General features: G+C 71.9%; 117 protein-coding genes, 1 tRNA gene and 1 pseudogene (2 of these 119 running past the window's edge). 37 read left to right on the top strand and 82 right to left on the bottom strand.

The genetic code is table 11. The annotated features are described in order from the left end of the window. The 10 genes from pstC to ACVW2K_RS07305 form a co-directional block, all read right to left on the bottom strand. Nucleotides 1–559 carry the 5' portion of a phosphate ABC transporter permease subunit PstC gene (gene pstC / locus ACVW2K_RS07350; protein WP_081790288.1) on the bottom strand. The gene continues 437 nt to the left of window position 1, outside the view, so only the first 559 of its 996 coding nucleotides appear in the window; its start codon is at nucleotides 557–559; its stop codon lies off the left edge, out of view. After that, nucleotides 556–1332, bottom strand: a complete 777-nt coding sequence (pstB, locus tag ACVW2K_RS07345; protein WP_442937145.1) for a phosphate ABC transporter ATP-binding protein PstB — start codon at nucleotides 1330–1332, stop codon at nucleotides 556–558. Before pstB ends, pstC begins: the two co-directional genes overlap by 4 nt. Before the next feature lie 65 nt (nucleotides 1333–1397). After that, nucleotides 1398–2321 (bottom strand): sortase, encoded by a 924-nt coding sequence (locus tag ACVW2K_RS07340; protein ID WP_457202058.1) that lies wholly within the window; start codon nucleotides 2319–2321, stop codon nucleotides 1398–1400. After that, on the bottom strand, nucleotides 2306–4399 hold the full coding sequence (locus ACVW2K_RS07335) for a hypothetical protein (protein ID WP_457202057.1): 2094 nt from the start codon (nucleotides 4397–4399) through the stop codon (nucleotides 2306–2308). Before ACVW2K_RS07335 ends, ACVW2K_RS07340 begins: the two co-directional genes overlap by 16 nt. Before the next feature lie 202 nt (nucleotides 4400–4601). Next, complete coding sequence (locus ACVW2K_RS07330) at nucleotides 4602–5720, bottom strand: substrate-binding domain-containing protein (RefSeq protein WP_028636320.1); 1119 nt, start codon at nucleotides 5718–5720, stop codon at nucleotides 4602–4604. Between the two features lie 41 nt (nucleotides 5721–5761). Then, the gene (locus ACVW2K_RS07325; RefSeq protein WP_457202056.1) at nucleotides 5762–7225 is read right to left on the bottom strand and encodes a hypothetical protein; all 1464 of its coding nucleotides are present in this window, start codon (nucleotides 7223–7225) and stop codon (nucleotides 5762–5764) included. Between the two features lie 204 nt (nucleotides 7226–7429). Then, entirely contained in the window at nucleotides 7430–8209 is a 780-nt protein-coding gene (locus ACVW2K_RS07320) for a 3'(2'),5'-bisphosphate nucleotidase CysQ (protein WP_457202055.1), read from the bottom strand. Nucleotides 8210–8219: 10 nt separating this feature from the next. After that, a complete protein-coding gene (locus ACVW2K_RS07315; protein WP_457202054.1) occupies nucleotides 8220–8840 on the bottom strand; it encodes an HAD family hydrolase in 621 nt (206 codons plus the stop codon). A 1-nt stretch (nucleotide 8841) separates the two neighbouring features. Then, nucleotides 8842–9438 carry an aminoacyl-tRNA hydrolase gene (gene pth / locus ACVW2K_RS07310; RefSeq protein ID WP_457202053.1) on the bottom strand — a complete coding sequence of 199 codons (597 nt, stop codon included), beginning with the start codon at nucleotides 9436–9438 and terminating at the stop codon, nucleotides 8842–8844. 35 nt (nucleotides 9439–9473) lie between these two features. Next, entirely contained in the window at nucleotides 9474–10151 is a 678-nt protein-coding gene (locus ACVW2K_RS07305; RefSeq protein WP_028636324.1) for a 50S ribosomal protein L25/general stress protein Ctc, read from the bottom strand. Nucleotides 10152–10357: 206 nt separating this feature from the next. On the opposite strand from ACVW2K_RS07305, the gene pepN reads away from it, so the two are divergent. Further along, nucleotides 10358–12757, top strand: a complete 2400-nt coding sequence (gene pepN, locus ACVW2K_RS07300; protein WP_457202052.1) for an aminopeptidase N — start codon at nucleotides 10358–10360, stop codon at nucleotides 12755–12757. 16 nt (nucleotides 12758–12773) lie between these two features. Here pepN and ACVW2K_RS07295 read toward each other — a convergent pair whose 3' ends face one another. The 3 genes from ACVW2K_RS07295 to ACVW2K_RS07285 all read right to left on the bottom strand — a co-directional run bounded on the left by ACVW2K_RS07295 (nucleotide 12774) and on the right by ACVW2K_RS07285 (nucleotide 15600). Beyond that, nucleotides 12774–13754, bottom strand: a complete 981-nt coding sequence (locus ACVW2K_RS07295; RefSeq protein ID WP_028636326.1) for a ribose-phosphate diphosphokinase — start codon at nucleotides 13752–13754, stop codon at nucleotides 12774–12776. 34 nt (nucleotides 13755–13788) lie between these two features. Further along, the gene (glmU, locus tag ACVW2K_RS07290; protein ID WP_028636327.1) at nucleotides 13789–15243 is read right to left on the bottom strand and encodes a bifunctional UDP-N-acetylglucosamine diphosphorylase/glucosamine-1-phosphate N-acetyltransferase GlmU; all 1455 of its coding nucleotides are present in this window, start codon (nucleotides 15241–15243) and stop codon (nucleotides 13789–13791) included. A 278-nt stretch (nucleotides 15244–15521) separates the two neighbouring features. Further along, a tRNA-Gln gene (locus ACVW2K_RS07285) sits at nucleotides 15522–15600 on the bottom strand. 404 nt (nucleotides 15601–16004) lie between these two features. Between ACVW2K_RS07285 and ACVW2K_RS07280 the strand changes: the two genes are divergently transcribed. Genes ACVW2K_RS07280 through ACVW2K_RS07265 form a run of 4 tightly spaced genes read left to right on the top strand, consistent with a single transcriptional unit; the run spans nucleotide 16005 to nucleotide 21274 of the window. Continuing rightward, on the top strand, nucleotides 16005–17102 hold the full coding sequence (locus ACVW2K_RS07280; protein ID WP_457202051.1) for an ATP-dependent DNA ligase: 1098 nt from the start codon (nucleotides 16005–16007) through the stop codon (nucleotides 17100–17102). Further along, a complete protein-coding gene (locus ACVW2K_RS07275) occupies nucleotides 17102–17662 on the top strand; it encodes a hypothetical protein (RefSeq protein ID WP_051548788.1) in 561 nt (186 codons plus the stop codon). Before ACVW2K_RS07280 ends, ACVW2K_RS07275 begins: the two co-directional genes overlap by 1 nt. A 31-nt stretch (nucleotides 17663–17693) precedes the next feature. Beyond that, nucleotides 17694–18575: a hypothetical protein gene (locus ACVW2K_RS07270; RefSeq protein ID WP_457202050.1), complete on the top strand. Its 882-nt coding sequence runs from the start codon at nucleotides 17694–17696 to the stop codon at nucleotides 18573–18575. Further along, nucleotides 18572–21274: a stealth conserved region 3 domain-containing protein gene (locus ACVW2K_RS07265; protein WP_457202049.1), complete on the top strand. Its 2703-nt coding sequence runs from the start codon at nucleotides 18572–18574 to the stop codon at nucleotides 21272–21274. Before ACVW2K_RS07270 ends, ACVW2K_RS07265 begins: the two co-directional genes overlap by 4 nt. 13 nt (nucleotides 21275–21287) lie before the next feature. Here the strand turns inward: ACVW2K_RS07265 and ACVW2K_RS07260 are convergent, their stop codons facing one another. The 8 genes from ACVW2K_RS07260 to glmS are packed head-to-tail and all read right to left on the bottom strand — an operon-like array spanning nucleotide 21288 to nucleotide 29944. Further along, a complete protein-coding gene (locus ACVW2K_RS07260) occupies nucleotides 21288–22160 on the bottom strand; it encodes a sulfotransferase (protein ID WP_457202048.1) in 873 nt (290 codons plus the stop codon). After that, on the bottom strand, nucleotides 22157–23230 hold the full coding sequence (locus tag ACVW2K_RS07255; RefSeq protein ID WP_457202047.1) for a sulfotransferase family protein: 1074 nt from the start codon (nucleotides 23228–23230) through the stop codon (nucleotides 22157–22159). The genes ACVW2K_RS07260 and ACVW2K_RS07255 overlap by 4 nt, the downstream gene beginning before the upstream one ends. 42 nt (nucleotides 23231–23272) lie before the next feature. Then, on the bottom strand, nucleotides 23273–24187 hold the full coding sequence (tsaE, locus tag ACVW2K_RS07250) for a tRNA (adenosine(37)-N6)-threonylcarbamoyltransferase complex ATPase subunit type 1 TsaE (RefSeq protein WP_457202046.1): 915 nt from the start codon (nucleotides 24185–24187) through the stop codon (nucleotides 23273–23275). Next, complete coding sequence (locus tag ACVW2K_RS07245) at nucleotides 24184–25215, bottom strand: alpha/beta fold hydrolase (protein WP_457202045.1); 1032 nt, start codon at nucleotides 25213–25215, stop codon at nucleotides 24184–24186. The genes tsaE and ACVW2K_RS07245 overlap by 4 nt, the downstream gene beginning before the upstream one ends. Then, complete coding sequence (alr, locus tag ACVW2K_RS07240; RefSeq protein ID WP_457202044.1) at nucleotides 25212–26318, bottom strand: alanine racemase; 1107 nt, start codon at nucleotides 26316–26318, stop codon at nucleotides 25212–25214. Before alr ends, ACVW2K_RS07245 begins: the two co-directional genes overlap by 4 nt. 16 nt (nucleotides 26319–26334) lie before the next feature. Next, a complete protein-coding gene (locus tag ACVW2K_RS07235) occupies nucleotides 26335–27726 on the bottom strand; it encodes an NAD(P)H-hydrate dehydratase (protein ID WP_457202043.1) in 1392 nt (463 codons plus the stop codon). Between the two features lie 20 nt (nucleotides 27727–27746). After that, nucleotides 27747–28100 carry a holo-ACP synthase gene (locus ACVW2K_RS07230; protein WP_028636336.1) on the bottom strand — a complete coding sequence of 118 codons (354 nt, stop codon included), beginning with the start codon at nucleotides 28098–28100 and terminating at the stop codon, nucleotides 27747–27749. Then, a complete protein-coding gene (glmS, locus tag ACVW2K_RS07225) occupies nucleotides 28100–29944 on the bottom strand; it encodes a glutamine--fructose-6-phosphate transaminase (isomerizing) (RefSeq protein WP_457202042.1) in 1845 nt (614 codons plus the stop codon). The genes ACVW2K_RS07230 and glmS overlap by 1 nt, the downstream gene beginning before the upstream one ends. Nucleotides 29945–29985: 41 nt before the next feature. Here glmS and coaA point away from each other — a divergent pair, with 41 nt between their 5' ends. Continuing rightward, on the top strand, nucleotides 29986–30948 hold the full coding sequence (coaA, locus tag ACVW2K_RS07220) for a type I pantothenate kinase (protein ID WP_457202041.1): 963 nt from the start codon (nucleotides 29986–29988) through the stop codon (nucleotides 30946–30948). 32 nt (nucleotides 30949–30980) lie between these two features. On the opposite strand, the gene glmM is transcribed toward coaA, so the two are convergent. The 3 genes from glmM to rplM are packed head-to-tail and all read right to left on the bottom strand — an operon-like array spanning nucleotide 30981 to nucleotide 33318. Next, nucleotides 30981–32327 (bottom strand): phosphoglucosamine mutase, encoded by a 1347-nt coding sequence (gene glmM, locus ACVW2K_RS07215; protein ID WP_457202040.1) that lies wholly within the window; start codon nucleotides 32325–32327, stop codon nucleotides 30981–30983. An 11-nt stretch (nucleotides 32328–32338) separates the two neighbouring features. Further along, nucleotides 32339–32836, bottom strand: coding sequence for a 30S ribosomal protein S9 (gene rpsI / locus ACVW2K_RS07210; RefSeq protein ID WP_028636340.1), 498 nt, complete (start codon nucleotides 32834–32836; stop codon nucleotides 32339–32341). A gap of 38 nt (nucleotides 32837–32874) precedes the next feature. After that, on the bottom strand, nucleotides 32875–33318 hold the full coding sequence (gene rplM, locus ACVW2K_RS07205) for a 50S ribosomal protein L13 (RefSeq protein ID WP_028636341.1): 444 nt from the start codon (nucleotides 33316–33318) through the stop codon (nucleotides 32875–32877). A gap of 276 nt (nucleotides 33319–33594) precedes the next feature. On the opposite strand from rplM, the gene ACVW2K_RS07200 reads away from it, so the two are divergent. Further along, complete coding sequence (locus ACVW2K_RS07200; protein ID WP_028636342.1) at nucleotides 33595–34884, top strand: citrate synthase; 1290 nt, start codon at nucleotides 33595–33597, stop codon at nucleotides 34882–34884. Nucleotides 34885–34955: 71 nt separating this feature from the next. Beyond that, a complete protein-coding gene (locus ACVW2K_RS07195) occupies nucleotides 34956–35573 on the top strand; it encodes an HAD family hydrolase (protein ID WP_457202039.1) in 618 nt (205 codons plus the stop codon). Nucleotides 35574–35588: 15 nt separating this feature from the next. Here the strand turns inward: ACVW2K_RS07195 and ACVW2K_RS07190 are convergent, their stop codons facing one another. Together ACVW2K_RS07190 and ACVW2K_RS07185 are read right to left on the bottom strand one after the other, a co-directional pair. Beyond that, nucleotides 35589–38015, bottom strand: a complete 2427-nt coding sequence (locus tag ACVW2K_RS07190; RefSeq protein ID WP_457202038.1) for a choice-of-anchor A family protein — start codon at nucleotides 38013–38015, stop codon at nucleotides 35589–35591. A 189-nt stretch (nucleotides 38016–38204) separates the two neighbouring features. Then, a complete protein-coding gene (locus ACVW2K_RS07185) occupies nucleotides 38205–39431 on the bottom strand; it encodes an MFS transporter (RefSeq protein WP_051548792.1) in 1227 nt (408 codons plus the stop codon). Between the two features lie 60 nt (nucleotides 39432–39491). Here ACVW2K_RS07185 and ACVW2K_RS07180 point away from each other — a divergent pair, with 60 nt between their 5' ends. Continuing rightward, nucleotides 39492–40004, top strand: a complete 513-nt coding sequence (locus ACVW2K_RS07180; protein WP_457202037.1) for a MarR family winged helix-turn-helix transcriptional regulator — start codon at nucleotides 39492–39494, stop codon at nucleotides 40002–40004. 62 nt (nucleotides 40005–40066) lie between these two features. Further along, the gene (locus ACVW2K_RS07175) at nucleotides 40067–41317 is read left to right on the top strand and encodes a S1C family serine protease (protein WP_457202036.1); all 1251 of its coding nucleotides are present in this window, start codon (nucleotides 40067–40069) and stop codon (nucleotides 41315–41317) included. 90 nt (nucleotides 41318–41407) lie between these two features. Here ACVW2K_RS07175 and ACVW2K_RS07170 read toward each other — a convergent pair whose 3' ends face one another. Both ACVW2K_RS07170 and ACVW2K_RS07165 read right to left on the bottom strand, forming a co-directional pair. Beyond that, nucleotides 41408–42433, bottom strand: coding sequence for a GNAT family N-acetyltransferase (locus ACVW2K_RS07170; protein ID WP_457202035.1), 1026 nt, complete (start codon nucleotides 42431–42433; stop codon nucleotides 41408–41410). Further along, nucleotides 42430–44115, bottom strand: a complete 1686-nt coding sequence (locus ACVW2K_RS07165) for an ABC-F family ATP-binding cassette domain-containing protein (RefSeq protein WP_457202034.1) — start codon at nucleotides 44113–44115, stop codon at nucleotides 42430–42432. The genes ACVW2K_RS07170 and ACVW2K_RS07165 overlap by 4 nt, the downstream gene beginning before the upstream one ends. A gap of 80 nt (nucleotides 44116–44195) precedes the next feature. On the opposite strand from ACVW2K_RS07165, the gene ACVW2K_RS07160 reads away from it, so the two are divergent. Further along, nucleotides 44196–45356: an alpha/beta hydrolase family protein gene (locus ACVW2K_RS07160; RefSeq protein WP_457202033.1), complete on the top strand. Its 1161-nt coding sequence runs from the start codon at nucleotides 44196–44198 to the stop codon at nucleotides 45354–45356. Here ACVW2K_RS07160 and mgrA read toward each other — a convergent pair. Continuing rightward, complete coding sequence (mgrA, locus tag ACVW2K_RS07155; RefSeq protein ID WP_457202032.1) at nucleotides 45325–46368, bottom strand: L-glyceraldehyde 3-phosphate reductase; 1044 nt, start codon at nucleotides 46366–46368, stop codon at nucleotides 45325–45327. The two genes, ACVW2K_RS07160 and mgrA, sit on opposite strands and share 32 nt — an antisense overlap. A gap of 22 nt (nucleotides 46369–46390) precedes the next feature. Then, nucleotides 46391–46975 (bottom strand): TetR/AcrR family transcriptional regulator, encoded by a 585-nt coding sequence (locus tag ACVW2K_RS07150; RefSeq protein WP_457202031.1) that lies wholly within the window; start codon nucleotides 46973–46975, stop codon nucleotides 46391–46393. A gap of 51 nt (nucleotides 46976–47026) precedes the next feature. On the opposite strand from ACVW2K_RS07150, the gene ACVW2K_RS07145 reads away from it, so the two are divergent. The 9 genes from ACVW2K_RS07145 (at nucleotide 47027) to ACVW2K_RS07105 (ending at nucleotide 55919) form a co-directional block, all read left to right on the top strand. Next, the gene (locus ACVW2K_RS07145; RefSeq protein WP_028636353.1) at nucleotides 47027–47779 is read left to right on the top strand and encodes an SDR family oxidoreductase; all 753 of its coding nucleotides are present in this window, start codon (nucleotides 47027–47029) and stop codon (nucleotides 47777–47779) included. After that, nucleotides 47779–48567, top strand: coding sequence for an SDR family oxidoreductase (locus ACVW2K_RS07140; protein ID WP_457202030.1), 789 nt, complete (start codon nucleotides 47779–47781; stop codon nucleotides 48565–48567). The genes ACVW2K_RS07145 and ACVW2K_RS07140 overlap by 1 nt, the downstream gene beginning before the upstream one ends. Further along, nucleotides 48567–49619, top strand: a complete 1053-nt coding sequence (locus tag ACVW2K_RS07135; RefSeq protein ID WP_028636355.1) for a phosphotransferase family protein — start codon at nucleotides 48567–48569, stop codon at nucleotides 49617–49619. Before ACVW2K_RS07140 ends, ACVW2K_RS07135 begins: the two co-directional genes overlap by 1 nt. Then, nucleotides 49619–50860 carry an acyl-CoA dehydrogenase family protein gene (locus ACVW2K_RS07130; protein ID WP_457202029.1) on the top strand — a complete coding sequence of 414 codons (1242 nt, stop codon included), beginning with the start codon at nucleotides 49619–49621 and terminating at the stop codon, nucleotides 50858–50860. Before ACVW2K_RS07135 ends, ACVW2K_RS07130 begins: the two co-directional genes overlap by 1 nt. Beyond that, on the top strand, nucleotides 50853–52031 hold the full coding sequence (locus ACVW2K_RS07125) for an acyl-CoA dehydrogenase family protein (RefSeq protein WP_457202028.1): 1179 nt from the start codon (nucleotides 50853–50855) through the stop codon (nucleotides 52029–52031). Before ACVW2K_RS07130 ends, ACVW2K_RS07125 begins: the two co-directional genes overlap by 8 nt. Then, nucleotides 52028–53080, top strand: a complete 1053-nt coding sequence (locus ACVW2K_RS07120; RefSeq protein ID WP_457202027.1) for an acyl-CoA dehydrogenase family protein — start codon at nucleotides 52028–52030, stop codon at nucleotides 53078–53080. Before ACVW2K_RS07125 ends, ACVW2K_RS07120 begins: the two co-directional genes overlap by 4 nt. Before the next feature lies 1 nt (nucleotide 53081). Then, the gene (locus ACVW2K_RS07115; RefSeq protein ID WP_457202026.1) at nucleotides 53082–54233 is read left to right on the top strand and encodes an acyl-CoA dehydrogenase family protein; all 1152 of its coding nucleotides are present in this window, start codon (nucleotides 53082–53084) and stop codon (nucleotides 54231–54233) included. A 12-nt stretch (nucleotides 54234–54245) separates the two neighbouring features. Then, complete coding sequence (locus ACVW2K_RS07110; protein ID WP_457202025.1) at nucleotides 54246–55184, top strand: alpha/beta hydrolase fold domain-containing protein; 939 nt, start codon at nucleotides 54246–54248, stop codon at nucleotides 55182–55184. Between the two features lie 114 nt (nucleotides 55185–55298). Beyond that, the gene (locus ACVW2K_RS07105; RefSeq protein WP_457202024.1) at nucleotides 55299–55919 is read left to right on the top strand and encodes a calcium-binding protein; all 621 of its coding nucleotides are present in this window, start codon (nucleotides 55299–55301) and stop codon (nucleotides 55917–55919) included. Nucleotides 55920–56097: 178 nt separating this feature from the next. On the opposite strand, the gene ACVW2K_RS07100 is transcribed toward ACVW2K_RS07105, so the two are convergent. Continuing rightward, nucleotides 56098–56685, bottom strand: a complete 588-nt coding sequence (locus ACVW2K_RS07100; RefSeq protein WP_028636361.1) for a hypothetical protein — start codon at nucleotides 56683–56685, stop codon at nucleotides 56098–56100. A gap of 487 nt (nucleotides 56686–57172) precedes the next feature. Between ACVW2K_RS07100 and ACVW2K_RS07095 the strand changes: the two genes are divergently transcribed. The 3 genes from ACVW2K_RS07095 (at nucleotide 57173) to ACVW2K_RS07085 (ending at nucleotide 60249) form a co-directional block, all read left to right on the top strand. Beyond that, nucleotides 57173–58336: a DUF222 domain-containing protein gene (locus ACVW2K_RS07095; RefSeq protein WP_457202023.1), complete on the top strand. Its 1164-nt coding sequence runs from the start codon at nucleotides 57173–57175 to the stop codon at nucleotides 58334–58336. 375 nt (nucleotides 58337–58711) lie between these two features. Next, a complete protein-coding gene (locus ACVW2K_RS07090; protein WP_028636364.1) occupies nucleotides 58712–59113 on the top strand; it encodes a YciI family protein in 402 nt (133 codons plus the stop codon). Further along, entirely contained in the window at nucleotides 59113–60249 is a 1137-nt protein-coding gene (locus ACVW2K_RS07085; RefSeq protein WP_457202022.1) for an RNA polymerase sigma factor, read from the top strand. Before ACVW2K_RS07090 ends, ACVW2K_RS07085 begins: the two co-directional genes overlap by 1 nt. Here ACVW2K_RS07085 and ACVW2K_RS07080 read toward each other — a convergent pair. Next, entirely contained in the window at nucleotides 60246–60992 is a 747-nt protein-coding gene (locus ACVW2K_RS07080) for a class I SAM-dependent methyltransferase (RefSeq protein WP_457202021.1), read from the bottom strand. The genes ACVW2K_RS07085 and ACVW2K_RS07080 overlap by 4 nt on opposite strands. An 82-nt stretch (nucleotides 60993–61074) precedes the next feature. On the opposite strand from ACVW2K_RS07080, the gene ACVW2K_RS07075 reads away from it, so the two are divergent. Then, the gene (locus tag ACVW2K_RS07075; protein WP_457202020.1) at nucleotides 61075–62004 is read left to right on the top strand and encodes an AraC family transcriptional regulator; all 930 of its coding nucleotides are present in this window, start codon (nucleotides 61075–61077) and stop codon (nucleotides 62002–62004) included. A gap of 10 nt (nucleotides 62005–62014) precedes the next feature. Here the strand turns inward: ACVW2K_RS07075 and ACVW2K_RS07070 are convergent, their stop codons facing one another. From ACVW2K_RS07070 to ACVW2K_RS07005, 14 genes are all read right to left on the bottom strand, one after another. Beyond that, complete coding sequence (locus ACVW2K_RS07070; protein WP_028636368.1) at nucleotides 62015–62269, bottom strand: hypothetical protein; 255 nt, start codon at nucleotides 62267–62269, stop codon at nucleotides 62015–62017. Nucleotides 62270–62283: 14 nt separating this feature from the next. Further along, entirely contained in the window at nucleotides 62284–62886 is a 603-nt protein-coding gene (locus ACVW2K_RS07065; protein WP_457202019.1) for a class I SAM-dependent methyltransferase, read from the bottom strand. After that, complete coding sequence (gene truA, locus ACVW2K_RS07060) at nucleotides 62879–63679, bottom strand: tRNA pseudouridine(38-40) synthase TruA (protein WP_457202018.1); 801 nt, start codon at nucleotides 63677–63679, stop codon at nucleotides 62879–62881. Before truA ends, ACVW2K_RS07065 begins: the two co-directional genes overlap by 8 nt. 20 nt (nucleotides 63680–63699) lie before the next feature. Then, nucleotides 63700–64443 (bottom strand): hypothetical protein, encoded by a 744-nt coding sequence (locus ACVW2K_RS07055; RefSeq protein ID WP_028636371.1) that lies wholly within the window; start codon nucleotides 64441–64443, stop codon nucleotides 63700–63702. Nucleotides 64444–64454: 11 nt separating this feature from the next. Further along, nucleotides 64455–65729, bottom strand: coding sequence for a guanine deaminase (locus tag ACVW2K_RS07050; RefSeq protein WP_028636372.1), 1275 nt, complete (start codon nucleotides 65727–65729; stop codon nucleotides 64455–64457). Further along, nucleotides 65726–66532, bottom strand: coding sequence for a xanthine dehydrogenase accessory protein XdhC (gene xdhC / locus ACVW2K_RS07045; RefSeq protein ID WP_028636373.1), 807 nt, complete (start codon nucleotides 66530–66532; stop codon nucleotides 65726–65728). The genes ACVW2K_RS07050 and xdhC overlap by 4 nt, the downstream gene beginning before the upstream one ends. Beyond that, nucleotides 66529–68763, bottom strand: a complete 2235-nt coding sequence (locus ACVW2K_RS07040) for a xanthine dehydrogenase molybdopterin binding subunit (RefSeq protein ID WP_457202017.1) — start codon at nucleotides 68761–68763, stop codon at nucleotides 66529–66531. The genes xdhC and ACVW2K_RS07040 overlap by 4 nt, the downstream gene beginning before the upstream one ends. Continuing rightward, nucleotides 68760–70205, bottom strand: coding sequence for a xanthine dehydrogenase small subunit (locus ACVW2K_RS07035; protein ID WP_457202016.1), 1446 nt, complete (start codon nucleotides 70203–70205; stop codon nucleotides 68760–68762). Before ACVW2K_RS07035 ends, ACVW2K_RS07040 begins: the two co-directional genes overlap by 4 nt. Before the next feature lie 76 nt (nucleotides 70206–70281). Further along, complete coding sequence (locus tag ACVW2K_RS07030) at nucleotides 70282–71097, bottom strand: bifunctional allantoicase/(S)-ureidoglycine aminohydrolase (RefSeq protein ID WP_457202015.1); 816 nt, start codon at nucleotides 71095–71097, stop codon at nucleotides 70282–70284. Further along, on the bottom strand, nucleotides 71094–72398 hold the full coding sequence (gene allB, locus ACVW2K_RS07025) for an allantoinase AllB (protein WP_028636377.1): 1305 nt from the start codon (nucleotides 72396–72398) through the stop codon (nucleotides 71094–71096). The genes ACVW2K_RS07030 and allB overlap by 4 nt, the downstream gene beginning before the upstream one ends. Further along, nucleotides 72388–72696, bottom strand: a complete 309-nt coding sequence (gene uraH / locus ACVW2K_RS07020) for a hydroxyisourate hydrolase (RefSeq protein ID WP_028636378.1) — start codon at nucleotides 72694–72696, stop codon at nucleotides 72388–72390. Before uraH ends, allB begins: the two co-directional genes overlap by 11 nt. Further along, a complete protein-coding gene (uraD, locus tag ACVW2K_RS07015; protein ID WP_028636379.1) occupies nucleotides 72696–73175 on the bottom strand; it encodes a 2-oxo-4-hydroxy-4-carboxy-5-ureidoimidazoline decarboxylase in 480 nt (159 codons plus the stop codon). The genes uraH and uraD overlap by 1 nt, the downstream gene beginning before the upstream one ends. Continuing rightward, nucleotides 73172–74023 carry a factor-independent urate hydroxylase gene (gene pucL / locus ACVW2K_RS07010; protein WP_036569523.1) on the bottom strand — a complete coding sequence of 284 codons (852 nt, stop codon included), beginning with the start codon at nucleotides 74021–74023 and terminating at the stop codon, nucleotides 73172–73174. The genes uraD and pucL overlap by 4 nt, the downstream gene beginning before the upstream one ends. 3 nt (nucleotides 74024–74026) lie before the next feature. Further along, nucleotides 74027–75178: a DUF6986 family protein gene (locus ACVW2K_RS07005; RefSeq protein ID WP_457202014.1), complete on the bottom strand. Its 1152-nt coding sequence runs from the start codon at nucleotides 75176–75178 to the stop codon at nucleotides 74027–74029. 42 nt (nucleotides 75179–75220) lie between these two features. On the opposite strand from ACVW2K_RS07005, the gene ACVW2K_RS07000 reads away from it, so the two are divergent. Continuing rightward, nucleotides 75221–76885 carry an FAD-dependent oxidoreductase gene (locus tag ACVW2K_RS07000; protein ID WP_457202013.1) on the top strand — a complete coding sequence of 555 codons (1665 nt, stop codon included), beginning with the start codon at nucleotides 75221–75223 and terminating at the stop codon, nucleotides 76883–76885. Here ACVW2K_RS07000 and ACVW2K_RS06995 read toward each other — a convergent pair. Further along, on the bottom strand, nucleotides 76882–77766 hold the full coding sequence (locus ACVW2K_RS06995; RefSeq protein WP_457202012.1) for a PfkB family carbohydrate kinase: 885 nt from the start codon (nucleotides 77764–77766) through the stop codon (nucleotides 76882–76884). The genes ACVW2K_RS07000 and ACVW2K_RS06995 overlap by 4 nt on opposite strands. A gap of 18 nt (nucleotides 77767–77784) precedes the next feature. On the opposite strand from ACVW2K_RS06995, the gene ACVW2K_RS06990 reads away from it, so the two are divergent. Then, nucleotides 77785–78132 (top strand): GntR family transcriptional regulator, encoded by a 348-nt coding sequence (locus ACVW2K_RS06990; RefSeq protein WP_028636383.1) that lies wholly within the window; start codon nucleotides 77785–77787, stop codon nucleotides 78130–78132. Between the two features lie 79 nt (nucleotides 78133–78211). On the opposite strand, the gene rplQ is transcribed toward ACVW2K_RS06990, so the two are convergent. The 33 genes and pseudogenes from rplQ to rpsJ all read right to left on the bottom strand — a co-directional run bounded on the left by rplQ (nucleotide 78212) and on the right by rpsJ (nucleotide 97363). Further along, nucleotides 78212–78832: a 50S ribosomal protein L17 gene (gene rplQ / locus ACVW2K_RS06985; protein ID WP_028636384.1), complete on the bottom strand. Its 621-nt coding sequence runs from the start codon at nucleotides 78830–78832 to the stop codon at nucleotides 78212–78214. A gap of 72 nt (nucleotides 78833–78904) precedes the next feature. After that, nucleotides 78905–79921, bottom strand: a complete 1017-nt coding sequence (locus ACVW2K_RS06980; RefSeq protein WP_284536116.1) for a DNA-directed RNA polymerase subunit alpha — start codon at nucleotides 79919–79921, stop codon at nucleotides 78905–78907. A gap of 103 nt (nucleotides 79922–80024) precedes the next feature. Next, nucleotides 80025–80633, bottom strand: coding sequence for a 30S ribosomal protein S4 (gene rpsD / locus ACVW2K_RS06975; protein ID WP_028636386.1), 609 nt, complete (start codon nucleotides 80631–80633; stop codon nucleotides 80025–80027). A 30-nt stretch (nucleotides 80634–80663) separates the two neighbouring features. Next, on the bottom strand, nucleotides 80664–81071 hold the full coding sequence (gene rpsK / locus ACVW2K_RS06970; protein WP_028636387.1) for a 30S ribosomal protein S11: 408 nt from the start codon (nucleotides 81069–81071) through the stop codon (nucleotides 80664–80666). 98 nt (nucleotides 81072–81169) lie between these two features. Next, nucleotides 81170–81544, bottom strand: coding sequence for a 30S ribosomal protein S13 (rpsM, locus tag ACVW2K_RS06965; RefSeq protein ID WP_028636388.1), 375 nt, complete (start codon nucleotides 81542–81544; stop codon nucleotides 81170–81172). Nucleotides 81545–81781: 237 nt separating this feature from the next. Then, entirely contained in the window at nucleotides 81782–81895 is a 114-nt protein-coding gene (gene rpmJ / locus ACVW2K_RS06960) for a 50S ribosomal protein L36 (protein ID WP_011757308.1), read from the bottom strand. Between the two features lie 32 nt (nucleotides 81896–81927). After that, complete coding sequence (gene infA / locus ACVW2K_RS06955; protein ID WP_011757309.1) at nucleotides 81928–82149, bottom strand: translation initiation factor IF-1; 222 nt, start codon at nucleotides 82147–82149, stop codon at nucleotides 81928–81930. 237 nt (nucleotides 82150–82386) lie between these two features. Next, nucleotides 82387–83403, bottom strand: coding sequence for an LLM class flavin-dependent oxidoreductase (locus ACVW2K_RS06950; protein ID WP_457202011.1), 1017 nt, complete (start codon nucleotides 83401–83403; stop codon nucleotides 82387–82389). A gap of 55 nt (nucleotides 83404–83458) precedes the next feature. Beyond that, nucleotides 83459–84490 (bottom strand): TerC family protein, encoded by a 1032-nt coding sequence (locus ACVW2K_RS06945; RefSeq protein ID WP_051548799.1) that lies wholly within the window; start codon nucleotides 84488–84490, stop codon nucleotides 83459–83461. A 143-nt stretch (nucleotides 84491–84633) separates the two neighbouring features. Then, nucleotides 84634–85470: a type I methionyl aminopeptidase gene (map, locus tag ACVW2K_RS06940; RefSeq protein WP_028636390.1), complete on the bottom strand. Its 837-nt coding sequence runs from the start codon at nucleotides 85468–85470 to the stop codon at nucleotides 84634–84636. 85 nt (nucleotides 85471–85555) lie between these two features. Next, nucleotides 85556–86131, bottom strand: coding sequence for an adenylate kinase (locus ACVW2K_RS06935; RefSeq protein WP_028636391.1), 576 nt, complete (start codon nucleotides 86129–86131; stop codon nucleotides 85556–85558). A 1-nt stretch (nucleotide 86132) separates the two neighbouring features. Next, entirely contained in the window at nucleotides 86133–87437 is a 1305-nt protein-coding gene (secY, locus tag ACVW2K_RS06930) for a preprotein translocase subunit SecY (RefSeq protein WP_028636392.1), read from the bottom strand. A gap of 165 nt (nucleotides 87438–87602) precedes the next feature. Then, nucleotides 87603–88043, bottom strand: coding sequence for a 50S ribosomal protein L15 (gene rplO, locus ACVW2K_RS06925; protein ID WP_028636393.1), 441 nt, complete (start codon nucleotides 88041–88043; stop codon nucleotides 87603–87605). 1 nt (nucleotide 88044) lies between these two features. Continuing rightward, nucleotides 88045–88227, bottom strand: a complete 183-nt coding sequence (gene rpmD, locus ACVW2K_RS06920) for a 50S ribosomal protein L30 (RefSeq protein WP_028636394.1) — start codon at nucleotides 88225–88227, stop codon at nucleotides 88045–88047. Beyond that, on the bottom strand, nucleotides 88227–88844 hold the full coding sequence (gene rpsE / locus ACVW2K_RS06915; RefSeq protein ID WP_028636395.1) for a 30S ribosomal protein S5: 618 nt from the start codon (nucleotides 88842–88844) through the stop codon (nucleotides 88227–88229). The genes rpmD and rpsE overlap by 1 nt, the downstream gene beginning before the upstream one ends. A gap of 67 nt (nucleotides 88845–88911) precedes the next feature. Then, nucleotides 88912–89295 (bottom strand): 50S ribosomal protein L18, encoded by a 384-nt coding sequence (gene rplR, locus ACVW2K_RS06910; protein ID WP_028636396.1) that lies wholly within the window; start codon nucleotides 89293–89295, stop codon nucleotides 88912–88914. A 2-nt stretch (nucleotides 89296–89297) separates the two neighbouring features. After that, entirely contained in the window at nucleotides 89298–89837 is a 540-nt protein-coding gene (gene rplF, locus ACVW2K_RS06905; RefSeq protein ID WP_028636397.1) for a 50S ribosomal protein L6, read from the bottom strand. Nucleotides 89838–89866: 29 nt separating this feature from the next. Beyond that, nucleotides 89867–90274 carry a 30S ribosomal protein S8 gene (rpsH, locus tag ACVW2K_RS06900; protein ID WP_028636398.1) on the bottom strand — a complete coding sequence of 136 codons (408 nt, stop codon included), beginning with the start codon at nucleotides 90272–90274 and terminating at the stop codon, nucleotides 89867–89869. 84 nt (nucleotides 90275–90358) lie between these two features. Continuing rightward, complete coding sequence (locus ACVW2K_RS06895; RefSeq protein WP_028636399.1) at nucleotides 90359–90544, bottom strand: type Z 30S ribosomal protein S14; 186 nt, start codon at nucleotides 90542–90544, stop codon at nucleotides 90359–90361. Between the two features lie 62 nt (nucleotides 90545–90606). Continuing rightward, on the bottom strand, nucleotides 90607–91185 hold the full coding sequence (gene rplE / locus ACVW2K_RS06890; protein ID WP_028636400.1) for a 50S ribosomal protein L5: 579 nt from the start codon (nucleotides 91183–91185) through the stop codon (nucleotides 90607–90609). After that, complete coding sequence (gene rplX / locus ACVW2K_RS06885) at nucleotides 91185–91550, bottom strand: 50S ribosomal protein L24 (RefSeq protein WP_028636401.1); 366 nt, start codon at nucleotides 91548–91550, stop codon at nucleotides 91185–91187. Before rplX ends, rplE begins: the two co-directional genes overlap by 1 nt. Before the next feature lie 3 nt (nucleotides 91551–91553). Further along, nucleotides 91554–91922, bottom strand: coding sequence for a 50S ribosomal protein L14 (gene rplN, locus ACVW2K_RS06880; RefSeq protein WP_028636402.1), 369 nt, complete (start codon nucleotides 91920–91922; stop codon nucleotides 91554–91556). A gap of 91 nt (nucleotides 91923–92013) precedes the next feature. Beyond that, nucleotides 92014–92289, bottom strand: coding sequence for a 30S ribosomal protein S17 (rpsQ, locus tag ACVW2K_RS06875; RefSeq protein WP_028636403.1), 276 nt, complete (start codon nucleotides 92287–92289; stop codon nucleotides 92014–92016). Beyond that, nucleotides 92286–92528, bottom strand: coding sequence for a 50S ribosomal protein L29 (gene rpmC / locus ACVW2K_RS06870; protein WP_036569531.1), 243 nt, complete (start codon nucleotides 92526–92528; stop codon nucleotides 92286–92288). The genes rpsQ and rpmC overlap by 4 nt, the downstream gene beginning before the upstream one ends. Beyond that, nucleotides 92528–92947 (bottom strand): 50S ribosomal protein L16, encoded by a 420-nt coding sequence (gene rplP / locus ACVW2K_RS06865; protein ID WP_028636405.1) that lies wholly within the window; start codon nucleotides 92945–92947, stop codon nucleotides 92528–92530. The genes rpmC and rplP overlap by 1 nt, the downstream gene beginning before the upstream one ends. Before the next feature lie 4 nt (nucleotides 92948–92951). Then, a complete protein-coding gene (gene rpsC, locus ACVW2K_RS06860; RefSeq protein WP_028636406.1) occupies nucleotides 92952–93803 on the bottom strand; it encodes a 30S ribosomal protein S3 in 852 nt (283 codons plus the stop codon). After that, nucleotides 93803–94228 (bottom strand): 50S ribosomal protein L22, encoded by a 426-nt coding sequence (gene rplV / locus ACVW2K_RS06855; protein WP_081790296.1) that lies wholly within the window; start codon nucleotides 94226–94228, stop codon nucleotides 93803–93805. The genes rpsC and rplV overlap by 1 nt, the downstream gene beginning before the upstream one ends. Next, the gene (gene rpsS, locus ACVW2K_RS06850; protein WP_028636408.1) at nucleotides 94225–94506 is read right to left on the bottom strand and encodes a 30S ribosomal protein S19; all 282 of its coding nucleotides are present in this window, start codon (nucleotides 94504–94506) and stop codon (nucleotides 94225–94227) included. Before rpsS ends, rplV begins: the two co-directional genes overlap by 4 nt. 5 nt (nucleotides 94507–94511) lie before the next feature. Next, nucleotides 94512–95348, bottom strand: a complete 837-nt coding sequence (rplB, locus tag ACVW2K_RS06845) for a 50S ribosomal protein L2 (protein WP_457202010.1) — start codon at nucleotides 95346–95348, stop codon at nucleotides 94512–94514. Nucleotides 95349–95377: 29 nt separating this feature from the next. After that, nucleotides 95378–95683 carry a 50S ribosomal protein L23 gene (gene rplW / locus ACVW2K_RS06840; RefSeq protein WP_028636410.1) on the bottom strand — a complete coding sequence of 102 codons (306 nt, stop codon included), beginning with the start codon at nucleotides 95681–95683 and terminating at the stop codon, nucleotides 95378–95380. Between the two features lie 2 nt (nucleotides 95684–95685). Next, a pseudogene (gene rplD, locus ACVW2K_RS06835) lies at nucleotides 95686–96369 on the bottom strand (50S ribosomal protein L4); the annotation flags it as partial. A 2-nt stretch (nucleotides 96370–96371) separates the two neighbouring features. After that, nucleotides 96372–97043, bottom strand: coding sequence for a 50S ribosomal protein L3 (rplC, locus tag ACVW2K_RS06830; protein ID WP_457202009.1), 672 nt, complete (start codon nucleotides 97041–97043; stop codon nucleotides 96372–96374). Nucleotides 97044–97054: 11 nt separating this feature from the next. Continuing rightward, complete coding sequence (gene rpsJ / locus ACVW2K_RS06825) at nucleotides 97055–97363, bottom strand: 30S ribosomal protein S10 (protein WP_008360994.1); 309 nt, start codon at nucleotides 97361–97363, stop codon at nucleotides 97055–97057. Between the two features lie 417 nt (nucleotides 97364–97780). Between rpsJ and ACVW2K_RS06820 the strand changes: the two genes are divergently transcribed. The 6 genes from ACVW2K_RS06820 to ACVW2K_RS06795 all read left to right on the top strand — a co-directional run bounded on the left by ACVW2K_RS06820 (nucleotide 97781) and on the right by ACVW2K_RS06795 (nucleotide 103346). Next, complete coding sequence (locus ACVW2K_RS06820) at nucleotides 97781–98272, top strand: carboxymuconolactone decarboxylase family protein (RefSeq protein WP_457202008.1); 492 nt, start codon at nucleotides 97781–97783, stop codon at nucleotides 98270–98272. A 171-nt stretch (nucleotides 98273–98443) separates the two neighbouring features. Beyond that, the gene (locus ACVW2K_RS06815) at nucleotides 98444–99388 is read left to right on the top strand and encodes a hypothetical protein (protein ID WP_028636413.1); all 945 of its coding nucleotides are present in this window, start codon (nucleotides 98444–98446) and stop codon (nucleotides 99386–99388) included. After that, the gene (locus ACVW2K_RS06810; protein WP_457202007.1) at nucleotides 99385–99987 is read left to right on the top strand and encodes a DUF4129 domain-containing protein; all 603 of its coding nucleotides are present in this window, start codon (nucleotides 99385–99387) and stop codon (nucleotides 99985–99987) included. The genes ACVW2K_RS06815 and ACVW2K_RS06810 overlap by 4 nt, the downstream gene beginning before the upstream one ends. After that, nucleotides 99984–101081, top strand: coding sequence for a DUF4350 domain-containing protein (locus ACVW2K_RS06805; RefSeq protein WP_457202006.1), 1098 nt, complete (start codon nucleotides 99984–99986; stop codon nucleotides 101079–101081). The genes ACVW2K_RS06810 and ACVW2K_RS06805 overlap by 4 nt, the downstream gene beginning before the upstream one ends. Next, complete coding sequence (locus ACVW2K_RS06800) at nucleotides 101078–102043, top strand: AAA family ATPase (protein WP_457202005.1); 966 nt, start codon at nucleotides 101078–101080, stop codon at nucleotides 102041–102043. The genes ACVW2K_RS06805 and ACVW2K_RS06800 overlap by 4 nt, the downstream gene beginning before the upstream one ends. A gap of 10 nt (nucleotides 102044–102053) precedes the next feature. Then, complete coding sequence (locus tag ACVW2K_RS06795) at nucleotides 102054–103346, top strand: DUF58 domain-containing protein (RefSeq protein WP_457202004.1); 1293 nt, start codon at nucleotides 102054–102056, stop codon at nucleotides 103344–103346. Here ACVW2K_RS06795 and ACVW2K_RS06790 read toward each other — a convergent pair. Beyond that, on the bottom strand, nucleotides 103343–104338 hold the full coding sequence (locus ACVW2K_RS06790) for a stage II sporulation protein M (RefSeq protein ID WP_457202003.1): 996 nt from the start codon (nucleotides 104336–104338) through the stop codon (nucleotides 103343–103345). The two genes, ACVW2K_RS06795 and ACVW2K_RS06790, sit on opposite strands and share 4 nt — an antisense overlap. Nucleotides 104339–104399: 61 nt before the next feature. Between ACVW2K_RS06790 and ACVW2K_RS06785 the strand changes: the two genes are divergently transcribed. The 4 genes from ACVW2K_RS06785 to ACVW2K_RS06770 all read left to right on the top strand — a co-directional run bounded on the left by ACVW2K_RS06785 (nucleotide 104400) and on the right by ACVW2K_RS06770 (nucleotide 108913). Beyond that, nucleotides 104400–105209, top strand: a complete 810-nt coding sequence (locus ACVW2K_RS06785) for an RDD family protein (protein WP_028636417.1) — start codon at nucleotides 104400–104402, stop codon at nucleotides 105207–105209. Nucleotides 105210–105490: 281 nt separating this feature from the next. Then, nucleotides 105491–106873 carry an ABC transporter substrate-binding protein gene (locus ACVW2K_RS06780; protein WP_028636418.1) on the top strand — a complete coding sequence of 461 codons (1383 nt, stop codon included), beginning with the start codon at nucleotides 105491–105493 and terminating at the stop codon, nucleotides 106871–106873. Nucleotides 106874–107005: 132 nt separating this feature from the next. Next, nucleotides 107006–107968 carry a carbohydrate ABC transporter permease gene (locus ACVW2K_RS06775; RefSeq protein ID WP_457202002.1) on the top strand — a complete coding sequence of 321 codons (963 nt, stop codon included), beginning with the start codon at nucleotides 107006–107008 and terminating at the stop codon, nucleotides 107966–107968. A gap of 231 nt (nucleotides 107969–108199) precedes the next feature. Further along, complete coding sequence (locus ACVW2K_RS06770; protein WP_457202001.1) at nucleotides 108200–108913, top strand: carbohydrate ABC transporter permease; 714 nt, start codon at nucleotides 108200–108202, stop codon at nucleotides 108911–108913. 8 nt (nucleotides 108914–108921) lie between these two features. Here the strand turns inward: ACVW2K_RS06770 and ACVW2K_RS06765 are convergent, their stop codons facing one another. Further along, on the bottom strand, nucleotides 108922–110277 hold the full coding sequence (locus ACVW2K_RS06765) for a GH1 family beta-glucosidase (RefSeq protein ID WP_457202000.1): 1356 nt from the start codon (nucleotides 110275–110277) through the stop codon (nucleotides 108922–108924). Between the two features lie 47 nt (nucleotides 110278–110324). Between ACVW2K_RS06765 and ACVW2K_RS06760 the strand changes: the two genes are divergently transcribed. Further along, nucleotides 110325–111304, top strand: partial view of a LacI family DNA-binding transcriptional regulator gene (locus ACVW2K_RS06760; RefSeq protein WP_028636422.1) — the 5' portion only. 40 nt of this gene lie beyond the right edge of the window; only the first 980 of its 1020 coding nucleotides appear in the window; the start codon lies at nucleotides 110325–110327; the stop codon falls past the right edge of the window.

Genomic DNA, 111304 nt, shown 5'->3' with positions numbered 1-111304 from the left:
TGCCCGCGATGAACGCCGAGGACGTGTACGACGACGGCGAGTCCGGGGTGTTCACGCGCAGGAACGGCAGGACGGGACCGAAGTGCACCGAGATCCACTGCGCCACCGTCAGCAGGTGCGCCTGGAGGAAGAACAGCGCCCACATCGCGTAGATGATCGACGGCACCGCGGCCATCAGGTCGACCAGTGTGATGAGCGAGCCCTTGATCGAGCGGGGTGCGTACTCACTGATGAACAGCGCGGCGCCGAAGCCGACCGGCACGGCGACCACGAGGGCGAACAGGCCGATCAGGAATGTGCCCCACAGCAACGACGCGATGCCGAACGTGCCGGCCTCCGGCAGCCACTGCCACTCGGTGATGAACGAGAGGCCCTGCTGGTGCAACGCCGGCCAGGCGCCGATCAGCAGGAACAGTCCGATCAGACCCATGACGACGAGCGTCGAGATCGCGGCCGAGCGCGCCGCCACGACGAACGTGACGTCCTGGGGCGTCGGGCGCGCCGAGATGACGCGGCGGGTGGCTGCCGTCCGGACCGGCGGGTCGACTGAGATCGTCATCCGAAACGGCCGTTCACGTAGTCGGAGGTCCGCTCGTCCTGGGGCCGCTCGAAGATGTCCTCGGTCCGGCCCTGCTCGACGATGTAGCCGGGCTTGCCCTCGGCCGCCAGGAAGAACGCGCAGTGGTCGGAGACCCGGTGCGCCTGCTGCATGTTGTGCGTGACGATCACGACCGTCACCTCGCCCGCGATCGAGCGGATCGTCTCCTCGACGCGACGGGTGGAGGTGGGGTCGAGCGCCGAGCACGGCTCGTCCATGAGCAGCACGTCGGGGCGTACGGCGAGGGCGCGCGCGATGCACAGCCGCTGCTGCTGTCCCCCGGAGAGCGAGGAGCCCGGCGTACCCAGGCGGTTCTTGACCTCCTCCCAGAGACCGGCACTGCGCAGGCTGCGCTCGACCAGGTCGTCCGAGGTGCTTCGTCGGGTCCTGCGGCCGGTGAGCCTGAGCCCGGCGAGCACGTTGTCGTGGACAGACATGGTCGGGAACGGGTTGGCCTTCTGGAACACCATCCCGATCCGGCGCCGACTCTCGATCGGCCGCAGCTCCGGGTCGTAGATGTCGTGGCCGTCGAGGAGCACCTGCCCCGCCAGGCTCGCCCCCGGGACCAGCTCGTGCATCCGGTTGAGGATGCGCAGGAATGTCGACTTGCCGCACCCGGACGGGCCGATCAGCGCGGTCACCTCACCGGCGGCCATCGCCAGGTCGACGTCCTCGAGCACCTGGTGATCGCCGAACCAGGCGCTCACCCGCTCGGCGACCAGGGCCGCGGGCAGGCGCGGCTGCGCTGCCGGAAGGACCAGCGTCGCGTCGTCCGTCATGGTCATGGATTCGCCTTTCGTCACAAGGTGTTGGGGAGCAGGACGGCGAGGTTCTCGAAGACGTTCCAGAGGATCGCCAGGAGCACGGGGACGGCGCCGATCCAGACCGCGCGGACGTCGAACCTCAACGCCCCCCAGGTCACGAGCGCGGTCACGAGCAGCAGCAGCTGGGCCCACAGCAGGAGCGCCACACCGCGGCCGGAGCTGCCGGCTCCCGGGGCGTCGTCCGCCGTGGCGGCCGTCCCCGTCGACGCCGGCTGTGCCGTGCCGTCGAGCTGCGCTGTGACGGTGAGGCTGCGGCTGGGGGTGATCGCCGGGTCGGACGTGATCAGCGTCAGTCGGGCGGGGACCTGCTCGATCTCGGTCGCCGGGGCGTCGGTGGTGCGCACCAGGTCGACGACGTAGGTGAACTGGCCCTGGCCGGTGGTGACCAGGATCCGGTCACCCGGCTCGAGCTGGTCGAGGTTCCGGAACGGCGCGCCGAACGTCGCCCGCCGCCCCACCAGGACCGAGACACCGGTCTGGCCGGGCAGCACCGAGTCGGGCTCGAGGCCGGGACCGCCGATGGTCTGCTCGGACGCGCTGCCCTCGACGAAGACCTGCTCGACCCCGATCCGCGGGATCTCGACGATGCCGAGCGGGGTGCCGTCGGGGATCACGCCCGCGACCGGGACCGTCGCCTGCGCCAGCGTCTCGTCGAGCTGCTGGTACAGGACGTCCTGGCTCCGGTTGGCGGCGAGGCCCGACCCGACGAACAGGTACAGGCCGAACGCCGCGAGCAGCAGGGTCAGCGTGATCAGCCCGAACGCCACCACCGTCGCGCCCGTCACCTCGAACGGCTTGCGCGGCGGACGCGCCTTGCGGGGCCGGCGCGGAGCACGCATCCCCCGGCGCGGCTTCGGGGCACGACCCTGCTGGACCTCCTCGCTCAGCGTCGCAGCCACTGCGGCCCCCGGCCGGTCCGGCTCAACCAGAGCACCAGCGGTCCGGTCGCCAGCGCGACGAGCGCGACCAGCCCGAGCACCGGCAGCGTGAGCATCCGGCCGCCGGCGGCCTGCGGACCGACCGTCAGCATCGTCGGGCCGAGGTCGCCGTCGGCGGTCTTCGGACCGGTCGTGCTGCCCGTGGGCTCGTCCGACCTGGAGGCGGGCCCTGCCGTGATCGGCGGGGCGCCGCCCCCTCCACCGGGGGGTGCACCCGGCGGGTCTGTGGAGTCACCACCGTCGCCGCTCCCGTCGCCGCCGCCGTCGTCGCCGAGGTCCGTCCATCCGGCGAGGACGGCCTTGCGGGCCTCGGCGACCTGGGCGACCAGGTCCTGGGAGAGGGGCGCGTGGCCGGGCGGCAGCATGCCGACCTGCTCACCGGGCTGCTGGCCGGCCCGGGCGACGTACGCCAGCAGGTCGGCCATCTCCTGGCGCTCGTCCTTCGGCGCCCTGGTCGAGAAGGCGCCGGAGATCTGCAGGGACAACGGGTAGCTGCCCGCAGTGTCGTCCGTCGGGTCGACGGCCCGGGTCACACCGTCCGCGCCGACGGTGCCGTGCTTGATCGCGGTCAGCATCGCGGCGTCGGTCGGCTTCACGTACCGGCCGTCCGCGTTCTCGAGCGCCGCGGTCGAGAGCTGGAACCGCGCCGCCGACGCAGCGTCGATGATGCCGATCACCTCGCGTCGGCCCGGGTTCTGCCGGGGTGGCTTGGTGACGACGTTGACGCCGCCCTCCTGGGTCACGATCGCGCCGGGGAACTGCGCGAGCGAGAGCTGGCGCGAGAGCGTGTCGAGCTCCTGGATCGGCGCGTACGTCTCCGACATCAACGGGTCGAGCAGCGGGAAGCTCGCGAACGGCAGCGCGACCTTCCGGTAGTTGGCGTTGACCGTCATGCCCCACGGGTCGGGCTTGCCGGCGATGAACTCGCGGGCATCCTTGTCCGCCTCGATCCAGCGGGTCAGGGCGAGCGTCGTGTCCGACAGGTCGCCCAGGATCAACGGGTGGTTGCCGGGCGCACCGCCCGGCCAGGCGACGCCCGGATTGAGCTCCTTGAACTCGGGGTCACGGAAGAGGTTGACCGGGTTGCCGATCACGGCCGGGTTGCCGCCGGACCGGTAGGAGCCGGTGATCAGCTTGGCGACCAGGCGCGGGTTGAGCTTCATGTCCGTGACCGGCTTGCCGTTCGCGTCGTCGATCTGGAACGCGACCACCATGCCGGTGACCGAGAGCGGCGCGTAGACCACCCCGCGGCCGTCGGCCGCATCAGCGTCGAGGGGGTCGATGACGAGGCCCGCGTCCGTCGTACCGGAGGCGACGTCGGAGCGGGTCTGCGGCTCACCGATCGCGGTGTAGTCCACGAGCACCTTGTCGCTGGCGAGGGTGCAGGTCTTCGCCCGCCAGCTCGCCATCGCGCGCGCAGCGACGGGGCTGCCCTCGACCCGCAGGGAGGCGCCAGTGAGCGGGCACGCGTCGTCGACCGGCAGGAACGTCAGCGGTACGACGGTGCGCCGCTCCCATGCCCAGGGCGCGTCCATCAGGTCCTCGGTGGCACCCTGCGGGCGGCCGTAGTTGGGGACCACGACGATCGAGCACGGCGCGGTCACGTCGCAGCCGAGGCCCGCCGACTCGCGCTTGGTGAACAGCTGGATGGAGACCTGGCCGGTCCCGTCGGCCGCAGTGACGTTGTCCTGCCAGTTGGCGGGGCCGTCGGGTGTCGCGTCGTAGGGATCGGTCTGCCCGGGGTAGGTGAACGGCAGGACCGTCGGCACTGCCGGGTTGGAGTCCGTGGCGTCGACGCCACGGAAGCCCGGCGATCCGTAGCAGTCGCTCGAGCTCGCGGGGTCGGATCCGCGGCACTCGTAGACCCGCACCGGGTTCTCGGTGTTCACGTCGAGGGAGTCGCCGGAGTTCTGCAAGCGGTCCGACGAGCTCGGGAGGAAGCCCGCCCACGACACGACCACCGTCTGGTTCACCAGGTCGGTGGTCCTGGTCACGGTGACGGTCGCGCCGTCACCTCCCCCCGGCGCCGGCACGGTCACCGGCCCGGGCTCCTCCCGCGTCGGCGCCGGCGGCGCCGCGGCCCATCCCGGGACGACCGGGAGGAGAACCGCGACGGCAAGCACCGCAGGGATGGCTCGGATGCACCCAATCCGCATGGTCGTCTGCTTTTCCTTCTCGTGGTGGGCATCGCGGGGTGGCGGCGAGGACCGCCACCCCGCGATGCCGGGTCAGCTCCGTCGGTCAGCTGGGCTGACCGCAGTAGCGCGACGCCGAGGTGTCGTCACCGAGGGGCGTGTTGCCGAACGGGATGAGCAGCTCGTCCGCGTGCTGGCAGAGGAAGCCACCAGCCTTGAAGATCGACTTCAGCCCGTCCGGCGCGTCGTTGCGCACGGCGTTGAAGAAGATCCGGCCGAAGGACGCGCTCCCGCCGGTCGTGAACGCCGGGTTCAGCACCTGGTAGGTGACACCGTTCAGCGTCGATGTCGTGGTCGGGGCGGTCATGGTGTTGACGAACCCGATGTGGGCGCCACCCCGCAGGTCCTGGATGCCCGGCGGCTCGTTGACCTGGGCGGCCCACTTGGTCACCGCGTAGGGCAGGATCCCCTGGGGGTCGCCCGCCATGCTCTCACCGTCGTTCTGCTGGCCGTCGAACACCGTGGGCAGCCCGGCGCAGCCGGCCTGCACGTTGTTGAGGTTGGTGCCGATCGCCTGGAGGAAGAAGGTCAGCGTCGCCGCGGACGCCGGCGGCAGGTAGACGTGGATGTCGCCGGCCTGGCCGCCCACCTCGCTCCAGTCGGTGGTCGTGCACTCGAAGATGTCCTTGAGCTGCGTCGTGGTCAGGGGGGTGGTCGGCGCGTACGCGTTGCCGATCACGCCGTAGCTGACCGCGTCGCGGCTCTGGGCGTAGAACGTCAGGTTCGCCTCGGCGGCGGCCGTGCCCTTTGCCCGGCTCGAGCGGACGAAGTCGACGCAGTACTCGCTCGGGTCGACCGTGCTCTTCTGGTTGAGCGTGATCGCCGTGACGCCGGCGTTCGCGCCGTTCGGACGGGCCACGGTGCAGCCCGGCTTGGTGGTGATGTTCTCGCCGGCAGCACCCGTCACCGGGTTGATCGCGTCGTAGGACGCGATCACCCGCGTCGGAGCCGGAGACTGCGCGTTGTACTTGTCGGCGAGGTTGTTCGTCAGCTCGGCGAACGCGTCGGCGCCGACGGCGGAGTAGATCTGCGCTGCGGTCTTGCCCGCCGGCGGCGTTCCCGGCTGGCCGGGCACCGGGTCGGCGGTCGCGGCGCCGGTGCCGGCCAGCGCGAGCGAGGCGGCCGCGCCGGCCACCGCGAGGACGGAGACGAGACGTCGGTTCATCGGGAGTCCTGTTCTGGAGGAGGATCGGGTACGGCGGCTCATCACTTCACCTGCAGCAGGGCCAGCGAGACGCGCCTCGCGCTCAGCACCTTCACCGAGACCGTGTGCGAATCGGCGGCACCGAGGGCGAGCTTCTTCACGATCGTCCCGGTCTTCGCCGCCTTCGTGTTGAAGGTGGTCTTCTTGCCATCGACCACGACCTGGGCCTTGCCGGCCTTCGGTCCGGTGCTGAAGGTGATGACGACGTGGTCGCCGACGACGGTCACCGTCGCGGAGGAGCCCTTCTTCGTGCTCGCGATGCCCTTCTTGCCCGGCGCCTTGGCGAACGCGTAGGTCTTCCAGCTGCCGGACTTGGTGACCCGCTTGTCGGTCCAGCCGTACTTGCCGGCCTCGAGCGCACCGTCGGGCACGTCCAGGCGGCCTGTCGGAGCGAGCGCCACACCGCGGAACTCGGTGTTCGCGTCGGCGGTCGCCAGCACCGTGGGGTTGCTCGGGTCGAAGGCGTTGCCGGCGCCGTTCGGGTCGGTCAGTGCCAGCAGCTCGGTCGGCGTGGTGACGGCCAGGCTGACCTGGCCGCCGGAGACGTCCGCCACCAGGCCGGTCGCGCCCTCGACGTCCACGTGGCCGGCGCTGGCCCACCTCGAGCCGTTGTACCGGTACTTGTCGACGGTGCCGCCCCGCTGCGAGGAGTTCGCGAGGTAGAGCGTGTCCAGCTCGGTCCCCGCGAAGTCCGCCGACGTCAGGTTGAGGAACGCGTAGCCGTAGGTCAGGAGATCCTCCGGCAGGCCGGTGAGGTCGGTGAGCGTCGCCGAGCCCTTCGGTGTGCCGGTTCCGACCGCGGCGAGCCGGTTCGCCAGGATGCCGCTGGCGAACAGCTGGCCGCCCTGGACGGTCAGCGCGCCGAGGTTCGCGGTCGCGCCACCGGCGATGGAGGTGACCGTCCCGGAGCCGATCGCGGTGGTCAGCACGCCGCCGTCGCCGCCGGCCGCCCAGACCTGCTTGCCGTTGGTCACGGCGGAGCGGATGATCGCCGGCCCGCCGGAACCCAGGGTGGTGCTGGTGTCGAGCTCGCCGTCGGCGTCGACCACGCCGACGACGCGGGCGACCGAGGCGGGGTCCGACGCCGTCAGCGACATCCCACCGGGACCGGTCGTGCCCGGTGCCGCGGCGTACCCGGTCAGCGCGAGGAGCCTGCCGTCCGGGGAGTTCGTGATCAGGCCCTCGGACCGGGACTGGCCGGCCGCGGTGAGCGGCTTGTTCGCGCCGGCGGCGGCGGTCGGGAGCGCCACGCTCGAGACCGCGTCACCGTCGGGGGTGAACTCGTCGAGGAACACCGGCGCCGCGGCGTTGCTCAGCGCGGAGGCACCGTCGCCGACGCGGTAGACGACCAGGTTGCCGCCGGTGAACTTCGCAGCCTGGGCCTGGGTGGACGACAGCAGCGGGACGGCGGCCACGGCGAGGGACAACGCCGCGGTGACACCGAGGATGCGCAGGGGTGTGCGCATGGAGACCTCACTTCGACAGAGGGACCGGACACCCGAGAGAAACCCAGTAAATACACTGGATTGGTCGAAATAATGTGGTTAACAGGCCCGACGGTCAAGCGACTCGTCGAAAAAGTCCACGTCCGGCGGGGCGAGGGGACGAGAAAGGCCCGGACGGTCTACTCGAGGTAGTCCGTCCGGGCCATGCCGGTGCTCGGGTCGGTGCTACTCGGCGCCGTGCGCCGCGATGAACGCGAGGATCCGCTCGGCCAGCTCGGGCCGGCACACGACGACGTCGGGGAGGTAGACGTCCTCCTGGTTGTACGCCAGGGGTGAGCCGTCGACGCGCGAGGTGAACAGGCCGGCCGCGCGGGCAACCGCGACCGGCGCGGCGGAGTCCCACTCGTACTGACCGCCGGCGTGCACGTAGGCGTCGGTGACGTCGCGGGTCACGGAGATCATCTTCACGCCGGCCGAGCCCATCGGGACCAGCTCCGCGTCGAGATCCTCCGCCAGGGCGTGCACGAACGCCGGCGGCCGGCTGCGCGAGACCGCGATCCGCGGGCGGTCCGAGGTCGAGGGCGGCACCACGGGCGGCGTACCGGTGTTGAACGTCTCCCCGAGCACGGGCTGCGCCACGGCTCCGGCGACCAGGTCCCCGTCCTGCCAGAGCGCGACGTGCACGGCCCAGTCGTCGCGCGGCACCTCGGAGAACTCGCGGGTGCCGTCCAGCGGGTCGACGATCCAGACCCGGCTGCTGGTGAGCCGCACCTTGTCGTCCTTGCCCTCCTCGGAGAGCACCGCGTCTCCCGGGCGGTGCTCGGCGAGCAGGTCCATCAGCAGCTCGTGTGCGGCGCGGTCACCGGCGTCCTTGAGCTCGCGTCCCTCCAGGCCCTCGCCGCGGACCTCGAGCAGCCGCTCCCCCGCGACGGTCGCGAGCCAGGTCGCGAGCACGTGGTCGTCGGTGGCGGCTTCGGCGGGCGGGTTTCCGGGTTCGAACGTCACGGCGGTCACCCTAGCCCGCAGCGGCGATCCCCTCGGCGGCGAGGCTGCGCCGCAGCTCGGCCAGGTCGTCGTCGGCGCACCACCGGACGGCGCGCATCCCCGACGCCCGGGCCGATGCGAGGTTCTTCTCCGAGTCGTCGACCAGGAGCAGCGCCTCAGGCGGCAGCGCGAGCCGCTCGGCGACCGTCTCCAGGAACGCCGGCTCGTCCTTGGTGGCACCCAGGTCGCAGGAGCAGAACGCGGAGTCGAACAGGTCGGCGTACCCGAGCTCGTCGAGGAGGTACGCCGCGCGCACGTCGTTCTGGTTGGTCGCCAGGTGACAGGCGACGCCCGCGGCGCGCAGCTCGCGGACCAGCGCCACGACGTCGGGCTGGACGACCGCGTGCCGCCAGTGCTCGACGAGATCGCCCTCGCGACCGCGGAGGCCCCAGCGCGCACACACGTCCGCCACCACGTCGCGGAAGCCGAGCCGACCGCGCAGTGCCGGCTGCTCGGCGTCGAACAGGTCCTCGAGGAATGCGTCGCCGTCGGCGGCAGGGACGAACCCGCGCAGCCGGTCCAGCCAGTCGTCGGCGTTCACCTGCAGCACGCCGTCGGCGTCCACCAGAATCGCCCGCACCCCGGTGTCCATGTCAGGAGTTGAAGTCCTGCTGGGTGCGCTCGAGACCGTCGGTCACCAGCGACTCGACGGCGTCCGCCGCCTTGTCCACCTGGAACGGCAGGATCTTCTTCTCGCTCGACGAGTAGCTGGACAGCACGAAGTCGGCGACGTCCTGGCGACCCGGCGGGCGGCCGATGCCGACCCGGACCCGGGCGAAGTCGCCGGTGCCGAGCGAGGAGCGCATCGAGCGGAGCCCGTTGTGGCCGTTGTCGCCGCCGCCGACCTTCACGCGCATGGTGTCGAAGGGGATGTCCAGCTCGTCGTGGACGGCCACGATCCGCTCCGGCGGCACCTTGTAGAACGTCGCGAGCTGCTTGACCGGCCCGCCCGACTCGTTCATGTACGACCGCGCCTTCATGAGGACGACGCGCGGGCCGGGCGTACCCGGGGCGCCGAGCCGTCCCTCGACGACCTCGGCCCGTCCGGACTTGTGCGAGCGGAAGGACGCGCCCATCCGCTGAGCCAGCTCGTCGACGACGAGGTAGCCCACGTTGTGGCGGTGGCCGGCGTAGGAAGGGCCGGGATTCCCCAGCCCGACCACCAGCCACACCGGCGTGGAGTCGGCCACGGAGTCCCGGCCCTTTCTCGTGAACAGGCGGAGGATCACCCCTCCGACGCGGCCTCGCCCTCGGCAGGAGCGTCGCCCTCGGCGCCGACCTCGTCGACGTCGTTGTCGGACTCGTCGCGCTCGATGCCGGCCTCGGCCTCGGCCTCCTCGAGCTCGGCCTCCAGGGCCTCCTGCGACTGCTGCTCGGTGATGTTCACGACCAGCGCCTCGGGGTCCAGGAGCAGGGTGCTGCCGGACGGCAGCTTGAGGTCGGAGGCGTGGATCTGGGTGCCTGCGGCGGCGCCCTCGATGTCGACCTCGATGAACTCGGGGATGTGCGTGGCCTCGGCCTCGATCTGGATCGTGGCGTTCTCGGTGACGACCAGCGTCTCGCGGACGGCCTCGCCCACCAGGTGGATCGGCACGTCGACGGTGACCTTCTCGCCCTTGACCACGGCGACGAAGTCGATGTGCTCGAGGTGGCGCTTGATCGGGTCGATCTGGACCTGCTTGGTCAGCGCCAGCTGGGTCTTGCCGTCGATGTCGAGCTCGAGCAGCGCGTTCGCGCCGCCGTGCTTGAGCGCCATCATGGTGTCGTGGCCGGGCAGGGTCACGTGGATGGGGTCGTTCCCGTGGCCGTAGATGACGGCGGGAACCTTGTCCTCGCGACGGATCCGGCGGGCGGCGCCCTTGCCGAACTCGGTGCGGGACTCGGCCTTGATCTTCTCGGACATGGGGTGCGGCTCCTCGTGCGTCTTCGTGCGGACTGAGTGGTGGCGGTCTCGGGGCCTCGGCACGATCGTGGGGGCGCATCCGGAGATTCGGCCAGCCCTGTCGATCACGGAGCTCTCACTCCCTCGCCGAGGCAACCGCACAAGACTAACGGCCCGGCGCGCGACGCGCGAATCCCGACGCCCGCATCCGCCGTAGGGTTCGGACCGTGAGCCTGACCCTCGCCGAGGCCCGGGAGCGGGCCGCCGTCGTCTCCGCCGTGTCGTACGACGTCGACCTCGATCTCACCGATCCCGCGGCGGACCGCTTCGGGTGCCGCACCACGGTCCGCTTCACCTGCTCGGCGCCCGCCACCTTCCTGGAGCTCACCGCAGCCACCGACCTCGCGGTGCTGCTCGACGGCCGCGCCGTCGAGCCGGCGTACGACGGTCGCCGGCTGCACCTGACCGGCCTCCACGGCCGCCACGAGCTGACCGTCGCGGCGCGGCTGCCGTTCGTCACCGACGGCGAGGGGATGCACCGCACCGTCGACCCGGCCGACGGCGAGACCTACCTGGGCGCCTACCTGGGCCTGGACGTCGCCCAGCGGCTCTTCTGCTGCTTCGACCAGAACGACCTCAAGGCGCCGGTGGCCATCAGCGTCTCCGCCGACCCGGCGTGGACCGTGCTCGCCAACGCCCGATCGGTGCGCGAGGGGGGCGGGCGCTGGGAGTTCGCGGCCACGCCCCCGATCCCGGTCGCGCTGGTCTGCGTGGTCGCCGGGCCGTTGAAGTCGGTGCGGTGGAGCCACGCCGGGCTCCCCTTCGGCTGGCACGCCCGGGCGTCGCTGGCCGACGAGCTCGACCGCGACGTAGCCGAGCTGCGCTCGGTGACCGAGGCGTGCTTCGACCACTACGCCCGGATCTTCGAGGAGCGGTACCCCTTCGACTCCTACGACCAGGTCTTCGTCCCCGGCCTGAACTGGGGCGCCCAGGAGCAGCCGGGCTGCGTGATCTACCGCGACGAGCTCCTGCCGGCCGGCCGGCTGTCCGAGGAGAGCCGGCTGCTGCGCGCCTCGGTGATCGCCCACGAGATGGCCCACATGTGGTTCGGCGACCTCGTCACGATGACCTGGTGGGAGGACTCCTGGCTGCAGGAGTCCTTCGCCGACTACCTCGGCTACCGGGTCGCGGGTGAGGCGGCGGGGTACGCCGGGGCACTGCTCGGGCACGAGGCGAGCCGCAAGCCCGCGGCGTACGACGCCGACGAGCGCCGGTCGACGCACCCGGTCGCGGCCGATCCCGACGACGTGCCGGACGTCGCGGCTGCGGCCACCATCTTCGACGCGATCTCCTACGCCAAGGGCAACTCGGTGCTGCGCCAGCTGGTGACCTGGCTCGGCGACGAGACGTTCCTGCGCGGCGTGAACACGTACCTGACCCGTCACCGCTTCGCGAACGCCACGCTGGCCGACTTCGTCGCGGCCCTCGACCAGGCGTCCGACCGCGACGTCCGCACCTGGGTCGAGGTCTGGCTGCGGCGGACCGGGTTCGACACGCTCCGGGTCGAGCGGGACGGCGACGTCCCGGTGCTGCACCGCGACGGGGTGCGGCCGCACCGGGTCCGGATCACGGCGTACGACGACACCGGGGTCGAGACCGCGAGCCGGAACGTCGACCTGGGCGACGAGCCGGTGCCGCTCCCGGACCTGGCGGGCCGGGTGGTCGTCCCCAACAGCCACGGCGAGACGTTCGCCAGGATCGTCCTGGACGAGCACTCGTGGCGCGCGGTCACGACCGGCCTGTGCCGCATCGACGACGACCTGGTGCGGGCCGTCCTGTGGACCATGCTGTTCGACCGCGTGCACACCCGCCATCTGGAGCCGCTCGCCTTCGTGGACGTCGTCGAGCGGCAGCTGCCCGGCGAGAGCAGTGCCACCCTGGTCGCCGCCGTGCTCGCGCGCACGCTCGGCCGGGTGCTGCCGCTGCGGGTCCCGGCCGCGTCGGCCGCCGGGACGCTCGAGTCGCTCGCGAGTGCCTGCGCGACCGGGCTGATGCACGCGACGAGCCAGGACCTGGCCGAGGCGTTCGCCGACGGCTTCGCCGCCACCACCCACGACGCGGCCACGCTGGCCGGGTGGCTCGACGCCGGCGCGATCGGGGAGCTGCAGCTGACGCCGGCGGTCCGCTGGCGGGTCGTCCGGCGGCTGGCCGGGCTGGGCGCGGCCGACGCGGCCCTCATCGAGGCCGAGCGACGGCGCGCACCGGGCCTCGACGCCGAGCTCGGGGCCGCCGCCGCGCGGGCGGCGCGACCGACGGCGGAGGCGAAGGCCGAGGCCTGGGCGGTCGTCACCGACCCCGCCGTCGGCAACCGGGTGCTCACCGCGGTGCTGGGCGGCCTCTGGTCGCCCGAGCAGGCCGGCCTGGTGGCGCCGTACGTCGACCGCTACCTGCGGGAGGCGCCCGGCTGGAGCGAGCGCGGCGCAGGCTTCGCGCAGGTGGTCGGGCAGGCGCGTCCGGCGCTGCCGCTCACCGCGGCGCAGCGGGAGCTGCTGCACGAGCAGCTGGCCGGCGACGTGCCGACCGTGCTACGTCGGTCCTGGTCGGACTGGGCCGACGACCTGGGCTGAGCGCCCGACCGGGGCCCTACGTGTTGCCGTCGAACATCGAGGTGACCGAGCCGTCCTCGAACACCTCACGGATCGCGCGGGAGACCAGCGGAGCGATCGACAGGCAGGTGAGCTTGTCGAAGATGCGGTCCGGCGAGATCGGCAGCGTGTTGGTGACGACGACCTCGGCGGCCGGGCTGTTCTTGAGCCGGTCGACCGCCGGGTCGGAGAGGATCGCGTGGGTCGCGGCGATGATCACCCCGGCCGCACCCTCGGCCATCAGGGCGTCCGCGGCCTTCACGATGGTGCCGCCGGTGTCGATCATGTCGTCGACCAGCACGCACATCCGGCCGCTGACGTCACCGACCACGCGGTTCGCGACGGTCTCGTTGGGGCGGTCGATGCGGCGGCTCTTGTGGATGAAGGCCAGCGGAGCCCCGCCGAGGCGGGACGACCAGCGCTCGGCGACCTTGATCCGGCCGGCGTCCGGCGAGACCACCGCGAGCGGCTGGTCGCCGTACTTGTCCCGGACGTAGTCGGCGAGGATCGGCAGCGCCATCAGGTGGTCAACCGGCCCGTCGAAGAAGCCCTGGATCTGGTCCGCGTGCAGGTCGACGGTGATCAGCCGGTCGGCGCCCGCGGTCTTGAACAGGTCGGCCATCAGCCGGGCCGAGATCGGCTCACGGCCCTTGTGCTTCTTGTCCTGGCGCGCGTACCCGTAGAACGGCATCACGACGGTGATCCGCTTGGCCGACGCGCGCTTGAGGGCGTCGACCATGATCAGGTGCTCCATGATCCACTCGTTGATCGGAGCCGTGTGGCTCTGGATCACGAAGGCGTCGCAGCCGCGGACGGACTCCTCGTACCGGACGTAGATCTCGGAGTTCGCGAACTCGTACGCCGACTGCGGGACCAGGTCGGTGCCCAGGAGGTCCGCGACCTCGTCGGCGAGGTCGGGATGTGCCCGACCGCTGAAGACCATGAGGTTCTTCTCGGTGGTCTTCTTGTATCCGGTCACGGTTGGGGCTCCCTCGATCGCCGGCGCAGTCCACTCAGGATTCTGCCACGCCCTGTTCAGCGTCCCCACGGTCGGCCAGTGCTGCCTCGGCCGCCTCGGCCTGGGGAGTTCCGGCCCGCCTGTCCAGCGCCCAGCCCTCGATGTTGCGCTGCGGGCCGCTGGACACCGCGAGCGCGCCCGGCGGCACGTCCTGCCGGACGACGGTGCCCGCGCCGGTCGCGGCGCCGTCCCCGATCTCCACCGGGGCGACGAAGGTGTTGTTCGAGGCGGTCCGGGCCTGCCGGCCGACCCTGGTGCGGTGCTTCCGCACCCCGTCATAGTTGGCGAAGATCGTGCCGGCCCCGATGTTCGTGCCCTCGCCGATCTCGGCGTCGCCGACGTACGAGAGGTGCGGGACCTTGGCGCCGTCGCCGATCGAGGCGTTCTTGGTCTCGACGAACCCGCCGATCTTGCCGCCGGCCCCCAACGTGGTGCCGGGGCGCAGGTAGGAGAACGGGCCGACGGCGGCCCCGGCGCCGATCACGGCCAGCTCGCCGTGCGTGCGCACGACGCGGGCGCCCGGCCCGATCTCGCAGTCCTTGAGCGTGCAGTCCGGGCCGACGACCGCGTCCTCGGCGACGCTCGTCGCGCCCAGGAGCTGGACGCCGGGCAGCACCGTGACGTCGCGTTCGAGCGTCACGTCCGCGTCGATCCAGGTGGTGGCGGGGTCCATCACGGTCACGCCGTCGCGCATCCAGCGGCCCACGATCCGGCGGTTCATCTCGGCGCCCAGCCGGGCCAGCTGGGCCCGGTCGTTGACACCCTCGGTCTGCATGACGTCGTCGATGGGGTAGGCCCCGACGGTGAGCCCGTCCTCCCGCGCGATCCCGATCGCGTCGGTCAGGTAGTACTCGCCCTTGGCGTTGTCGTTCCCGATCCGCGGCAGCGCCTCGAGCAGGAACTCCGCGTCGAACGCGAGGATCCCGGAGTTGATCTCGCGCACCTCGCGCTGCGCGGGCGTGGCGTCCTTCTCCTCGACGATCGCCTCGACGTCGCCCTCCGCGTTGCGCAGCACCCGCCCGTAGCCGAAGGGGTTGTCGACGATGCCGCTCAGGATGCTCACCGCGCCCTGCGATGCCTCGTGCTCGGCGGCGAACCAGCGCAGCGACGCACCCTCGAGCAGCGGCGTGTCGCCGTACGCCACCAGGACGGTGCCGCTCACGTCACCCACCGCCTCGACGGCCATGCGTACGGCGTGGCCGGTCCCGAGCTGCTCGTCCTGCACGGCCAGGACGGCGTCGGGCTCGAGCTCGCGGATGTGGCCAGCGACCTGCTCGCGCTGGTGCCCGACCACCGCGACGATCCGCTCCGGCTGCATCTCCCGCGCGGCCACGAGCACGTGGCCGATCATGGTGCGGCCCGCGATCGGGTGCAGGACCTTCATGGTCTTGGACCTCATCCGGGTGCCGCCGCCAGCGGCGAGGACGACGACGGTCAGGTTGTTACCCACGCAGCTTTCCCCTCAGAGTCCGGTCGACCCACTCTAGGGGAGGTCACGCGCCCAGGTCTGGCCGACCAGGTCGTGGCCGAAGCTGTGGTGGGGCTCCTCGGCGACCACTCGAAGCCGGCCGCCTCGTAGATCCGTCGCGCGGTCACCAGGACGCTGTTGGTCCACAGCGAGATCCGGCGGTAGCCGGTGTCCCGGGCGCGGCGCACCGGTCCACGAGCGCGGCGCCGTCGCCGTGGCCGCGACGGGCCGGCAGCGCCGTGCGCGCCGCGACCGCTCTGCTCCCCGGGTAGGAGTCGAACCTACGTCGCTAGTCCTGATTCAAAGTCAGGCGGGCCCTGCCGGCAGACCAACCGGGGATCGCTTCCCCAGACGGCCCGGCCGGGCGGAGCCCGGCAGACCAACCGGGGTCGGCTGGCAACAGGCTAGGCCAGCGGTGCCCCAGCCACCTTCTTGGCCGGTGATTCGGTGGCTCAGCCACCGCCGGCCCGGGCCGCGCACGGCCAGCGGTGCGTCAGCCACCTCTTCGCCAGCAGATTCGGTGGCTCAGCCACCGCCGGCCCGGGCCGCGCACGGCCGGCGGTGCCCCAGCCACCTTTTCGCCCGGTGATTCGGTGGCTCCGCCACCGCCGGCCCGGGCCGCGCACGGCCAGCGGTGCGTCAGCCACCTTTTCCCCCGCAGATTCGGTGGCTCCGCCACCGCCGGCCCACCGCCAGCCGCCGCCGGCCCGGTCACTCCGGCCCGACGCGACTAGCCTCGGAGCGTGGACCTCCCCGTCATGCCACCCGTTCAGCCGATGCTCGCGAAGTCGGTCAAGGGCATCCCCGACCCCGGGAAGTTCGGCGGGCTGAGCTTCGAGCCGAAGTGGGACGGCTTCCGCTGCCTGGTGTTCAAGGACGGCGACGAGGTCGAGCTGGCCAGCCGCAACACCAAGCCGCTGACCCGCTACTTCCCCGAGGTCGTGACGGCGATGCAGGAGCAGCTGCCGGAGCGGTGCGTGCTGGACGGCGAGCTCTTCGTCGCGATCGGCGAGAAGCTCGAGTTCGAGGTGCTCCAGGAGCGCATCCACCCCGCGAAGTCCCGGATCGACATGCTCGCCGAGAAGACGCCGGCGTCGTACGTCGCGTTCGACCTGCTCGCGCTGGGCGACGAGTCCTACGCCGACCGGCCGTTCGCCGAGCGCCGCGCGGCGCTCGAGGAGGCGCTCGGGGCGCTGCCCGGCCCGTGCTACCTGACTCGCACCACCACCGACCCGGCGCGGGCCGAGGAGTGGTTCCACCAGTTCGAGGGGGCGGGCCTGGACGGCGTGGTGGCCAAGCCGCTGGGGACGGCATACCAGCCCAACGCCCGGAGCATGCTCAAGATCAAGCACGAGCGCACGGCCGACGTGGTGGTCGCCGGCTACCGCGAGCACAAGACCAGCACCCCGGAGCGGCCGCTGCTCGGGAGCCTGCTGCTCGGGCTCTACAGCGACGGCGAGCTCCAGCACGTCGGCGTCAGCGCCAGCTTCACCGAGAAGCGGCGGGCGGAGCTGATCGAGGAGCTCCAGCCGCTCGTGGTCCCGATCGAGGAGCACCCCTGGGGGCGCTGGCAGGAGTTCCTGACCGCGAACCCGGACCGGGTGCCCGGCACCCAGAGCCGCTGGAGCCAGGGCAAGGACCTGTCGTTCACGCCGTTGCGGCCCGAGCGGGTGCTCGAGGTGGCGTACGACCACATGGAGGGCCGGCGCTTCCGGCACACCGCCCAGTTCCGCCGCTGGCGGACCGACCGCGACCCGGAGTCGTGCGGCTACGACCAGCTCGAGGAGCCGGTCTCCTACGATCTGGCTAGGATCCTCGGCGTCGACCAGGGAGGTCTGTGATGTCCGAGAACAGCAACACCGAGCGCTACGACGTCGTCCTCCTGATCGAGCAGGCGCTGTCCGCGCAGGACGCGGCGCAGGTGCACTCGCTCCACGAGGGGCTGGACCAGCCCGTGACCTACCACGTGCTGCTCCCCCTCGAGGACGCCGCGGCCCGGATCGAGTCCGCGATGGGCTCCCTGACCGCCGGGGACATGCTCGCCTCCCCGACGATGCCGATGAGCGAGGTGGACCTCGAGGCGGTCCGCAAGGACTGCGAGGACCGCTCGCACACCGAGCTCGCCCAGAGCCTCGAGGCGCTCCGCGCCAGCGGCGCCGTCGCGCGCGGCCAGGTCGTCGGCGACCCGCCGATCGACGCGCTGGCGGCGAAGGTCGCCGAGGTCGACGGCCGGGAGGCGATCATCCTGACCCGGCCGCACGTCGTCTCCGAGTTCTTCCACCTCGACTGGACCTCCAAGGCCCGGCGTCGGCTCGGCGTCCCGATCCTCCACCTCCTGGAGCACGAGACCTTCGACGAGCAGGCCGAGGGGTACGGCGACGAGGGCGTCACCGGGCTCTGAGGGCTTCAACCCCGCCGTTACGATCGCGGAGTTGCCCGCGGACGGAGGATCGGTGAAGTTCACCCAACGACTCGAGGACGGCGCGCGCGCGATCGCCCGGGCGAAGCAGGCCATCGGCCGCGACCTCGCCGCGGACGGACCCGAGGTCGCCTACGCCCGTGTCCTGGACGGCGAGCACCTCTGGGTGGCGGTCCGCGCCGGCGACGGCCGGCCCGCGCTCCAGGACCCCGACACCGGCGACCTGACGACGGCCGAGCCGCTGCACGGTGAGGACCCGGCGTACTCCTCCGCGCGCTGGCGGCTCGGCGACGTCCTGACCGAGACCGACGCCGCCGAGGCACGGCTCGTCGTCGTCCGCGACTCCGGAGGCAAGCCCGCGCCGCTGCGAGCGGGTCCACCTCCCCCGGACAGCAGCCTGCGCACCCCGCCGACGCCGGACGGCCGCTGGCGGTTCCTGGTCGTCACCGACGAGCACGGCCTCCTCCGGGTACGCCGGACCCGCGCCGCTCGCGTCGCCCGGCTGCTCGACATCGCCACCGACGGCATGTCCGTCCGCCTCCGGATCAGTCCCCCGGAGCCGGGCCCCGAGCCGTTGCTGCACTTCGTGCGCACGGACGGCTCGGTCGCGCACTCCGTGGCGATCGAGGCCGACGGTGACGAGCTCGTGGCGACGCTGGCCGCGTCCGACGTCCCCGCCCAGCAGGGCGGCTACCGGATCGCGGTCGGAGCCACCGAGGACCCGGTCACCGTGGCCCGACTGACCAACGACCTGACCGTCAACGACCCGGCCGTCGTGCTGCTGCCCTTCCTCCTCGATCCGGACTCCGACCTGGTCGCCGGGCGGTTCCTCTTCTCCGACCAGGGCGTCCTGCGGTTCGGGCGCAAGGTCACGCTGCAGGGGGAGTCCGCGTGAAGATCACCTTCCTGGTCCTCAACCTCGACGCCGGCGGCGGCACCGAGCGGTCCGTGGTGACCCAGGCGAACGCGCTCGCGGCGCTCGGCCAGGACGTCACGATCCTGAGCGCGCTCCAGGTCAGCGACAGCCCGCACTACGCGGTCGACCCGGCGGTCTCCATCCGCCGGCTCGTCGACCTCCGCGACCCCGAGGCTCCCCGCACGGAGGACGACGCGGTCGACGCCGGGCTCGCCCGGTCGACGGGTGAACGCGGCTCGCTGCTGGTGCCGGATCGCTGGGACGCGCAGTTCAGCGCGTTGACCGACGCGATGTACGAGCACGCGCTGCCGGAGCTCGACAGCGACGTGGTCGTCAGCGTGACCCCGGGCCTGCTCGCGATCGCCGTCCAGCTGCTGCCGAGTCACGTCGCGGTCGTCCACCAGGAGCACCGATCGTCGTCGGACCGTACGTCCGGGCTCGAGCCGCTGCTCACGTTCGCGCCCCGCGCGGACGTCGTGGCGCTGCTCACCCGCAGCGCACGCGACTGGCTCCTCGACACCCTCGGGCCGGTCGCGCCCGATACCGTCGTCGTGCCGAACCCACTCCCTCAGGGCTTCAAGCCCCGGGCCACGCTCGAGTCCCGGCTGATCGTCGCGGCGGGGCGCTTCGTCGCCGAGAAGCAGCTGACCAAGCTCGTGGAGGCGTTCGGCGAGATCTCCGATCGGGTGCCCGGCTGGCGGCTGCGGATCCTCGGGTCCGGCCCCCAACGCCTGGACCTGATCCGGCTGGTGCGGCGCCTCGGGCTCTGGGACCGCGTCGAGCTGCCCGGGCAGAGCGCGGACATGCCCTCGGAGTGGGCGGCGGCCAGCATCTCCGCCCTGCCGTCCCGCAGCGAGGGCCTGCCCCTGGTCGTCCAGGAGGCGATGGCGGCGGGCGTCCCCGTCATCGCCTTCGACCACCCGTCGGGGTCCCGGGCGGTGATCCGGCACGAGGTCAACGGCCTGCTGGTCGGCCCGGGCGCCCTGTCGGGGCTCGCCACCGCGCTGCTCCGGCTGGCCACCGACGACGCCCTGCGACACCGGCTCGGCGAGAGCGCGATCGAGAGTTCCCAGCAGTACGCCGCCGAGACGATCGCGCGGCGGTGGCTCTCGATCTTCGAGGGCGCGGTCGGCCGCCGGGCCCGGGACCCGCGACGGATCCACCAGCGCGTGACCGAGCTCGCCGGCGTGCCCTCGACCGTCGCAGACCGCCCCGCGGCGGCGACCGACCTCACCCCCGGTGAGGCGCGGGCCATGGCGGTCACGTGGGCCGTCCAGTGCGCCGAGCGCGCCGCCCGACGCTGGTTCGCCGTCCCCGCCCACGGCGACGAGCCCACGACGGTCGTCGTGCCGATGGCCGCGCGGTCCGCGTACCTGGCCGAGCTCGGTGGACCCGGGGCGCCCGCCTGGCTGAGCCTGGTCGACAGCGCCGGCCACGGCTGGCCGGAGCGCCGCGGCCGCATCGCCGAGCTCGCCGCCGACCTCGCGCCGGAGCGCACCGGCCGGGTCAGCCTGGAGCCGTGGCCGATGCTGGACGACGGGTGGCCCGGCGTGCTGTCCAGCGGTTGCCGTATCGACGTCGAGTTCTGGGAGGAGGCCCCGGACGGCGGCCTGATCTCGGCCGGCCCCAACGCCTACGCGAACCGGCTCCCGGCCGACTTCGAGACCGTCGAGTCCGAGATCGAGGGCGTGCGCGCACGCACGCTGCCGCTGATGGCGCAGCCCACGGTCCGCGACTGCACGTTCCCGATCGACGCGGTCTACACCTGGGTCGACGGCGACGACCCGGAGTGGAACGCCGCCCGGGAGGCGCGGCTCGCGGAGGCGACGGGGGCGGCCCTCGAGCGCACCTCGAGCGGGCGCGCCCGGTTCGTCAGCCGCGACGAGCTGCGCTACTCGCTGCGCAGCGTGCACCTGTTCGCGCCCTGGGTCCGCACGATCCACCTGGTGACCGCCGGGCAGGTGCCTGCGTGGCTGGCCGACCACCCGCGGATCAACGTCGTGCACCACCGCGAGATCCTGCCGCCCGAGGCTCTCCCGACGTTCAACTCCCACGCCATCGAGAGCAGCATCCACAAGATCCCGGGCCTGGCCGAGCACTTCGTCTACCTCAACGACGACTTCCTGATCGGCCGGCCGCAGCCGCCGCAGCGGTTCTTCGACCCCTCGGGCCACACGGCGGTGTTCTTCTCCAACCACAACCTCGGCATCGAGGGCGACCCGGACGCCGCGCCGTGGCTGAAGGCGGCGTGGAACAACCGGCGGCTGCTGCGCGAGACCTTCGGTGTCGTCAGCACCCACAGCCTCGCGCACGCGCCGTACGCGCACCGCCGGTCGGTCCTCGAGGAGATCGAGGCGCGGTTCCCCGAGGAGATCGGCCGGACCGCGCGCTCGCCGTTCCGCGCCGGGGACAACGTCTCGCTGCTGTCCTCGTTCGCCCAGCACTACGGCCTGGTCACCGGGACCGCCGTGGTGGGCGACGCCAGCAACTCCTACGTCGACATCAGCGCCAACGACGTCGTCCGGAAGCTGCGCCGGCTCAAGGACCGCGAGCAGGACTTCATCTGCCTGGGTGACCACCACGACCACGCCCTGCCGCCGGCCACGCTCCAGGAGGTCCTGGACGAGTTCTTCACCTTCTACCTGCCGGTGCGCGCGCCGTGGGAAAGGCCGGACTGAGAGGCTCCGGCAGCTAGAGCACGAACCGGCTGCTCGGCCACAGCTCGGCGAGGTCCGCGTCGGGGAACCGGGCCGCGGCCGCTCGGTAGGTGTCGGCGAAGTGGGTCGCCACCCGACGCACGACGTCGTCGGGCAGCGCCGACACCGCCTTGCCGGAGGAGACGTTGGACTTCTGCTCGAAGTCCGGCGCGCGGAACGCGATGCCGACCAGGTCGCAGATCGCCCGCACCCCCTCCTCGCAGAACAGCTGCTCGTAGAGGCCGTAGTGGATCTCGTCGTCGCCCCACACGGACTCGAGGTTCCGCATCGTCACCTCGTACCGCGAGAACTGCTCGTACCGGGGGTCGTCGAAGAGCCGCTCGACCATCTTGTCGGCGGACGCCGGGAAGCGCGCCGGCCGCCGGCCCTCCTGCATCCGGATCTGCGACCAGATCCGGTCGACCGGGTCGCGCATCAGGAAGAGCGCGACGGTGCGCACGCCGCGGGTCGCGAACCCGTCCCGGATCGAGGCCAGGCGCTCGGCGGGCAGCGCGGCGTACTCCGGGGTGACGTCCGCCGTGGCGCGGAAGCGCGGCCGACTGTGCAGCAGGCCGGCGAAGTAGTCGAAGTAGTACTTCGGGTCCGCGATCATCGCGGCGCGGTGCAGGTGCACCGGGTCGGCCGGCTCCCCGCTGCGCAGCTTGTCGAGCTCGGCCTGCGCCATGTCGAGGTTGCGCCCGAGCCACGGGTCGTCGGCGAGGTCGCTGCTGTCGAAGACGTGGTACTCCTTGCGGTATCCGCGCACGAACTGCGGTGACCGGGCGAGGTAATGGTGCACCCACGTCGTGCCGGCCTTCTGCGCCCCGACGCCCAGTAGGAACGTCGTCGGGCGGCGGTCGGCCTTCACCGCTTCCAGGGAAGCCGGGAGCCGCCCGGGCCCGACTTCTCGAGCTCGCCCCGGAGCCGCTCCACCTCGTTGCGGCGGCGGTTCAGGCGCTTGCGCAGGTCGGCGTTCCTTGCCTGCAGGTCGCGCCGTCCGACCGCGACGGCCCGGTTGGTGTGGTCGAGCGCGATCGCCTCGGCGTACTGGTGGAGGACGACGTACCGCTGGTGCACGTCCTCCAGGGTGGCGATCGCGCCGTCGTCGTACGGCGCGTCGACGAGCGTGTTGCACGCGTCCCAGGCCGAGGTCGCCTGCTCCCGCAGCTCGGGGATGGTGTCCACGTCGTCCCAGCTGATCTTGCTGCGGTACAGCTTCGCGTCGATGAAGTCGTCGACGTCGTGGTGGTCCGAGCCGGACAGGTCGGCGTTGAAGCTCATCCCGAGGTGCCGCTGGGCCTGCCCCATCGCCGTGCGCCAGTCCTCGAGCAGGTCGGTGTAGCGCACGAACGTGCGCTTGCGCGATCGCGTCGCCACCTCGGTCTCGTACGCCGAGTTGACCCAGCCGGCGAGGTTGGCGGTCTGGCGGGTGCGCCGGAACTCGTCGGTCTGGTTCGACAGGTAGTAGGTCTCGCGCGACTGCAGGACCTCGGTCGGGTGCCGGAGCATCGTCAGGTACGACAGCTCGATGCCGAGCTCGTCGGCGACGCCCGTCCAGAGCTCGTGGGCCCAGAACGCGCGCGGATCCTTGATGACCAGCTGCCCGCCGGGCCCGACCTCGGCGACATGCTCGGCCAGCCAGGTGCGGAGCTCCTCGCGCACCTCCGGGGCGGCCGCTGCCTCGGCGACGTCGGCGGCGGCCCGGGGCCGGGCGTCGTTGGTGCGCGCCGGGATGCTGTTGAGCAGCCGCTTGTGGAAGTCAACCACCCAGATGGGCTCGTAGAAGCCGCGCGGGTTCGTCTCGTCGGCGGGCATCTCCGGCTGCGGCACGTGCAGGCCGAGTCGCTTCAGGGCGCCGGCGACGGTGCTGGTGCCACTCCGGCCGGAGCCGGTGACGACGACGAGACGGACACGGCTCTCCGGTGGTGCTTCGGACACTGGATTCCTCGCGACTCAGGTGGGACGACGCCCCAGCCTAGATCAGCCGAGACCCCGGAAGGACAACGCGTGCCAGCGCGGGCCGACAGGAGTGATCTCGACCCGGCGCGGGTCGAGGCCGTCGTGTGGGGCGTCGCCCCGGACGATCGCGACCTCGAGGCGCGACTCGGACAGGCCCTCGGCCAGCCCCTCGCCCCACTCGACCACGGTCACGGCGTCGTCGAGGGACGTGTCGAGGTCCAGGTCGTCCAGCTCGTCGAGACCGCCCAGGCGGTAGGCGTCGACGTGCACGAGGTCCGGGCCGCCGATCAGCGACGGGTGCACGCGGGCGATCACGAACGTCGGCGAGGTGACGTCACCCCGCACGCCCAGCCCCGCGCCCAGGCCCTGGGTGAACGTGGTCTTCCCGGCGCCCAGCTCGCCGCTGAGCACGATCAGGTCGCCCTTCGTGAGCTGGCCGGCCAGCGAGCGGCCGAGGGCGCGCATCGCGTCGGCGTCGGGGACCTGGAAGGCGTGCGTGCGCAGCGGGCGGCGCAGCTCGACGAACGGCTGCTCCCGGCGGATCTCGCGGAAGCCCTGCCGCTCCCAGAAGCGGATCGTGGCCGGGAGCTCCTCGCGCGCGACCACCGTGAGGTCCTCGGCGTCGCCCGCCGCCTCGACCGCGGCCTCGATCAGCGCGGCGGCGACACCGTGCCCCTGCGCGTCGGGGTGCACGCCGAATCGGCGGAGGTACGTCGTGCTGCCGACCGGGTCCAGCACCAGCGCACCGACCGGCTCGCCGTCGAGGCAGGCCAGCAGCCCGCCGTTCGCCGCCAGCCTCCGCGCGATCGAGTCCTCGGTCTCGGACAGGGCGGCCGCCGGCGGGTCCAGCTCGGGGCGGGCGGCGAAGGCCGCCCGCACGACCGCCAGCACCTGCGCCGCCGACTCCGGGCCGACGCGGCGAACCTCGAGCGTCACGCGCCGACCCCCGCCGCCGCGAGCAGCTTGTCGAGCTCGCCGTCCACCTCGTCGTACCGCTCGAGGATCACCATGTGCCCGGCGCCGTGGCACTCCAGGAGTGTGGAGCCGTCGATCCGGTCGTGCAGCTTGCGGCTGTGGCCGATCGAGGTGAGCTTGTCCTCGGTGCCGCAGATGATCGTGGTGGGCACGTTCGCGAGGACGCCGACGTGGTCGAACTTGTCGAGCTGGCCGAAGCCCGGGAAGAACTCCGCGACCACCTCGAACGGCGTGGCCGCGAGCATGCTGTCGACGAACTCGACGTACGACGCCGGCACGTGGTCGCCGAACGCCAGCTGGTCGGTCGCCACCAGCGCGACGTTGCGCCCGAGCCGGCGCAGGCCGTCGACGGCGCGATGGCCGCGAGCCAGGGTCGCCACCCCGCGGTGCATCGCCCCGGAGCCGGCCCAGGTCGGCATCATCGGGAACAGGATGCGGCTCGGGTCGAGTCCACCCGCGGTCGTGGAGATCAGCGAGGTGCCGACGATCCGGTCGCCGAAGAGCTCCGGGTGCTGCTGGGCCAGCGCGACGATCGTCATGCCCCCCATCGAGTGGCCGACGAGCACGACCGGGCCGTCGGGCACGACCTCGTCGAGGATCCTCACCAGGTCCTGGCCCAGCTGGTCGATGGTGGCGTGGCCGATCGGGGACCGGCCGGAGCGGCCGTGCGACCGCTGGTCGTAGTAGACCGACCGGATCCGGCCGCGGTAGTGCTCCCGCTGGAAGTGCCAGCAGTCGAGGTTCAGCGAGTAGCCGTGGCAGAACACCAGCGTGACCGCCGAGTCGGCCTCGTCGACCTCGACGTGCAGCGGGGTGCCGTCCTCGGCGACGACCGTCACCGGGTCGGCGCGCAGGCTGCCGAACGCCGGTCGCTCGCCGGGCGAGCGCCGGGCGATCCGGCGGCGCTGCTGGGCGGCGACGCCGGCGCCCGCGGCCGCCAGGCCGAGAGCGGTCGCCGTGGCGCCGATCAGGTGGGTGCGGGTCCTCACTGGTCCGTGTACCTCCGGGTCGGTCGGCCGCCGATCCGCGTGACGATCTCGTAGGAGATGGTGCCGGCGGCCTCGGCCCAGTCCTGGGCGGTCGGCTCGCCGTGGGTGCCGGGGCCGAAGAGGACGACGTCGCTGCCGGCCTCCGGGGTGTCGCCGTCGAGGTCGACCACGAACTGGTCCATGCAGACCCGGCCGCGCATCGCCCGCTGCTTGCCGTCGACGAGCACGTGGGCGGCGTTGCTGGCGTGCCGCGGGATGCCGTCGCCGTACCCGACGGGCACGAGGCCGACGGTGGTGTCGGTGTCCGCGATCCAGGTGTGGCCGTAGGACACCCCATCACCGGCGTGGATCTGCTTGGTCATCGCGAGGGTGGCGCGCGCGGTCATCGCCGGCACCAGGCCGAGGTCCGGCGTCCGGCCGGGCGCGGGGTCGAGACCGTAGGACGCGAGGCCGAACCGCACCAGGTCGAACCGGCTCTCCGGGCGCAGGATGCCCGCGGCGGAGTTGGCGAGGTGACGGACCTCGGGGGTGAGGTCCGCGGCCAGCTCCAGGGCTTGCTCGAAGGCTCGCTGCTGGGCGTCGTTCGCGGGGTGGTCGGGCTCGTCGCTGGCGGCGAAGTGCGACCAGAGGCCGGTGATCCGCCAGCTGCCGTCCGCCTCGCCCTGCTGCGCGCGCCGTACGACGTCGGGCCAGTCGGCGAGCGCGGCGCCGCCGCGGGAGAGCCCGGTGTCGACCTTCAGCTGGACCCGGGCGAGCCGGCCGGTGGCGGCGATCTCGTCGAGCTCGGCCACGCCGTAGGCGGTGACGTCGATGCCGGCGTCGATCGCGGCCGCCCAGTCCTCGCCCGGGACCGTGAGCCAGCAGAGGATCGGCCCCCGGTCGCCGGCGTTCCTGAGCGCGAGCGCCTCGTCGATGGTGGCCACGCCGAGCCACTCCGAGCCCGCCGCGCGCGCGGCCCGCGCCACCTCGAGCATCCCGTGCCCGTAGCCGTCCGCCTTGACGACGGTCATCGACGGCACTCCGGTCAGCTCGCGGAGGGTGCGGACGTTGTGCCGGATCGCGGCGAGATCGACGACGATCTCTGCACGCGCGACCGGGCTCATGGCCCCGATTCTCCCATCACCGGGTCGACAGGCCCCGCACGGCGTCCGGGATCGCGTGTGCGACGTCGCTCGCCACCAGCGGTCCGCCCCGGCTCGCCAGGGTCGCGGCGGCACCGTGCAGCCAGGACCCGACCGAGGCGGCGTCGTATGGCGAGAGCCCGGTGGCGAGCAGCGCCCCGACCAGCCCGCCGAGCACGTCGCCCGCACCCGCGGTCGCGAGCCAGGCGGTACCCGTCGTGGTGACCCGGGTCCGGCCGTCCGGGTGGCTGACGAGGGTGTGCCGGCCCTTGAGGAGGACCGTGCAGCCGTACTGCTCGGCCGCCCGCCGCGCGTGGTGCAGCGGCCGGGCCTCGATCTCGTCGCGGTCGACGAGCAGCATCGCCGCCAGCTCGCCGGCGTGGGGGGTGAGGACGGCGTCGGGGGGCGGAGCGGTCACGTGGCGGAGGGCGTCGGCGTCGATGACGAGCGGGACGCCGTCCCCGAGCGCCGCGGCAAGCTCCTCCTTCGCGCCCTCTCCGCCGCCGGAGCCCACCACCCACGCCTGCACGCGTCCGGCACCGACCACCTCGGGGTGGACCTCGCGAACGGTGTCGGCGGCCTCCCCGGCGTACCGGACCATGCCGCAGAGACCACTGGTGGCGCCGGCCACGCTGAGGAGGGCGGCGCCCGGGTACTGCGCGCTGCCCGCGCGGATCCCGACCACGCCCCGGGTGTACTTGTGCGCGTCCGGCGTGGGCCGCGGGAGCAGCCGCGCGACGTCGCCGGGCTGGAGCGCCTCGACCTGCGCCTCCGGGAGCTCGAGGCCGAGGTCGACGAGGTGGACGACACCGCAGGCGGCGGCGGCCGGGTCGACGAGGTGCGCGACCTTGTGGGTGCCGAACGTGACGGTCACGTCGGCGCGGACGTGCGCACCGTCGAGCTCGCCGCTGTCGACGTCGACGCCGCTCGGCGTGTCGACCGCGACCACCGGGACGCCCTCGACTGATCGCAACGCCTCCTGCGCGTCGTCCCCGAGCCCCGGCCGACCGCCGATCCCGACGATCCCGTCGATCACGAGATCGGGTCGTCCGCCTCTCGCACCTGTCTGCGCCGCCGTGGGGCGGACGACCCGGCCGCCGGCGGCCCGCAGCGCCCGGACCCCCTGCTCGTGCGCCCGATCCGACAGCAGCCACGCCTCGACCTGCACGCCCCGGCGGGCGAGCAGCGACCCGGCGTACAGCGCGTCGCCGCCGTTGTCCCCGGACCCGACCAGCAGCAGCACCCGTCGGCCGTACGCCGTCCCGAGCAGGTCGATCACGGCGTACGCCAGCCCGGCCGCGGCCCGCTGCATCAGCGCGCCCTCCGGCAGCGTGCGCATCAGCGCCGCCTCGGCCGCCCGCACCTGCTCGACCGTGTGCGCGCTCCTCATGGGCCCGACGTTAGCCGCGATCAGGCGGACTCGAGCACGACCACGGCGCTGGCGATGCCGGCGTCGTGCGACAGCGAGAGGTGCACGGCGGCGACGCCGAGCTCGGCGGCGCTGGCGGCGACGGACCCGCGGAGCGAGAACAGCGGCCGACCGGAGGACTCCGACACCACCTCGGCGTCGTGCCAGGCGAGGCCGGCGGGGGCGCCGAGGGCCTTGGCGAGCGCCTCCTTGGCGGCGAACCGCGCGGCGAGCGAGGCCAGCGGGCGTTTGGCCTCGGACTCGGTGAACAGCCGGGCCGACAGCCCCGGGGTCCGCGTCAGGGACTCCCCGAAGCGCTCGATGTCGACGACGTCGATCCCTACGCCGATGATCACTACTCGACCGTGACGGACTTGGCGAGGTTGCGGGGCTGGTCGACGTCGTGGCCCATCACCGTCGCGAGCTCGCACGCGAACAGCTGCAGGGGTACGACGGCGACCAGGGGCTGCAGCAGCACCGGGACCCGCGGCAGCCGGATCACGACGTCGGCGTACGGCGTGATCGCGTCGTCGCCCTCCTCGACCAGGCAGATGGTGCGGGCGCCGCGGGCGCGCACCTCCTGGATGCCGCTCACCATCTTGTCGCGCAGCTGGTCCCGGCCGGCCGGCGGCACGACGCAGAGCACCGGCAGCCCGTCCTCGACCAGCGCGATCGGACCGTGCTTGAGCTCGCCGGCCGCGAAGCCCTCCGCGTGCAGGTACGCCAGCTCCTTCAGCTTGAGCGCGCCCTCGAGCGCGACCGGGTAGCCGGCGTGCCGGCCGAGGAACAGCACCGACCGGGTGTCCACGTGCTCGCGGGCCAGCGAGTAGATCGACGGCGCCGACGACAGCACCGAGGCGATGTGGTCCGGCATCGCCTCCAGCTGGTGCATCACCTGCGAGATCTCGTCGCCGTACCGGGTGCCCTTGACCTGGGCGAGGTACAGCGCGAGCAGGTAGCAGGCGACCAGCTGGGTCAGGAAGCCCTTGGTCGAGGCGACCCCGATCTCCGGTCCGGCGTGCGTGTAGATGACCGCGTCCGACTCACGCGGGATCGTGGAGCCGTTGGTGTTGCAGATCGCGAGCACCTTCGACCGCTGCTCCCGCGCGTGCCGGATCGCCTGCAGCGTGTCCGCGGTCTCGCCGGACTGGCTGATCGCGACGACCAGCGTGGAGTAGTCGAGGATCGGGTCGCGGTACCGGAACTCCGAGGCCAGCTCGACCTCGACCGGGATCCGGCACCAGTGCTCGATGGCGTACTTGGCCACCATGCCCGCGTAGAACGACGTGCCGCACGCGATGATGATGATCTTGTCGACGTCGCGGAGCTCCTGGTCCGAGAGCCGCATCTCGTCCAGCTGCAGGTGGCCCTCGGGAGTACGCCGGCCCAGCAGCGAGTCGGCCACGGCGCGCGGCTGCTCGAAGATCTCCTTGCGCATGAACCAGTCGTGGCCGTCCTTCTCGGCCGCCGACAGGTCCCAGTCGACGTGGTAGCGGCGCCCCTCGGAGGGCGAGCCGTCGAAGTTGCGCACGTCGACCGCGGTGCGGGTGATCGTCACGACCTGGTCCTGGCCGAGCTCCATCGCCTCGCGGGTGTGCTCGATGAACGCCGCGACGTCGGAGCCCAGGAAGTTCTCGCCCTCGCCGATCCCCACGACCAGCGGCGAGTTGCGTCGCGCCGCCACCACCCGCGACGGGTCGAGCGCGTCGACCGCCACCAGCGTGAAGGCTCCCTCGAGGCGGCGTACCAGCGCGAGCATCGCCTCGGTCAGGTCCGCGCCGCCGAGCACCTCGAGCTCCAGCAGCTGCGCGGCGACCTCGGTGTCGGTCTCCGACAGCAGGTGGTGGTCGCCGGCCTCGAGCTCGGCGCGCAGCTCGGCGAAGTTCTCGATGATGCCGTTGTGCACCAGCGCGACCCGGCGCTGCGGGCCCGCGTGCGGGTGCGCGTTGACGTCGTTGGGCGCGCCGTGCGTGGCCCAGCGGGTGTGCCCCATGCCGATCGTGGTCGCCGGGAGCGCGTCACCGGCGATCGCCTTCTCGAGGTTCGCGAGCTTGCCGGCCCGCTTCTCGGTCGCAAGCGCCCCGTCCGCGACGAGCGCGATCCCGGCGGAGTCGTAGCCGCGGTACTCCAGGCGCCGGAGCCCCTCGATGACCACCTCCTGGGCGCCCTTGTGACCCACGTAACCCACGATCCCGCACATGGGCCTCACTGTATCGACGGCCCCCTGCAAGAATCGCGGCCATGTCTGCGAACGGCGGTGCGCACGAGGAGTCATCGCCGTACCTCGAGCTGGACCGCTCCGCCTGGGCGGCACTGGCCGCCGAGGTGGAGAACCCGCTCACCGCGGAGGAGATCCGTCAGCTGCGCGGCCTCGGCGAGCAGCTCGACCTCGACGAGGTCCAGCAGATCTACCTGCCGATGTCCCGACTGCTGAGCATGTACGTCGAGTCCGCGGGCCGGCTCTACCGCCGGCAGGAGGAGTTCCTGCACCAGGTGCAGCCGCAGCGGACGCCGTTCGTCATCGGTCTCGCGGGGTCGGTCGCGGTCGGCAAGTCCACGACCGCGCGCGTGCTGCAGCAGATGCTCGCCCACTGGCCGGAGCACCCCAACGTCGCGCTCGTGACCACCGATGGCTTCCTCTACCCGAACGCCGAGCTCGAGCGCCGGGGGCTGCTCCAGCGCAAGGGCTTCCCGGAGTCCTACGACCGCCGCGCCCTGCTCCGCTTCGTGGTCGACATCAAGTCCGGCAGGGACGAGGTCGAGGCCCCGGTCTACTCGCACCTCACCTACGACGTGCTCCCCGACGAGAAGGTCGTCGTGAAGCGGCCGGACATCGTCATCATCGAGGGGCTCAACGTCCTCCAGCCGGCCCGGGTGCGCGAGGACGGCCGCGCCGGCCTCACGCTGAGCGACTTCTTCGACTTCTCGGTGTACGTCGACGCCGGCACCCGCCACATCCGGAACTGGTACGTCGACCGGTTCCTGCGGCTGCGTGAGACCGCGTTCCGTGACCCGGAGTCCTACTTCTCCAAGTACGCCGCCCTCTCGCACGACGGTGCGGTCGACGAGGCCACCCGGATCTGGGACACCATCAACGGGCCCAACCTCTCGCAGAACATCCTGCCGACCCGGTCGCGCGCCACGCTGGTGCTGCGCAAGGACCGCGACCACTCGGTGCGCTACGTCCGGCTCCGGAAGCTCTGAGCGCCAGGTCGAGATCCAGCCGGTGGGCCGTGTCAGAGGGCCAGCTGGCTCCTCACGACCTCGGCGAGGCGGTCGGCGACCGACTGCGCCTCGTCCTGGGTCGGCGCCTCGACCATCACCCGCACCAGCGCCTCGGTGCCGGACGGTCGCAGCAGGATCCGGCCGGTCTCACCGAGCGCGGCCTCCTCCTCGGCCACCGCGGCCGCCAGCACGGCGTCGTCGTCCGCGCGCGCCTTGTCGACGCCGGGGACGTTCACCAGCACCTGCGGCATCCGGGTCATCACCGACGCGAGCGAGGCCATCGACTCGCCGGTCGCGGCCATCCGCTCCAGCACGTGCAGGGCGGTGAGGATGCCGTCGCCGGTGGTGGCGTACTCGCTCATGATCACGTGGCCCGACTGCTCGCCGCCGAGGGAGTAGCCGGACACCTTCATCGCCTCGAGCACGTAGCGGTCGCCGACCTTGGTCTGGCGTACGCCGATGCCGGCCGCCCGCATGGCCTGGACGAAGCCGAGGTTGCTCATCACCGTGGCGACGACGGTGTTCTTCGCCAGGTGCCCGGTCTCGGCCATGCCGAGCGCGAGGATCGCCATGATCTGGTCGCCGTCCACGTCGTTGCCCGCGTGGTCGACCGCGAGGCAGCGGTCCGCGTCGCCGTCCAGGGCGAAGCCGACGTCGGCGCCGTGCTCCAGCACCGCGGCCCGCAGCGGCCCGAGGTGGGTCGACCCGCAGCCGTCGTTGATGTTGAGGCCGTCGGGCTCGGTGCCGATGGCGATCACCTCCGCGCCCGCGGCAAGCAGCGCGGCCGGACCCGCCCGGTACGCCGCGCCGTGGGCGCAGTCGAGCACGACCTTGATCCCGGTGAGGGGCTTGTCGATGGTCGAGACGAGGTGCTCGACGTACTCCTCGACGGGAGTGGCGTACGGCGTCACCCGGCCGATGTCGCCGCCGAGCGGGCGCTCCCACGGCTCGTCGAGGTGCTGCTCGATCTCACGCTCGACGGCGTCGTCGAGCTTGTGCCCGCCGCGGGCCAGGAACTTGATGCCGTTGTCCGGCATCGGGTTGTGCGAGGCGCTGATGACCACGCCGAGGTCGGCACCGAGCGCCTGCGTCATGTACGCGACGGCCGGGGTGGGCAGCACCCGCAGCCGGACCGCGTCCACGCCGGCCGACGCCAAGCCGGCGACCACGGCGTGCTCGAGGAACTGTCCCGAGATGCGGGTGTCCCGGCCGACCACGGCGAGCGGGCGATGGCCCTCGAACTCGCCCCGGCTGGCCAGGACCCGGGCAGCGGCAACGGAAAGGTCCAGGGCCAGCTCCGCGGTCAGCTGACCGTTCGCCAGGCCCCGGACCCCGTCCGTGCCGAAGATGCGCGGCATGCGCGTCGTACTTAGCGCTTCGAGAACTGAGGCGCCTTGCGGGCCTTCTTGAGACCAGCCTTCTTGCGCTCGATGACGCGGGCGTCACGGGTGAGCAGGCCGGCCTTCTTGAGCGACGGGCGGTTGGCCTCCACGTCGATCGCGTTCAGGCAGCGAGCCACGCCGAGGCGCAGCGCACCGGCCTGACCGGTGATGCCACCGCCGTGGATGCGGGCGATGACGTCGAAGCGGCCCTCGAGCTGCAGCGCGGCGAACGGCTCGTTCACGACCTGCTGGTGCAGCTTGTTCGGGAAGTAGGAGTCCAGCGCCCGGCCGTTGACGGTCCACTGGCCGGTGCCGGGGACGATGCGGACGCGCGCGACGGCCTCCTTGCGGCGGCCGGTGGCCGCGGCGGGGGCGATGGTCGCCGGACGGGCGGGGGTGTCAGCGGAAGGAGAGCTCTCCGAGCTGTAGGCGATGCCCTGCTCGTCGGTCTCGTAGGTCTCTTCGACCTCGGTGGTGTCGGCCACGATGTTCCTCACTCAGAATTTCTCGACGAATCAGACGATTACTGGGAGATCTGCTTGATCTCGAACGGAATGGCCTTCTGGGCCTGGTGCGGGTGGTTGGGCCCGGAGTAGACCTTCAGCTTCTTCAGCATCTGACGGCCGAGCTTGTTCTTCGGCAGCATGCCCCACACGGCCTTCTCGATGGCCTTGCGAGCGTCCTTCTCCAGGATCTCACCGATCGGGGTCGAGGACAGACCGCCCGGGTAACCGGAGTGGCGGTACGCCATCTTGGTGGTCTTCTTGTCGCCGGACAGGGCGACCTTCTCCGCGTTGACGATGATGACGAAGTCACCGGTGTCGGCGTGCGGGGCGAAGATCGGCTTGTGCTTGCCGCGCAGGAGGTTGGCGGTCTGCACCGCGAGGCGACCGAGGACGACGTCGGTGGCGTCGATGACGAGCCACTCGCGCGTGATGTCGCCGGGCTTGGGGCTGTACGTGCGCACGGAGGAACTTCCTTCGTTCGTAGGGCCCGGGCGACCCTGTGCCGTCCGGGTGGTGGTGCGACGCCTTCTGACGAACACTGCCCGGCTGGTCCTGTGTGACGAGGAGTCCGGGTCTGCACCCCGATCCCGTGGCGGGTCGGAGCGCGGCAGGGGCGCGACTGACAAGAGTACGGGGGCGCGTCCGCGCAGGTCAAAACCGCAGTGCGCGGTCCGGGACGGGCCGAGGTTTCGAGACGCGGTTTCGCCAGCCGTTGAGTCGCAGTCTAAGTTGAGAGGGTGACTGAATCTCTCACCGTCCGCGACAACCGCACCGGACAGGAGTACGAGGTCCCGATCACCGACGGCACCATCAAGGCCGCGGATCTGGGACAGATCAGGACCGACGGCGACACGCCGGGGCTGGCCGTCTACGACCCGGGCTTCGTCAACACCGCGTCCTGCCGGAGCTCCGTCACCTACATCGACGGCGACAAGGGCATTCTCGAGTACCGCGGCTACCCGATCGAGCAGCTCGCCGAGAAGTCCTCGTTCCTGGAGGTCGCGTACCTCCTCGTCCACGGATCCCTCCCCACCAAGGAGGAGTACGAGTCGTGGGTGCACGAGATCACCTACCACACGTTCGTGCACGAGAACGTCAAGGAGTTCATGCAGGGCTTCCGCTACGACGCGCACCCGATGGGGATGCTGATGGCATCGGTGGGCGCTCTCTCGACGTTCTACCCCGACGCGCGCAACATCAGCGACGCCGACAACCGGCACATGCAGATCGTGCGGATGATCGCGAAGATGCCGACCCTCGGCGCCTGGTCGTTCCGCCACGCGCAGGGCAAGCCGTTCGTCTACCCGGACAACGAGCTCAGCTACACCGCCAACTTCCTGTCGATGCTGTTCAAGATGAGCGAGCAGAAGTTCGACGCCGACGAGCGCCTGGTCAAGGCCCTCGACGTGCTGTTCATCCTGCACGCCGACCACGAGCAGAACTGCTCGACCAACGCGGTCCGCTCCGTCGGCTCCTCGCAGGTCGACCCGTACTCCGCGGTCGCGGCGGGTGTCGGCGCCCTCTTCGGCCCCTTGCACGGCGGTGCCAACGAGGCCGTGCTCCGGATGCTCAAGCGGATCGGCAGCAAGGAGAACATCCCCGCCTTCATCCAGGGCGTGAAGGACGGCAACGAGCGGCTGATGGGCTTCGGCCACCGCGTCTACAAGAACTACGACCCGCGCGCGAAGATCATCAAGAAGGCCTGCGACGACGTCTTCGAGGTGACCGGGGTCAACCCGCTCCTCGAGATCGCCCAGGAGCTGGAGAAGATCGCGCTCGAGGACGAGTACTTCGTCAAGCGCAAGCTCTACCCCAACGTGGACTTCTACTCGGGCCTGATCTACGAGGCCTTCCAGTTCCCGCCGGAGATGTTCACGGTCCTGTTCGCGATCGGCCGCACCCCGGGCTGGCTGTCCCAGTGGTCCGAGCTGGTCCAGGACAAGGAGCAGAAGATCGCGCGCCCCAAGCAGATCTACACCGGCGCCCGCACGCTGGAGTTCGTGCCCGCGTCGGAGCGTTGGTCCTGAGCGAAGCGAAGTACCAACGGCCCGACGGGTCAGGGCCGGCGGTCGCTGCTGACCTCGCTAGCGTGAGGTCGGTGAACAAGCCTCCCGCCGGCGTGGTGCTCGACCTCGGCAACGTCCTCATCAGCTGGCAACCGGCCCTCGCCATCGCGGCGGGGGTCGGTGCCGACGAGGCCCGGCGGTTCCTGGACGCCGAGGACTTCGACTTCATGGCCTGGAACCACGAGCAGGACAGCGGCCGGCGGTGGGCCGACGGCGTCGCCGAGGTGCGCCGCACCCACCCGCACTGGGTGGAGCATGCGGAGGCCTACCTCGCCCACTTCCCGGCCTCGCTCAGCGAGGTGCCGGGCAGCCTCGACGTCGTGCGCGACCTGAAGGTCGCCGGCGTCCCGGTGGTCGGCCTCACGAACTGGTCCGACGAGCTCTACTACCCGTACGCCGCCGAGCAGTTCGCGGTGCTCCGGCTGCTCGACGCCGTGGTCGTCTCCGGTGAGGTGAAGATCGCGAAGCCCGACCCCCGTGCCTTCGAGATCGCCGCCGAGCGGGCGGGTCTGTCGCTGGACCGCCTCGCCTTCGTCGACGACAGCCCCCGCAACGTCGAGGCGGCCGCGGCGCTCGGCATGGACGCGATCCTGTTCACCGGCGCGCCCGCGCTGCGCACCGAGCTGCGCAGCCGCGGCCTCCCCGTCTGAGGCCCACGACCGGACCTACGACAGGACGCTGACCGTCCTCGACACGGGCCGTCCACGCGACGGGTCGACGGTGATCCTGACCTGGTCCAGCTTCGCCAGCTGCCGCCTGGCCGCGGCGCTCAGGTGCAGCGAGGCCGTGGCCGACTGCCCCGGCTTCAGGCCCACCGCGCCACGGGCCAGCACGGTGCCGCCCGACCGCACCGTCAGCGCGCCCCGGCCGGGCATCGAGGAGACGATCCGCATCGAGAACGACGACCCCGAGACCCGGCCGGCGCCGACGAATCCGGCGGTGTCCGCGCCCGGCTGCACGGTCACCGTGGCGCCGGCGCTGTTGTTGGCCGGGTTCGCGTCGGCCGAGGTCGACGTCACCGTGGCGACGTTCTCGACCGTCACCGGCTCGGTCGTGCCCATCCGCTCCGTGGTCGTCCGGTCGTGCAGGCACACCAGGTCGAGGGTGGCGTTCTGGGCGGACCCGCTCCGGTTGAAGAGCCGGAAGGCGCGCTCCTTGAGCCGCGGGTCGTTGCCCCAGTGCTGCACGCCCGGGGGCAGGTCGAAGGTCGCGACCACGCCCTTGGCGTCGTCGGGGCAGGTCACCTTGAACTCGTTGCCCTCGGCAGCGGTGTCGCCCGGCACCGAGACGGTGTCGACGACGTGGGTGAACCGCAGCTCGTGGGTGTGGCCGAGCACCGGACCGACGGTGGTGTGCAGGCAGCGCGCCGAGACCGTGGCGGTCACCGGCGAGGCGGCGTCGAACGTGAACGTCCAGGTCCGGGCGTCCTGGTCGGTCTCCGACCCGACGAGGACGGCGGCGCCCGACGAGAGGTCGTAGCCCGGCGCGACCGGCACCGTCCCGGCACCGCAGGTCAGGGTCACCGAGGTGCGGCCGGCGGGCAGCGCCTGGGTGGCGGTGGCCGGCGCCGCGTCGGCGAGCAGCGGGTGCCGGTGGCTGTCGCCGTGCCCGGTCTGGCGGTCGGCGGCCTCGGTCTGTCCCGGCAGGCAGACGATGAACGCCTTGGCCTGGACCCGGCCGGTCGCGTCGTTGCGGATCACGCCCTTCCAGGTGCCGATGCCGATGCTCTGCGAGCTGAGGACCGTGACGTCCGAGAACGTGCCCGTGCCCTGGTCGACGTGGTCGATCCGGAAGTCGCCGTCGCTCAGGATGTCACCGGGGTTGCAGGAGAGCGTGACGCTCCGCTGCTGGCCGGGGTCCAGGTCCACCTGCACCTCCGGGTGGTACGGCGTCAGCCAGTGGTAGGCCTGCGGCTGCGAGGACCGGCCGGCGCCGGCGATGGGATTCGCGGTCACCGTCACGGTCACCGTGGTCGAGGCGCCGGCGGCGAGGTTGCCGACGCTGCACGTCACGACACCGGCCGCCTGCGTGCACGGGGCCGAGGCCGACACGAACGTCACGCCGCTGGGGAGCGCGTCGTGGACGACGACCCCGGTGGCGTCGTCGTTCCCGACGTTCCGGGCGGTCAGCGTGTAGGTGAAGGTGTCACCGCCGTGCGGCGTCGCGGTCGACGCCGACTTGGTGATCGTGACGTCCGCGGTGGCCGGCGTCGAGGGCGGCGTCGGCACGCAGGAGCTGCTCGGCAGCAGGTTCTGGTGCGTCTCGAAGCCCGACGCGAAGCTCTTGGCGATGACCTGGCCGATCGTGTGGCCGACCGAGCTGACCGTGAACGCCGCGTTCGGCGCCAGGATGTGGCCGCCCCAGGCGGACCCGTAGCTCATCGTCAGCGTCGTGGCGTCCGGGAAGTTCCAGATGATGCCGGGGTACGACGCCATCACGGTGTCGTTGACCTGGCTCGCGCCCGACGAGACGTCCCACATCTGGCCGGCGAGGCTCACCGACGTGCCGGGCACGTTGATGATCGTGGTCGCGCTCCCGGGCACGTGGTAGCCGACGTGCTTGCCGGCCGCGAGGTCGGCGGCCTGGGCGGGTGTCAGGTCGAACACGTTCAGCGAGCTGTCCGTGCCGGTGAGGACCAGCGCCGGGTTGCCGCCCGCGGTGCCGTTGGTCACGGTGCCGGTCGCGGTCGCGGCGCCCCAGGCGGTCGACAGCGCGCGCAGCTGGCTGAACGCGGTGCCGAAGTCGACCGGGTTGCTGGCGAGGTAGCCGGCGCCGGCACCCCCGTTGAAGTTCACTCCCGACTGCGGCGTGACGTAGGCGCTGCCCTTCTGGAGGTTGTAGCTGCCGTGGCTGCCGGCGATCACCAGCGCGGCGGAGCCGGCCGGGAACCCCGACGCGAGCCGGGTCCCCACGGTCATGCCGCCGGCGCTGTGGTTGCCGCCGTACGCGATGGCGCCCTCGGACTCGGAACCGCGGGTTCCGTTCCCCTCGACGAACTCCGTCCATCCCGTCGCCGGGCCGAACGCGTTCGCGACAGTCGTGCACGAGACAGGCGTGCGCGCGTCCGCACCGCCCTCGCTGAGCTGCAGCACGGCGAGCGAGCCGAGGCAGCAGGCGAGAGCGGCCGCGAGAGCCGGAAGACGGAGCGCGCGAGGCGCGCGCGTGGACCCAGACATACGCATCGTGTCTACCCCCCAGTAGGTCAGCACCGACGACGGTGCCAGCCGCCGGGGCGGACTGCGGCCGGTTCGGGCAAACGGCCCCGCACCGGACTGGACCGGTCAGGAACGCTGCAGGCGGCGTACGTCGGGGGAGAGCAGCGCGAGCAGGGACGAGCAGCCCATCACCAGGCCGATCACCACGAGCCAGGTGTCGAAGCCCACGACCGCCGCGATCGGCCCGACCAGCACCAGACCGAGAGGACGCGCCACGAACGACCCGACCATGTCGAAGGAGTAGACCCGGGCGAGCTTCTCCTCGGGGATGTTCTGCTGGATCGCGACCTGCCACTGGACGTCGAAGACCTGCAGCCCGAAGCCGTGCAGGAACGCGCCCACCAGGATCGGCAGCAGGTGGTCGCTGAACGCCATCGCGAGCGGGAACGCCGCGGTCAGCGAGAGCAGCGCGGTGCCGACGAAGAGGCTGCGGCGGGGCTCCCAGCGCAGGCACAGGAGGCCGCCGGCCACGAACCCGGCCATCAGCGTCCCGAGGGCGAGGCCCCACGACGACCGGCCGAACTGGTCCCCGATCACGATCGGGCCGAGCACGGACTGCGCGCCGCCGTAGAAGAGGTGGTAGAGCAGCGCCTGCCCGATCAGCAGCCACAGCCAGGTGTGCCGCAGGACCTCGCGGAGGCCGTCGCCGAGGTCGTTCAGGAACGTCGGACGCGCGCCCTCCTGGCGGGTGTGCGGGACGTCGAGCCGGGAGAAGCAGTACGCCGCGATCGCGAACGTCGCGGCGTCGACGCCGATCGCCCAGCCGGAGCCGACCCCTGCGACGAGCACGCCGCCCACCGCGAACCCGACCACGCCGGCACTGGTCTGGAGCAGCGCCCGCTGCGCCACGGCCTTCGCGACCAGCCCGGCCGGGACCGTGACCCGGGTCATCGCCGAGGCCGACGGCTGGCTCAGCGCGCCGAGGCAGCCGTTGAGCACCCCCATCGCGCCGAGCAGGGGGATCGTCGCCCACCCGCCGATCAGCAGCGCCGCGACCACACCCTGCGTGACCGCGCACGCCGCGGACGAGCCCTCGAGCATGAGCTGGCGCGGGACCCGGTCGCCGAGCACACCGCCGAACAGCACGGTGACCACGTCGGCAAGGGCGTACAGCGCGACGACGAGACCGAGGTCGGAGGCGGAGCCACCGAGGTCGAGCACCGCGAACGCCAGCGCCACCGGGGTGATGGTGTTGCCCAGCGTGCTGGTCGCGGTACCCGTGACCAGCAGCCGGAAGTTGCGGTGCCGCAGCGGCCGGTCCGTGCCCGCCGGTGCCGCGTCCAGGGTGCTCACCGGGACATGATGCTTCGCTGACGAACTATTCGTCAACGAACTAACGCCTAGGATGGCGCCATGGAGGGGGCCACCGAGGACTGGGCCGACCGGCACGTCGCGCGCTGGCGCGACCACTGGATCGACGTCCACTTCGAGGACGACGTCGAGGCGATCGTGGTGCGGATCGGACGCCTGACCAAGCACTTCCGGGCGGTCAAGCAGGAGGCCCTGGTCGAGACCGGGCTGCAGGACTTCGAGTACGACACCCTGCACCTGCTGATGATCCGGGACACCCCGGGCCACGCGAGCCCGTCGGCCCTCGCCGCCGACCTGGAGATCAGCAACGCCGGCATGACCGGTCGCCTCGATGCGCTGGAGAACGCCGGCTGGATCCAGCGCCGGGCCGCCGAGGAGGACCGGCGCCGGGTCGACGTCGAGGTGACCCGGAAGGGCGCCCAGGTCTGGCGGCGGGCGATGGAGCTGCGCGGAGCGGGCGAGGACGAGGTCGTCCACGTGCTGACCCCCGACGAGCGCGCGACGCTCGCCACGCTGCTCAAGAAGATGACGCTGAGCGTCGAGGCCGACGAGTAGTTCTTCGGACGAGCCCAGCGACGTCTCAGGGTGGTCACAGCCTGGCCCCACACAGTTGAGACATGAACGACCAGCCCACCACCCCCCCGCCGGGCCAGAACCCCTACTTCTCGCACGACGTCCCGCTGGGACCGCCCCCGGAGGGTCCCCCGGCGATGACGCAGACCGCGCCGCTGCCCGCCCAGCGCCGGCCGCGACGCGCGGGCCTGGCGGCCACGGTCATCGCCACCGCCGTCGTCGTGGGCGGCGTGGCGGGTGTCGGCGGTGCCGCCGCCTGGAACGCCCTCGACGACAACGGGACGGCGAACGCGGGCAGCGCGGCGACCCCCACCACCTCGCAGGTCGTGGACACCCCCGACTCCCCTGCGCCCAGCGGCTCGGTCGAGGCGGTGGCGGCCAAGGTGCTCCCCTCCGTCGTGAAGATCGACGTCTCCGGCTCGCAGGGATCGGGCTCCGGGTCGGGCATCATCCTCAGCTCGGACGGCGAGATCCTCACCAACAACCACGTGGTCGCGCTCGCCGGCGACGGCGGCTCCCTCGCCGTCTCCTTCAACGACGGCTCGACTGCGAAGGCCGACGTCCTCGGCACGGACCCGCTGACCGACACCGCGGTGATCAAGGCCCAGGGCGTCTCCGGCCTCACGCCCGCGACCATCGGCAAGTCCTCCGACCTCAAGGTCGGGGAGAGCGTCGTGGCGATCGGCTCGCCGTTCGGCCTCGACTCCACCGTCACCAGTGGCATCGTCAGCGCGCTCGACCGCCCGGTCGACGTGGGCTCGGACGGCCAGGGCAACAGCACGACGTACCCCGCCATCCAGACCGACGCGGCGATCAACCCCGGCAACAGCGGCGGTGCCCTCGTCGACCTGGACGGCAACGTCGTCGGCATCAACGCCTCGATCCGCACCGCGACCTCCTCGGAGGGCGAGGCCGGCTCGATCGGCCTCGGCTTCGCGATCCCGATGGACGAGGTGATGCCGGTCGTCGACCAGATGGCCAAGGGCGAGACCCCGACCCACGCCCGCCTGGGCATCCAGGTCTCCACCGCCGCCAGCCAGTCCGGTGCCCTGCTCACCGACGGCGCGGAGGTCCAGGACGTCACCGCCGGCTCCACCGCGGCCGACGCGGGCCTCACGAAGGGCGACGTGATCACCAAGGTCGACGACCACCTGATCACCAGCGCCGACTCGCTGGTCGCCACCGTCCGGTCCTACCGGCCGGGCGACAAGGTCACCGTCACCTACGAGCACGCCGGCGACACCAAGACCGTGACGCTCACCCTCGACTCGGACGCCGGGACGTCCAACTCCTAGGAACCCCCGAGCTCTTCTCTCCCCCGAGAAGGGAACAAGCGCCCCACCGGCATGCAGGTCCGTCTCCCGTCATGCCGGTGGGGCTCTTCCTCAGGTCAGCAGGCGCTGGAACTCACCCATCCGCGCGACCGGCACGAAGCCGATCCCCTCGTTGACACCGACCATGGGCGCGTTCACCTCGGCGTTGTAGGTCGAGAGCAGCCGGATGCCGGGCGCCTCGGCCTCGAGGAGGCGCAGGTTGGCGACCTTCACCGCGATCCCGAGCCGGCGGCCGCGGGCGGCCCGCTCGACGAGCGTTCCCCACTGGTAGGCCCGCCCCGGCTCGTGCACGGTCGTCACGACCTGGGTGAACGCGACCATCCGGCCGTCCGGTCCCAGCGCCACCGAGTGGTACGACGTCCGTCCCTGCGCCGCGAGCATCGCCTCGGCCTCGCGGACCACGGCCGGGTCGGTGGTCGCGGGCTCGAGCGTGAGGTCGCGCGTCGGCGCCTCCGTCTCCACGAGCGCGTCGAGACGGGCCCAGTCGGCCAGCAGCTCGTCCGGGACCGGGCCGACCCACGACCGCAGCTCGTGGTCCCGGTGGTGCGGCGCCGCCTCGGCGGCGAGCCGCTCGAGGACGCCGTCGGCCACCGGCAGGTGCAGCACCCGCTTGACGTCGCCGAGCGCCAGGTCGTAGCCCGCACCGCGGGCGAGCTCCCGCCCCGGTGACCCGGCGCCGTCCGGCCCGAGGACGTACGGCCAGCAGGCGTTGCCGGTCAGCACGGAGCGGCCGCGCTCGCGGGCCACCTGCTCCAGGTGGGCGAGCATCGCGGTCGCGTACCCCTGCCGGGTGCGTCCCGGGGCCGTGTGCACACTGAGCTCGGCGCGGTCGAGGTTGTCGAGCATCGGCGTGCGGATCCAGCCCGCGCAGACGAGCTCCCCGTCGACGCGGCCCGAGAAGCCGGCCGACCACGCGCGGGTGCCCGGGCCCTGCATCAGCACGCGCACCTCCTCCAGCTGCCACGGCGCGCCGACGTCGTCGCCGGTCGCGTGCTCCGCGGCCAGGTAGACCGCGTGCCAGGCGTCCAGCTCGGCCCGGTCGCCGGCGTCCAGCGGCGTGACCACCAGGCCGCTCATCGGGTTCGCTGCACCCGGCCCTCGTCCCACACCGGTCCGTCCGACTCGTACACCTCGCCACCGGCGCCGTACACGAGGAACCGGTCGAAGCCGCGGGCGAACCACCGGTCGTGGGTGACCGCGAGGACCGTGCCCTCGAAGGCCTCCAGGCCGTCCTCGAGCGCCTCGGCGGACTGCACGTCGAGGTTGTCGGTCGGCTCGTCGAGCAGCAGCAGCGTGGCGCCGGACAGCTCCAGCAGCAGGATCTGGAAGCGCGCCTGCTGACCGCCGCTGAGGGACTCGAACCGCTGGTCGGCCTGGGCGCTGAGCTCGTAGCGGTCCAGGACCCGGCTGGCCTGCTCGCGGCCCATGCCGTCGCGGCGCTCGTCGCCGCGGTGCAGGATCTCCAGCAGCGTCCGGCCGATCAGCTCGGGGTGCTCGTGGGTCTGCACGAACCAGCCCGGGCGGACCCGGGCGCCGAGCCGGGCCAGGCCCCGGTGCTGCACGGGCTCGATCACCGCGTCGCCGACCGGCTCGTGCTCCTTGTCGGGCCGGGTGCCGCCGGCGGCCAGCAGCCGCAGGAAGTGGGACTTGCCCGAGCCGTTGGAGCCGAGGACCGCAACGCGCTCGCCGTACCAGACCTCGAGGTCGAAGGGCCGCATCAGCCCGGTGAGCTCGAGGTTCTCGCAGACCACCGCCCGCTTGCCGGTGCGGCCGCCCTTGAGCCGCATCTTCACCTGCTGCTCGCGCGGCTGCTCGGTCGGCGGACCGGCCTCCTCGAACCGGCGCAGCCGGGTCTGGGCGGCCTGGTAGCGGCTTGCCATGTCGGCGTTGTACGCCGCCTTCTGCTTGTACATCAGCATCAGCGCACGGAGCTTCGCGTGCTCCTCGTCCCAGCGCTTGCGCAGCTCCTCGAAGCGGGCGAACCGCTCGCGGCGCGCCTCGTGGTACGACGCGAACCCGCCCGGGTGCGTCCACACGCGGTTGCCCGCGCTCCCGAGCTCGACGGTCACTACGCGGGTGGCGGTGTTGTTGAGCAGCTCGCGGTCGTGGCTGATCATCAGGACGGTCTTGTCCGACTCGCGGATCCGCTCCTCGAGCCAGATCTTGCCGGGCACGTCGAGGTAGTTGTCGGGCTCGTCCAGCAGCAGCACCTCGTCCGGCCCGCGGAGCAGGAACTCGAGCACGAGCCGCTTCTGCTCGCCCCCGGACAGCGTGCGGAGCTCGCGGTACTTCGCCCGGTCGTAGGAGACCCCGAGCGCGGCCGTCGCGCACACGTCCCAGGTGACCTCGAGGTCGTAGCCGCCGGCGTCGGCGTACTCCGCGAGCGCCGCGGCGTACCGCATCTGGGTCTTCTCGTCGTCGGTGTCCATCAGCGCGCGCTCGCACGCGTCGACGTCGTGTGCGGCGGCCCGGATCCGCGGCGGGGAGACGCTCAGCAGCAGGTCGGCCACGGTCGGGTCCTCACCGAGGGCGGCGCCGACGGCCTGGCGCATCACGCCGAGCCCGCCGGAGCGGGTCACGACCCCGGCGTGCGGCTGCAGGTCGCCGGTGATGATCCGCAGCAGCGTCGTCTTCCCGGCGCCGTTGGCGCCCACGAGCGCGACCTTGGCGCCCTCGCCCACCCGGAACGACACGTCGTCCAGCAGCACTCTCCCGTCAGGGAGCTCATAGCGCACCCCGGCCACGTCCACGTGTCCCACGGGATCGATTGTCCGCGACCGGGCGCCGTCCGGCACCCCGTTTTGCCACGACGGCGCTCCTCCGGGTCTAGGTTGCGGCCGTGAGCCCGCGCATCGTCCTCGCCGCCGCCGTGGTCGTCGCCTCGATCGGCCTGGCCGCCCCCGCTCCTGCCGCCCCGGCTCCCGCGGCGCTCGTCGTCGGCCCCACCACGTTCACCGAGCCCGGCCCGTACGCCGTCGGCGAGCGGACCGCGAAGCTGCACTCGGGCATCCCCGTCGAGATCTGGTACCCCGCCCGGGCCGCCGACGTCGCCGGGAAGCCGATGGGCAGCTACGACCTCGTCGACTGGCTGCCGCCGTTCCTCCAAGCACTGCTGCCGCCCGGCGCCTCGGTCGCCCATCCGTCCGGCGGGGTGCGCGGTGCGCTCGGCGTGCCGGTCGCGCGGGGCTCGTTCCCGCTCGTCGTGTTCAGCCACGGGTACGCCGGGTTCCGGGACCAGTCGACGTTCCTGACGGCGGCGCTCGCGTCGTGGGGGTTCGTGGTCGCCGCCCCGGACCACCCGAGCCGCGACCTGACGCGCGTGCTCGGCGGTCCCGCCGGCGCCACCACGGACGTGCAGGACCTGCGGGCGACGATCACGCTGATGGCGGGCAAGGCGGCGAGGGGGTCGAGCGCCTTCCGCGACCGCGTCGACCTCACCCGGGTCGCCGCCCTCGGCCACTCGGCCGGCGGCAGCGCCGTCGAGAAGCTCGCCGCGATCGACCGGCGCGTCGACACCTTCATCGGCATGGCCGGCGCGTCGGTCGGCGCGCTCGACCAGAGCGTCACGGTCCCGCACAAGCCGGGGCTGCTGATCACCGGCAGCGCGGACACGGTCGTGCCGCTCGACGAGATGCGGACGGCGTACGCCGCGATGCACTCGCCGAAGCGGTTCGTGGTGCTCGACAACGCCGGGCACCTGGTCTTCAGCGACATCTGCGAGATCGGCGCGGACCAGGGCGGCCTGCTGTCGCTCGCCGCCCTGCTCGGCGTCCCGATCCCGGACAACCTCAGGCCGCTCGCGACCGACGGCTGCTTCGCCCCCGACCTGCCGCCGACCGAGGCGTGGCCGGCGGTCGAGCAGGTCGTCATTGCGCAGCTGCGCAACGTCCTTGGCATCGACGCGACGGACGCCGGGCTGACCGGGCTGCCGGAGGCGTTCCCGGGCATCGTGTCCGAGAGTGTGGCTACTACTCCTCGGTCTGCTTCGCCCAGAGGTTGATGCCGGCCTCGACCGCGTGCTCGTCGATCCGGCGCAGCTCGTCGTCGCTGAGCGCCGGGAAGGCCAGCGCGTCGAGGTTGGCGTCCAGCTGTTCGACCGAGCTGGCGCCGATCACCGCCGACGTGACGCGGCCGTCGCGGACGGCCCACTGGAGCGCGAGCTGGGCGAGCGACTGGCCGCGCTCCTGCGCGATCTCGTTGAGCCGGCGCACGTGCGTGAGGGTCGCGTCGTCGAGGTGGTCGCCGGGCAGCGTGGACTGGTGCCGCGCGGCCCGCGAGTCCTCCGGCACGCCGTCGAGGTAGCGGTCGGTCAGCAGGCCCTGGGCCAGCGGGCTGAACACGATGCAGCCCATCCCCTCCTGCTCGAGCTCGTCGAGCAGGTCCTCCTCGATCCAGCGGTTGAGCATCGAGTAGGACGGCTGGTGGATGAGCAGCGGCGTCCCGAGCTCGCGGGCGATCGACGCGGCCTCGCCGGTCTTCGCGGCGGAGTACGACGAGATCCCGGCGTACAGCGCCTTGCCCTGCCGGACCGCGTGGTCGAGCGCCATCATCGTCTCCTCGACGGGCGTCTCGGGGTCGAAGCGGTGGCTGTAGAAGATGTCGACGTACTCGAGCCCGAGCCGCCCCAGCGACTGGTCGAGCGAGGCGAGCATGTACTTCCGCGAGCCGCCGCCGCGGCCGTACGGCCCCGGCCACATGTCCCAGCCGGCCTTGGTGGAGATCACCAGCTCGTCACGCAGCCCGCTGAAGTCGTCGCGCAGGTAGCGCCCGAAGTTCTCCTCCGCCCGGCCGTACGGCGGGCCGTAGTTGTTCGCGAGGTCGAAGTGCGTGACGCCGCGGTCGAACGCCCGGCGCAGGATCGCTCGCTGGGTCTCCTCCGGCCGGTCGGTCCCGAAGTTCTGCCAGAGGCCGAGCGAGATCACCGGCAGCTTCAGCCCGCTCCGCCCCGTGAAGCGGTACTCCATCCCGGTCGCGTCAGTGTCGTACCTGTTCTCAGCCGGCTCGTAGGTCATGGCGCAGATGTTGCCACTGGGCTCAGGTTCCAAGCATGCGGAGGGCGAGGAGGCGGTAGTGGGCGGCGACCTCGTCGGGCGTCCACCGGCCCTCGTCGCGGTACCAGCGGGCCACGTCGATGCCGAGGGAGAGGATCGCGAGCGACGTCATGTGCGGGTCGGACGTGCTGAACACCCCGGCCTCGACGCCCCGCTCGACGACCTCGCGGAGCACCAGGTCGATCTGGTGGCGGACGGCGAGGATCTCGCTGCGGTGCTCCTCGCTCAGCGCGGCGAGCTCGTAGTTGATCACCCGGGCACCGGTGTGCGAGACGGCGTGGTCGCGGACGAAGTCCTCGACGAGGTCGCCGGCCTGGGTGAGCGGGTCCGCGGAGCGGGCGACCGATGAGCGCACCAGCTCCAACACCCGCAGGTGCCCGGCGTGCGCGAGCTCGAAGAGCAGCTCCTCCTTGGAGCGGTGGTGCACGTAGAGCGCCGCCGGGCTCATGCCGGCCGTGGTGGAGATGTCCCGGGTGGTGGTCCCGTGGAAGCCGCGGGCCGCGAACGCGTCGACGGCGGCCCGGGCCAGCCGGGTCCGGGCATCGGGCAGAGGGGTGGACGCGCTCATCCCGGCCATGGTAAGCAAGCGCTTAGTCACACCGCAACCACAGGAGGACACGTGCAGGGACTCGGGGGCAAGGTCGCCGTCGTGACCGGAGCCAGCCGCGGGATCGGCCTGGCGGTCGCCCACCGCCTCATCGACGAGGGCGCCCAGGTCTGCGTGACCGCGCGGAAGCCGGACACGCTGGCGGAGGCGGTCGAGGCGCTCGGCGGCCCGCGGTACGCCATCGGCGTCGCCGGCAAGGCCGACGACGCCGCGCACCAGGAGGACGTCGTGCGCCGCGCGGTCGAGGCGTTCGGCAGCCTGGACCTGCTGGTCAACAACGCCGGCATCAACCCGGTCGCGGCGCCGCTGATCGAGTCCGACCTCGGCGCGGCCCGCAAGATGCTCGAGGTGAACGCGCTCGGCGCGCTCGCCTGGACGCAGGCGGCGTACCGCGGCTGGATGCGGGAGCACGGCGGCGCCGTCGTGAACATCTCCTCAGTGTCCGGCGTGAAGCCCGCCCCGATGATCGGGATGTACGGCGCGTCCAAGGCGATGCTGATCAGCCTCACCGAGACGCTCGCGGTCGAGCTCGGCCCGTCGATCCGCGTCAACGCCGTGGCGCCGGCGATCGTCAAGACGGCGTTCGCGACGCCACTGTTCGAGGGCCGCGAGGACGAGGTCGCCGCGCGCTACCCGCTGCGCCGGCTCGGCGTGCCGGAGGACGTCGCGGGCGCGGTCGCCTTCCTGCTCTCCGACGACGCCGCGTGGCTGACCGGCCAGACGATCACCCTGGACGGCGGCGTCACGCTCGCCGGCGGCCACTGATGGGCGCGCTCGCCGGCCGGGGCGTCGTCGTCACCGGCGCCGGCCGCGGCATCGGCCGCGCGCTCGCCGTCCGGGCCGCCCAGGAGGGCGCGCGGGTCGTCGTCAACGACCTGGACGCCGACAACGCCCGCGCGGTCGCCGACGAGATCGGCGGCACCGCGATCCCCGGAGACGTCACCGCACCGGACGCCCTCGTCGACGCCGCGATCGAGGCCCTCGGCCGGGTCGACGTCTTCTTCGCGAACGCCGGCATCGACGGGTCCGGTGGGCCGGACAGCCTCCAGGCTCCCGACGACGTCTGGGACCGGGTCATCGACGTCAACGTGATGGCGCACGTCCGCGCGGCCCGCGCGCTGGTCCCGCGCTGGCTCGCGGACGGGCAGGGCGGCCGGTTCGTCGTGACCGCGTCGGCGGCCGGGCTGCTGACGATGATCGGCAGCGCGCCGTACTCCGTCACCAAGCACGCCGCGGTCGCCTTCGCCGAGTGGCTCTCGGTCACGTACGGCGCCCGCGGCGTCGACGTGCACGCGATCTGCCCGCAGGGCGTGAAGACGCAGATGCTCGAGGACGCGGGCGGCCTGCAGGCGCTGCTCTCGCGCGACTCCGCGCTCGAGCCCGAGCAGGTCGCCGAAGCCGCCGTGCAGGCGATCGAGGAGGGCCGGTTCCTGGTCCTCCCGCACCCGGAGGTCGCGGGCTACTACGCCGTGCGCGCCTCCGACACCGAGAAGTGGCTGGCCGGCATGCGCCGGCTCCAGCAGAAGGTCGACGAGGCAGGAGCGTGGGGCTGATGACAGGGCCGACCGAGGAGACCCCGGGGCTGGACCTGGGCGCGTTCCGCGCCTGGTACGACGAGCAGCGACCCGGCGAGATCGCGGGCGACCTCTCGGGATCGGTGATCGCGGGCGGGCGCTCGAACCTCACCTACGAGCTCACCGACGGCGCCTCGTGGTGGATCGTCCGGCGCCCACCGCTCGGCCACGTGCAGGCCACCGCGCACGACATGAACCGTGAGTACACCGCGATGTCGGCGCTCGCCGGCACCGACGTCCCCGTGCCCGCGACGTACGCGCACTGCCCCGACCCGGACGTGATCGGGGCACCGTTCTACGTCATGGAGCGGGTGCTCGGCACGGCGTACCGCTCCTCCGAGCAGCTGGCGGCGCTCGGCGAGGAGCGCACCGCCCGCATCGCGGGCGAGATGGTCGACGTGCTCGCCCGGCTGCACACCGTCGATCCCGCAGCGGTCGGGCTGGCCGGGTTCGGCCGGCCGGCCGGGTTCCTGGAGCGCCAGGTCCGCCGCTGGGGTCAGCAGCTCGAGGGCTCGAGGACGACCGACCGGCCGGACGCCGAGGAGCTGCACCGGCGGCTCACCGCCCGGGTGCCCGTCGACGACGGACGGTGGGTCGGGATCGTGCACGGCGACTACCGGCTCGACAACCTGCTCACCGGCGACGACGACCACGTCAAGGCCGTCGTGGACTGGGAGATGGCGACCCTCGGCGACGTCCGCACGGACCTCGCCCTCCTGCTGGTCTATGACCGGCTGGCCTCGCTGCCGGCGGCCGGGCTGGTCTCCGACGTCGCCAACGCGCCCGGGTACCCGTCGGGCGAGGAGCACCTGGCGCGGTACGCCGCCGCCCGCGGGCGCGACCTCGGGGACATCGGCCAGGAGTTCGGCTGGCACCTCGGGCTGGCGTACTTCAAGCTCGCCGTGATCCTCGAGGGGATCCAGTTCCGCTTCCTGCAGGGCGCCACGGTCGGCGAGGGGTTCGACCAGATCGGCGCCGGCTTCGACCCACTGATCACCGCGGGGCTCGAAGCCCTCGGAGAGGACCACTGATGGACTTCAGCCACGACGCCCGGACGCAGGAGCGCATCGAGACGCTCGAGCGCTTCCTCGCCGAGCGCATCGCGCCCTCCGAGGCGACGTTCCACGAGCAGCTCGCCGAGCAGGACGACCGCTGGGAGTGGTCGACGGTCCCGGTGCTCGAGCAGCTCCGGCAGGAGGCCCGCGACCTCGGGCTCTGGAACGTCTTCCTGCCCCGGGAGCACGCCGACTCCCCCGGCCTCTCGAACCTCGAGTACGCCCCGCTCGCCGAGATCACCGGGCGCTCGCTGCACCTCGCGCCGCCGGCGCTCAACTGCGCGGCACCGGACACCGGGAACATGGAGGTGCTCTCGCTGTTCGGCACGCCCGAGCAGAAGGAGCGCTGGCTCAGGCCGCTGCTGGACGCCGAGATCCGATCGGCGTTCGCGATGACCGAGCCCGACGTCGCGTCCTCCGACGCCACCAACATCGCCACCCGCATCGAGCGGGACGGCGACGAGTACGTCCTCAACGGCCGCAAGTGGTGGATCACCGGCGCGATGAACCCGAACTGCCAGATCTTCATCGTGATGGGCAAGACCGACCCCGACGCCGCGCGGCACCGCCAGCAGTCGATGGTCCTGGTCCCGCGCGACACCCCGGGACTGACGATCAGGCGCGGGATGGAGGTCTTCGGGTACGACGACCACGAGCACGGCGGCCACGCGGAGCTGGTGCTCGAGGACGTGCGCGTCCCGGCGTCGAACCTGATCGGCGAGGAGGGGGCCGGCTTCGCGATCGCGCAGGCCCGCCTCGGGCCCGGCCGGATCCACCACTGCATGCGCTCGATCGGCGTGGCCGAGGCCGCGATCGACCTGATGTGCCGGCGGGCGGACAGCCGGGTCGCGTTCGGCCGGCCGATCTCCGCCCAGGGCGTGGTCCGCGACTGGATCGCGGAGTCCCGCGTCCGGATCGAGCAGCTCCGGCTGCTGGTCCTCAAGACCGCGTGGCTGATGGACACCGCCGGCAACCGCGGCGCGCACACCGAGATCCAGGCGATCAAGATCGCCACCCCGCAGACCGTGCAGTGGATCCTCGACAAGGCGATCCAGGTGCACGGCGCCGGCGGGCTCTCGCAGGACTTCCCCCTGGCCGCGGCGTACGCCGGCATCCGCACCCTGCGCTTCGCCGACGGCCCGGACGAGGTGCACAAGAACTCGCTGGCCAAGGCGGAGATCGCCCGGCACACGACGGGGCGCACGACCGATGGATGAGCAGGCACTGCTCGAGCGCGTCGCCGCGCTGCTCGCGGAGCACCCGCCCGCGTCGACCGAGACGATGGACTTCCTGCACGCACGGTTCGACGCCGGCCTCGCGTGGGTGCACTTCCCGGAGGGCCTCGGCGGGCTGGGCCTGCCGCGGTCGCTCCAGCCGGTCGTCGAGAAGGCGCTGCACGCCGCGGGGGCACCGGACAACGACCCGCGACGGATCGGCATCGGGCTCGGCATGGCCGCGCCCACGATCCTCGCGTTCGGCACCGACGAGCAGAAGCACCGCTACCTGCGCCCGCTCTGGTGCGGCGAGGAGGTGTGGTGCCAGCTGTTCTCCGAGCCGGGGGCGGGCTCGGACCTCGCGGGTCTGGCGACCCGAGCCGTGCTCGACGGCGACACCTGGATCGTCAACGGTCAGAAGGTGTGGACGTCCTCGGCCCACATCGCGGACCGGGCGATCATGATCGTGCGCACCGACCCCGACCAGCCCAAGCACGCGGGGCTGTCGTACTTCGTGCTCGACATGCACGACCCCGGGGTGGAGGTGCGACCGCTGCGCCAGATCACCGGTGAGGCGGAGTTCAACGAGGTCTTCCTGACCGACGCCCGGATCCCCGACGCCGACCGGCTCGGCGAGGTCGGCGAGGGCTGGAAGGTCGCGAACGCGACGCTCTCCAGCGAGCGGGTCGCGATCGGCGGCAGCGCCTTCCCACGCGAGTTCGGCATGGTGATGAAGGTCGCGGAGACGTGGCGGACCCGGCCGGAGCTGCGCACGGCGGAGACGCACGAGCGGCTGCTGCGCGGCTGGATCGACACCGAGGTCGCGCGCATCACGGCCACCCGGCTGCGGCAGAAGCTGGCCGCCGGCGTACCCGGCCCCGAGGGCTCCGCGATGAAGCTGTCCTTCGCGCGGATCAACCAGCAGCTCTCGGCGCTCGAGGTCGACCTGCTCGGCGACGACGGGCTGCGGTACGACAGCTGGGAGATGCGCCGCCCCACGCACGTGGACTTCTTCGGCAAGGACGCCGGCTACCGCTACCTGCGCGCCAAGGGCAACTCGATCGAGGGCGGGACGTCGGAGGTGCTGCGCAACGTCGTCGCCGAACGTGTACTCGGGCTGCCGACGGAGCACCGTGTCGACAAGGACGTGCCCTGGAAGGACCTGCCGCGATGACGACCACCTCCCCCGCGAGCGTCGACCTGCTGGCCGACGACGTCGAGCAGGACCTGCGCGCGTCGGTGCGGAAGGCGCTGGAGCGGCACGCGCCGGTCGAGCGGCTGAACGCCCTCTACGACGGCGCCGACGAGGTGACGGCGCCGCTGTGGTCGGCGTTCGTCGGGCTCGGCCTGCCCGGGCTCCTGGTGCCCGAGGAGCTCGGCGGCGCCGGCGCATCGGCCCGTGAGGCCGCGGCGGTGCTGGAGGAGCTCGGCCGGGCCGCGGCCCCCTCGCCGTTCCTGACCTCCTCGGTCGTGGCGACCACGGCGTTGGTCGCCCTGGGCGACACGACGATCCTGCCGGCGCTCGCGTCGGGCGAGCAGACCGCCGCGCTCCTGGTGCGGCCGACCGCGCGGCGGCACGGACCGGCGGCGCTCACCACGGTGGGCCTGCCCGCGGACGTCCTCCTGCTCCCCGACGGCGACGCGCTGTACGCCGTCCGCGGTGCGGGCGTCACGCCGGTCGGGTCGCTCGACATGACCCGCCCGCTCGCCGAGGTCGACCTCGCGGGAGCCGAGCGGACGCTGGTGTCCCCGGACGCCGCCGCGGCGATCGACCGGGCGCTGCTCACCGGCGCGGGACTGCTCGCCGCCGAGCAGGTCGGCGTCGCCCGCTGGGCGCTCGAGACCACGGTCGCCTACCTCAAGGAGCGGCGGCAGTTCGGCCGGGTCGTCGGCGGCTTCCAGGCGATCAAGCACCGGCTCGCCGACCTGTACGCCGAGGTCGAGCAGGCCGACGCCGCGGCCCGGTACGCCGCCGCGACGCTCGCCACCGACGACCCCGACGCACCCGTGGCGGTCGCCGTCGCGGCCGCCTTCTGCGGCGAGGCCGCGACGCACGCGGCCGAGGAGGCGGTGCAGTTGCACGGCGGTCTCGGCATGACCTGGGAGCACCCCGCGCACCTGCACCTCAAGCGGGCCAAGGCCGGCGAGCTGCTGCACGGCACGCCGGAGGCGCACCGCGCGGCGCTCGCCGTACTCGTGAACCTGCCCGGACCGGAGGCCTGACGTGGACCTGACCCTGACCGACGAGCAGCAGGCGTTCCGCGACCTCGCCCGCGACTTCCTCGACCGCGAGGCGGTGCCGCACCGCACCCAGTGGGACCGCGACGAGTCCGTCGACCTGGAGATCATCGCGAAGATGGCGGAGATCGGGTTCTTCGGGCTCACCATCCCCGAGGAGTACGGCGGCCTCGGCGGCGACTACCTGACCTACGTGCTCGGCATGGAGGAGCTCGGCCGCGCCGACTCGGCGCTCCGCGGCATCGTCTCGGTCTCGAACGGGCTGTTCGGCAAGTCCGTGCTCGGGTTCGGCACCGAGGAGCAGAAGCAGGAGTGGCTGCCGCGGATCGCGTCGGGCAGGTCCCTCGGCTGCTTCGGGCTGACCGAGCCGGACACCGGGTCCGACGCCGGCAACCTCACCTCGCGGGCGCGCCGGGACGGTGACGACTACGTCCTCAACGGGCAGAAGCTGTTCATCACCAACGGCACCTGGGCCGACGTGGCGCTGGTCTTCGCGCGCACCAGCGACGACGGACCCCGCGGCGTCACGGCGTTCCTCGTGCCGACCGACGCGGCGGGCTTCGAGGCCCGTGAGGTCAAGGGCAAGCTCGGCCTGCGCGGGCAGGCCACCGCGGAGCTGTTCCTGTCCGACGTGCGGGTGCCGTCCTCGGCCCGCCTCGGCGAGGAGGGCCAGGGCTTCAAGATCGCGATGACGAGCCTCGACAAGGGCCGCGTCTCGGTCGCCGCCGGCTGCGTGGGCATCGTGCAGGGCTGCCTGGAGACGTCGGTGTCGTACGCGACCTCGCGGACCCAGTTCGGCAAGCAGCTGGCCGGCTTCCAGCTCGTCCAGGCCCTGATCGCCGACATGTCCGTGGACGCGGACGCGGCCCGGCTGCTGGTCTGGCGGTGCGCCGACCTGATCGACCGCGGGGAGCCGTTCGGCACCGCCGCCTCGAAGGCCAAGCTGTTCGCGTCCGAGGCCGCCGTACGCGCCGCCAACAACGCGATCCAGGTGTACGGCGGCGCCGGGTACGTCGACGAGCACCCCGCCGAGAAGTACCTGCGCGATGCCCGCGTGATGACGCTCTACGAGGGCACCAGCCAGATCCAGAAGCTGCTCATCGGCCGCGCCGAGACCGGCGTGAACGCCTTCGTCTGACAGGAGAGAGCCGTGCCCCTCGACCCCGAGCTCGCCGTACTGCTCCAGCTGATCGCCGGCGCCGGGCACCCGCCGATGTCCCAGCAGACGCCCGAGGAGGCCCGTCGCGGCTTCCGGGCGCTGACGGTCGACATGCGCGACCCCGCATCGCTGCCCGCCGTCGCGTCGATCGAGGAGACGACGGTCCCGGGTGGGTCCGGCGGCCGCCGGGCGCGCATCTACCGTCCCGACCTCGCCGGCCCGCTGCCGACCGTCGTGATGTTCCACGGCGGCGGATTCGTGATCGGCGACCTCGACACCCACGAGCTCAACGCCCGGACGCTGGCCACCGGCTGCGAGGCCGTGGTCGTGGCCGTCGACTACCGCCTCGCGCCGGAGGACCCGTTCCCGGCCGCTGTCGAGGACGCGGTCGCCGCCACCCGATGGGCCGCTACGCGCGTCGCCGAGCTCGGCGGCTCCGACCGGCTCGCCGTCGCGGGCGACAGCGCCGGCGGCAACCTGGCCGCCGTCGCCGCCCAGGCGATGCGGGACGAGGGGGTGGCGCTCGCCGGCCAGCTGCTGATGTACCCCGTGACCGACATGTACGGCCGGTACCCGTCGCAGACCGAGAACGCCGAGGGCTACTTCCTCGACCTCGACGCGATGATCTGGTTCGACCAGCAGTACGCCGGCCACCTCGCCCAGGCCGCCCGCGACGACCCGCGGCTGGCACCGCTGCACGGCCGCCTCGAGGGCCTGCCGCCCGCCGTCGTGGTGGTCGCCGAGTTCGACCCGCTGCGCGACGACGGCCTCGCGTACGCCGCCGCGCTCGCCGACGCCGGCGTACCGGTCGAGGTCCGCAGGTTCGCCGGACTCATCCACGGCTTCTTCGACATGAGCGCGCACTCCGCCGCGGCGCGCGCGGCAGCCGACGAGACCACCGCACTGTTCCGCAGGGTGCTGCACGGGTAGCCGATCGCTCGGTCCGGGCGACGGGTGGCCGGACTCCCTCGACGTTCCCAGATGCTCATCTCGCGCCCATGATGGGTGGTGGACGAGTGATGCTGGATCGGAGGGATTCCTGCGATGCGCGTATCAAGCACTTCCGCCGGGTTCTTGGCTCCGGCGGCGGCCGTCGGCGTCGCCGCACCGGTGTCGGCGGACATCATCGGCACTCCCCATGACGACCGGATCCGCGGTACCGCGCATCACGACTGGATCGAGGGCCGCGCCGGAGACGACGTCATCCGTGGCCTCGGGGGGGGCCGGACTTCCTGTTCGGCGATCCGGGCAACAACACCTTGCGGGGAGGTTCGGGGCTGGACTTTCCTCAACGGGTCGGGTGGCGACGACGCGCTTCACTTCGGTCGTGGTGGCGACTACGGCCTCGGGCTGAGTGGGTCAGACCGGATGTGGGGTGGTCCCGGCGGCGAACGGCCTCTGCAGGGAGGTCCGGGCCCGGACAGGATCTGGGGCAGGTCGGGCAACGATCGCCTGTTCGGCGATGCGGACAGCGACAGGATCTGGCCCGGTCGGGGCGCCGACAAGACCGATGCCGGCTTCGGCGATGACCGGATCGTCGTCCGCGCGGACGGCGACCCGGACGCGATCGAGTGCGGGCCGGGACATGACGTCGTGGTCTACCGCGTGCGATCGGAGGCGACCGACGAGCTGAGTGGCTGCGAGCACGTCATCGTGAGGCCGTGAGCGGCAGGTCATGGATCGAGCGCCCTGCTCGGCGTACCCGACGAGAGTGCCTTCTGCCGTGCGCCGGCACCCGGTGGGATGACGCAGATCGGCGCGCGGATCTCGGCCCGAGCGGATGCTCGGATCGCGGCTGCAGATCCGTGCTGGCGGACGCGCACACGACGGCGTTCGAGTGCGGTCAGCGCACGGTGATCGTCCGGTCAACGCGAATGGTCTGCGTTCCTTGTTGGTAGAAGTGGTCGGCCGAACGTTGGTAGTCGACATCGACCGCCTTGAGGTGAGCAACGCCCCGTCGGGTCGGCGTCAGCGTGACGAAGAGGTAGTCACTGTGCGGTGCCACCCCGTAGTCGAAACGCATGGGTGGCTTGAACGCCTCGATGGTGCTGCAAACCGAGCCTGGGTCGTGCACCGAACCGATCGGCTCCTCGCCCCCAGCCATATGGCAGAGCCAGAACGTGGCATCAGCCTTGGCGGTATTGCTAGAGAACGTCGCGTCGAGCCCGTCAATCGTGACTTGCTCAGGGGAGCCGCTGGCCTGAGGGAAGATGACGGTCGTCGAGAGAGCCGCACCAGACAGAGGGAGCGGGTCAGAGCTGTAGGAGTCGCCGAGGCCACTGAATGCCGACGGGTGCGTCCACCAGCGCCACGCCATCGCGCCCGCCGCTACTAGTACGACTGCGACCATGGCCGCCAGGACGAGGTTGCGACGACGGCGCGCCCGGGCCGCAGGGTCCGAGGTTGCAGGCACACCCGTGGTGACAGACACGCACCGATCCTGTCATCGACCCACCCCGATCCCCGTGACGTCGTTGATTCCGACGACACCCGACCATCGGCGGATCCGCATCCTTCGAGACCGTGCCCGGATGCCGCCAGCGCTCCAGCAGCGAGCTCGGCTGGGACGTCGGGCCGCCGATGGTTGCCCTCGCGGGGTCGGCCGGATGGACTCGAAGCCAGGCGATCGTGACCAGTTCGGTCTCGTCGCGGCGGGTGGTCCCCGCCGGCTCCCGGCTTTCGGGTCCTGGCCCCGTGTCCGTGGCTTCCTGGCCGTGGGTGGTTGCGACCGACAGGGCAGCTACGGGAAGGGTGGGTGGGTGGTCGTCGCCGGTTCCCGGCTTTCCTGCGTGCGGTCCCGGGGGGTCGCGCCGGCTGTGGAAAGCGGCTCGGAATCGTGACCTGTTCGTTACCCAGGACCCTGTGGAACATGGGGTTCTGGGCCTCTCGGTGTCGGTGGCCGGTGCTTGAGTAGAGCCATGACAGCGATGGCCACACCTCGACACCGAGTCTCGGTGGCGGTCGCCCACGCCCACGCCGTACTGGATGCGGTGAGCGATGCGTCGGTGTGGTCCATGGAGCCCGCGGAGACCACGGCCACGCTCGTCTCGATCACCCGGCTGAAGGCGCAGGTGGCTGAGCTCGAGGCCCGGGTCGCCGAGCACGCCGACGACGAACAGGTCGATACGTGGGCGCACCGGACCCGGCAGACCAAGCCGGTGGTGCTCGGCCAGGTCAGGCTCGGCCAGGCCATGGTGACCCGCGGCCATGTCCGGGACGCGCTCGCCGCGGGTGACCTGGTGGTCGATCAGGCCCGGGTGATCGTCGCCGCGCTCGCCCAGCTGCCCGGGGACCTCGACACCGCCCTGGTGGACCGGGCGGAGCGGCACCTGGTGGCCGCTGGACGGGAGCACACCGCCCCGACCCTGCGGGTCCTGGGCAAGCGGCTGATGGACGTGGTGGCACCGGAGCTGGCCGACGCCTACGAAGCGCGGCAGCTCGCCCGCGAGGAACGCGACGCGCTGCTCGCCACCAAGCTGGTCATGGTCGACGACGGGCACGGCAAGTGCCACGGCCGGTTCACCGTCCCATCCTTCCACGGTGCCGCGCTGAAGAAGATGCTGCTCGCGATCGCCGCCCCCAAACGGCTGGAACCGCAGGAACCGGGCGTCCCTCTGCGCCCGGGCCCCGAACGGAGGGGCCGGGCGTTCTGCGAGCTCATCGAGCGCTACCCCGCCCACCAGCTCCCCCAGACCGGGGGCGTCTCGGCCACCATCGTGGTCACCATGACGCTCGACAGCCTGCTCGGGAAGCTCGAGCAGGCCGCGCTGCTGGACACCGGGGAGAAGATCACCGCCTCGCAGGCCCGCCGGCTGGCCTGCGAGGCCGGGATCATCCCCGCCGTGCTCGGCGGCACCTCCGAGGTCCTCGACCTCGGCCGCACCCGCCGGTTCCACACCAAGTCCCAACGGACCGCGATCGCGATCCGGGACCAGCACTGCACCGAACCCGGCTGCGATTGGCCACCGGCGATGTGCCACGCCCATCACGACATCCCGTGGAGCCGCGGCGGACCCACCGACGTCGAGCACGGCCGGCTGCTCTGCCCGAAACACCACACCAGGTTCCACCGACGCCCCTAGACCGACCGGTCGGACGAACCTCCACCACAGACCGGCCGGCGGGCCGTCGTGCCTGCGAGCGCCCAACGCCGCGAACCGCGCGAAGAGCTACGGATCCGGATGCGGAGTCCTCACCGAACCGGAGTCAGGTGCCGCCGCCACCAGTGCCGCCGCCCAGCCCGCGCTGATCGGAGTGAGGGCCATGCCTGTCCGCTGACCGTGAACCGAGGCGGCTGCGCCTGTCGGCCTGGGCCACGGCCCGGGCCTCGAGCTCGTCGACGGCGCCGAGGTTTCTACGCACCGACCTCGACGGCCGATGTCGAGAACCGTGTCCCGGCTCCGTCCCAGGGACGTGCCACCACAATGGGGCGCACGAGCCCGAGGAGAGAACCCACGATGAAGTACCTGCTTCTCAAGCACTACCGCGGCGCGAAGCCGATCGACTGCGCACCGATGGACGAGTGGACGCCGCAGGAGGTCTCGGACCACATCGCCTTCATGCGCCACGTCGCCGACGAGCTCCGGGAGCGCGGCGAGTTCGTGGACGCCCAGGGGCTGTCGCCGGAGGGCACCTTCGTGCGGTACGACGGCGAGGGCCGGCCGCCGGTCACCGACGGGCCGTTCGCGGAGACCAAGGACCTGATCGCCGGCTGGATGGTGATCGACGTCGACTCCGTGGAGCGCGCGCACGAGGCGGCGGCCTTCCTGTCCTCGGCGCCGGGACCCGGCGGCGTGCCGATCCGGGAGTGGATCGAGGTGCGGCCCTTCATGGAGGAGCCGCCGATCGTCACCGAGTGATGGACGAGCTGGTCCGGGACCTGGCGCCCCAGGTCCTCGGTGTCCTCGTCCGGCGCGGAGCTGACTTCGCGGCGGCCGAGGACGCCGTCCAGGAAGCCCTCGTCGAGGCGGTACGCCGCTGGCCGGACGCCCCGCCCGACGACCCGAAGCCATGGCTGATCACCGTCGCCTGGCGGAAGTTCCTCGACGCGACCCGGTCCGACACCGCCCGGCGCACCCGGGAGGAGCGGCTGCACGAGGAGCCGGCGCCGGGTCCGGCCGAGGACCAGGACGACACGCTGGAGCTGCTGTTCCTGTGCTGCCACCCGTCGCTGACGCCGACGTCGGCGGTCGCACTGACGCTGCGCGCGGTCGGTGGCCTGACGACCGGGCAGATCGCGGAGGCGTACCTCGTCCCCGAGACGACCATGGGCCAGCGGATCAGCCGCGCCAAGCGCACCGTCGCGACCGCGGGCGTCGGCGCACCCGGCGACCTGGGTCGGGTGCTCAAGGTGCTCTACCTCATCTTCAACGAGGGCTACTCCGGTGACGTCGACCTCGCGGCGGAGGCGATCCGGCTGACCCGGATGCTGTCCCACGCCAGCTCGGAGCCGGAGGTCGGCGGCCTGCTCGCCCTGATGCTGCTCCACCACGCCCGCCGCGCCGCCCGCTGGAGCGCCGACGGCGCGCTCGTCCCGCTCGCGGAGCAGGACCGCTCGGCCTGGGACACCACACTGGTCACCGAGGGCGTCGAGATCCTCCAGGCCGCGCTCGCGCAGGACCGGCTCGGCGAGTACCAGTGCCAGGCCGCCATCGCCGCCCTGCACTGCGACGCCCGCTCGGCGGCCGAGACCGACTGGACGCAGGTCCTCGAGTGGTACGACGAGCTGCTGGCCCTCACCGACTCCCCCGTGGTCGCGTTGAACCGGGCCGTCGCGGTCGGTGAGGCCGACGGGCCGCTGGCGGGACTCCGCGAGCTGACGAAGGTGCCGGCCGACGTACCGCGGCGTACCGCCGTCAACGCGTGGCTCCACGAGCGCGCCGGCGACCTCACCACCGCCGCGACCCTCTACGCCGAGGCCGCGGGCCTCGCGACGAACGCCGCCGAGCGCGACCACCTCACCCGGCAGGCCGCCCGGTTGCGGCACCCGGCCTAGGGACGCGTCGCCTGCACGAACGTGACCGGTCCGAACCGGTGGTCGAGCCGGGCGACCTCGCGGGCGTCCTCGAACCCCGCCTCGGCGAGGAGCAGGGGGATGCCGTCGTCGAGGTTGGGCGCCACGAGCTCGGCCGGCACCACCCGCGAGCGCAGCGGGCCGGTGACGTGCCTCAGCGCATGGCCGCGGCCGTGCCCGTGCCCGCCCGCGCCGTGGTCGTCGCCGGCGCCGTGCCCCGCGCCGCCGAAGTCGAGGATCGTGAGCCGTCCACCCGGCCGGAGCGCTCGGAATGCCTCCCGGGCGAAGCCGCGACGCCCGTCCTCGTCGACATGGTGCAGCGCGAGGGACGAGACCACGTGGTCGAGCGAGGCGGCCGCGGCCGGGAGCCGGTCGGCGTAGCCCTGGCCGAGGTCGAGGGAGACCCGGCGCCGCCGGGCCTTGCGCGCCGCCCTGCGCAGGGCGGCACCGTCGGGGTCCAGCCCGCTCACCCGGGCGGTCGGCTCGGCCGCGAGCACGGCGAAGGACAGGTTGCCGGTGCCGCAGCCGACGTCCAGGACGGCCTGGCCCGGCCCGATGCCCGCGATCTCGACAACTCGCCGGTGCAGTGGACGGACGGCGGCCGCGCGGGTGAGGACGTCGTAGAACGGGAGCAGCCAGCCCCGCCCGGCACCGGGCAGGAAGCTGCGCCCGCGCTCCTCGGGGGTGCGGTGGTCGACGACCCGGACCTCGTGCGGGGATGTCATCGGTACTCCTGTGATAGGACTGGAGGGATCTCTGCAGTCTTGGACATCTTGCGGTTCACCGGCATCACAAAGGTGGGAAGTGGTGGGACATTCTTCGGTCGGCGGCGCACGGCCGAACGCCAGCCTGCGCACGGTGCGCCCGGACGGGACGCCGGTCTACCGCCACGACCACCACCCGGGCCGGCCGCCGGTCGCGGTCGTGCGCGTGGACGACCCCGCGCACGGCGGCTGGCAGCCACCGGAGCGTCCGCACGCCCACGACTTCCTGTCCCTGATGTACGTCGAGTCCGGCCGGGGGTCGATCACCGTCGACGGCGCCGAGCGGCCACTGCGTCCGGGAGAGGTGCACGCGCTGTCCCCGGGCCAGGTCGTCGGACTCACACCGGCCGCCGAGCTCGTGGAGTGCCGGGCCTGGTCGGTCGCGTTCACCCCCGACGCCGTGCCGGCGCTGGCGACCGTGTCCCCGCTGACCTGGGCGAACCACCCCGTGCTGGCGCTGTTCGCGGCCCGCGCGGGGCACGGCGTGGTCCCGGCGGCGGACCGCACCGCCTGGACGGCGCGGTTCATCGAGCTGGCCGACGAGCTCGACCACCCCGAGCGGCTGGCCGCCCGGGAGGCCGTCGCCGGCCTGCTCACCCGGATCCTGGTCGCGGCCGCGCGACTCGCCCCGGCCGGGTCGCACGCCCCGGACCCGCTCGTCGAGCGCGTCTTCGACGAGATCGAGGCACAGTTCCGCGAGCCCGTCTCCGCCGCGGACGTCGCCCGCGCCCTCGGCTACACGCCCGGGCACCTCACCACGATCGTGCGCGAACGGACCGGCCGGCCGCTGCTGGAGTGGATCACCGAGCGGCGGATGACCGAGGTGCGGCGGCTGCTGCGCGAGACCGACCTGCCGCTCGGGGTCGTGGCGAGCCGGACCGGGCTGCGCGACGCGAGCTACCTGGTCCGGCGGTTCCGGGCTCGCTACGGCACGACCCCCGAGCGGTGGCGGCGCAGCCAGCGAGTCCGCTGACCCCGCCGGCTCACCCGGTGAGCAACACGACCGCCGCACCGGTGACGGCCGCGGCGACGAGCAACCCGGTGGCGAACGACCGCCAGCCCGGCGCCCCGGCGAGCACGGCGGCCACCAGGCCCGCGAACACGAAGGTGACCGCGAGCGCGACGTCCCAGGCGCCGTACCACCAGATCCAGCTGAGCAGCAGGCCCGTGGCCACGCCGATCAGCGCACCCGGCAGCCAGCTCGGTCGGGGTCGTTCCGGGACGTTGAGCTCGCGCACGACTCGATCATCCGTCACCCGGCCGCGCGTGTCTCCAGCACCCGGAAGCCCTTCGCGCTGGCGAGCCGCTCGGTCGGGAAGCCCTGGTCGGTGAGCCAGCGCTGCAACGAGTCCGCGCCGAGGTTCTTGCCCACCACCAGCACGGCGCGGCCGCCGGGCAACAGCCGCGGCAGCCAGGTGAGCAGCAGCTCGTGCAGCGCGTCCTTGCCGATCCGGATGGGCGGATTCGACCAGATCTCGTCGTACGTCGCGTCCGCGGGCACTCCCCCGGGGGTCGAGGCGGTGTAGCGGTCGGCCAGACCCAGCGCGGCAGCGTTCTCGTTCGCGAGCAGCACCGCCCGCTCGTTGACGTCAACGCCGGTCACCGAGGACCCGGGCACCGCGGCCGCGATGGCGAGCCCGATCACGCCGTACCCGCAGCCGAGGTCGAGGATCCGGCCGGGCGCAGGCGGCTCGGTCTCGCGGAACAGGATCGACGTACCGATGTCCACGCGTCCCTGGGCGAAGACCCCCGACCCGCTGGTGAGCGCGAGCTCGTGGCCCCACACCGACGCGGAGACCGGGGCGCGTCGGAACGCGACCGAGGGGTCGGCGCTGAAGTAGTGCTCGTCACTCACCGAGGACCCGCTTCGCCCTGGTCTGCTCGGCCCGGGCCGCCAGCTCCTCGTCGGCCGGGTAGGCCACCTCCTCGAGCGTCAGGCCGTGCGCGTGCACGACCGCGACCGCGGGGTCCCGCGTCTCCGCGCGCAGGATCTCCTCGGCCCACGCGACCGGCCTGCGGCCCTCGCCGATCGCGATCAGGCAGCCCACGAGCGATCGGACCATGCTGTGGCAGAACGCGTCCGCGCGGACCGTGCCGACCAGGAGCCCGGCGCCGTCGCGTGCCCAGGACAGCTCCTCCAGCGTGCGGATCGTCGTCGCGCCCTCGCGCTGCTTGCAGAACGACGCGAAGTCGTGCCGCCCGACCAGCACTGCGGAGGCTGCGTTCATCGCGTTCACGTCGAGCGGCCGCGGCCAGGCGAGCACGTGGGAGCGGACGAGCGGGTCGACCACGGCGGGCCGGTCCGCGATCCGGTAGGCGTACCTCCGCCACAGCGCACCGAAGCGCGCGTCGAAGTGCGCCGGCGCCTCCACCGCGGCCCGGATCCGTACGTCGGGCGGCAGGATGCCGTTGAGCCGGCGCACCAGCAGCTCGGGAGCCGGCGGGTCGTCGAGGTCGGTGTGCACCACCTGGCCGCGCGCGTGCACGCCGGCGTCGGTGCGACCCGCGCACACCACGGCGATCGACGGCACCCGGAGCACGGTGGCGAGCGCGCGGGTCAGCTCGTCCTGCACGGTCCGCAGCCCCGGCTGGGCTGCCCAGCCGTGGAAGTCGGTGCCGTCGTAGGCGAGGTCGAGCCGGATGCGCACGACAGCCGATCCTAGAGGCGTCAACGCCGCACGTGATGCCGCCAGGCGGTCGTGGCGGCGAACAGGAGCGCCCACGCGACGAGGGCCGGGCCCCAGGGCGTCCCGATGCTCCCGGCGTGGTCCGGGTACACCGCGGACACGACCCCGAACCATCCGGTGGTGAGCACCACGCACGCCGCGCTCAGCCCGGCGCCGGGCCACCGGCCACGGACTCCGGCGGCCACCGCCGCTGACACGAGGACCACGGCCAACGCCAGCGCCGCCTGGGTCGGCCAGTGGTCGATGCCCCACGTGTCGTCGTCGGTCGGCGGCCGCCCGGACCGGTAGCCGTCGACCATGTCGACGGCGAAGACCGCGGCCGGGACGAGCAGCACGGCCGTGAGGACCGTCAGCGCCGGGTCGAGTCGCACCGGTCCGGCAGGCAGGCGCAGGCCCGCCAGGCGCAGGACCGCGTAGGCGTTGCCGACCAGCAGCACGGCCGGCACCAGCTGCACGAGGGAGCCGCTCGCCACCGCCGTCACGCCCAGGGCCAGGCCGACCAGCCCCACCTGGACCGCCGGGAGGACCAGCACCGGCCGGACCACGAGCGCGGCGAAGGCCGCCCCGACGAGGAACGTGTAGAGGACGCCCCACCCGGTCTCGAGCAGGTAGCTCTCGTAGAACCCCGGGGTCTTGTCCAGGGGGACCGACAGGTCGATCAGGCCGAAGAACACGAAGGCCCAGAGGACCGCCGACACGGCGGCGAGCAGGCGTGCAGGGATCACGAGCCGGAATGCTAGAGGCGCTCCCCCGCCACCCACACCCCGGCGACGTCGGCGGGCGTGCCCAGCGCGAAGACCTTGGCCAGCGCGTCCTCGGGCGAGGCCGCGTGCCGCAGGCCGACGTCGAGCGGGTTGCCGGGCCCCGGCGCGATCCACACCGCGTCGAACTCCCTTCCCACGCCCAGGTCGCCGACCTCGAGGCCGAGCGCGAGCGCCCCGGCGCGGGTGGCGAGGAAGAGTAGGTGGGCCGGGGTCAGGAGCAGTCCGTCGGGCCCGAGCAGCGCCTGCATGAACGAGGCCTGCAGCCCCTCCTTGAGCATCGAGAAGCCGGTGCCGGCGCCGACGTCGGACCCGAGCGCCACGCGCACGCCGTGCTCGACGTGCCGGCGCAGCGGGAACAGCCCGCTGCCGAGCGCGGAGTTGCTGCTGGGGCAGTGCGCGACGGCGGCGTCCCGGCCGGCCAGGAGGACGAGCTCGTCGTCGGTGGCGTGCACGTTGTGGGCGAGCACCGAGCGCTCGGTGACCAGCCCGTGCGCATCGTACGTCCCGACGTAATGCAGGGCGTCGGCGAACAGGGCGTTGACGGCGGCGACCTCGGCCGGGTTCTCGTTCACGTGCGAGGTGAACCAGGTGCCCGGCTCGTCCTTGAGCACGGCGGCGCAGGCGTCGAGGGTCGCCTCGGAGGTCGAGTACGAGAAGCGCGGCGTCACGGCGTACCGGGTGCGGCCCTCGCCGTGCCACCGGGCCGCGAGGGCACGCGCCTCCTCGTAGGCACGGTCCGGCGTGGTGAGCAGCGGCTCGGGAAGCGCGCGGTCGCTGACGACGAGCCCGGAGGTGACCCGCAGCCCGACCCGGCTGACCTCCGCGAAGAGGGTGTCCACGGCGGGCGCGAAGTGCGAGCCGAACACCAGCGCGGACGTCGTGCCCGCGGCGACCAGGCCGCCGACGAACTCGCGGGCCACGGCCTCGGCGTACGACGGCTCGGCCAGCCGGCACTCCTCGGGGAGCGCACAGCGCTCCAGCCACTCCAGCAGCGGCAGCCCGAGCGACCCGATCACCCGGACCTGGGGGTAGTGGACGTGGGTGTCCACGAAGCCCGGCAGCAGCACGCCGCCGCGCAGGTCGAGCACCTCCTCGTCCGGGAACGTCGCCCGCAGCGACCCGTAGGCCCCGCGGGCCGTGATCACGCCCTCGGTGACCAGCAGTCCGGCGTCCTCGCCGTGCCGCAGCGTGCCCCCGGTGAACGGGTCCTCCGGGGTGTCCATCACCCGGGCGCGGACCAGGGTCATGGCGCCACGAGCGCGAGCTCGCGCAGCATCGCCCCGGCCACGGAGAGCGCCACGACCGCGGGCTCCTTGCCGGGCAGCGACGGGTCGCCGATCGGGCACGTGATGGCGTCCACGACTGCGGCGTCGTGTCCCTCGACCAGCAACCCGGACCGGAACCGGGACCACTTCGCCGCCGACCCGATCAGCCCGATCGGGCCGAGGTGCCCGCACCGCAGCGCGGCGTCGCAGATCGCGAAGTCCTCGGCGTGGTCGTGCGACATCACCAGCACGTGGGCGCCGCCGGGCACCGACCCGAGGACCAGCTCCGGGACCGGCGAGTGGTGCACGTGCACCGACGCCACCGCGTCGGACAGGCAGCCGAGCCGGTCGTCGGTGAGCTGGTCGCGGCGCGAGTCGACGAGGTGCAGCTCCAGGTCGTGGCGGGCCAGGATCCGCGCGAGCTCGAGCCCGACGTGGCCGACTCCGAAGACCGCCACGGCGGGTACGACGGGCAGCGGCTCGAGCAGCAGCGTGACCTCGCCGCCGCAGCACTGGCGGCCGTGCTCCGTGCGCGCCTTGTCGCTGAGCGAGATCGTCATCGTCTCGGGCGCGGCCCCGGCGGTCCCGGCCAGCATCGTCCGCGCCCGCGCGATCGCCGTCTCCTCGAGGTTGCCGCCGCCGACCGTGCCCCACGTGGCGTCCGGCGAGACGACCATCTTCGCGCCGGCGTCGCGGGGCGCGTGGCCGCGCGCGGACACCACCGTCACCAGGACGCCCGGGACCCGCTCGCGGCGCAGTCTCGCCACCGCGTCCAGCCAGCTCATCGGACCAGAACCTCGGCGGACGACCGGGCCCGCTCGAGGGCCCAGTAGACCGCCTCGGGGGTCGCCGGGGACGCCAGCTCGACGCTGGTGCCGGGCGGACCGAACGCGGCCGCCGCCTGGCGCAGCGCCTCGCGCACCGAGAACGCGAGCATCAGCGGCGGCTCGCCGACGGCCTTGGAGCCGTAGACGGCACCGTCCTCGTGCGCCATCGGCAGCAGCGTGACGTGCAGCTCCGGCGGCATCTCGCTGAAGCTCGGCAGCTTGTAGGTGCTCGCCGCCTGGGTCAGCAGCCGGCCGTCGGCGTCGTCCCAGCGCAGGTCCTCCAGCGTCAGCCAGCCGGCGCCCTGCACGAAGCCGCCCTCGATCTGCCCGACGTCGACGAGCGGCGAGAGGCTGTCGCCGACGTCGTGCACGATGTCGACCCGGCGGGTGGTGTACGCGCCGGTGAACCCGTCGACCTCGACCTCGGCCGCGGCCGCGCCGTACGCGAAGTACTTGAACGGGTGCCCGGACATCAGGGCGGCGTCCCAGTGGATGCCCTCGGTCCGGTAGAAGCCGGCGGCCCAGAGCTGGATCCGCTGGAGGTACGCCGAGCGCACCCGCTCCTCCCACGTGTCGCCCGCGACGCCCTCGAGCCGCGCGAGGATCTGGTCGCACGCGTCCTTCACCGCGCCGCCGTTGAGGTCGGCGCTCGAGCTGGCGGCGGTCGCGGACGTGTTGGGCACCTTGTCGGTGCGGGTCGGCGCGAGCCGCACCCGCTCGAGCGGTACGCCGAGCGCGGTGGCGGCGACCTGGATCATCTTGGTGTGCAGGCCCTGGCCCATCTCGGTGCCGCCGTGGTTGATCAGCACCGAGCCGTCCTTGTAGACGTGCACGAGCGCCCCGGCCTGGTTGAACGCGGTGAAGTTGAACGAGATGCCGAACTTCACCGGCGTGACCGCCAGGCCGCGCTTGCTGTGCGGGTGCGCGGCGTTGAACGCCTCGACCTCCGCGAGCCGCTCCCGCACCCGGCCCTCGACGACGACCTGGTCCCAGGCCAGGCCGGCCCGCTCGGGGTGCCGGACCGGCTGGCCGTACGGCGTGCTCTGGCCCGCGACGTAGAAGTTCCGGCGGCGCAGCTCCATCGGGTCGACCCCGAGCCGGGGCGCGCAGCGGCCCAGGATGTCCTCGATCACGAGCATCCCCTGCGGCCCGCCGAAGCCACGGAACGCGGTCTGCGAGGTCTTGTGGGTGCGGGCGACCCGGCCGTGCGCACGGACGTGCGGGATCCAGTAGGCGTTGTCCACGTGGCAGAGCGCCCGCGCCAGCACCGGCTCGCTGAGGTCGAGCGACCAGCCGCCGTCGGAGGTGAGCGTGACGTCCAGCGTCTGGAGGCACCCGCCCTCGTCGAAGCCCACCTGCCAGGTGGCGTGGAACCCGTGCCGCTTCCCGGTCATCGTGATGTCCTGCTGGCGGGTCAGGCGGAGCCGCACCGGGCGGCCGGTGAGGGTCGCGCCGAGCGCCGCGACCGCGGCGAACCCGTGCGGCTGCATCTCCTTGCCGCCGAAGCCACCACCCATCCGCAGGCACTGCACGGTGACGTCGTGGCTGTGCCGGCCCAGGACGTGCGCCACGATCTCCTGGGTCTCGGTCGGGTGCTGCGTGCTGGACTGCACGAACACCTGCCCGGCCTCGTCGACCAGGGCGAGGGAGGCATGGGTCTCCAGGTAGAAGTGCTCCTGCCCGGCCATCTCGGTGACGCCGGAGAAGACGTGCGCGGCGCTCGCCAGCGCCGCCTCGACGTCGCCGCGCTCGACCGTGGGCCGGGCGCCCTGGAAGCTCTCCGCCGCGATCGCGTCGGTCACGCTGACGATCGCCGGCAGCACGTCGTAGTCGGCCTGCACCGCCGCGGCGCCGAGCCGCGCGGCCTCGAGGGTCTCGCCGAGCACCCAGCAGACGGCGTGCCCGCGGTACATCACCTCGTCGGGGAACAGCGGCTCGTCCTGCTTGATCCCCGCGTCGTTGTCGCCCGGCACGTCGGCCGCGGTGAGCACCCGCACCACGCCCGGCACGTCGTACGCCGGCGCCACGTCGAGCCGGGTGACCCGGGCGTGCGCGTGCGGAGCCTGGACCGGGTGGGCGTGCAGCAGCCGCGGTGTGCGCAGCACCAGGTCGTCGGTGAAGAGCGCGGCCCCGGTGACGTGCAGCGCGGCGCTCTCGTGCGTCAGCGGCAGGCCCACGCTCGCCCTCATGCCGTGACCTCCGCCCACAGCTTGCGGAGCGACTGGCCGAGCATCGCGGCGCGGTACGCCGCGCTCGCGCGGTGGTCGTCCATCGGCGTCCCCTCGCCGGCGAGCACTGCGGCCGCGTCGTCGGCCGTCGCCTCGGTCCAGGGCCGGCCCTCGAGCGCGGCCTCGGTCGCCCGCGCGCGGATCGGTGTCGCGGCGACCCCGCCCAGGCCGATCCGGGCCCGGGTGACGACGCCGTCGGTGACGTCCAGCGCGACGGCGACGGCCACGCTGGAGATGTCGTCGTACCGGCGCTTGGAGATCTTGTGGAAGGCCGTCAGGCCCGCGAGCGGCCGCGGCACCCGCACCGAACGGATCAGCTCGCCCGGCCGCAGCAGGGTCTCGCGGTAGCCGGTGAAGTAGTCCGCCAGCGGCACCTCACGGTCGCCGTCGGCCGAGCTGAGCACGAGGGTGGCCTCGAGGGCGAGCAGCGCAGGCGGGAGGTCGCCGATCGGCGAGGCGGTCCCGAGGTTGCCGCCGATCGTCGCGCCGTTGCGGATCAGCCGCGACGCGAACTGCGGCCACACCCGGTCGAGCAGCGGCACCGCGCCGTCGAGCGCCCGCTCGACCTCGCTGAGCGTGAGGCCGGCGCCGATCTCGATCGGGTCGAGGCTCACCGCCCGCAGCTCGGGCAGCCGGTCGACCGCGACGACGTACGCCGGCCGGGCGCCGCGCAGGTTGACCTCGACGCCGACGTCGGTGGCGCCGGCGAGGACGGTCGCGTCCGGGTGCCCGGCGAGCAGGCCGAGCACCTCCGCGAGCGACGCCGGCCGGACGAACTCGCCCACGCCGTCCGCGAGCCGGGTGGCGGCCGGAGCGGGCGCCGGGGAGGTCCTGCGGACGGCGAGCGGGTCGGCGACGTCCGGGTCGCCGAGCGCCCAGGCGGCGTCGCGGATCGGCCGGTAGCCGGTGCAGCGGCACAGGTTGCCGCTCAGCGCGTGGAGGTCGAAGCCGTTGGGGCCGTGCTCGTGGTCGGCACGGCCGTTCGCCCGGCGGCCGGCCCGGTAGTACTCGGCGGCCATGCTGCAGACGAAGCCCGGCGTGCAGTAGCCGCACTGCGACCCACCGCGGTCGGCGAGCTCGCGCTGCACCGGGTGCAGGTCGCCCGGGTCGCCGAGCCCCTCGGCGGTGACGACCTCCTGGCCGTCGAGCGCCGCGGCGGGGACCAGGCAGGAGTTGAGGGCGGTCCACGCGCTGCCTGCGCCGTCGCGGCCGTCGGGGCGGGCGACCAGGACCGAGCAGGCGCCGCACTCACCCTCGGCGCAGCCCTCCTTCGCGCCGGTCAGCCCGAGGCCGCGCAGGAAGTCCAGCGCCGTGCAGTGCACGGGCGTGCCCGCCAGGGGTCGGGTCGTGCCGTTGACGGTGACCTCGGCCATCTCGCCTCCCACGCGCGTCGACGTCCGCATGGTTTCGAGTCACCACGGCCCGCCGGTTGTCCATGCCGAACGACGATCCGCCGGTACCCACTGTACGTGACCGGGGTCACATGTGCAGCGATGCGTGCCGGTTGACGTCCTTGTAGAGCAGGTACCGGAAGCGTCCCGGGCCGCCGGCGTAGCAGGCCTGCGGGCAGAACGCGCGCAGCCACATGAAGTCGCCCTCCTGGACCTCGACCCAGTCCTTGTTGAGCAGGTAGACCGCCTTGCCCTCGAGCACGTACAGGCCGTGCTCCATCACGTGCGTCTCCGGGAACGGGATGGCGCCGCCGGGCTCGAAGCTGACGATGTTCACGTGCATGTCGTGGCGCACGTCGTCAGGATCGACGAAGCGCTGGGTCCCCCACGCGCCGTCGGTGCCCGGCATCGGCTGGACCGGCACGTCGCTCTCGTGCGTCACGAAGGCATCCGGTACGGCGACACCGTCGACGCGCTCGTAGGCCTTGCGGATCCAGTGGAACGTCGCATTCGCGTCCGCGTCGTTGCGCAGCGCCCAGTCGGTGCCCGGCGGCAGGAACGCGTAGCCGCCGGACTCCACGCGGTGCAGCACCCCGTCCAGCGTCAGCGAGACGGTGCCGCCGACGACGAACAGCACGCCCTCGGCGCCGGTGTCCAGCTCCGGCGCCGCGCTGCCGCCCCCGGGGGCGACCTCGACGACGTACCAGCTGAACGTCTCGGCGAAGCCCGACAACGGGCGGGCGATCACCCACAGCCGGGTTTCCTCCCAGTGCGGCAGCCGGCTGGCGACGATGTCGCGCATGGTGCCGCGCGGGAGCACGGCGTACGCCTCGGTGAAGACCGCGCGGTCGGTGGTGAGCTCGGTCTGGCCCGGCAGTCCGCCGGTCGGCACGTAGTACGTCATGCGCCCCTCCTCAGCAGCCGGCCGCGCGGGTCGGCCGCCAGGTCGATCGGTGTGCCGCGCAGCCAGGTCTGCCGGACGGTGCCGGTGAGCGTACGCCCGTCGTACGGCGAGACCGGGTTCTTGTGCTGGAGGGCGGAGGCGTCGACGCGGAACGCCTCGTCGGGCGCGAGCACGCAGAAGTCGGCGTCGTACCCGACCGCGATCTCGCCCTTGCCGGCGAGCTCGACCCGGCGTGCGGGCGCCGTGGACATCCAGCCCACCACGTCGGCCAGCCCGTGCCCGCGCTCCCGCGCCGCGGTCCACACCAACGGCAGCGACAGCTGGAGCGATGCGATGCCGCCCCACGCCGCGCCGAAGTCGCCGCGCTTGAGGTCGGCCGTGCAGGGCGAGTGGTCGGACACCACGAAGTCGATCTCGCCGGTGGCCAGCGCCGCCCACAGCCGCTCCCGGTTGGACGCTCTCCGGACCGGCGGGCAGCACTTGAACTCCGTGGCCCCGTCCGGCACGTCCTCGGCCGCGAGGACGAGGTAGTGCGGGCAGGTCTCCACCGAGACGCCGCTCCCGCGCAGCGACGGCAGCGCGTCGGCTGCGCTCAGGTGCACGACGTGGGCGCGGCCGCCCGTCGCGCGTGCGGTGGACACGACCAGCTCGACCGCACTCCGTTCGGCCTCCGGCGGGCGGGAGGTCAGGAACCCCTCGTACGGCAGCCCGGACGCCTCCCGCACCAGGGCACCGTCCTCGGCGTGCACGATCATCAGCGTCCCGAGGCGGGCGGTCTCCGCCATCGCCGCGAGCAGCTGCGAGGGGTCGAGTGGCGGGAACTCCGCGACCCCGGAGTCCAGGAGGAAGCACTTGAAGCCGTACACGCCGGCCTCGTGCAGGGCGGCGAGGTCTCCGACGTTGCCGGGCACCGCGCCGCCCCAGAAGCCGACGTCGACGTGCACCTGGTCGCGCGCGACGTCCTGCTTCACCGCGAGCGCGGCGACGGTCGTCGTCGCCGGGATGCTGTTGAGCGGCATGTCGACGATCGTCGTGACGCCCCCGGCAGCCGCGGCGCGGGTGGCGGTCGCGAAGCCCTCCCACTCGGTGCGGCCGGGCTCGTTGACGTGCACGTGGGTGTCGACCAGGCCGGGCAGCAGCACCTCGTCGTCGGCCAGCACGACGGTGTCCGGCGCCGAGAGCTCGTCGTACGCCGCCACCTCGGCGATCCGGCCGTCCCGGATCCCGATCGCCGCCGCCCGCTCCGCACCACCGACGACCGCGCGCCGGGCCCGGACGACGGTGTGGAGCTCAGCTGCCACGGTAGGTGGAGTAGCCGAACGGGTTGAGGAGCAGCGGCACGTGGTAGTGCTCGTCGCCGCCGACGCGGAACGCGACCGCGACCTCGGGGTAGAACGCGTCGGCGCCCAGGTAGCTGCCGGTGTCGAAGACGAGGGTGTAGTCCCCCGGCGGCAGGTCCGCGGCCAGGCTCGCGACCCGTCCGTCGCCGTCGGTGACGCCCGCTCCGAGGAACGCGCCGCCGGACTCGAGCCGGACGGCGACGCCGGCGGCGGGGCGACCGCGGCTGGTGTCGAGGACGTGCGTGCTCAGGCTGGCCATCAGAGGATCTCTCCCAGTCTCAGCAGGGCGATCTGCCGCAGCTGCTCGACGGTCTCGGCGCGCTCGGTGGCGTCGTCGTTGCCGAGCCGGCGCTCCAGCTCGGCGAGGATCTCGCGGGAGTCGCGGCCCGCCGCGCGGATCAGGAAGACCCGGTCGAACCGCTCCTCGTAGGCGCGGTTCCCGTCCGCCAGCCGCTGCAGCACCTCGGCGTCCGAGTGGTCGACGCCGGACTGCTCGCGCTCGGAGCGCGCCGCGTCGTGGCCGGCGCCGGCGCGCTCGCCGATGCGCGGATGGCGGGCCAGCGCCGCCTCGAGCTCGGCGTCGGTCAGGCTCGCCGCCGACGCGGAGGCCAGCGCCAGCGCGGCATCCCGGTCGCCGTACGGGCGCCCGGCCAGCATCTCGTCGAGCCAGCGGGGCACGTCGAGACAGGCGGTCAGCGCCGCCCGCGCCTCGTCCTCGGTCAGCTCGTCGAACCTCATCGGTCGTCCCGGGTGACGGTGGCCTCGATCAGGCCGTACGGCCGGTCCGCCGCGACGAAGACCTCGCCGGGGTTGTCCAGCCCGAAGGGGCTGAGGTCCACCAGGAAGTGGTGCTTGTTGGGCGCCGCGAACGAGACCTCCGCGATCCCGTCGTGGGCCTCGAGCACCGCGCGGCCCATCGCGTACAGCGTCTCCTGGAGCGCGTGGCTGTACGTGGTCGCGAAGGTCGACGTGATCAGGCCCCGCACCTCGTCGTACGACGCGTCCCAGTCGGCGGGGTCCGTGCGGTGCCGCCAGGTCGCGTCGAGGGAGGTGGCGAGGATGCGGTCGTCGGCCTCGGGAAGCGTCGTGTAGTCGTCGCGCAGGAAGCCCTTGAACTCCGAGCCGGTCGACTTCAGGATCACCAGCCCGCCCAGTCCGGAGGCGACCACCACACCGTCACGGGTGCGGTCGACCACCGCCAGCCGGGTCTCCTGGCCGCGGCGGACGAACGTGTGGTCGTGGCCCTGCCCGTCGACCTCGACCCGGTCCCACGCGTACTCCTCGACCGAGACCCGCGCCCCGCTCGCCACCGGCGTCGCGTCCAGCAGCCGCTCCGACAGCGCGAGCGCGTAGTCCTCGGGCGAGGAGACGCCGTGCTTCCTCGCATACGCGAACGCGGTGTTCTTCTGGGTGTCGGTGGGCAGCACGTCCGACTGGTCGCCGGCCACGTGGGCGGCGGCGAAGTCACCGCGCAGGGAGGTCGAGACGTTGAGGTCCCGGATCTCGTGGCGCGGGGTGTCGCGGATGATCCGGACCACGCGGGACTCCGCCTTGCCGTACTGGTTGGCGCCGAGCACGATCCCCATCGCTCATCCCTCCCCTGTGTCGTCGGCGTCGTCGAACGCCCCGCACGCGCGGCCGCGCCTGAGGAAGTCCGCCAGCGCCCGGTCGGTCGCCGGCTCCTCGAGCCGTGAGCCGGCCGGGCGCCCCGCGCGGTAGAACGCGAAGGTGGCGGCGTACCGGGTCGGCAGCTGGGCGGGGTGCAGGTCCCAGCCCTGGTAGAAGCCGCGCTCGAGCGACCGGCGGACCAGGCGCAGGTGGGTCTCCCAGCCGAGGCGCACGGCGTCCGCGTCGCCGACCGGGAGGATGTTGCTCGACCCGTCCGAGAGCCGGACGCCGGTGCCGGCGGCCGCCGCCTGCATGACCGCCTTCGCGTGGTCGGCCGCTGGGTGGTCGAGCGCCTGATGGGCCGCGGCGATCCCGACGTACGCGCTGTAGTCGTAGGTGCCGTAGTGCAGGCCGGTGCACCGTCCGTCGGCCGCGTGGATCATCCGGGCGACCAGGGCGGTCCCGTCCGTGCCGAGGATCGACTGCGGGGTCTCCACCTGGATCTCGAAGCGCAGGCTGCCGGGCTCGAGGGCGAGCGCGGTCTCGAGGTGCCCGGCGGCGTGGACCATCGCCTCGACCTGGTCGACCGAGGTCACCTTCGGCAGCGTCACGACGAAGCCCGGGGGGAGCGGACCGCCGCCGGTCAGGGCCTCGACGAAGCCCGCCAGCGTGCGCAGGCCGCGGTGCCGGGTCGGCCGCTCCAGGCTCTTGAACCGGATGCCGTACGACGGCGGCGCGGTGCCCGCCGCGATCGCGGTCCGGAGCGCCGTCGCGGCGGCGCCGACGGCGGCGTCCTCCTCGTCGTCGGGCCGCGTGCCGTAGCCGTCCTCGAAGTCGATCCGGAGGTCGTCGACCGGCCGGGTCCGCAGTCGCCAGCGAACCCGTTCCAGCAGGCGGCGGTCGTCGCCGATCAGCTCGAGGAAGAGGTCCTCGTGCTCCGCGAGCGTGGCGAGTGCCTGCTCGCCGTACGACACCGCCGTGCTGGCGTCGAACCGGTCGGCCGGCACGTAGACGGTGTGCACCGGCTGCGGCTCCCCGGTGCCGCCGGGGTAGCAGCGGGCGAGCTCGGCGTCCGCCCGCTCGAGCCGGGCGTCGAGCTCGTCGGTGAGCCGCGCGAGCTCCAGGGGCGCCATGAGCGCACCCTAGTCCGTTGCGCTGCTGCCTAGGCTGATGTCGTGAGCACCCCCGCGATCGTGCTGATCGGCGCCGAGCACCCCCACGACCTGCGCGGCGCGTTCGGCCGCTACGAGCAGGAGTACGACGTCCGGCTCGCGCGGTCCTGCAAGGAAGCCCTGCTGGAGACCCACGACGTCCTGAGCTCCGGCGGGACGGTGGCGATGTACGTCTCCGAGTCGGCGGTCCCCGACGCGGAGACCGTCCTGCACGCCTTCCACAAGCTGCGGGAGAAGGTGCCGACCGCCCGCCGGGTGATCGCGGCGCACTGGGACCGTTTCCTCACCGACGCCCCCGGACTCCGGCCGGGCATGGCGACGGGCAAGTACGACGCGTTCCTGCTGATGCCCCGCGGCGTGCGCGACGAGGAGTTCCACAACGCGATCACCGACCTGCTCTCGGACTGGGGCTCGACGGTCCCCGACCCCGAGGTCGTGTCGGTCAAGATCGTCTCGCCGGTCCACGACGGGCTCACGCTCGCGATCCGCGACTTCCTCGACCGGATGGGCATGCCGAGCGCGGTGTACCCGCCCGACTCCGGCGGTGGCCGCTACGTGCTGGGGATGTGGGAGGGCGAGCCGGCGTACCCGCTCGTGTTCGCCCTCAACCGGCCGGTGGTGGCGGCGACCTCGGTCCGCGACGTCGCGATCGCGCTGTACGGCGCCCCGACCGAGCTCGACCTCGACCACGTCGTCGACGTCGCGGTCGTCGGTGGCGGCCCGGCCGGCCTCGCGGCCGCGGTGTACGCCGCGTCCGAGGGCCTCTCGACGGTGATCCTGGAGGCCGAGGCGATCGGTGGCCAGGCCGGCACCAGCTCGATGATCCGCAACTACCTCGGCTTCCCGCGCGGCATCTCGGGCATGCGGCTGGCGCAGCGGGCCCGCAACCAGGCGCTGCGCTTCGGCGCCCGGTTCTTCACCGGCCAGGTCGTCGACGAGCTCCGGCCCGGCCACGACCGCGAGCCGCACGTCCTCTGCACCGAGTCCGGCGAGGTCCGCGCCCGGTCGGTGGTGATCGCGAGCGGTGTCGCGTACCGCAAGCTGCGCGTCGACCCGATCGAGGAGCTGGTCGGGATGGGCGTCTACTACGGCGCGGCGATGACCGCGGCCCGCGAGATGGAGGGCCAGGACGTCTTCGTGGTCGGCGGCGGCAACTCGGCCGGGCAGGCCGCGATGCACCTGGCCCGCTTCGCCCGCTCGGTCACGATCCTGGTCCGCCGGCCGGCGCTGGCGGAGACCATGTCGGCGTACCTGGTCGGCGAGATCACCTACAACAGCCGGATCTCGGTCCGCACCTGCACGGCCGTGGTCGACGGTGGCGGCGACGGGCGGCTCGAGTGGCTCCAGCTCGAGGACGTCAGGACCGGCGAGCGCGAGCGGGTCGCGGCGTACGGGCTGTTCCTCCTGCTCGGCGCCGAGCCGCACTGCGACTGGATCCCGCCCGGCATCGCCCGCGACCCGCGCGGCTTCGTGCTCACCGGCCGCGACGTGCCGCGCGAGCACTGGGCCGACGGGCTGCCGCCGGCGGAGCTGGCCACCACCGTGCCGGGCGTGTTCTGCGCCGGCGACGTCCGCGCGGGCTCGATGAAGCGGGTGGCGTCCGCGAGCGGCGAGGGCGCGTCCGTCGTACCTCTCGTGCACGCGTGGCTGTCGCCCGAGCCCAGCTAGAGCTCACTCCGGTACGGCGGGTCCGCGCCGGGTCGTGACACGGTCACGGCCGCGGCGCGGGCGGCGTGCGCGAGGACCTCCTCGATCTCGGCGGTGCCGAGCCCGGCCGGCGACCGGTCCCACAGCGCATCGATGACCGCCGCGCCGAAGGTGTCGCCGGCGCCGATCGTGTCCGCGACCTCGACCGGGAGCGACGCGACCTCCACCGTCCGGTCCGCGCCCACCCAGGTCGCGCCCTCGCCACCGCGAGTCACCACGACGGCCAACGGGCCGAGCGCGAGCAGGTGCCGCGCCGCTGTCTCGATGTCGAGCTGCGGGTACAGCGCCGCCAGGTCCTCGTCGGAGGCCTTCACCAGGTCGGCGACGGCGGCCATCCGCTCGACCCGCCCGACCAGGTCGGGCCCGGTGCCGGTGATCGCGGGCCGGGCGTTGACGTCGTAGCTGATCGTCGACCTCCCGTGCAGCCCGGTCAGCAGGGCCAGCACCTGGCTGGCGCCGGGTTCGAGCACGGCGCCGATCGAGCAGACGTGCACCGCGACCGGCTGCCCGGGCTCGACCTCCCCGATCCGCCAGTCCAGGTCGAACTCGTACGACGCCGCGCCGTCGGCACCGATCGTGGCCGCGGCGGTCGCGGTCCGGTCCAGGACCAGCGGGTCGCCCGCGAGCTCCACGCCCGCCCCCGCCAGGTGGTCGGCCAGCAACCGGCCACGGGGGTCGTCGGCCCAGGCGGTCACGAAGCGCACCTCCCGCCCGAGCCGGCTCAGCGCCACCGCGACGTTCGCGGCGCTGCCGCCGGCGTACTCCGTGGTCGACCCGTCGGCCGCGTGCACGATGTCCACCAGGGACTCCCCCACCACCAGCACGTCACGGTCCATGGGCATGTCTCTACCATGCGGGACATGCAGGTCTTCGCGCTCGACGACGCCTCGGGCGTCCCGCCGTACGAGCAGCTGCGGGTCCAGGTCGCCTCGCGCGCGGCGTCCGGCGAGCTCCCGGCCGGCACCCGGCTGCCGACGGTCCGCGCGCTGGCCGCGGAGCTGCACCTGGCCGTGAACACCGTCGCCAAGGCCTACCGGGCCCTCGAGACCGACGGCGTGATCACCACCGAGGGCCGCCGCGGCACCTTCATCGCCTCCGCGCACGACTCCGCCGCAGCACACGACGCCGCGGCGACGTACGCCGCCCTCGCCCGCCACCAGGGCCTCACCCTCCCCGAGGCCCTGAACCTCGTCGAGCGGAGCTGGTGACCGGTCCCCCGGTCGAAATGACACCGGCCCGCCAGAGCAGGTGCTCTGACGGGCCGGTGGGTGAGTACGGCGAGAGGGCTCAGGCCTTCTCGTCCTCCTCGGTGCTCTCCTCGACTGCCGGGGCCTCGTCCGCGACGGGCTCCTCCTCGGCGACGACGCTCTCCTCGGGCGACGCCTCCTCGGTGAGCTCGGTCGGAGCGTCGGCCGCGGTGTCCTCGGCGACGGTCTCGTCGACCACGGTGTCCTCGACGAGGGCGTCCTCGGCGACGGTCGACGTGGCGGTCTCGGCCGGAGCCGGGGCAGCCTCCGCGGTCTTCTTCGCCTTCGGGGCCGACGGCTTGTACGCCTCGGTCACCAGCTCGATCACGGCCATCGGCGCGTTGTCGCCCTTGCGGGGACCGATCTTGGTGATCCGGGTGTAGCCACCGGGACGCTCTGAGAACGTCGGCGCGATGTCCGTGAAGAGCGTGTGCACGACCGACTTGTCGCGGATGGTCTTGAGGACCTCGCGACGGTTGTGCAGGTCGCCCTTCTTCGCCTTGGTGATCAGCTTCTCGGCGTGCGGGCGCAGCGCGCGAGCCTTGGCCTCGGTCGTGGTGATCCGGCCGTGCTCGAAGAGCTGGGTGGCCAGGTTAGCGAGGATCAGGCGCTGGTGGGACGGGCTACCGCCGAGGCGGGGACCCTTGGTGGGCTTGGGCATTGCGTCTCTCTCATCTCTCCGGCCGTGTCAGGTACCGGGGTAGACGACCCGCGGGTGCGGGTCGATTTGGGATCAGTACTGCTCGTCCTCGACGAAGGCGTCGTCGTCGTCATCGCCGTACGCCGCGAGCGCGGCGTGCGGGTCGAAGCCGGGCGCGCTGTCCTTGAGGGACAGGCCCATCTCGACCAGCTTGGCCTTGACCTCGTCGATCGACTTCGCACCGAAGTTGCGGATGTCGAGCAGGTCCTGCTCCGAGCGGCTGATGAGCTCACCCACGGTGTGGATGCCCTCGCGCTTGAGGCAGTTGTAGGAGCGGACGGTGAGCTGCAGGTCCTCGACCGGGAGGGCGAGGTCGGCCGCGAGCTGCTCGTCGACGGGCGACGGACCGATGTCGATGCCCTCGGCCTCGACGTTGAGCTCACGGGCCAGGCCGAACAGCTCGACCAGGGTCTTGCCGGCAGAGGCGATCGCGTCGCGGGGCCGGATCGACGGCTTGGTCTCGACGTCGATGACCAGCTTGTCGAAGTCCGTGCGCTGCTCGACACGGGTGGCCTCGACCTTGTAGGTGACCTTGAGGACCGGGCTGTAGATCGAGTCGACCGGCATCCGGCCGATCTCGTTGTCCGCGCCCTTGTTCTGGACGGCGGACACGTAGCCGCGGCCACGCTCCACGACCAGCTCCATCTCCAGCTTGCCCTTGTCGGACAGGGTGGCGATCTTCAGGTCGGGGTTGTGGACCTCGACACCGGCCGGCGGCGCGATGTCCGCGGCGGTGACGTCACCGGCACCGGACTTGCGCAGGTACATGGTGACCGGCTCGTCGTGCTCCGAGGAGACGACCAGGCCCTTCAGGTTGAGGATGACCTCGGTGACGTCCTCCTTGACGCCCTCGATGGTCGAGAACTCGTGGAGGACGTTGTCGATCTTGATGCTCGTGACCGAGGCACCGGGGATCGAGCTGAGCAGGGTACGGCGGAGCGAGTTGCCCAGCGTGTAGCCGAAGCCGGGCTCCAGCGGCTCGATCACGAACCGCGAGCGGAACTCGTCGACGGACTCTTCCGACAGGGTGGGGCGCTGTGCGATGAGCACTTGTTCTTTCCTTTCCGGACCCACCCGCTATTTGACGGGCCCGAACATGCTGACGACGGAAGGTGGGTGGGGGTGCCCCGCCGAGTCGGGACACCCTCCTGTGTCACTTCTTCGAGTAGTACTCGACGATGAGCTGCTCCTGGACCGGGAGGTCGATCTGGGCCCGGACCGGGAGCTGGTGGACGAGGATGCGCATCCGCGACGGGATGGCCTCGAGCCATGCCGGGACGACGCGCTCGCCGTGGGTCTCGCGAGCCACGATGAACGGGGTCATCTCCAGCGACTTCTCACGCACGTCGATCACGTCGTGAGCGGCGACCTGGTACGACGGGATGTCGACCTTCTTGCCGTTCACCTTGAAGTGACCGTGCACGACGAGCTGGCGGGCGTGGCGACGGGTCCGGGCGAAGCCGGCGCGGTACACCACGTTGTCGAGGCGGCACTCCAGCAGCTGGAGCAGGTTGTCGCCGGTCTTGCCGGAGCGACGCGAGGCCTCGGTGTAGTAGTTGTGGAACTGCTTCTCCATCACACCGTAGGTGAAGCGCGCCTTCTGCTTCTCACGAAGCTGGAGGAGGTACTCGCTCTCCTTGATGCGGCCGCGGCCGTGCTGGCCGGGGGGGTACGGGCGACGCTCGTAGGACGAGTCGCCACCGACGAGGTCGACGCCGAGACGGCGCGACTTCCGGGTCATGGGGCCGATGTAACGGGCCATTTCTACAAGTCTCCTGTTCTCGGTCGCGGGTCAGACGCGGCGACGCTTGGGCGGGCGGCAGCCGTTGTGGGGCGTGGGCGTGACGTCCTGGATGGTGCCGACCTCGAGGCCGATCGCACCCAGGGATCGGATCGCCGTCTCGCGGCCCGAGCCCGGGCCCTTCACGAAGACGTCGATCTTCTTCATGCCGTGCTCCATCGCCCGGCGGCCCGCGGCCTCCGCGGCCATCTGCGCTGCGAACGGGGTGGACTTGCGGGAGCCCTTGAAGCCGACGGTGCCGGCCGAGGCCCACGAGATCACCGCACCGGTCGGGTCGGTGATCGTGACGATCGTGTTGTTGAACGTGCTCTTGATGTGGGCTTCGCCCGTCGCGACGTTCTTCTTCTCCTTGCGGCGCACCTTCTTGGCGCCGGCCGCGGTGCGGCTCTTGGGAGGCATGCAGTTATCTCCTGAAGTAGCTGGTCTGGTGGTTGATCAGACGGCGTTCGGTGGTCGAGTAGCAGTTCGCGAGGTACGAGCGAACGGCGTATCGAGACCTACTTGGCCTTCTTCTTGCCGGCAACCGTGCGCTTCGGACCCTTGCGGGTGCGAGCGTTGGTCTTGGTGCGCTGACCGCGGACCGGGAGGCCCTGGCGGTGACGGCGACCCTGGTAGCTGCCGATCTCGATCTTGCGACGGATGTCGGCCTGGACCTCACGACGGAGGTCACCCTCGATCTTGAAGTTGCCCTCGATCTCGTCACGGAGCTTGACCAGCTCTTCGTCACCCAGCTGGTGGACGCGCAGGTCCGGGTTCACACCGGTGGCCTGCAGGACCTGCTGGGCGCGAGTACGGCCGATGCCGTAGATGTAGGTGAGTGCGATCTCGATGCGCTTGTCGCGCGGGAGGTCGACACCAACGAGGCGTGCCATGTGGCGGTTTCCAATCGGTTGTTCGCAGCGGTTTCGGTCGTGTCGCGCCCCGGCCTCGTGTGTCCGGGCTCCGGCCGTCTGCTCCGGAGGTGTTTCGCACCGTCGTACGACGGGCTAGCGATCACGTTGTGGTGTTCAGTTGTGCTGTTCAAACATGTGTGACCCCGCTTGGCGGGCTCACACGGCGCGCTCCCCTTCGAGCATCCCTGACTTCGTCAGGTCTGCCCTCGTGGAGCTTCAGCCCTGGCGCTGCTTGTGGCGCGGGTTCTCGCAGATCACCATGACGCGGCCGTGGCGACGGATCACCTTGCACTTGTCACAGATCGGCTTGACGCTCGGCTTGACCTTCACTGTCAGGCCCTTTCGTTCGGCTGCGGATGTGCTTACTTGTAGCGGTAGACGATCCGACCTCGGGTGAGGTCGTACGGCGAGAGCTCCACCACCACGCGGTCCTCGGGGAGGATCCGGATGTAGTGCTGGCGCATCTTGCCGCTGATGTGGGCGAGAACCTTGTGACCGTTGCTCAGCTCGACGCGGAACATGGCATTCGGAAGGGCCTCCACGACGGTGCCCTCGATCTCGATCACGCCTTCTTTCTTCGGCATGTCCTCCACAATCTGTTGATCGGTTGTCTACCGTGACCCGGGAACCTCCGCCCCCTGGTGGGACGGTGGACCTCGTGAAGCCGCCAGTGGACCTCATCCCCGGGCACGCGGACGAGCCACTCCGAGGAGTGATTCGGTCGGTGTTCCGGGCAGCCGCGAGGCACCACGAAGCAGACCCACGTTGGGCCGACATGCCAGTCTAGTCGCAAACGGCGGCGAAACTCTAATCCGCCGGGGTCACGCCAGCAGGCGCAGCGTCTGCTCGCGAGCGGGGCTCGCACCCGGCTCGGTCCCGGTGAACGCACCGGCCACCGGGTGCACCATCACCTCGTCGACGCCGTACGTCGCGGCGAGCTCCTCGATCCGGGCCCGTGCGCGGTCGGGGGCTCCGATCACCCAGCGCTCGGCCATCGTCTCGAGCAGCTCGAGGTGCGCCTGCGGGAGCTCGACCTTCTCGGCCTCCTCCACGAGGCGCTGCGGGAGCAGCTCCTGGCCGGTGCGCAGGGCCAGCATGGCCTGGAGCTGGGGCAGCGCGAGCCGGGCCGCCTCCTCCTCGGTCTCCGCGACCACGGCGTTCACGGTCAGGAAGGTCTGCGGCTGCGCCAGCTCCGGCGACGGCCGGAAGCTGTCGCGGTAGAGCGCGAGCGCCTCGGCCGTGCCGCTGCCGGAGAAGTGGTGCGCGAAGACGTACGGCATCCCCTTCTCCGCGGCGAGCCGCGCCGAGTAGTCGGAGGAGCCGAGCAGCCAGATCGCGGGCACGGACGTCGCGCGCGGCGTCGCGCGCAGCGGGTAGGTCCGCCCCTGGATGCCGAGCCCGACGCCCGAGGGCTCCATCATCGCGAGCACGTTGTCGACGTACTCGGGGAACCGGTTGACCGCCTCGTCGCTCACGCCGCCGGCGCCGTGGCGGAGCGCGTACGACGTGACCGGGTCGCTGCCGGGGGCCCGGCCGATGCCGAGGTCGATCCGGCCCGGGAACGCCGCCTCGAGCAGCGCGAACTGCTCGGCGACCACCAGCGGGGCGTGGTTCGGCAGCATCACGCCCCCCGAGCCGACCCGGATGCCGGACGTGGCACCGGCCACCAGCCCGATCAGCACCGGCGGGTTCGTCGCGGCGACCGCGGGCATGTTGTGGTGCTCGGCCAGCCAGTAGCGGCGGTACCCGAGGTCGTCGGCCGTCCGCGCCAGCGACAGCGTCGCCGCGACCGCGTCGGCCGTGGTCTGGTCGCTGCGGACCGGGACCAGGTCGAGCACGGACAGGACAGGACGGCGTTCGCTCACTCCTGGGCAACCGCGGCGGGAGGGCCTGCTATTCCGGCCCGGCCTCGTCCGGCGACCGCAGCGAGCTGGTGCGCTCGGCGATCTCGTCGGCCGACATGTTCCGCGACCGGGCCAGGCTGGCGATCGCCGTGACGGCCAGGGTCACCACGATCACGCCGAGGCTGGCCAGCGCGGAGATCTCGGGCACGTCGAGGGGCTCGCCCCCGTTGATGAACGGCAGCTCGTTGGTGTGCAGCGCGTGCAGGACCAGCTTCACCCCGATGAACGCGAGCACGAACGCGAGCCCCAGCGACAGGTAGATGAGCCGCTTCAGCAGTCCGCCGAGGAGGAAGTAGAGCTGGCGCAGGCCCATCAGCGCGAAGACGTTCGCGGTGAACACCAGGTAGGGCTCCTGGGTGATGCCGAAGATCGCCGGGATCGAGTCGAGCGCGAACAGCAGGTCGGTGGTGCCCAGCGCGATGATCACGATCAGCATCGGCGACACGAAGCGGGCGCCGTCGACCCGGTAGAACAGCTTGAGCCCGCGGTACTCCTCGCCGACGTTGAGGTGGCGCTGGGCGAACCTCACCACCCGGTTGTTCTCCGGGTGCTCGTCCTCGTGGCTGCGGTAGCTCCGCACCAGGGTGACAGCCGTGTAGACCAGGAACGCGCCGAACACGTAGAACACCCACGCGAAGTTCTCGATCAGCTGGTAGCCGAGCGCGATGAAGATGCCGCGGAAGACCAGCGCCAGGATGATGCCCACCATCAGGGCCTCCTGCTGGTACTCGCGGGGCACCCGCAGCGCGGCCATCAGCACGATGAACACGAACAGGTTGTCGATGGACAGCGAGTACTCGGTCAGCCAGCCGGCGTAGAACTGCACCCCGAGGTCGTGGCCGTGGGAGATCCAGATCCAGGCGCCGAACACGACGGCGGCGCCGATGTAGACGCTGAGCGCGACGATGCACTCGCGGAACGACGGCTCGTGCGGATCGCGGGCGATGACGACGACGTCGAACAGCAGCACCGCGCAGGTGACGCCGATCGTGACGGCCCATTCGATGGTGGAGATCTCCACGGTTGTGCTCCTGAGGCAGGGGACGAGTGAACGTCAGGAGTCTCTTCCGCCGTCAGCCGACGACCCACGGACCCGGAGCATGCTCGTGTTGACGAGTCCGCAGCGAAGGAATACTCCCCCCTGCGGTACCCATCCTGACACAGCTAACCGCGGCCGCCGTACTCGACGCCCAGCGCGGACAGCGCCGCCTCGCCCCCGTCGAGGGCCGTCAGCACCCAGGTGCCGGTGCTGGTCAGCGTGAAGGTGTGCTCGAAGTGGGCGGCCCAGCTGCCGTCGTCGGTGACCACGGTCCAGTCGTCCTCGAGGAGCGTGGTCTCCTTGGTGCCGAGGGTGACCATCGGCTCCACGGCGAGCGCCAGGCCCTCGACCAGCTTCGGTCCCCTGCCGGGCCGGCCGTAGTTGGGCACGTTCGGCGGCTGGTGCATGGCCGTGCCGATGCCGTGGCCCGTGTAGTCCTCGAGGATGCCGTAGCGGCCCTGGCCGCGGACGTGGCGCTCGACGGCGTGGGAGATGTCGGTGACCCGGCCGCCGAGGTGCGCGGCCGCGATGCCGCGCCACATGGCCTCCTCGGTGACCCGCATCAGCTCGGTCACCTCGGCGGGCACCGCTCCGATCGCGACGGTGATCGCCGCGTCGCCGTGCCAGCCCTGGCCGGCGTCGTCGGCGACGATCGCACCGCAGTCGATCGAGATCACGTCGCCGTCGGCCAGCACCCGGCCGCCCGGGATGCCGTGCACGACCTCGTCGTTGACCGACGCGCAGATGGAGGCGGGGAAGCCGTGGTAGCCCTGGAAGGACGGGACCGCTCCGGACGAGCGGATGTTGTCCTCCGCGAGGGCGTCCAGCTCGGCGGTCGTGACACCGGCGCGGACCTGGCCGCGCAGCAGCTCGAGCGTCCGGCCGACCACGAGACCGGCCCGTCGCATCGCGTCGATCTGCTCCGGCGTCTTGATCTCGACACCACGGTCGAAGAGGGTCATCGCTGCCTCACCTCCCCCCTGGGTCTGGGCACGCCCGCCGCGGCTCGCTCGACCACCATCGGCGGGTCCGCCCCCGCGTCCCGGCTCAGGACTCCGGGACGACGTCGAGGGCGTCGAAGACTCGGGCGGTGACCTCGTCGACCTCACCCATGCCGTCGATCTCGACGACGATGCCGCGCTTCTTGTAGACCTCGATCAGCGGCTCGGTCTGCTCGAGGTAGACCTCCTGGCGGCGACGGATGACGTCCTCGGTGTCGTCCGCGCGACCCTCGACCTGCGCCCGCTGGAGCAGCCGGCTGACGATCTCGTCCTGGTCGACGGTCAGGCAGACGACCGCGTCGAGCTGGTGCCCGGTGAAGCGGATCATCCCGTCGAGCTCCTCGACCTGGGCGAGGGTGCGCGGGTAGCCGTCGAGCAGGAACCCGTTGACGGCGTCCGGGTCGTCGATGCGGTTGCGGACCATCAGGTTGGTGACCTCGTCGGGGACGTACTCGCCGGCGTCCATGTACCGCTTGGCCTGGATCCCGAGCTCGGTGCCCTCCGAGACGTTGGCGCGGAAGATGTCGCCGGTCGAGATCGCCGGGATCTTGAAGTGATCGGCGATGAACTTGGCCTGCGTTCCCTTCCCCGCACCCGGGGGGCCCATGATGATCAGTCGCATGTCAGCGCAGGAATCCTTCGTAGTTGCGCTGCTGGAGCTGGCTCTCGATCTGCTTCACCGTGTCGAGGGCGACGCCGACCATGATCAGGATGCTGGTGCCACCGAACGGGAAGTTCTGGTTGGCGCCGATCACGGCGAAGGCGATGAGCGGGATCAGGGCGATGAGACCGAGGTACAGCGCACCCGGCAGCGTGATGCGGGACAGGACGTAGGACAGGTAGTCCTCGGTCGGCTTGCCCGCCCGGATCCCGGGGATGAAGCCGCCGTACTTCTTCATGTTGTCCGCGACTTCCTGCGGGTTGAAGGTGATCGAGACGTAGAAGTAGGTGAAGAAGACGATCAGGGCGAAGAAGGTCAGCATGTACAGCGGGTGGTCGCCGCGCACGAGGTAGTCGTTGATCCAGGTCGCCCACTTGTTGTTGGGGTCGTTGTTGAACGACGCGAGCATCGCCGGCAGGTACAGCAGCGACGAGGCGAAGATGACCGGGATGACGCCGGCCTGGTTCACCTTCAGCGGGATGTAGGTCGAGGAGCCGCCGAACATCTTGCGGCCCACCATCCGGCGGGCGTACTGCACCGGGATCCGGCGCTGGGCCTGTTCCACGAAGATGACGGCGGCGATGATCACCAGTCCGATGACCAGCACGATGCCGAGGGTCCAGTAGCCCTTCGACTTCTGCACGGCCCACAGGGAGGCGGGGAAGCCGGAGACGACCTGGGTGAAGATCAGCAGCGACATGCCGTTGCCGATGCCGCGCTCGGTGATCAGCTCGCCGAGCCACATGATCACGGCGGTGCCGGCGGTCATCGTGACGACCATGACGAGGAACGTCGCGGTGCTGTCGTCGTGGAGGAGGTTCTCGTTGCAGCCCTGGAGCAGGGCGCCGGAGCGCGCGAGGGCCACGATGCCCGTCGCCTGGAGGACCGCGAGGCCCAGCGTCAGGTAGCGGGTGTACTGGGTGATCTTCGTCTGGCCGGACTGGCCCTCCTTCTTGAGGGCCTCGAGGCGCGGGATCACCACGACCAGGAGCTGCAGGATGATGCTCGCGGTGATGTACGGCATGATGCCGAGCGCGAAGATCGTCAGCTTGAGCAGCGCGCCGCCGGAGAACAGGTTGACCAGGCTGTACAGGCTGGCGTTGGAGCCACTGTTCGCGAGGTCGATGCAGGACTTGACGTTGGCGACGTCGACGCCAGGGGTCGGGATCTGGGATCCGAGCCGGAAGATCGTGATGATCAGCAGGACGAACAGCAGCTTCCGCCGCAGGTCCGGGGTCCGGAAAGCGTTCGCGAACGCGCTCAGCACGAGTTCCTCTTTCTCCAAGCGTGAAGCGGCCCCCGCGACTCACTCACGAGGACCCGGGGAAGCCTAACAGGACGCTGGGCGTCCCCCGAATGCGCGTCGGGCGCGACGCTCCTGTGCTTGCACAGGACCGTCGCGCCCTCAACGTTGGAACGGGTCACCCGCGGCTCACACCGTGGTGACGGTGCCGCCGGCGGCTTCGATCTTCTCCTTGGCGGAGCCGGAGAACGCCTGGGCGCTCACCTGGACGGCCACGGACAGGTCGCCCTGACCCAGGACCTTGACCGGGTGGCCGTCGCGGACGGCACCCTTGGCCACGAGGTCGTCGACCGTGACGGTGCCGCCCTCGGGGAAGAGCTCGCCCAGGCGGTCCAGGTTCACGACCTGGAACTCGACCTTGAACGGGTTCTTGAAGCCCTTGAGCTTCGGCAGCCGCATGTGGATGGGCATCTGGCCGCCCTCGAAGGCGGACGGGACCTGGTAGCGGGCCTTGGTGCCCTTGGTACCGCGGCCCGCGGTCTTGCCCTTCGAGCCCTCACCGCGACCCACGCGGGTCTTGGCGGTCTTGGCTCCGGGGGCCGGACGCAGGTGATGGAGCTTGAGCGTCATGTCAGTCGACCTCCTCGACCGTCACCAGGTGACGGACGGTCTGGACCATGCCGCGGATCTCCGGGCGGTCCTCCTTGACGACCACGTCGCCGATCCGCTTGAGACCGAGCGTGCGCAGCGTCTCGCGCTGGTTCTTCTTGAGGCCCACGAGGCCCCGGTCCTGGCGGACCTTGAGCTGAGCCATCAGGAGGACACCTCCTCGGAGACGCCCGCGGGCACCTCGGCGCGCGCCTTCAGCAGCGCGGCGGGGGTGACCTGCTCGACCGTGAGGCCACGGCGGGCCGCGACGGCCTCGGGCTGCTCGAGCATCTTCAGGGCCTCGACCGTCGCGTGGACGATGTTGATCTGGTTGGACGAACCGAGCGACTTGCTCAGGACGTCGTGGATGCCGGCGCACTCGAGCACCGCACGCACCGGGCCACCCGCGATCACACCGGTACCGGGAGCGGCCGGACGGAGCAGGACCACGCCCGCCGCCTTCTCGCCCTGGACCGGGTGCGGGATGGTGCCCTGGATGCGCGGGACCTTGAAGAAGTGCTTCTTGGCCTCCTCGACACCCTTGGCGATCGCCGCCGGGACTTCCTTCGCCTTGCCGTAGCCGACGCCGACGAGACCGTCGCCGTCGCCCACGATCACGAGGGCGGTGAAGCTGAAGCGACGACCACCCTTCACGACCTTGGCGACACGGTTGATCGCAACGACGCGCTCGATGTAGGCGGTCTTCTCCGCGCCCTGGCCACGACGATCGTCGCGTCCGCCACGGCGCTCGCCACCGCGCTGTCCGCGCTGGGCTCCGCTCATGAGACTGTTCCTCTTCTCTTCCAAGCTTGAAGTACGGGGTACACGGGGTGTCCCCGTGCGTGTGCGATCAGAAGCTCAGGCCGCCCTCACGGGCGCCGTCCGCCAGGGCCGCGATGCGACCGTGGTACTTGTTGCCGGCCCGGTCGAAGACCACGCCGTCGATCCCGGCCGACTTGGCCCGCTCGGCCACCAGCTCGCCGACCTTCTTGGCCTTGGCGGTCTTGTCGCCGTCGAAGCCGCGCAGGTCCGACTCCATGGTGGACGCCGACGCGATGGTCTTGCCCACCAGGTCGTCGACGACCTGGACGGTGATGTGCTTCGACGAGCGCGTCACGACGAGGCGCGGACGCTCCGCCGTACCCGCGATCTTCTTGCGACCACGGACCTGACGACGCAGGCGCGACCTGACGCGCGACGCGGTGTGCTTGTTGTTCGAAAGCGAGATCGCCATGGTCACTTACCAGCCTTTCCGACCTTGCGGCGGATGTGCTCGCCGGCGTACCGAACGCCCTTGCCCTTGTACGGCTCGGGCTTGCGCAGCTTGCGGATGTTCGCGGCAACCTCGCCGACGAGCTGCTTGTCGATCCCCTGGACGCCGAGCCGGGTCGGGCCGTCCACCGTGAAGGTGATGCCGTCCGGGGCGTTGAAGGTGATCGAGTGGGAGTACCCGAGCTGGAACTCCAGCTGGGTGGGGCCCTTCGACAGGACGCGGTAGCCCACGCCCACGATCTCGAGCTTCTTCTCGTAGCCCTCGGTGACACCGACGACCATGTTGTTGACCAGGGTGCGGGTCAGGCCGTGGAGGGCCTTGCTCTCCCGCTCGTCGTCGGGGCGCTTGACGTCGAGGACGCCCTCACCCTGCTCGACGATGATCGGTGCCGCCACGGTGTGGGACAGGGTGCCCTTGGGGCCCTTGACCGTCACCTGCGGGCCATCGATCGCGACGTCCACGCCAGACGGGACCGCGATCGGAAGCTTGCCAATGCGCGACATGCTCTTCTACTCCTTCGCAGTTCTCGTCGTCACCAGACGTAGGCGAGGACTTCCCCACCCACGCCCTTCTGGTTGGCCTGGCGGTCGGTCAGCAGGCCCTGGCTCGTCGAGATGATCGCGACGCCCAGGCCGCCGAGCACCTTCGGGAGACCCGTGTGCTTGGCGTAGACCCGGAGACCGGGCTTGCTGATCCGGCGGACGCCCGCAATGGAGCGCTCGCGGTTGCGGCCGTACTTGAGGGTGATGGTGAGCGTCTTGCCCACCTGGCCCTCGGCCGGGTCCTTCACCTCGAACGAGGTGATGTAGCCCTCCTGCTGGAGGATCTCCGCGACGCCCTGCTTCAGCTTGCTGTACGGCATGGTCACCGCGTCGTGGTACGCCTGGTTGGCGTTGCGCAGACGGGTCAGCATGTCTGCGATCGGGTCAGTCATCGTCATGATGGAGTTTCTTTCTCGTCGTGGTTTCGCCCACCGAGCCCATCTCCTGGGCTGTCCGGGCGACCTTCAACGTGTGTGAGGTGATTACCAGGAGGACTTGGTGACGCCGGGAAGCTCGCCACGGTGTGCCATCTCCCGGAGGCAGATGCGGCACAGGCCGAACTTGCGGTAGACGGCCTTGGGCCGGCCGCAGCGCTGGCAGCGGGTGTAGCCGCGCACCGCGAACTTCGGCTTGCGAGCGGCCTTGACCCTGAGAGCGGTCTTCGCCATGTCAGTTCTCCTTGCTCTGCTGGAAGTTCAATCCAGCCTGAAAGCTCGACATCGTCATCGCCTCAGGCCTCCTTGAACGGGAAGCCGAGCTGCTTCAGCAGCGCGCGACCCTGCTCGTCGTTGGTGGCGGTCGTGACGATCGTGATGTCCATGCCCCGCGAGCGGTCGATCCGGTCCTGGTCGATCTCGTGGAACATGACCTGCTCGGTGAGACCGAACGTGTAGTTGCCCCGGCCGTCGAACTGGTTCGGGTTCAGGCCGCGGAAGTCGCGGATGCGCGGGAGCGCGAGCGAGAGCAGCCGGTCCAGGAACTCCCACATCCGGTCGCCGCGCAGCGTGGTGTGCGCACCGATCGGCATGCCCTCGCGCAGCTTGAACTGCGCGATGGACTTGCGGGCCTTGGTCACGAGCGGCTTCTGGCCGGTGATCGCGGTGAGGTCCTTGACCGCACCCTCGATCAGCTTCGAGTCACGAGCCGCCTCGCCGACGCCCATGTTGACCACGATCTTGGTCAGCCCGGGCACCTGCATGACGTTCGCGATGTCGAACTCCGAGCGCAGCGCGGGCAGGATCTCCTCGCGGTACCGCGTCTTGAGACGCGGCGTGACCGCGGCAGAAGCGGTGGTCTGGGTCTCGGTCATCAGATTTCCTTGCCGGTCTTGCGGGAGATGCGCACGGAGCGCTCCGCCTCGTACGTCGAGCCGTCGGGACGACGCTTGGTGACCTTGTCGCGGCGGAAGCCGATGCGGGTCACGCCGTCGCCGTCGACGAGCATCACGTTGGACACGTGGATCGGGGCCTCGGCGGTGATGATGCCGCCGGTGGTGCCGGCGCGGCCGCCCTGGTTGACGACCTTGGTGTGCCGCTTGATGCGGTTGACACCCTCGACGATCACCCGCTGCTCCTCACGGAGCACCTGGATGACCTTGCCCTCGGCGCCCTTGTCCTTGCCGGCGATCACCTTGACGGTGTCGCCCTTCTTGATGTTCACGGTCTTCTTGGCCATGGCTCAGAGCACCTCCGGCGCGAGCGAGATGATCTTCATGAACTTCTTCTCGCGCAGCTCGCGACCCACCGGGCCGAAGATGCGGGTGCCGCGCGGCTCGCCGTCGCTCTTGAGGATGACGGCGGCGTTCTCGTCGAAGCGGATGTACGAACCGTCCGGACGACGACGCTCCTTGACGGTGCGCACGACGACCGCCTTGACGACGTCACCCTTCTTCACGTTGCCACCGGGGATCGCGTCCTTGACGGTGGCGACGATGACGTCACCGATACCGGCGTAGCGGCGACCCGAGCCACCGAGAACACGGATGCAGAGGATCTCCTTCGCACCGGTGTTGTCGGCGACCTTGAGTCGCGACTCCTGCTGAATCATTTCTTCTCCTATGTCGTGCCGGTTCTCAGTGCCTCAACGGCAGTGAGCCTGGCCGAACCCTGGGTTGAATTCCGGGCTGCGCCCGGGGGGATTACTTGGCCTTCTCGAGGATCTCGACGACGCGCCAGCGCTTGGTGGCGGACAGCGGGCGGGTCTCCATGAGGAGCACGCGGTCGCCGATGCCGCACTCGTTGTTCTCGTCGTGCGCCTTGTACTTGCTGGTCCGGCGAAGGACCTTGCCGTACATGGCGTGCTTGACGCGGTCCTCGACGGACACGACGACGGTCTTGTCCATCTTGTCGCTGACGACCAGGCCCTCGCGGACCTTGCGGGCGTGGCGGTCAGTTGCCTGAGCCTGCTCGCTCATGCGGCACCATCCTCGTTGCTGTCCTGACCCGGAGCGGTCCGGATGCCGAGCTCGCGCTCACGCACCACGGTGTAGATCCGGGCGATGTCCTTCTTGACCGTGCGGAGCCGGCCATGGCTCTCCAGCTGGCCGGTGGCCGCCTGGAAGCGGAGGTTGAAGAGCTCCTCCTTGGCCTCGCGCAGCTTGGCCTCCAGGTCGACGGCGTTCAGCTCGTCGAGCTCGTGCGACTTGGTCGCCATCAGAATTCACCTGCCTCACGGGAGACGAAGCGGCACTTCATCGGGAGCTTGTGCATCGCGCGGCGCATCGCCTCGCGGGCAGTTCCCTCATCCACACCGGAGAGTTCGAACATGACACGGCCGGGCTTCACGTTGGCGATCCACCATTCCGGGGAACCCTTGCCGGAACCCATCCGGGTCTCGGCAGGCTTCTTGGTCAGCGGGCGGTCCGGGTAGATGTTGATCCACACCTTGCCGCCGCGCTTGATGTGACGGGTCATCGCGATACGGGCCGACTCGATCTGGCGGTTGGTCACGTAGTGACCCTCGACCGCCTGGATCCCGAAGTCGCCGAACGCGAGGCGGGTGCCGCCCTTGGCCGCACCGGTCCGCTTGGGGTGGTGCTGCTTGCGGTGCTTCACACGACGGGGCATCAGCATGTCGTCAGCCCTCCTGGGTCTCGGCCGGGGTGGTGGCCTGCGCGGTGTCGCCACCGGCCGGCGCCTCGGTCACGGCAGGAGCGTCGCCGCCGCGGTCCGCACGCGTCGGACGGTCGCCGCGCGAGCCACGGCTCGGACGGTCGCCGCCACGCTCGCCACCGCGCTGGGGACGGCCACCGCGGCCGGGAACACCGGCGCGGGCGGCAGCCTGGGCCTGGCGCTCGGCACGGGTGCCGGCGACCTCGCCCTTGTAGATCCAGACCTTCACGCCGATCCGGCCGAAGGTCGTGCGGGCCTCGTAGAAGCCGTAGTCGATGTCGGCGCGCAGCGTGTGCAGCGGGACGCGGCCCTCGCGGTAGAACTCGGTGCGCGACATCTCGGCGCCGTTGAGGCGGCCGGAGCACTGGATCCGGATGCCCTTGGCACCCGAGCGCATCGAGGTCTGCATGGCCTTGCGCATCGCGCGGCGGAACTGCACGCGGCCGCTGAGCTGCTCGGCCACACCCTGGGCGACCAGCTGCGCATCGATCTCGGGGTTCTTGACCTCGAGGATGTTGAGCTGGACCTGCTTGCCGGTGAGCTTCTCGAGCTCGCCGCGGATGCGGTCGGCCTCGGCGCCGCGGCGTCCGATCACGATGCCCGGACGAGCGGTGTGGATGTCCACCCGCACCCGGTCCCGGGTGCGCTCGATCTCCACCTTGGCGATGCCGGCCCGCTCCATGCCCTTGGAGAGCAGCTTGCGGATGGCGACGTCCTCGCCGACGTACGACTTGTAGAGCTTGTCGGCGTACCAACGGCTCTTGTGGTCGGTCGAGATGCCGAGGCGGAAGCCGTTCGGGTTGATCTTCTGGCCCATCAGGCCTTCCGTCCCTTCTTCTCTGCCACGACCGCCGCCGGCTGGACGGCCAGCGTGATGTGGCTGGTGCGCTTGTTGATGCGCGTCGCACGGCCCTGGGCGCGCGGCCGCCAGCGCTTCATCGTCGGGCCCTCGTCCACCTGGGCGACGGAGACGATCAGGTCACCGCGGTCGAGACCCTCGGTGGTCTCGGCGTTGGCGATCGCGCTCTCGAGGACCTTGTAGACGGTCTCGGAGGCGGCCTGCGGCGCGAACTGCAGCAGCGACAGGGCATCGTCGACGGGCAGGCCGCGGACCATGTCGACGACACGGCGGGCCTTCATCGGGGTGATCCGCGTGTAACGCGCGCTGGCGAACGCGCCCGGCTGGTCGCCGAGCAGCGACTCGCGGCGCGAGCTGACGCGCTGGCGGTCGGTGGTGCTCATCGACGGCGCCCCTTCCGGTCTTCCTTGACGTGCCCGCGGTAGGTGCGGGTGGGAGCGAACTCCCCGAGCTTGTGGCCGACCATCGCGTCGGTCACGAACACCGGGACGTGCTTGCGACCGTCGTGCACGGCGATCGTGTGACCGATCATGTCCGGCACGATCATCGACCGGCGCGACCAGGTCTTGATGACGTTGTGCGAGCCCTTCTCGTTCTCGGCGTCCACCTTCTTCTGCAGGTGGTCGTCGACGAAGGGGCCCTTCTTCAGGCTGCGAGGCATCTCAGTTACTTCCTACCCTTGCCGGACTTGCGACGGCGGATGATCTGGGAGTCGGAGGCCTTGCGCTTGCGCGTACGGCCCTCGGGCTTGCCCCAGGGCGAGACCGGGTGGCGGCCACCGGAGGTCTTGCCCTCACCACCACCGTGCGGGTGGTCGACCGGGTTCATGACCACACCACGGACGGTCGGGCGCTTGCCCTTCCACCGCATGCGGCCGGCCTTGCCCCAGTTGATGTTCGACTGCTCGGCGTTGCCGACCTCGCCGACCGTGGCGCGGCAGCGGACGTCGACGAAGCGCATCTCGCCCGAAGGCATGCGCAGCGTCGCGCGGCTGCCCTCACGGGCGACCAGCTGGGCGCTGTTGCCGGCGGAGCGGGCGATCTTCGCACCGCCACCGGGCCGCAGCTCCACGCAGTGGATCGTGGTGCCGACCGGGATGTTGCGCAGCGGCAGGTTGTTGCCGGGCTTGATGTCGGCGTTCGTGCCCGACTCGATCCGGGTGCCCTGCGTCAGGTCCTTCGGCGCGATGATGTAGCGCTTCTCGCCGTCGGCGTAGTGCAGCAGCGCGATGCGCGCGGTGCGGTTCGGGTCGTACTCGATGTGCGCGACCTTCGCCGGGACACCGTCCTTGTCGTAGCGACGGAAGTCGATGATGCGGTACGCGCGCTTGTGACCGCCGCCCTGGTGCCGGGTGGTGATCCGGCCCTGGTTGTTGCGGCCGCCCTTCTTGGGCAGCGGACGCGTCAGCGACTTCTCCGGAGTGGTCCGGGTGATCTCGACGAAGTCGGCGACCGACGAGCCGCGACGGCCCGGGGTAGTCGGCTTGTACTTGCGGATAGCCATGTGTCTTCAGTCCTCGTTCCAGCGCCCGGTCAGGAGACCGGACCTCCGAAGATGTCGATGCGGTCGCCCTCGGCGAGGCTGACGATCGCGCGCTTGGTGTCCTTGCGCTTGCCGAGGCCGTTGCGGGTACGGCGCGTCTTGCCGGCGCGGTTGATCGTGTTGACCGACGTCACCTTGACGTTGAACACCTTCTCGACCGCGATCTTGATCTCGGTCTTGTTCGCGTCCGGGTGCACCAGGAAGGTGTACTTGTTCGCGTCGAGGAGGCCGTAGCTCTTCTCGGACACGACCGGCGCGAGCAGGATGTCGCGGTGGTCCTTGTGCAGGGTGCTCACTTGGCAGCCTCCTCAGTGGCCTTGGTCGCGCCGCCCACGAAGGCGTCGAACGCGGCCTTCGTGAAGACGACGTCGTCGGAGGCCAGCACGTCGTAGGTGTTCAGCTGGTCGACCGCGACGATGTGCACCTCGGGCGCGTTGCGCAGCGACAGCCAGGTGACGGTGTCGGCGCGGTCCAGCACCACGAGGAAGTTGCCGCGCTCCGAGACCGACGCCAGCGCCTTGAGCGCCGCCTTGGTCGACGGGGCGTCGGCGCTGATCAGCGAGTCCACGACGTGGATGCGGTCGTTGCGCGCCCGGTCGGACAGGGCGCCGCGCAGGGCGGCGGCCTTCATCTTCTTGGGGGTGCGCTGGTCGTACTTGCGCGGCTGCGGTCCGTGGACGGTGCCACCGCCGGCGAACTGCGGGGCGCGGGTCGAGCCCTGGCGGGCGCGGCCGGTGCCCTTCTGCTTGTAGGGCTTGCGGCCACCGCCGCGGACCTCGCCGCGGGTCTTGGTGGCGTGCGTGCCCTGGCGCGCAGCGGCCTGCTGGGCCACGACGACCTGGTGGATCAGGGGGACGTTCAGCTCGACGTCGAAGATCTCCGCAGGCAGGTCGACCTTGGCCTTCTTCGGGGCGGCGGTCTTCTTGGCGGCGGTCTTCTTCGCTGCCGGCTTCTCGGTGGCCGTGTTGTCAGAGTTCGGCATGCTCAGGCCTCCTTGCCAGAAGTGACGGAGTTCTTGGCGGCCGAGCGGAGGACCACGAGTCCACCCTTGGGGCCGGGGACCGCGCCCTTGAGGAGGATCAGGCCCCTCTCGGTGTCGACGGCGTGCACGGTGACGTTCTGGGTGGTGACGGTGTCGCTACCCATCCGGCCGGCCATGCGGACGCCCTTGAACACACGACCCGGGGTGGCGCAGGCGCCGATCGAGCCCGGCTTGCGGTGGTTGCGGTGGGCACCGTGCGAGGCGGACACGCCGTGGAAGCCGTGCCGCTTCATGACGCCGGCGAAGCCCTTGCCCTTGCTGGTGCCGGTCACGTCGATCTCCTCGCCGGCGGCGAAGGTGTCGACGGCCAGCTCCTGGCCGACGGTGTACTCCGTGGCGAGGGCGGTGCGGATCTCCACCACGTGGCGGCGCGGGGTGACCCCGGCCTTGCCGAAGTGGCCCGCCTTGGGCTTGGTCACCTTGCGGCCGTCGATCTCGCCGTACCCGACCTGGACGGCGTTGTAGCCGTCGGTCTCGGGCGTACGAACCTGGGTGACCACGTTCGTGCTGGCGGAGATGACGGTCACGGGGACGACGCGGTTGTTCTCGTCCCAGACCTGGGTCATGCCGAGCTTCTCGCCCAGCAGGCCCTTCACGTTGCGTTCGAAAGTCATGTCGTCGAACCTCAGAGCTTGATCTCGATGTCGACGCCGGCAGGCAGGTCGAGGCGCATCAGCGAGTCGACGGTCTTCGGCGTGGGGTCGATGATGTCGATGAGGCGCTTGTGGGTGCGCATCTCGAAGTGCTCGCGGGAGTCCTTGTACTTGTGCGGCGAGCGGATGACGCAGTACACGTTCTTCTCGGTCGGCAGCGGCACCGGGCCGGCGACCTTGGCACCCGTGCGGGTGACGGTGTCCACGATCTTGCGCGCCGAGGTGTCGATCACCTCGTGGTCATAGGCCTTGAGCCTGATGCGGATCTTCTGTCCCGCCATAGGTCTCTCTCGTCCTCACTCGTTCAGTACCGCGTGCGTTGTGTCCGGGACGTCCTCCGGCTTGAGTCGGTCCCCGTTCCTTCTTCTCCCACCGCTCCCCCTCCGACCCCCGCGGTCGGGCGTGTCGTCCTCGTGGAGCGCGACACGAGACCGGGATCTCGAGTTGGTGGGTGGTGGTGCCCGGCCAAGCCGGACGAATCGGGTCTCCAGGTTCGGTGCGGCGCACGCCAGACCACTGTGCCTGTGATGGCAGAACCATCGGGAGACGCGATTCAGTAGTCAAGCTGTGTGCCGTACCCCGGCAACCCGCCGAAGCAACCGGACCATCTTGACAGAGATCGCGCAGCAGGCCAAATCCGGCGACGAAGACTCGGACGGAGGCTAGAACGCGTTCCAGAAACCGGGCTATCGTGCCGCATGATCATCGACCTGCCGGAGGGCGTGGACCCCATCATGCACGTCTGGGGCGACATGGTCCCGCACATCGGCGTCGCCGCCTCGCGGTTCTCGATGAGCGTCTACGAGCACACCACGCTCGGTCTCCGCGAGTTCGAGGCGGCGCGGCTGCGGATCGCCCAGGTCAACGGGTGCCTGTTCTGCCAGGACTGGCGCACCGAGCGCGACGGCGTGACGGTCGAGGACACCTTCCCCGCGGCCGTCGAGGGCTGGCGGACCAGCCGGGACCTCGACGACCGGGCCCGGCTCGCGGCCGAGTACGCCGAGCGGTACGCGCTGGACCACCACGGGCTCGATGACGCGTTCTGGACCCGGATGAAGGCCCACTACAGCGACCGGGAGATCGTCGAGCTCTCGATGTGCCTGGGGTCCTGGCTGGCCTTCGGGCGGCTCAACCGCGTCCTCGGGCTCGACGCCGAGTGCGTGCTGCCGAGCGGCTTCGCCCACCGCTAGGCCGGCCCCGACCACTAGGTTGATCCCGTGTCGGGGGATCGGTCCTACCCACCGCCGGGCAGTCCGCCGCCCGGCGGGCCGCCCCCGCCCGGATGGATGCCACCGCCCGCGCCGCCGCGCCAGGTCTGGGCGCCGTCCCCGCCGAGCGGGTCACCCGGCGTTCCTCGCGGGATGCTCGGCGCCGCGCACAAGCCCGGCGCGATCCCGTTGCGACCGCTGAACCTCGGGGACATGTACGACGCGGCCTTCCGCATCATCCGGTTCAACCCCCGGGCCACCGTCGGCTCGAGCGTGCTGGTCGCGGCGGTCTCCATGGCGCTGCCGGTGCTGCTGACCGCGATCCTGACGTTCGCCGTGGACCTCACCTCCGACGGCTCGGGCGACCTCTCGACCGGTGAGGCGATCGCGATCGCGGGCACCACCGGCTCGTTGCTGCTCGGCAGCGTGCTCCAGTCGATCGGCCTGCTGCTGGTCACCGGGATGGTCGCCCACGTGGTGTCGGCGGCTGCGATCGGTCGCCGGCTGACCCTGGGTGAGGCCTGGGCCGCGACGCACGGCTCGCGATGGCGACTGGTCGGCCTGACCCTGCTGCTGGGCCTGATGGTGCTCGGCCTGCTGGCCGCGTACGGCGCGGTCTGGGTGGTGCTCGCCCTGGTCGCCCCCACCTGGTTCCTCGTCGTCTTCGGCGTCGTCACCGCGCCGGCGTTCCTCGCCTTCCTCGTGTGGTGGTGGGTGCGCGTGTACTACCTGCCCGTCCCGCCGCTGATGATCGAGCGGATCGGGATCACCGCCGCGATCGGCCGGGCGTTCCGGCTGACCCGCAGGCAGTTCTGGCGGACGCTCGGGATCGGCCTCCTGACGCTGGTCGTCGCCGGGATCGCCGGCAGCCTGCTGGCCCTGCCGTTCACGATCGCCGCCCAGATCGTGCCCCTGGCGATGTCCGGCAGCCAGTACTTCGCGATCGTGACCGTGGTGCTCACCGCGCTCGGCACCGTCGTGCAGGCGGCGTTCGTGACGCCGTTCAGCGCCGCGGTCACCTCGCTGCAGTACCTGGACCAGCGGATGCGCAAGGAGGCGTACGACGTCGAGCTGATCGCCCGGGCCGGCATCACGTGACCATCGAGCCGCCCCTCGATCCCTCCGCCGACGAGGCCCGCCACCTGCTCGAGCGCGAGCTCGTGCACCCGGAGTACCACCGGCACGACGTGCTCGGACAGCTCCTGGACTGGCTCGAACGGTTCGTCACCGGCACCGTCGACGCGGCCTCGGCCGCACCCCCGCTGTCGACGTTCCTGGCGATGGTGGCCTTCCTGCTCCTCGCGCTCGCGCTCGGGTGGCTGCTCTCGCGGGCCCGGCGAACCGCGCGCGCCGAGCGGACCGGCGCGGTCGTCGCGCCCGACGAGGTCCTGACCGCTGCCGAGCTGCGCCGCCGCGCCGAGCTGGCGCTGGCGGCGGGCCGGAACGCGGAGGCGGTGGTCGAGGGGTTCCGGGCGCTCGCCGTGCGCCAGGTCGAGCGCGGGTGGCTCGACGACCTGCCCGGCGCCACCGCGCACGAGGTCGCAGCTGCGGTGGGCACCGCGCACCCGGAGGCACGCGGCCGGGTCGACCGGACCGCGGCGCTCTTCGACGAGGTCCGGTACGGCGACCGCCCCGCCTCCCGCGACCAGGCGGCCGACGTGCTCGCCCTCGACGACGCACTGGCGGGCCGCTCGTGAGCTGGGTGCGCCGGCACCGCGCGCTGCTCCTCGTCCTGACCGGCCTCGTCGTGGCGGTGGCGATCGTGGCCGTCACCGACGCCCGCACCACCAGCGGTGGCCGGCTCGACCCGGACAACCCCGACCCGGCCGGCGCCCAGGCGGTCGTCCGGGTGCTCGCGGACCAGGGGGTCGACGTGACCGTCGTGCGCGACGCGGACGCACTCGACCGGACGGCGGTCGACGCGGACACGACCGTGGTGGTCACCTCGACCGACCAGCTCGGGCGCAGCACGATCCGGCGGCTGCGGACCCACACCGCGGACGCGACGCTGGTGCTGGTCGAGCCCGGCCCCGGCACCACACGTGCCCTCGGGGTGAAGGCGCCGCCGTCCGCGGTCACGATGAGCGAGGCGCGGCCCGCGGACTGCGACGAGCCGCGCTACGACGGCCTGGACGTCGTGGTCGACCGCGGCGTGGAGTACCCGGTCGACGGCAGCTGCTTCGGCGGCCTCCTGGCCGAGCCCGCCGCGGGGACCGTGCTCCTCGGCGCAGGTGACGCCCTCTCCAACGACCAGGTGCTGCGCGCCGGGAACGCCGCGGTCGCCCTGCGCCTGCTCGGCGAGCACCCGCGCCTGGTGTGGTACGTGCCGAGCCTCGACGACCTGGTGGCCGATGACGGGGTCAGCCTCGCGACGCTGCTGCCCGACTGGCTCCGTCCGGCGCTGTGGCTGGGGCTGCTGACCGTGATCGCCCTGATGCTGTGGCGGGGCCGCCGGTTCGGCGCCCTCGCCACGGAGCCGCTGCCGGTGGTCGTCAAGGCGATCGAGACGACCCGGAGCCGCGGCCGGCTGTACCGGAAGGCCGGCGACCGCGGGCACGCGGCCGCCGCCCTGCGTGCCGCCGCCCGCGAACGCGCCGCGACCCGGCTGCGCCTCGGCGCCCACCCCGACCCGGCGGTGCTGGTGCGCGAGCTCGCCCGCCAGACCGGCCGTCCGGCCGAGGACATCGAGCGACTGCTCGGACCGACCGCGCCGGCACCCACCACCGACCACGACCTGATCACCCTGGCCAGCAGCCTGGCCGAGCTCGACAGAGAGGTACGCCGACCATGACCGAGATCTCCTCCGGTGACGCCCGTGAGCGGCTGGCCGCCGTACGCGCCGAGGTCGCCAAGGCCGTCGTCGGCCAGGACGCCGCGGTGTCCGGGCTCCTCGTCGCCCTGCTGTGCGGCGGGCACGTGCTCATGGAGGGCGTGCCGGGCGTCGCGAAGACGCTGCTCGTGCGCACGCTCGCCGCGGCGCTCTCGGTGGACACCCGTCGGGTGCAGTTCACCCCGGACCTGATGCCGGGCGACATCACCGGCTCGATGGTGATCGACAGCAACCGCGGCGAGCTGAGCTTCCGCGAGGGCCCGATCTTCACGAACCTGCTGCTCGCCGACGAGATCAACCGGACGCCGCCCAAGACGCAGTCCGCCCTCCTGGAGGCGATGGAGGAGGGCCAGGTGTCGGTCGACGGCGTCTCCCGGCAGCTGCCCCGGCCCTTCCTGGTGGCGGCGACCCAGAATCCGGTCGAGTACGAGGGCACCTACCCGCTGCCCGAGGCCCAGCTGGACAGGTTCCTGCTCAAGGTGGTGCTGCCGATCCCCGACCGCGAGGCCGAGCTGGAGATCCTGCACCGGCACGCGTCCGGGTTCGACCCGCGCGACGTCGCGGGCGCCGGTGTGACAGCCGTCGCCGGGGCCGACGACATCGACGCCGGACGCCGGGCGGTCGCTGCGGTGCAGGTCTCCCCCGAGGTGACCGGCTACATCGTCGACATCGCCCGGGCGACCCGGGAGTCGCCGTCGCTGAGCCTGGGCGTGAGCCCGCGCGGTGCCACCGCGCTGCTGCGCTCGGCGCGGGCCTGGGCCTGGCTGACGGGTCGCGACTTCGTGACGCCAGACGACGTCAAGGCGCTCGCCCACGCGACGCTGGTGCACCGGCTCGGCCTGCGGCCCGAGGCCGAGCTCGAGGGCGTCGACGTCGCCCAGGTCCTCGCGTCCGCCCTCGGCTCGGTGCCGGTGCCGCGGTGATGGCGGGCTAGTGGCGATCACCGGCCGGGTCCCGCTGCTGCTGCTCCTCGGAGTGGTGGCGGTCGCGCTGCGCCCTTCGCAGGGCACCGTGTGGCTCTGGGTGCTCGCCGTGGCGCTGCTGGTGGGCGCGGACCTGCTGCTCGCGCCGTCGACGTCCGCCCTGTCGATGGTCCGGCCGCCGGTCGGGACGGTCCGGCTCGGCCACCCGGCCGAGACGCGGTTGCTGGTGGTGAACGAGTCCGGGCGCCGGGTCCGCGGGCGCCTGCGCGACGCGTGGCAGCCGACCGCAGGAGCGTCGGGCAACCGGCACCGCCTGGCCCTCGACGCCGGCGACCGCGCGGTGCTGCGGACTCCGCTGCTGCCCCGCCGGCGCGGTGACCTGCGCGCGGTCGGGGTGACGGTGCGGCTGCGCGGCCCGCTCGGCCTGGCGTACCGGCAGCGCACCCGGGTGGTCGAGGGCGCGGTGCGCTCGCTGCCGCCGTTCGAGTCGCGCAAGCACCTGCCTAGCCGGCTGGCCCGGCTCCGCGACCTGGACGGGCGCGCCGCCGTCCGCGTGCGGGGGCAGGGCACCGAGTTCGACTCGTTGCGCGAGTACGTCCGCGGCGACGACGTCCGCTCGATCGACTGGCGGGCCAGCGCGCGGAACCGCAACGTGGTCGTGCGCACGTGGCAGCCGGAGCGCGACCGGCGGGTCGTGCTGGTGCTCGACACGTCGCGTACGTCGGCGGGCCGGGTCGGCGACGTGCCCCGGCTCGACTCCGCGATGGACGCCGCGCTGCTGCTCGCCGCTCTGGCCGCCCGCGCCGGTGACCGGATCGACTTCGTGGCCGGCGACCGCCGGGTGCGCAGCCTGCTGCGCTCGGCCGGCGCGCGCGACGTCGCCGCGAACCTCCAGGAGGCGATGGCCGACCTCGAGCCGGAGATCGCCGAGGCCGCCTGGGGCCAGCTCGCCGGCGCGGTCACCGGGCTCGGCCGCCAACGCGCGCTCGTCGTGCTCCTCACGCCGCTGGAGCCCGCCGCCGTCGAGGAGGGCCTGCTGCCGGTGCTGCCCGCGCTGACCCGTCATCACCGGGTAGTGCTCGCCTCGGTGCGCGACCCCGCGCTCGAGGAGCTCGCCGCGGGACACGCGTCGCTCGACGAGGTGTACGACGCCGCCGCGGCCGAGCAGGCGATCGGCCGGCGGCGCTGGACGGCCGACCTGCTGCGCGCCCTCGGCGTCGACGTGATCGACGCCGACGCCGAGCGACTGCCGCCGGCGCTCGCCGACCACTACCTCGCCTTGAAGGCGCGGGGCCTGCTCTAGACCTGGGTCGCCACCCGGTCCTCCAACAGCGTCCCGTCGAGGTCGCCGGTCTGGCCGCGGTGGAAGGCCTGGCGGCCGAGCACGAAGACGTACGCAAGGAAGACGCACTCGGCGAGGACCCCGATGCCGATTCGGGCCCAGGTGGGCAGTCCCGACGGGGTCACGAACGCCTCGATGCAGCCGCTGACGAACAGCACCGCGACCAGCCCCAGGGCGACGGTGCCGGCCGTCCGGCCCTCACGCGCCAGGGACTGGGTGCGGGTCAGCCCACCGGGCTCGACCCACGACCAGAAGAGCCGGAGACCGACACCACCGGCCACGAAGACGGCCGTCAGCTCGAGGATGCCGTGCGGGAGGATCAGTCCCCAGAAGTGACCCGCATGGCCGTGCCGGATCATGATCGAGCCGATGATCGCGAGGTTCGCGATGTTGTTGAAGAGCAGGTAGACCACCGGCAGCCCGAGCACCCCCAGCGCCAGGCAGAGCGCGGTGACCCACGCGTTGTTGACCCAGACCTGCGCCGCGAAGTGACTGGCGGCGTACTCGCTGTAGTAGTCCTCGAAGTCGTGCGAGACAAGCTGGTCGACCTCGTCCGGCGACAGCAGGCTCTGCTCGACGTTCGGGTGGTGCAGCAGCCAGAGCATCATCACCGCGGTCACGGCGACGCTGCCGGCGATCGTGCCCAGCCACCACCACCGGAGCCGGTAGAGAGCGGCGGGGAACCGCTCCGCGAAGAACGTGCGTACGCCGGCCCAGGTGCTGGCGCGCGAGCCCGCGGCCCGGTTGCGCGCCCGGGAGAGCAGCGAGGACAGGTGCGCGACCAGCGAGGGGTCCGGCGCGGAGGTGCGGACCACGGAGAGATGGGTCGCGACCTGCTGGTACCGCTCGACCAGCTCGTCGGCCTCGGCACCGGACAGCCGGCGCCGCCCGGTCAGCTCCTCGAGGCGGTGCCACTCGGACGAGTGCGCGGCGACGTACGCGTCCAGGTCCATGCGGGGAGCCTAGGCCGCACGCACCCCCGAGAGGCAGGCGCCGCACTCCTAGACTGACCGCGTGGCGGCCCACGAGTTCGCGACCCTCACGACCGACGACCTGGTCACGGGCGAGGCGGTCGCGCTCGACCTGCCCCCGGCCAGTCTGGGCTCGCGGATCGGATCGGGCCTGATCGACGTCGTCGTCACGTTCACGCTGCTGGTCGCGCTGGTCGTCGGCCTGGCGATCGCGGCGATCCACACCGACGACGCCCTGGTCGAGGTCGCGTCGCTGGCGGCGGTGATCGTCTCCTTCCTGGTCTTCCCGACCGCGCTGGAGACCCTGACCCGCGGCAAGTCGCTGGGCAAGATGGCCTTCGGACTGCGCGCGGTCCGCGACGACGCCGGCCCGATCTCCTTCCACCACGCGTTCGTCCGCGCCCTGGTCGGTGTCGTCGAGATCTACGTGTTCTTCGGGAGCCCGGCGTTCTTCTCCGCACTGCTCAGCCCGCGCGGCAAGCGCCTCGGCGACTACGCGGCCGGCACGTACGTCGTCCGCGAGCGGGTCCGGCTGCGCCTCGTCCCGCCCGCCGCGATGCCGCCCCAGCTGGCGTCGTGGGCGCGTTCCGCGGACCTCGCCGCGCTGCCCACCGGGCTCGCGCTCGCCGTGCGCCAGTTCCTCGGGCGGCTGCCCACGATCGACCCGGCCTCGCGGGCCGCGATCGGTGGCCGGCTCGCCGAGGCGGTCGCCGAGCACGTCGCACCGCCACCGCCTCCCGGGACCCCGGCCGACGTGTTCCTCGCCGCGGTGATCGCCGCCCGCCGGGAGCGGGACACCGCCCGGCTCGCACGCGAGGCGGACCTGCGCCGACGGCTCACCACGCGTCGATGACGGAGGGGACGACGAGGGCGTTCGGGCACGTACTCGCGCACCTGCGCCCACCGGTCCAGACGGCTGAGCGAGACCATCTTGTGACGTGCCCGGGCTGGACAGCGTCCTTCCCGTCGTGGGAGCGTTCCCACTGAAATGTGACGTGCGTTACGTAAACGTTACGGCCCGTCCTTGACGGGCCCGGACGTAAACGTTTGCATCGTCTCCGACGGAGAGCGGGTTCCGGGCACAACGCGGACCCAACGACGGACCTGCTGAGAAACGCAGAAGGGAATGCACGCATGCGATCACGCAACACGCGCCGGGGGTTGGCAGTCGCTGCCGCTCTCGCGACGGGACTGGTTCTCGCCGGCTGCGCCAGTAGCGACAGCGGCGGCGGCGACGCCGTCAGCGGCACCTGGCCGGGTGACGGCAAGGCCGAGTGCAAGGGCCTCGAGCAGCTCGCCGACTTCGGGGACCTCTCGGGCAAGGAGATCTCGGTCTACACCTCGATCGTCGCTCCCGAGGACAAGCCCCACATCGACTCGTGGAAGCTCTTCACGACGTGCACCGGCGCCACGCCGAAGTACGAGGGCTCCAAGGAGTTCGAGACGCAGCTGAAGGTGCGCGTCCAGGCCGGCAACCCGCCGGACATCGCGTACGTCCCGCAGCCGGGCCTGCTGCAGACCCTGGTCGGCACCGGCAAGGTCGTCGAGGCGCCCTCGCAGGTCTCGGACAACACCGACAAGTGGTTCGGCGAGGACTGGAAGGCGTACGGCAGCGTGGACGGCAAGTTCTACGCCGCCCCGCTGGGCGCCAACGTCAAGTCGTTCGTCTGGTACTCCCCCAAGATGTTCTCCGACAACGGCTGGGACGTCCCCAAGACGTGGGACGACATGCTCGCGCTGTCGGACAAGATCGCGGCCACCGGCATCAAGCCGTGGTGCGCCGGCATCGAGTCCGGCGAGGCGACGGGCTGGCCGGCCACCGACTGGCTCGAGGACGTGCTGCTGCGCTCCGCCGGCCCGGACGTCTACGACCAGTGGGTCAGCCACGACATCCCGTTCAACGACCCGAAGGTCGCCGACGCGCTCGACGAGGTGGGCGGCATCCTGAAGAACGACAAGTACGTCAACGGCGGCATCGGTGACGTCTCGTCGATCGCCACGACGGCGTTCCAGGACGGCGGCCTGCCGATCCTCGACGGCAAGTGCGCGATGCACCGCCAGGCGTCGTTCTACGCGGCCAACTGGCCGGAGGGCACCGACGTGTCGGAGAACGGCGACGTCTTCGCGTTCTACCTCCCGACCATGAGCGAGGAGTTCGGCAACCCGGTCCTCGGCGGTGGCGAGTTCGTCACCGCGTTCTCCGACCGTCCCGAGGTGCAGGCCTTCCAGACCTACCTCTCGACCGACGTGTGGGCGAACGAGAAGGCCAAGGCCTCCCCGAACGGCGGCTGGGTCAGCGCCAACAAGGGTCTCGACATCAACAACCTGGCCAGCCCGATCGACCAGCTGTCCGGCGAGATCCTGCAGGACCCGAACGCGGTCTTCCGCTTCGACGGCTCCGACCAGATGCCGGCCGAGGTGGGCGCGGGCTCCTTCTGGAAGGAGATGACGAACTGGATCACCGGCGAGAGCACCAAGGACGCCCTCGACAACATCGAGTCGTCCTGGCCGTCGTGATCGACGCGTGACCACGGCCGGGTCGCGAGCGCAGACGTGCTCGCGGCCCGGCCCCCGTCGTACCGCCATCATCCGGATCCACCCGGCCGCTGAGCCGCCGCTCGCCGGCCCGTAGCCATCGGGAGTGCCTGTATGTCGACAGGTGAGAAGTTCGCCCAGATGTTCATCGCGATCGCCCTGTTCTTCGTGGTCGTCGCGGTGATCCTCCTGCTGACCCAACGGATGCGGAGTCGGACCGGAGAGGTCGTCCAGGCTGCCGCGTTCGTGCTGCCCGCTGTGGCGCTGATCCTCCTCGGCCTGCTCTACCCGGCGGTCACCAGCATCTACCAGTCGCTCTTCGACCAGACCGGCAGCAACTTCGTCGGGCTGGACAACTACAAGACCGTCTTCACCGACTCCGAGCAGCTGACGGTGCTGCGCAACACCGCGGCCTGGGTGATCCTGGTGCCGCTCTTCTCCACCGCCATCGGGCTGATCTATGCGGTGCTCGTCGACCGGTCCCGCTTCGAGAAGTTCGCCAGGGCCCTGATCTTCCTGCCGATGGCGATCTCGCTCGTCGGCGCGTCGATCATCTGGAAGTTCGTGTACGACTACAAGGACTCGAGCCAGACCCAGATCGGGATCGCGAACGCCGTCCTCAAGGGCCTCGGCCTCGACACCTACAAGTTCATCCTCAACGACCCGTGGAACACGCTGTTCCTCATCATCGTGCTGATCTGGGTCCAGACCGGGTTCGCGATGACGATCCTGTCGGCCTCCATCAAGGCGATCCCCGACGACATCGTCGAGGCGGCCCGGCTCGACGGGGTGGGCGGCGTCAAGATGTTCCGCTACATCACGATCCCGAGCATCCGGCCGGCGCTGATCGTCGTGCTCACGACGATCTGCATCACGACCCTGAAGGCCTTCGACATCGTCCGCACGATGACCGGCGGCAACTTCAACACCAGCGTGCTCTCCTACCAGTTCTACCGGGAGTACTTCATCTCCACGAACCAGGGCCTGGCCACGGCGATCGCCACCGTGATCTTCCTGCTCGTGATGCCGATCGTCGTCTACAACGTCCGTCAGATGCGCAAGCTGGAGGCACGATGACCGCCACAAACCCCGACGTCGCCGAGCTCGGCGCTCAGGGAGCTGCTCCCGGGCCGGAGACCGGTCTCCACCAGCGCCCGCAAGGCGCTCAGCTCCCCGTGGGCCTCCCTGGCAGCGATCGTCATCGCGGTCGTCTGGACGATCCCGACCCTCGGCCTGTTCATCACGTCGTTCCGCCCGGAGAGCGACATCACCTCGAGCGGCTGGTGGACCTTCTTCACCAACCCGACCGTGACGTGGTCCAACTACGACGAGGTGCTGCACGGCAGCGACACCAACCTGGTGACGTACTTCGTCAACTCGCTGGTGATCACGATCCCCGCCGTGATCATCCCGATCAGCCTGGCCACCCTCGCGGCGTACGCCTTCGTGTGGATGAAGTTCCCCGGACGCGACTTCCTGTTCGTGGCGATCTTCGCCCTGCAGATCGTGCCGATCCAGGTGACGCTGATCCCGCTGCTCAAGCTCTACGTGCACCCGCCGCTGAACCTGGTCCCGCTGGCCGGGCCGGACGCTCCCGGCGGCGGCTTCTACACGCTGTGGCTCTCCCACACGATCTTCGGGCTGCCGCTGGCGATCTACCTGCTGCACAACTTCATGAGCCAGATCCCCGGCGAGCTCATCGAGTCCGCCCGGGTCGACGGCGCGGGCCACGTGCAGATCTTCACCCGGATCATGCTGCCGCTGATGGCGCCGGCGATCGCGGCGTTCGGCATCCTGCAGTTCCTCTGGGTGTGGAACGACCTGCTGGTGGCGATCACCTTCGGCGGCCCCAACACCTTCCCGCTGACCGCACGGCTCGCCGAGCTGTCCGGGACGCGCGGTTCGGACTGGTTCCTGCTGTCGGCGGGTGCCTTCGTCGCGCTGGTCGTGCCGCTGATCGTCTTCGTGTCGCTCCAGCGCTACTTCGTGCGCGGGCTGCTGGCCGGAAGCGTCAAGGGCTGACCGGGGCGTCAGGTCGTCGGACCCGACCCGGACGCGATGTGTTCCGCGAGCCAGTGGTAGGACGCCTTCGGCGTCCGGGTGAGGTCCGAGGGGTCGATGTGCACGATGCCGAAGGTCTTGGTGTAGCCCTCGGCCCACTCGAAGTTGTCCAGGAGCGTCCAGACGATGTACGCCCGCACGTCCGCACCGGCCGCGCGCGCCCGCTCCGTGGCGGCGATGTGGTCACGCAGGTAGCCGATCCGGTCCTGGTCGTCCAGGCTGGCATCCGGGTAGGCCGCGCCGTTCTCGGTGACCAGCACCGGGAGCCCGGTGCGCCGGTGGGTGTCGACCAGCAGCTCCTCGAGCCCGATGGCGTCGACCTCCCAGCCGATGTCGGTGCGCGGCTCCCGGACGACGAACGAGACCGGGGTCGCGCCGGGGTACGCCTCGACCTCGGGGTGCCGGGCGAGCGACGGATCGGCCAGGGTGGGGCGGAACGGCGTGTAGTAGTTGACCCCGATCCAGTCGGCCGAGCCGCGGACCAGGGCCAGGTCGCCGTCGCGCACGAGCCGCGGGTCGGCGAGCTCGGGGGCCACGCGCAGCAGGCCCTCGTCGTACGCACCGTCGACGAGGGGGCCGACCCAGACCCGGTTGCGGACCGCGTCGAGCTCGTCCGCCGCCTGCGCGGCCTCCGCGGTCTCGGGCCAGTACGGCGCGAGGTTGTGCACGATGCCCAGGTCGGACACCCCGGCGTCGTGGAGACGGGCGGCGGCGAGACCGTGCGCGAGGTTCAGGTGGTGGGCCGCACGGTGGCCGGCGCCACCCTCCTTGCGCCCCGGCGCGTGCACGCCGGCGGAGTAGCCGAGGTACGCCGCGCACCACGGCTCGTTGTGGGTCGCCCAGACGCGCACGCGGTCGCCGAGCCGGTCGTGGACGACGCTCGCGTAGTCGGCGAACGCCTCGGCGGTGTCGCGGTTCAGCCAGCCGTCCCGGTCCTCCAGCTCCTGCGGGAGGTCCCAGTGGTAGAGCGTCGCGGTCGGGCTGATGCCCCGTGCCAGGGCCGCGTCGACCAGCCGGTCGTAGTGGTCCAGGCCGCGCTGCTCGACCCGGCCGGTGCCCTCGGGCACGATCCGCGGCCAGGCCACCGAGAAGCGGTACCACTGGGCCCCGGAGCCCGCGACCAGGTCGAGGTCCTCGGCGTACCGGTGGTAGGAGTCGCAGGCCACCGAGCCGTCCCGCCCGTCCCGGACCGCGCCCGGGCGGGCGGCGAAGGTGTCCCAGATCGAGGCGCCCCGCCCGTCCTCGGCGGTGGCCCCCTCAACCTGGTACGCCGCGGTCGCGACGCCGTAGGACAGCCGGGAACCGTCGGGGAGGTGCTGGGTCATGCGCTTCACCCTAGTGGCTCGGCGGTCTTTTTGGGAGCGCTCCCAGCATGACCGGCATCAAGGACGTCGCCCGCGAGGTCGAGATGTCGACGGCCACCGTCTCCCGCGCGCTGAGGGGCCTGCCCGGCGTGTCCGAGGAGACCCGGACCCGGGTGATGGAGACCGCGCGCCGGCTCGGCTACGTGCCGTCGCCGAGCGCCGCGGGCCTGGCCAGCGGGCAGACCCGGACCGTGGCGGTGATCGTCCCGTGGGTGACCCGCTGGTTCTTCGCCGCGGTCGTGCAGGGAGCCGAGGAGGTGCTCCGCGAGCACGGCTACGACCTGCTGCTCTACAACCTGGCCGGCGACGAGTCCGCCCGGCACCGGGTCTTCGAGACCAGCCTGCTGACCAAGCGCGTGGACGCGGTCCTGGTGCTGAGCCTGAAGCCCAGCCTCGACGAGCTGGGCCGCCTGGACAAGCTCGGGCGGCCGGTGACGATCGTCGGCGCCGACGTGCCGGGCTGGGCGACGGTGCGGATCGACGACGAGCAGGCAGCGCGCACCGCGACCCAGCACCTGCTCGGCCTCGGCCACTCGCGGATCGCCTACGTCGGCGGTGCGCTCGAGGGCGTCCTCGACTTCACCGCCCCGGCTGCGCGACTGTCCGGCTACCGGTCGGCGCTCGCGGAGGCCGGCCTGCGGCACGACCCCGCGCTCGAGGCCGACGGCGAGTTCAGCGTGGCCGGCGGCTCCCGTGCGGCCCACGACCTGCTGGAGCGTGCGGACCGGCCGACGGCGATCTTCGCGGCGTCCGACGAGATGGCGTTCGGGGTCCTCCGGACCGCCCGCGAGGTCGGGCTGCGGGTGCCCGAGGATCTCTCGGTGATCGGGATCGACGACCACGAGATGGCGGAGATCTTCGACCTGACGACGGTGGCGCAGCCGGTGCACGAGCAGGGCCGCGTGGCCGCGCAGCAGGTGCTCACCGCGCTCGAGGGCGCGCACTGGCTCCCCGAGCAGGTCCTGCTGCCCACCCGGCTCGTGGTCCG

This window comes from Nocardioides sp. HB32 (assembly GCF_054058995.1).
This window is presented reverse-complemented; position numbering and strand designations above follow the sequence as displayed.

Bases quoted from the DNA above. Each gene is read 5' to 3' on its own strand.
- ACVW2K_RS07330 (WP_028636320.1), bottom strand. From the start codon at position 5,720: ATGAACCGACGTCTCGTCTCCGTCCTCGCGGTGGCCGGCGCGGCCGCC.
- ACVW2K_RS07325 (WP_457202056.1), bottom strand. From the start codon at position 7,225: ATGCGCACACCCCTGCGCATCCTCGGTGTCACCGCGGCGTTGTCCCTC.
- ACVW2K_RS07315 (WP_457202054.1), bottom strand. From the start codon at position 8,840: ATGGACACCGGGGTGCGGGCGATTCTGGTGGACGCCGACGGCGTGCTG.
- ACVW2K_RS07305 (WP_028636324.1), bottom strand. From the start codon at position 10,151: ATGTCCGAGAAGATCAAGGCCGAGTCCCGCACCGAGTTCGGCAAGGGC.
- ACVW2K_RS07275 (WP_051548788.1), top strand. From the start codon at position 17,102: ATGTCCGAGAACAGCAACACCGAGCGCTACGACGTCGTCCTCCTGATC.
- alr (WP_457202044.1), bottom strand. From the start codon at position 26,318: ATGAGCCCGGTCGCGCGTGCAGAGATCGTCGTCGATCTCGCCGCGATC.
- ACVW2K_RS07235 (WP_457202043.1), bottom strand. From the start codon at position 27,726: ATGAGGAGCGCGCACACGGTCGAGCAGGTGCGGGCGGCCGAGGCGGCG.
- glmS (WP_457202042.1), bottom strand. From the start codon at position 29,944: ATGTGCGGGATCGTGGGTTACGTGGGTCACAAGGGCGCCCAGGAGGTG.
- coaA (WP_457202041.1), top strand. From the start codon at position 29,986: ATGTCTGCGAACGGCGGTGCGCACGAGGAGTCATCGCCGTACCTCGAG.
- glmM (WP_457202040.1), bottom strand. From the start codon at position 32,327: ATGCCGCGCATCTTCGGCACGGACGGGGTCCGGGGCCTGGCGAACGGT.
- ACVW2K_RS07180 (WP_457202037.1), top strand. From the start codon at position 39,492: ATGGAGGGGGCCACCGAGGACTGGGCCGACCGGCACGTCGCGCGCTGG.
- ACVW2K_RS07175 (WP_457202036.1), top strand. From the start codon at position 40,067: ATGAACGACCAGCCCACCACCCCCCCGCCGGGCCAGAACCCCTACTTC.
- ACVW2K_RS07170 (WP_457202035.1), bottom strand. From the start codon at position 42,433: ATGAGCGGCCTGGTGGTCACGCCGCTGGACGCCGGCGACCGGGCCGAG.
- mgrA (WP_457202032.1), bottom strand. From the start codon at position 46,368: ATGACCTACGAGCCGGCTGAGAACAGGTACGACACTGACGCGACCGGG.
- ACVW2K_RS07150 (WP_457202031.1), bottom strand. From the start codon at position 46,975: ATGAGCGCGTCCACCCCTCTGCCCGATGCCCGGACCCGGCTGGCCCGG.
- ACVW2K_RS07140 (WP_457202030.1), top strand. From the start codon at position 47,779: ATGGGCGCGCTCGCCGGCCGGGGCGTCGTCGTCACCGGCGCCGGCCGC.
- ACVW2K_RS07135 (WP_028636355.1), top strand. From the start codon at position 48,567: ATGACAGGGCCGACCGAGGAGACCCCGGGGCTGGACCTGGGCGCGTTC.
- ACVW2K_RS07130 (WP_457202029.1), top strand. From the start codon at position 49,619: ATGGACTTCAGCCACGACGCCCGGACGCAGGAGCGCATCGAGACGCTC.
- ACVW2K_RS07125 (WP_457202028.1), top strand. From the start codon at position 50,853: ATGGATGAGCAGGCACTGCTCGAGCGCGTCGCCGCGCTGCTCGCGGAG.
- ACVW2K_RS07120 (WP_457202027.1), top strand. From the start codon at position 52,028: ATGACGACCACCTCCCCCGCGAGCGTCGACCTGCTGGCCGACGACGTC.
- ACVW2K_RS07105 (WP_457202024.1), top strand. From the start codon at position 55,299: ATGCGCGTATCAAGCACTTCCGCCGGGTTCTTGGCTCCGGCGGCGGCC.
- ACVW2K_RS07095 (WP_457202023.1), top strand. From the start codon at position 57,173: ATGACAGCGATGGCCACACCTCGACACCGAGTCTCGGTGGCGGTCGCC.
- ACVW2K_RS07090 (WP_028636364.1), top strand. From the start codon at position 58,712: ATGAAGTACCTGCTTCTCAAGCACTACCGCGGCGCGAAGCCGATCGAC.
- ACVW2K_RS07085 (WP_457202022.1), top strand. From the start codon at position 59,113: ATGGACGAGCTGGTCCGGGACCTGGCGCCCCAGGTCCTCGGTGTCCTC.
- ACVW2K_RS07080 (WP_457202021.1), bottom strand. From the start codon at position 60,992: ATGACATCCCCGCACGAGGTCCGGGTCGTCGACCACCGCACCCCCGAG.
- ACVW2K_RS07050 (WP_028636372.1), bottom strand. From the start codon at position 65,729: ATGACCCTGGTCCGCGCCCGGGTGATGGACACCCCGGAGGACCCGTTC.
- xdhC (WP_028636373.1), bottom strand. From the start codon at position 66,532: ATGAGCTGGCTGGACGCGGTGGCGAGACTGCGCCGCGAGCGGGTCCCG.
- ACVW2K_RS07040 (WP_457202017.1), bottom strand. From the start codon at position 68,763: ATGAGGGCGAGCGTGGGCCTGCCGCTGACGCACGAGAGCGCCGCGCTG.
- ACVW2K_RS07035 (WP_457202016.1), bottom strand. From the start codon at position 70,205: ATGCGGACGTCGACGCGCGTGGGAGGCGAGATGGCCGAGGTCACCGTC.
- ACVW2K_RS07030 (WP_457202015.1), bottom strand. From the start codon at position 71,097: ATGACGTACTACGTGCCGACCGGCGGACTGCCGGGCCAGACCGAGCTC.
- uraH (WP_028636378.1), bottom strand. From the start codon at position 72,696: ATGGCCAGCCTGAGCACGCACGTCCTCGACACCAGCCGCGGTCGCCCC.
- uraD (WP_028636379.1), bottom strand. From the start codon at position 73,175: ATGAGGTTCGACGAGCTGACCGAGGACGAGGCGCGGGCGGCGCTGACC.
- pucL (WP_036569523.1), bottom strand. From the start codon at position 74,023: ATGGGGATCGTGCTCGGCGCCAACCAGTACGGCAAGGCGGAGTCCCGC.
- ACVW2K_RS07005 (WP_457202014.1), bottom strand. From the start codon at position 75,178: ATGGCGCCCCTGGAGCTCGCGCGGCTCACCGACGAGCTCGACGCCCGG.
- ACVW2K_RS06995 (WP_457202012.1), bottom strand. From the start codon at position 77,766: ATGCCCATGGACCGTGACGTGCTGGTGGTGGGGGAGTCCCTGGTGGAC.
- ACVW2K_RS06990 (WP_028636383.1), top strand. From the start codon at position 77,785: ATGCAGGTCTTCGCGCTCGACGACGCCTCGGGCGTCCCGCCGTACGAG.
- rplQ (WP_028636384.1), bottom strand. From the start codon at position 78,832: ATGCCCAAGCCCACCAAGGGTCCCCGCCTCGGCGGTAGCCCGTCCCAC.
- rpsD (WP_028636386.1), bottom strand. From the start codon at position 80,633: ATGGCCCGTTACATCGGCCCCATGACCCGGAAGTCGCGCCGTCTCGGC.
- rpsK (WP_028636387.1), bottom strand. From the start codon at position 81,071: ATGCCTCCCAAGAGCCGCACCGCGGCCGGCGCCAAGAAGGTGCGCCGC.
- rpsM (WP_028636388.1), bottom strand. From the start codon at position 81,544: ATGGCACGCCTCGTTGGTGTCGACCTCCCGCGCGACAAGCGCATCGAG.
- infA (WP_011757309.1), bottom strand. From the start codon at position 82,149: ATGCCGAAGAAAGAAGGCGTGATCGAGATCGAGGGCACCGTCGTGGAG.
- map (WP_028636390.1), bottom strand. From the start codon at position 85,470: ATGACCCTCTTCGACCGTGGTGTCGAGATCAAGACGCCGGAGCAGATC.
- ACVW2K_RS06935 (WP_028636391.1), bottom strand. From the start codon at position 86,131: ATGCGACTGATCATCATGGGCCCCCCGGGTGCGGGGAAGGGAACGCAG.
- rplO (WP_028636393.1), bottom strand. From the start codon at position 88,043: ATGACGCTCAAGCTCCATCACCTGCGTCCGGCCCCCGGAGCCAAGACC.
- rpmD (WP_028636394.1), bottom strand. From the start codon at position 88,227: ATGGCTCAGCTCAAGGTCCGCCAGGACCGGGGCCTCGTGGGCCTCAAG.
- rpsE (WP_028636395.1), bottom strand. From the start codon at position 88,844: ATGAGCGGAGCCCAGCGCGGACAGCGCGGTGGCGAGCGCCGTGGCGGA.
- rplR (WP_028636396.1), bottom strand. From the start codon at position 89,295: ATGGCGATCTCGCTTTCGAACAACAAGCACACCGCGTCGCGCGTCAGG.
- rplF (WP_028636397.1), bottom strand. From the start codon at position 89,837: ATGTCGCGCATTGGCAAGCTTCCGATCGCGGTCCCGTCTGGCGTGGAC.
- rpsH (WP_028636398.1), bottom strand. From the start codon at position 90,274: ATGACGATGACTGACCCGATCGCAGACATGCTGACCCGTCTGCGCAAC.
- ACVW2K_RS06895 (WP_028636399.1), bottom strand. From the start codon at position 90,544: ATGGCGAAGACCGCTCTCAGGGTCAAGGCCGCTCGCAAGCCGAAGTTC.
- rplE (WP_028636400.1), bottom strand. From the start codon at position 91,185: ATGACCGAGACCCAGACCACCGCTTCTGCCGCGGTCACGCCGCGTCTC.
- rplX (WP_028636401.1), bottom strand. From the start codon at position 91,550: ATGGCCAAGAAGACCGTGAACATCAAGAAGGGCGACACCGTCAAGGTG.
- rplN (WP_028636402.1), bottom strand. From the start codon at position 91,922: ATGATTCAGCAGGAGTCGCGACTCAAGGTCGCCGACAACACCGGTGCG.
- rpsQ (WP_028636403.1), bottom strand. From the start codon at position 92,289: ATGAGCGAGCAGGCTCAGGCAACTGACCGCCACGCCCGCAAGGTCCGC.
- rpmC (WP_036569531.1), bottom strand. From the start codon at position 92,528: ATGGCGACCAAGTCGCACGAGCTCGACGAGCTGAACGCCGTCGACCTG.
- rplP (WP_028636405.1), bottom strand. From the start codon at position 92,947: ATGCTGATGCCCCGTCGTGTGAAGCACCGCAAGCAGCACCACCCCAAG.
- rpsC (WP_028636406.1), bottom strand. From the start codon at position 93,803: ATGGGCCAGAAGATCAACCCGAACGGCTTCCGCCTCGGCATCTCGACC.
- rplV (WP_081790296.1), bottom strand. From the start codon at position 94,228: ATGAGCACCACCGACCGCCAGCGCGTCAGCTCGCGCCGCGAGTCGCTG.
- rpsS (WP_028636408.1), bottom strand. From the start codon at position 94,506: ATGCCTCGCAGCCTGAAGAAGGGCCCCTTCGTCGACGACCACCTGCAG.
- rplB (WP_457202010.1), bottom strand. From the start codon at position 95,348: ATGGCTATCCGCAAGTACAAGCCGACTACCCCGGGCCGTCGCGGCTCG.
- rplC (WP_457202009.1), bottom strand. From the start codon at position 97,043: ATGACTTTCGAACGCAACGTGAAGGGCCTGCTGGGCGAGAAGCTCGGC.
- rpsJ (WP_008360994.1), bottom strand. From the start codon at position 97,363: ATGGCGGGACAGAAGATCCGCATCAGGCTCAAGGCCTATGACCACGAG.
- ACVW2K_RS06820 (WP_457202008.1), top strand. From the start codon at position 97,781: ATGATCATCGACCTGCCGGAGGGCGTGGACCCCATCATGCACGTCTGG.
- ACVW2K_RS06815 (WP_028636413.1), top strand. From the start codon at position 98,444: ATGCTCGGCGCCGCGCACAAGCCCGGCGCGATCCCGTTGCGACCGCTG.
- ACVW2K_RS06800 (WP_457202005.1), top strand. From the start codon at position 101,078: ATGACCGAGATCTCCTCCGGTGACGCCCGTGAGCGGCTGGCCGCCGTA.
- ACVW2K_RS06790 (WP_457202003.1), bottom strand. From the start codon at position 104,338: ATGGACCTGGACGCGTACGTCGCCGCGCACTCGTCCGAGTGGCACCGC.
- ACVW2K_RS06780 (WP_028636418.1), top strand. From the start codon at position 105,491: ATGCGATCACGCAACACGCGCCGGGGGTTGGCAGTCGCTGCCGCTCTC.
- ACVW2K_RS06775 (WP_457202002.1), top strand. From the start codon at position 107,006: ATGTCGACAGGTGAGAAGTTCGCCCAGATGTTCATCGCGATCGCCCTG.
- ACVW2K_RS06765 (WP_457202000.1), bottom strand. From the start codon at position 110,277: ATGACCCAGCACCTCCCCGACGGTTCCCGGCTGTCCTACGGCGTCGCG.